Genomic DNA, 115,343 nt, shown 5'->3' with positions numbered 1-115,343 from the left:
GCACATCGTAGTGGTCCTCGATGATCCAGACCAGCCTGGGCTTGTCGCCCTTGTGCAACTCGATCGGCCACGGCGACCTGGCAACGCCGTCCGGGCGCTTGCGGGCCGACTCGACATCGGAATTGCTCAGGACTTCCGTGCCGACAAGCTGGCGGGTCTGTCGAACCCCGACCTGTACGCCGGTATCGTTGACCCAACTGTTCTCGCAGCCGGCGACGTAGTCCTTCAGGAACCGGGCGTACTCGCGAACTTGCCTGCGGCCGTCGAATTCGGCTTCCGTAAGGTCCTGTGCAATGACGGCGTTCAACTCCCGACCGTCCAAGCCGATCAGGCGCGTAGCATTGCACAGCAACTCGCCGGGACGTGGCGTCTCGAACAGGAAAATCTTTGCGCGCGGCAGGTAATACTCGCCCCTTGCATACAGCTCGTTAATTTTCCGGCTTATATATAGCGGCATAATACTGTCGGGTCCGTATTCCGAACGGAGCTTTCGGATTTCCACACCCTGCAGACGAAAGATCATCGTCGGATTCTGGACCTGGCCGTCCTTCCCCAGCCTGAATTCATGCCCTGCCATGGCGACGACGTCCGCATCACCACTCGCGTCGACCGTCACCCGCGACGCAATCGATAACTTCCCCTCTTTTGTATAGGCGACTATTCCGGCCACCCGATCGTCCGCGTCCCCCAGCACGTCGGTTGCTATTGTGTGGTAAAGCACCCGAACGCCCGCGTCCTTCAGCAGGTGGTCCGCCACCTCGCGCCACACCAGTGGGTCGTGAACGCGCGTAAACGTCTTGCCGTACCGCACGGGCCCGGTAAGCCCGCCGCGAGCCTCCATGGCCGCCGTGAACTCGTCCAGGAAGCCATGGACCACCTGACGGGGCGGTCGCTCTTTATCGTCACTGGCCTCGTAAATCCCGCAGATCGTGCCTGACATACCGGCTACGGCGCCGCCGCCACAAAATCCGTAGCGTTCGACCAGCGCCACCGCCAGCCCCTGGCGCGCCGCAGTGACGGCAGCCGCAACCCCGGCCGCGCCGCCTCCCACCACCAGCACATCGCATGCGAGCTTCTGCTGCGGTCGCTTATCGAGAACCATTTTGCGCTTTCCTCCCTTTCAGGATCGACCGGGGCTGTAATCCGCCGGATCGAGGGCCGGACCGGTTCCGGAAACGATGTCCGCCAGCAAACGAGCGCTGCCGGGACCCGTGGACCAACCGATCTGGCCGTGCCCCGAATTGACATAAAGGTTTTCCACGGCAGTTTGACCGATAAACGGAGTTCCGTCGGCGGACATCGGCCTCAGGCCCGCCCACGCTATCGCCTTGTTCCGGTCGACAGCGTTTGCATAGTCGGGAAAAATCCGTTCCAGCATGGCGTACAGATTGTCGATCCGGGCCCGCGGAATCGATTCATCGAACGCACTGAACTCCGCGGTACCGGCGAGACGGATCGAGTCAGCGCCCAGCGGAATGACGCCGGCGTGAAGATCGGCATCGATAATCGGCACGCGCGGCGACTGAGCCTCATTTCCGCTGGGCAGCGTCAAAGAATATCCCTTGACCGGCATGATGGGGATCCGGATGCCCAGCGGCCTCAGCAGCCGCGTCGTACCCGCCGCACAAGCGACTACAAAGGCGCCCCCCTCGATTCGCCCGCCACTCGCCGTTTCAAGGTGCCGTACGTGCCCGCTCCTGCCGACGATCCGTGTGATTTCCGTGCCGTACCGGATTTCCACGCCCGCTCCTGCCAGCCTCTTCGCCATAACCCGGCAGAACAGGTAGGAGTTACCGCCCTCGTCACCCTTGTAATGGATGCCGCCCTCAAGTTGGTTTGCGATCGACGCAAGAGCCGGTTCCAGCGCGATCAGGCCGTCCCGATCAACAATTTCGCTGTCAACGCCTGCAGACCTGAGTTCTTCGGCAATTCCCACCGATGCTGCGAGGACTGACCGGTCGCGGAAAATACTCAGCGAACCGCGGTAATACTGACCGTACTCCAGGTCCAGATCGGTCCGAAGATCGCGAAGAACACGAACGGAGTAGGTTGCCAGCGTCAGATTGCGCCGCGAGGCTTCCACAAACCTCCCGGGCGACGAATTGGCCAGGAATCTCAATCCCCAGAACAGGTAATGATGCAGGTGCCTGAGTCGCAGCAACATCGGCGCGTCCGCCCGCCCGGCATATCTGAGCAGGGTCCGGTGCACCCCGGGTTCGTTCCACGGCTGCACATAGCTGGGGTGGATCAGCGACCCGTTGGCGAAACTGGTTCCCAGCCCGGGGCCTGCATCCTTCTCGATCAACAGGACGTCAAATCCGGCTTCCTTGAGAAACCATGCGCTCGTAACTCCCAGAATGCCGGCGCCAACTACTACGACACGCATTGAACTGTGCCTCCGACACTTGGACTACCCGGCCACGTGTCGACATATTGTATGCATAGATGGCGGTGGGCCCTGCACCGGACATTTGTGATGCCAGACCCACCATCAGGCAATGTGCCTGGTTAGCCTATTCGCCGGTTTGGCGCTGGCCCAGCCCCACTGCGTCGGCGGCGAAAGCGAACTGATTGGCGATGTCCTCGATACGCATCCAGGTGGGCGTGCCCGCGCCGTGACCCGCGCGCGTCTCGATGCGAATCATCACCGGCCTGTCGCAGCCCTGGGCATGCTGCAGCGCCGCTGCGAACTTGTAGCTGTGCCAGGGCACGACCCGGTCGTCATGATCGCCGGTGGTGACCAGGGTCGGCGGGTAACAGGCGCCCTCGGCGACGCGATGCACGGGCGAATAGGCGTACTGGGCGCGAAAATCCGCCTCGTTCTCGGACAGGCCGTAATCGTCGGCCCAGGCGCGCGCGTTGGCGCTGGGCGTGTGGTAACGCAGCATGTCGAGCACGCCCACGTCCGGTAGCGCCGCTCCGAACAGGTCCGGGCGCTGGGTCATCACGGCGCCCACCAGCAGGCCGCCGTTGCTGCTGCCCTGGATAACGAGCCGCGACGGCATCGTGTAGCCCTCGTCGATCAGCCACTGCGCCGCGGCTATGAAATCGTCGAACACGTTCTGCTTGCGCTCGCGGGTTCCCGCCAGGTGCCACTCGCGCCCGTACTCGCCGCCGCCGCGCAGGTTGGGGATAGCGACCATGCCGCCAAGCTCCATCCACACCAGGCGGGCGCTGTTGTAACCGGGCGTCAGCGATATGTTGAAACCGCCGTATCCGTACAGCAGCGTGGGGTGGTCGTCGGTCTTTTCCAGGTCCTTGCGGTGCACGAGGAACATCGGGATCCGGGTGCCGTCCTTGCTGTCGAAGAAGACCTGGCGGGTCACGAACTGCGTGCCGTCGATCGGCGTTTCGGTGCGGTGGTGCAGCGTGCTCTCGCCCGTGCCGACATCGTAGCGGTACACGGCGCCTGGATCGGTAAATCCGGAGAAGTTGTAGAACGTTTCGGGATCGTCCCAGCGTCCGCCGAAGCCGCCCACCGAGCCTATGCCGGGCAGTTCGATCTGCTCCACCAGGCTGCCGTCGGCCTCATGGACGATCACCAGCGGCTTGACGTCCTGCAGATAGGAGGCGATCAGCCGTCCCCCTACCGCGCTGATGCGCTGCATCGTGTTTTCGCCCTCGGGAATGACTTCGGTCCACTCCTGCGGGCTGTTGACGTCCAGTGAAATCACCTTGCGGCGCGGTGCATCCCTGTTGGTCGAGAAGAAGAAGGTATCGCCGTCGTTGGCAAGGTAGCTGTATATGGCGTCCCATTCGTCCAGCAACGGCCTTATCGCGGAATCCGGTTCGTCCATGCGCCGGTAGTGGACCGCATTGCTCAGATAGCCCTCCTGCAACGTAACGATCAGGTAGGCGCCGTCCTCGGTGACGCCGGCGTAAGCGTTGCGGCCTTCGTCCGGCGGCATCTCGAGCACCAGCCGGTCGTCGGCCTGGTCCGTCCCGAGTTCGTGAAAGTAGACCGACACGGCCTTCTTGTCGTCGCCGGCGCCCTGCTCGTCCACCGGATAGCGGCTGTAGTAGAAGCCGCCCTCGTCCGGAGTCCAGGAAACGCCCGTGAACTTGGTATAGGTCAGATGGTCGGGCAGGTCCTCGCCGGTTGCGACCTCGCGCACGTACCAGTCGCGCCAGTCGGAACCCCCGTCGGACTTCGCATACGCGATGTAGCGGCCGTCGGGACTTACCGAGTTGCTCGCCAGACTGACGGTGCCGTCCTCGCTCCAGGAGTTGGGATCGAGCAGCGCCCGCGCTTCGCCGTCAAGGCCCTCCCGTACAAAAAGCACGCTGTGGTTCTGCAGACCGTCGTTGCGGAATTCGAAATACCAAGGCCCGTCGCGCCAGGGCACGGAGCGGCGCGGATAGTTCCAGACCTCGGTCAGCCTTCGCTTAAGCCGCTCCCGCAGCTCGATCGACGCCAGGTAGGGCTCGACCAGCTCGTTCTGGGACGCTATCCAGGCTGCGGTCTCGGGAGCATCCATCTCCTCCATCCAGCGATAGGGGTCGGCAACCTGAACGCCAAAATAGTCGTCCTGCTGTTCGGAGCGCGCAGCGGGCGGGTATTCGAGCCCATCGTCGACAGACGGAGAGCAAGCCGCTGCAAGCAGGGCGAGTGAAACAAGAAGACCAGTTCTGCGCATGTCGTACGACTCCACTTCGGCGAGCCCGAATTTTAGCCGTTTGCGACCGCTTGGCGGCGGCAAATTGATATCATTGGCGCGGTGTCCAATTCGGACGTATTCCGGCAGGCCTTGCGGTTGGTGGGGAAGGACTTCAACCTCCTCAATCGCCTCATCTACAGCCACTTGCGCAGCGACGTTCCGCTGGTCGGGCGGGTGGCGCAGTACCTCCTGAACTCGGGCGGCAAGCGCATACGCCCCCTGTTGCTGATGCTCGTGGCGCGCGCGCTGGGCTGCGCTCCGGGCGGCCCCCAGGTCCGGGCCGGCGTCATCGTGGAATACATCCATTCGGCCACGCTGCTGCACGACGATGTCGTGGACGAGGCGGAAATGCGTCGCGGCAAGTCGGCGGCCAACGTGCTGCACGGCCCCGCGGCCAGCGTCCTGGTGGGCGATTTCCTCTACTCGCGCGCGTTCCAGTTGATCGTCGAGCTGCTCGAGCAGCGACGGGCGGTGGAAGTCCTTGCGTCCACCACCAACCAGATCGCCGAAGGCGAAGTCATGCAATTGATGAATCTGAACGAACTGGCCGTGACCGAAGAGCAGTACCTCGAGGTCATTCGCCGCAAGACCGCCTCCCTGTTCGAGGCCTGTGCGCGAATCGGCGCCATCCTCGCGCACAGCGACAGGGAAGTCGAGGATGCCGCCGCCCGCTACGGGCTCGAGCTCGGCATGGCCTATCAGATCACCGACGACGTGCTGGATTACTCGGGCGGCGAGGAAGCGTTCGGCAAGAACGTAGGCACCGACCTGAAGGAGGGAAAGACGACCCTGCCCATGCTTCATGCCATGCGGGTCGGGTCCCACGCACAGCAGAGCGTGCTGCGCGATGCCCTGCGGACCGGCGGTCTGGGCAACCTTTCCGGCGTAATGGAAGCGATCGAATCCACGGGGGCGCTAAAATACGCGGCCGGGCGCGCACGTGAAGCTTCCGAGCGCGCCGCGGATGCCCTGTCCGCCCTGCCCGAAAACCGCTTTCGCGAGGTGTTGACATCGCTGGCGCGGTTCGCGGCGGAGCGCAGTTACTAGCATTCGTGCATTCAGCCCTACGGTCGGGGTGTAGCTCAGCCTGGTAGAGCACTGTCTTCGGGTGGCAGGAGTCGCTGGTTCAAATCCAGTCACCCCGACCATTAAATTGCTTGAACAGTGATATAAATATCATTGACAAGCCCATGAAATAATGTATATTTGCTGAACCAACAACGCCACCCTTGGGGCAACGATGATGCGCAAAGCAGTTGTTGGAATCACTCTCTTTCTGCTCGCGGCGCCACTGGTCGCCGACGAGAAACTCAATGACAGGATGATGCACTCCGCATCGATCCTGCAGGAAATTCGCGGGCCCCTCGAAGAAGACGCCCCGGGCGTCCTTGAAAACGCCCATGCCGTGGCGATCTTTCCGGAATTCGTGAAGGTGGGCCTTTTCGGCGGCGTGAAACATGGCCGCGGCGTGCTGTCCACGCGGCTTGAGTCGGGAAGCTGGAGCAGGCCGGCCTTCGTTCGCATCACCAGCGGCAGCGTCGGCCTGCAGTTCGGCGTGTCGATGTCGCAATTGCTGATCGTGTTCAAGGACCCGAAGGCCGTCGAGGCGATATCCGGCGGGCAGCTCACGATCGGCGCCGACGCCGGCTACGCGGCGGGAGAACTGGGCGGCAGCGCGACTGCCGGCACGGACAACAAGCTGGAGAACCGGATCGTGATGATGGCCCGCTCCAAGGGCCTGTTCGCGGGCGTGGCGCTGGAGGGAGGCGTCCTCAGGATCGAAAAGGACTCCAACGTCGAGTTCTACAACGACGCCATCGGGCTGGACGGCAGGACCCTGCTGGAGGACGAGGAAGTGGAGTTGCCACCTGTGGCGCAGCATTTCCTTATCGTTCTCGGCGAGTCGGTGCCGCCTGTTTCGCCGGAAGCGCCGGAAGCGACCCCGGCAAGCAGCGAAAGCGAATCGGACGTGGATTTGCGATTCGCCGGAAATGAGAACGGCGAAGCCGTGGCCAGGTCCGCGCCCGGCGAACCTGCTGGAAAAGACTCGCGCGGCAGCGTGGGGCGCTCCTACGTTGATGCCGACAATCCGCCTTCCCGGGCGATCGCCAATGCACCGGGCTCGGCCTCCGGGCCGCAATATGGCCTTGGCGGGACCGCCGCGCCTGAGGCGGGGACGTGGGTGACGCCCCCGCCCGGAAGCCCGCAGCAGAATGGGGATCAATCGTCCGGCCCGGGTCTCGGCAGCAGGATCGCCGGCAAGCTCGTGGACGCAGCGCTGGATGGCGCCAAGGACCTGGCGGTAGATTCCATACGCAACAAGCCCGAGGTGCAGGGAGCGAAACTGGCCGCACGCGTGGGCGGCAAACTGGCGAGTGACGCCAAGCCCGACCCCTCCGCGCCCCAGCCCCCGAAGCCGGCCTTGCCGGAGCCGGAAGCGACAATCGCCTCCAATGAAGGCTCCTGGGTAACGCCGGACGCCCCGAACGCTCCGGACGTCCCGGGTCTCCAGGTTCCCGGCCTGTCGCCCGATCCAATACCGTCGATTGCCGGTATGCCGGATCCGGAATTCACCGGACCGCCGGCGCCCTCGGAGTGGCCCGCCGAATGGCTGGATGCGCAAATTCTGGGCGGGGTCTGCGAACCGGAAACCTGAACCCGCGCTAACCGCGCCGAAAATAGCGCCGCGCCAGGTCATCGGGGGAACGGCGCAGGACATACGCCAGCGCCAGCAGCCGATTCCCGAGGCTGCGCCTGAACCACCCGTCACGCTTCCACCGCCGGGCCGACACGCCCAGGACGGCCGGCACCGGTGCGAACCGGCCCGATTTTCGCAGGCGCTTTACGAGCGGAGGTTCTTCGAAAAGCGCGCGAGGGGGAAAGCCCCCGGCCTGCCGGTAGGCATCGCGGCGCATGAAGAGCCCCTGATCGCCGTACGGCGTTCCCGTTCGCGCACGCAGGTTGATCAGAAAGCCCAACAGCCGCGCCTGCCAGCAACGCTCGCCTTCGAAAACGAATCGGAACCAGCCGCCCACGGTCCCCGGGCGCATGTGCGCGCGAATGACGGAAATGGAGTCCGGCCGCGGCGAGTTGTCGGCATGCAGAAACCACAACAGCTCATTGGCCGCCGCTCGCGCGCCGCGGTCCATCTGCTCACCGCGGCAGGCGCGGGACGCAAGGTAGCGGCAGCCCGCCCCTGCGCAAAGCGCCTCGATCTCCGGCTCGCTTCCGCCATCCACGACGATGACCTCCGAAGGCCGCGGATCGAGCCCCGCGAGCGCCTGCAGCATGCGTTCCAGCGCCTGCCGGTCGCGGTATACGGGGATGACGACGGAAACGTCCATCAGGCCAGCCGGTTCCTCGCGATCCAGCGATGCAGCTCGCGCCGCGCCGGCCTCGCGTCGCCGCGCAGCGCCCGGGCCAGGGTCGCCAGGTCCGAACGGCGATCCACGTCGAATCCGCCGGGAATCTCAAGCGCCGGGCGGCCGGTCCTGCGGCAGGCGGCGCTTAATGCATGGGCCAGGCCCGGCGTGCCCCAGGGAAGACGCGCCAGTTGAGGCCAGCCCCGACGCGTGGCCATCATCGTTACGCCGCCGTCGCGGGCGGCCGCCAGCACCGCGTCGTGCGTGGCAAGGCCGGCGATGACGCGCCGGTAGTGCCGCGGCTTGAGCGCCGGCGCATCGCTGCCGATATAGATCCGGCGTGTCAATTGCATGGCGTCGAGCGCCCGGTCCAGCCTTTCCAGCCTCCTGCCCAGGTTGCCTGCGCCCTGCGCAAGCACCGTGACGGGCGCCGGGCGGTCCGGTCGCCTCGCCGGCAAGGAGCGCGCCCAGTCAAGATCGTCGCGATCTTCCGGGACCAGCACGACCGGGCCGCGCCAACCCCGAAGGTCCTCCAGCGCGCAGTCCAGCATCAGCCGGCAGAGCTCCACGACGGCCCGTTCCTCCAGGGATGCCGCCAGACGGCGTTTGCCGTGACGCTCGCGAGGGCGGCGAAACACCAGCGCGAGCGCGCAATCACGCCGCTGTGCTATGCTGGAATTCAGCCTGAATAGACTCATATCCGATGGTAGATCAGTACACTTTCTAGTTCATAATCCACACGCGAGCGAACCGGCCAGGATCATTTGATGCAGTACTCCAATTTTGTCAGGACCTTCAATGCCCACAGCGGCGCGAAGGAGTTGATGGAAGACATGTCGTGCGCCATTCCGGGAGTCGACAAGGTGTATCGGCTGGGCGGCGGCAACCCGGCCATTATTCCCGAAGTCAGGGAAATTTTCCGCGCCGAACTGGCCAAAATCGCCGCCGACTCCGACCGTTTCGACAACATGGCGTCGATCTACTCGGAGCCGCTGGGCGATACCCGGTTCCGCGAAGCGCTGGCCGACATGCTGCGCGAGGAATACGGCTGGCCCCTGACCGCGAAGAATATTGCCCTGGCGCCGGGCAGCCAGCTTTGCTTCTATTACCTCTTCAACCTCTTCGGCGGCGTGGGCCCGGGCGGCAAACGGCGCCGGATCATCATTCCGCTGTGCCCGGAATACATCGGCTACAAGGGATTGCTCTCCGACGATGCGGATGTCGCTTCGCGCCGCTCGATCATCCGCAAGCTCCCCAACCGTCAGTTCAAGTACGGCCTGCGCATGGAAGGGCTGGATGAAGTCGCGGACGTCGGCGCGATCGTCGTATCCAGGCCCACCAATCCCACCGGCAACGTGATTCGCCAGTCGGAACTCGCCCGGCTCGATGAAGTGGCGCGGGAACGGGAGGTGCCGCTGATCGTGGACAACGCCTACGGCTTCCCCTTCCCCGGCATGATCTACGTCAATGAGCGCCCCGAGTGGAACGACAACACCATACTTACGATGAGCCTGTCCAAGATCGGTCTTCCGGCGCTGCGCACGGGGATCGTCGTGGCCAACGAGGAAGTCACGGAAATCATGGGGCGCGTGAACGCGCTTACGCAACTGGCGGTGGGGGCCGCGGGCGCCGCGCTGGTCGCGCCGCTGCTGGAGAACCGCGAACTGCTGCGGATCAGCCGCGAACTGATCATGCCGTTTTACCAGCGCAAGATCCGGGACGCAGTGGGTTTTTGCCATGAAACGCTGACGAACTGCGACTACTACATCCACAAGCCGGAAGGCTCGATGTTCCTGTGGCTGTGGTTCCCGGGGCTGAACGACAACCGGGCCCTCTACCGGCGCCTGCGATCGCGTGGCGTGATGATTCTTTCCGGCCACGAATTCTTCCCCGGCCTGCAAGAGCCCTGGACCCACGAGCGCGAATGCATCCGCGTCAACGTCTGCGGCGATGCGGACTCGGTCTTCGAAGGACTTAGCATCATCGGCGAGGAAGCTTCCCGCCTGCAAGCAAAGGCAGCCTGAGACTTCACTCATGGACACGGGAATGCTGGTATTCCCCGGCCAGGGCGCCCAGTACGCCGGCATGGGGAGCGATCTATACGAGGCCTTCGACGCGGCCCGCAAGGTTTACGACGAGGCCGGCGAGGCGCTCGGCTACGACATGCGGGAACTCAGCTTCAAAGACCCGCAAGGGCAGATCGGGCTGACCCGCTATACGCAGCCGGCGCTGCTGACCCATTCGATCGCCTGCCTGCGGGTGACGGAAGCGCAGTCGGGCGGCGAGTTGACGCCGCAGGCCGCGGCCGGACACAGCCTGGGCGAGTACAGCGCGCTGGTTGCGGCCGGGGCGCTGGCATTCGACGACGCGCTGCGCCTGGTCGGCGAGCGCGGCCGGCTGATGGGCGAATACGGCGAAGGCGGCATGCTGGCGCTTGCCATGGACGCCGAGGAAGCGCGGCAGCTCGCCGACCGGCACTGCTGCCAGGTCGCCGGCCTGAACCTGCCGGCCCAGACGGTCGTGGGCGGCACGCAGGCCGACCTGGAGCAACTTGCCGCCGACCTGGCGGAGAACTATCCGCGCAAGCGGGGAACGCCGCTGGCCACGGAGGGCGCATTCCACACGTATCTCATGGTGACGGCGGCGCGGGAGTTCCGCGACGTGCTCAAGCGCACGGTGTTCCGCGCTCCCCGGTTCCCGGTGCTGTCCAACTACACGGCCCGGCCGCACGATGCGGCGCCGGACGCCGTTCGGACCCGGCTTTTCTTTCAGCTCATCAACCCGGTGAACTGGGTCGGCTGCATGCAGTGGGCGGTCGAGAACGGCGTGTCGTCATTCCTGGAACTGGGTGGCGGGATCGGGCGGGGCGAAACGCCCGCGGAGAAGCGGCCGAACCTGCAGGGCATCCTGAAAAAATACTGCCGCGCCGCCGGCCACGAGGCCGAAATCAGCGCCGTCATCAACGCCGACGACGCCTTGGCCCTGAACTAAGCTAGCGGAGGTCGCGCCAGACGCCGGCGGCGGCGCTGAGCCAGGCGACCGCCAGCATAATCCCGCCATAAGGAGTGAGCGGGGCAAAGTCGGGGCCTCCGAGCAGTTTCATGTATATCGTTCCCGAGAACACGGCCATGCCCGCGATCAGCAGCCATCCCGCTACCTTGTAGAACACGATGTCCGGGCTGCGACGCAGCATCAACCCGACGGCCAGCAACCCCAGGGAGTGCGCCACATGCATCTGGTTCGCCCAGTCCCAGGCACGCACCTCCGAGACGGCAGCGCCGGCCTCGAAAAGACCGTGCGTTGCGTAAGCTGCAAGAAAAACGGATGACGCCAGCAGCAGCGTCGCCAACAGCATGAATACCCGCGGCATCAGGACCTCCTCGTTTTCGCCGGCCCCGGCTTATTTCCCGGAGCCAACCCTAGCACGTTCCTCCAGCTCGATCAGCACCCCGAAGCAGTCCTTGGGATGCAGGAACAGCACCGGCAGGCCATGCGCGCCGATGCTGGGCTCGCCGTCGCCCAGTATGCGCACACCCTGCTCGCGCAGCCGGTCACGCGCCGCCAGGACGTCATCGACTTCCAGACAGATGTGGTGCATCCCGCCGGCCGTTGCGCGCTTGAGGAATCCGCTGATCGGCGAATCGTCGCCCAACGGTTCCAGCAGCTCCAGCGTGCCGTTGGGCAATCTGACAAAGACCGTGGTGACGCCATGCTCGGGCAGCGACTTCGGTACCGAAACCTCGGCGCCCAGCACATCGCGATAAAAGGCGGCGGCTTCCTCAACGTCCACCGTGGCCAGCGCCACGTGGTTCAGCCGGCCGATTGCGCCCGATGCATCGCGGTCCGGCGCGCGCTCCCCCTCCTGCCCGGCCTGCGCCGAGTCGGCCAGATCGGCGATCCGGTGCGCGAGCTCATCCAGGCCGGTCCCCTCCAGCGCCGAGCAACTGACCACCGCGTCGTGCCCCGCCGCGGGGATGGAACGCGCGTAGTCGGACGCCGTGGACCGGGCCAGTTGACGCGTTTCGCCGTCGGCCTTGTTTACGACGATCAGGTCGGCCAGTTCCCGAATCCCGCGCTTCATGCCCTGCAACTCGTCCCCGCCGCCGGGCGCCAGCAAGAGGACGAGCACGTCCACCATCCCGGCGACGTCGGTATCCGCCTGTCCCGAGCCGGCCGTTTCAAGCACCACGTAATCGAAGGGACCGCTGCCCAGCACCGTAAGGGCTTCGCGCGTTCGGCCGCCTAGGGCGCCGCTGCCGTCGCCGGTGGGCGAGGGCCGGATGAACACGCCGGCCTTGCGCGCCAGTTCGGCCATCCGGGTCTTGTCCCCCAGGATCGAGCCGCCGGTGCGTGACGAGGTGGGATCGACGGCCAGCACGCACACGCGCTTGCCGGCCTCCACGAAGCGCAGGCCAAGCTGCTCGATCAGCGTGGACTTGCCCGCGCCGGGCGGGCCCGTGATCCCGATTCTCCTGGCCGGGTCGGATGCCGCCTGAAGTCGCTCGATGAGTTCGCTGGCCGCATCCCGGTCAACGCCGCGCTCCGACTCCACCAGGGTCAGCGCGCGCGCCAGGCTGCGGCGATCGCCAGCGAGCACGCCTTCGGCCAGGGTTTCGATTTGCCCGCTCATTCGTACCGCAGTATGAACTGATTGGTCTCCAGGTTGTCGCCGGGACTCACGGCGACTTGCCGGATGCGGCCGTCGCGGGGCGAACGCAGGCTGTTTTCCATTTTCATGGCCTCGATGACCCCGATTTCCTGGCCGGTCTTGACTTCGTCGCCTTCCGCCACCTGCAACTGCGTCAGCACGCCGGGCATCGGCGCGTTGAGCGCGGTGACGCCCAGATGCGCCGGGCGGGCCGCCATGCGACCCTTCAGCCGGGCCGAGCGCGGCGGCAGGTACACGAACTCACGCTTGGCGCCCGCATGCGAGACCGTGACGCGCAGTCCCTCGCGCCGGACGACGAAAAACAATTCGTCCCCGGCCAGGCCGGAAGCCTTCGGAACGCGCACCTTGCACCGCACGACAGGCTCGTAAGGGCGCCAGCCGCTCTCCAGCCGATAAACCCGTCGTCCGAACCTAACGCTCAAACGCCCGTTCTCCCACTTCCTCTTGAGCGGCATCTCCTCGCCATCGGACAGCAGCACGGCCTGCGTCCACTCCTCCGGCATCAGGCGCGCGGCGCGATCCTGGGCCAGGACCGTCACGGCGCCCAGCAACTGCGCCAGCGCGGCCGGGCAATCGGCGCCCGGCCGAAAGCCCTCGGGATATTCCTCGGCGATGAAGGCCGTGGTGAGATCGCCCGCGACGAACCGTGGGTGGCGGGCGAGCGAAGCCAGGAAAAGCACGTTCGTAGCCGGTCCTTCAACGGCGAAATTATCGAGCGCGGCGGCCAGCCGCGAGGCCGCCTGGTCCCGGTCCCGTCCGTAGACCACCAGCTTCGCGACCAGCGAATCGTAGTAAACGGAAGCCTCGTCGCCCTCTTCCACCCCGGCGTCCAGCCGCAGCGCCGGGCCGGCCGCGGGCGGCAGCCAGCGAACCAGCCGGCCTGCCGCGGGCAGAAAGTCCCGTTCGGGGTCTTCGGCGCAGATCCTGGCTTCCATGGACCAGCCGTTGAGTTCGACATCGTCCTGGGTGAAATCCAGCGCTTCCCCCGCGGCAATGCGCAGCATCCACTGCACCAGGTCGATGCCGGCAATCCACTCGGTGATCGGATGCTCCACCTGCAGCCGGGTGTTCATTTCCAGCAGGTGAAAGCTGCCCGACGCGTCAACCACGAACTCGACGGTGCCGGCGGAGCGGTAGCCGATCACCTTCGCCAGTGCAACGGCGGCCTCGCCCATCTCCGAGCGCATTTCCGGCGTCACGAACGGCGAAGGCGCCTCCTCGATGACTTTCTGATAGCGGCGCTGGATCGAGCACTCGCGCTCTCCAAGATGCACCACCGAACCGTGGCCGTCGGCCAGAACCTGAACTTCGATATGGCGCGGGCGCTCCAGGTATTTCTCCACGAATACGCGCCCGTCGGCGAACGCCGCCTCGGCTTCCCGAACGGCCTGCTCGTATCCCGCCCGGCACTCGGCTTCGTCGCGCGCGATCCGCATGCCGCGCCCGCCGCCACCGGCCTGGGCCTTCAGCAATACCGGGTAGCCGATATCCGCGGCCGCCTCGGCCGCGGCATCGGCGCTTTCCATAGCCTCGGGGCGGCCGGGAATCACGGGAACGCCGGCTGCGGCGGCGATGCGCTTGGCCTCCAGCTTGTCCCCCATAAGCCGGATCGCTTCCGCCGGAGGTCCGACGAAGGCAATGCCGGCTTCCTCCACCGCCGCGGCGAAACGGGCATTTTCGGAAAGAAACCCGTAGCCGGGGTGCAGGGCGTCCGCGCCCGACTGTTTGCAGGCCCCAATGATTTTTTCCACGTCGAGATAGCTCTCGGCCGCGGTCAGGCCCCCTATGCGGACGGCCTCGTCGGCCGTGCGCGTGTGGAGGGCCTCGGAATCGGCGTCGGAACAGACGGCCACGGTTCGGATGCCGAGTGCCCGCGCGCCCCGCATGATGCGGCAGGCGATCTCACCGCGGTTGGCGATCAGCAGCTTCTTCAAAGGGGGATGTTGCCGTGTTTGCGCCAGGGGTCCCTGATGCGCTTGTTGCGCAGCATGGCGAAGGAACGGCAAAGGTGCGCGCGGGTCACGCGCGGCTCGATCACGTCATCGATGTAGCCGCGTCCGGCTGCAACGTACGGGTGCGCGAACTTGCGCCGGTATTCCTCGGTGCGGGCGGCGATCTTCTCCGCGTCGCCGATGTCCTTGCGGAAGATGATCTCCACCGCTCCCTGCGGTCCCATCACGGCGATCTCGGCGCTGGGCCAGGCGAAATTCACGTCGCCGCGCAGGTGCTTGGATGACATCACGTCGTAGGCGCCGCCGTAGGCCTTGCGCGTGATCACGGTCACCTTGGGCACGGTGGCCTCGGCGTAGGCATAGAGCAGCTTGGCGCCGTGGCGGATGATGCCGCCGTATTCCTGCTGCGATCCGGGCATGAAGCCCGGCACGTCCACGAGCGTCAGCAGCGGAATCGAAAAAGCGTCGCAGAAGCGAACGAATCGCGCGCCCTTGACGGAGGCTTCGATGTCCAGACATCCGGCCAGAACCGCGGGCTGATTGGCCACCACTCCCACCGTTTCTCCGGCGATGCGCACGAAGCCGACCACGATGTTGCGCGCGTAATCGGGCTGCAGCTCAAAGAATTCGCTCTCGTCCGCTACCTTGTAAATCAGTTCCTTGATGTCGTACGGCTTGGCCGGATCGGTGGGTACCAGGCTGTTGAGCGAAGGCTCGGCCCGGTCCTCGGGATCGTCGGTGGGACGCGCCGGGGCCCGCTCGCGGTTGCTTGCCGGCAGGTAACCCATCAGCAGGCGCGCCATGCGCAGGGTCTCCACGTCGTCGTCGAACGCCCGGTCGGCAACGCCGGAGCGGGAATTGTGCGTGTCCGCCCCGCCCAGCTCCTCGGCGGTGATTTCCTCCGCCGTGACCGTCCTCACCACGTCCGGCCCGGTCACGAACATGTACGAAGTGCCGCGCACCATGAAGATGAAATCGGTGATGGCCGGCGAATACACGGCGCCGCCGGCGCAGGGTCCCATCACCAGCGAGACTTGAGGGACCACGCCCGAAGCCAGCACGTTGCGCTGAAAAACGTCGGCATAGCCGCCCAGCGAGGCCACGCCCTCCTGGATACGAGCGCCGCCGGAGTCGTTCAGTCCGATGATCGGCGCCCCCACCTTGATGGCCTGCTCCATGACCTTGCAGATCTTGCGGGCATTGGTCTCCGACAGCGAGCCGCCGAAGACGGTGAAATCCTGGCTGAACACGAACACGAGGCGGCCATTGATGTGGCCATGCCCGGATATCACCCCGTCGCCGGGGATGCGTTGCTTGTCCATGCCGAAATCGCTGCTGCGGTGCTCCACGAAGGCGTCCCACTCGTCGAAGCTGTCGGCATCGAGCAGCACCTCCAGGCGCTCGCGCGCCGTCAGCTTGCCGCGTTCATGCTGCCGCTTGACCCGCGCCTCGCCGCCCCCGGCGCGCGAGGCCGCGCGCATCTCCTCCAGCCGCTGGAGCATTCGGGCACGCTCACTCACTCTCCGTCTCCCTCCAGCAGCGCCAGCATGTCCCTTGCGGCTGCCGTAATGTTGGCGCCGGGCTCGAATATCAGCGCCACCCCCGCTTCCTCCAGCAGCTTGCGGTCCTGCCTGGGAATGATTCCGCCGATCACGACCCGCACATCATCCGCGCCCTCGGCGCGCAGCGCCTCGATCATGCGCGGCGCCAGCTCCCGGTGCCCCGCCGCCTGCGAGGAAATGCCCACCAGGTGGACGTCGTTCTCCACCGCTTGCCGGGCAACCTCACCGGGCGTCTGAAACAGCGGCCCGATGTCCACGTCGAAGCCCAGGTCGGCCAGCGCCGATGCGACGACCCGGGCGCCCCGGTCATGCCCGTCCTGGCCGAGCTTGGCCACCAGGATCCTGGGCCGGCGTCCTTCCCGTTTCCCGAACTCGCGCACGCGCTTCTGGAGAGCGGCGAATTCCTCATCGCCTTCATAGGCCTGCGAATACACCCCGCTCACCGTCTGCGATACGGCCCGGTGCCGGCCGAACACCTCTTCCATCGTAAGCGAGATCTCCCCGACGGTGGCCCGCCTACGGGTTGCTTCCAGCGCAGGAGCAACGAGTTCGGTCCCTTCCCGCGAAGCCGCCTCGCGCAGCCCTGCAAGCGCAGTCCGGCAGGCCTGCTCGTCGCGCTGCGACCGGACCTCGGCGATCCGCCGCAACTGGCTTTCCCGGACCTTGCGGTTATCGATATCAAGCAGTTCAACCTCGGCTTCGTCGGCAACCCGGTAGCGGTTCACCCCTACCACCACATCCTCGCCACGCTCCATCCGGGCCTGGCGGCGCGCGGCCGCCTCCTCGATGCGCAGCTTGGGCACCCCGGCCTCGATCGCGCGCGTCATGCCGCCCAGGTCCTCGACTTCGCGGATCAGTTCGCGGGCTCCCGCCGCCAGGGAGGCGGTCAGGCTCTCCACATAGTACGAACCTCCCAGCGGGTCCGCAACGCGGGTGACGCCGGTTTCCTCGCGCAGGACGAGCTGCGTGTTGCGCGCGATGTGCGCCGAATGATCGCTCGGCAAAGCCAGGGCCTCGTCGAAGCTGTTGGTGTGCAGCGACTGCGTGCCGCCCAGCACCGCCGCCAGAGCCTCGACCGTCGTGCGAATCACGTTGTTGTACGGATCCTGGCTGGTCAGGCTCACGCCGGAAGTCTGACAGTGCGTACGCAGCATCAGCGAGCGGGGATTTCCCGGCGCGAACCGCTCCTGCATCAGCTCCGCCCAAAGCAGCCGCGCGGCCCGCAGCTTGGCCGCCTCCATGAAGAAATTCATGCCGATGCCGAAGAAGAAACTCAGCCGCGGAGCGAACTCGTCCACGTCGAGACCGGCGTTCATGGCCGCGCGGACGTACTCCAGGCCGTCGGCCAGCGTATAGCCCAGTTCCTGAACCGCCGTGGCGCCCGCTTCCAGCATGTGGTAGCCGGAAATCGATATGGGATTGAAGCGCGGCATGTTGCGGACGCTGAACGCGATGATGTCGCCCACGATCCGCATGGACGGGCCCGGCGGATAGATGTAGGTATTGCGGACCATGAACTCCTTGAGAATGTCGTTCTGCATGGTCCCCGACAGGTCCTTGAGACGTGCCCCCTGCTCTTCCGCCGCGACGATGTACATGGCCATGACCGGCAGCACCGCCCCGTTCATGGTCATGGACACCGACATGTCCTTGAGCGAAATGCCGTCGAACAGGCGCTTCATGTCCTCGACGGTATCGATGGCCACCCCGGCCTTGCCCACGTCGCCCAGGGCGCGCGGATGGTCCGAGTCGTAACCGCGGTGCGTCGGCAGATCGAAGGCGACGCTCAGGCCCGTCTGGCCGGCGGCAATATTGCGCCGGTAGAATGCGTTGGATTCCTCGGCGGTGGAAAAGCCCGCGTACTGGCGAACGGTCCAGGGCCGGCCGGCATACATGGTGGCGCGCGGCCCGCGCACGTATGGCGGCGCGCCGGGCAGACTGCGGATGTGTTGAAAGCCCTCAAGATCCTTGATCGTGTACAGCGGCTTGACCGGGATCCCTTCCGGCGTGTCCCAGATCAGGCCCGCGGCGTCGGCGCCCTTGAGCTCCTTTCGGGCCCGGGCCGCCCAGTCCGGCGGCAAGCTGGAGAGTGATCCGTTCGCTTCGCGCTTTTTCATTGGGAAATAAGGAGTTTTGAATCTGCGCAAAAACGGGCAGTATAGCCCGCATGCGCCTTGCAATCATCGGAGTGGGCGGCGTCGGCGGCAGCCTCGGAGCGGCTCTTTTACGGGCCGGCCACGACGTTCTGTTCATCGCCCGCGGCGACAACGCCCGCGCCCTTGCCGAGCGCGGGCTCACCGTGAAGCACGAGCGTTTACCGTTTTACGCCGAGGGTATCAACGTGACGTCGAATCCCGACGGGCAGGCGCCCGCCGAGGCGGTTCTGCTTTGCATGAAGCGCTACGACCTGGTCGACGCGATCGAAACTCATGCCGGATGGCTCGCGTCCTGCGGCAGCGTCGTCACGCTGCAGAACGGGCTGGACGCGCAGGAAACCGCAGCGGCGCTGTTGCCAACGGACAGGGTATTGGGCGGGACCGTGCAGGTCGTCGCCAAGCTGCTGGAACCCGGCGTGATCCTGCGCGAAGGCGAAACGCTACAGCTCAATCTCGCCGAACCCTCGGGCGAAATGAGCGAACGGCTGCGAAGCCTGGAGCACGCGCTGGCGCCCACGGGCATCGCTGGCGAAGTTCACCGCAACATGGAAACCATGCTGTGGCTTAAATTCCTGATGGTGGCATGCTCCAGCTCGATAAACGTGGCGATGCGCAGCGGCTTCGACGCGATGGCAAGCAACCCTGCGATGCCGTGGCTGCTGGAGATCGCCATGCAGGAGGCGCTGGCCGTGGCGCGCGCACTTGCAGTTCCTCTGCCGCATGACATCGAGGCGCAAACGCGCGCCACCCTGAGGAACGTGTTCGCTCACGGAGGCAAGGCCTCGCTGCTGACTGATCTCGAGCGTGGCCGTCCGCTGGAGATCGAGTGGCTGTCCGGGGCGATCCACCGCATGGGCGAGCAAACCGGGGTTTCCACGCCCCTCCACACCGCCATCTATAACGAGCTGTTGCCGCTTGCCGATGGTGTCTGAAGCGCCGGTACACTAGCCGGGCTTGTGATTGACGGGGCGGAGGAATGAGGAAGCTGTCGTACTGGGGCGAGAACATCCGCTTGATCGCGATCCTGCTGGCGGTCTGGTTCGCCATATCGTTCGGCTGCGGCGTGCTGCTGGTGGACGTGCTCAACCGGTTCACGCTGGGCGGCTTCAAGCTGGGCTTCTGGTTCGCGCAGCAGGGCAGCATGTACGGCTTCCTCGTGCTGATCTTCGTCTACGTCATCCTGATGGGGCGCATCGACAAGAAGCACCGGGTGAGCGAAGACTGATGGACCTGCAGACGCTCACCTACATCGTCGTCGGGCTGTCTTTCGCGCTGTACATCGGTATCGCGTTCTGGTCGAAGGCGCGCAGCACCGGCGATTTCTACGTGGCCGGCAAGCACGTGCATCCGGTGGCCAACGGCATGGCCACGGCGGCCGACTGGATGTCGGCGGCTTCGTTCATATCGCTGGCCGGACTGATTGCGTACCTGGGCTATGACAGCTCCGTGTACCTCATGGGCTGGACCGGCGGTTACGTGCTGCTTGCGCTGCTGTTGGCGCCCTACCTGCGCCGTTTCGGCAAGTTCACCGTGCCGGAATTTATCGGAGAGCGCTATTACTCCGACGCCGCCCGCGTGGTAGCCGTAATCTGCCTGATCGTGATCTCGTTTACCTACGTAGCGGGGCAGATGCGCGGCGTGGGCATCGTGTTTTCGCGGTTTCTGAACGTGGACATCAGCGTCGGGCTGGCCGTGGGCATGGGCGTGGTGTTCCTGTACGCCGTGCTGGGTGGGATGAAGGGCATCACCTATACGCAGGTTGCGCAATACTGCGTGCTGATCTTCGCCTACACGGTACCGGCCGTATTCATTTCGCTGCAGGTGACGGGCGTGGCCGTGCCGCAGGTCGCGTTCGGCAGCGATGTCGTTAACGGCGGAGCAAGCCTGCTGACCACGCTGGACCGCATCGTCACGGACCTCGGCTTTACGGCCTTTACCGCCGGCTCGAAGAGTACCGTGGACATATTCTTTATCACGCTTGCGCTGATGATCGGCACGGCGGGACTGCCGCACGTGCTGGTGCGCTTTTTCACCGTGCCCAAGGTGCGCCATGCGCGGGTCTCGGCCGGCTATGCCCTGCTTTTCATCGCGATCCTCTACACCACCGCACCGGCGGTGGGCGCGCTGGCACGCCTCAACCTCACGACCACCATCCAGACGGGTCCGGTATTCGAGGAGACCGCGAACCTGCGCTATGAGGAACGCCCCGGCTGGTTCCGCACCTGGGAAGATACGGGACTGCTGCGCTTCGAGGACCTGAACGGCGACGGACGCATCCAGTATTACAACGACGCCAACCCGGAGTTCGCCGCACGCGCCGAGGCGCAGGGCTGGCGCGGCAACGAGCTGACGGTGGACCGGGACATCATCGTGCTCGCCAACCCCGAAATCGCCGGGCTGCCGAACTGGGTCATCGCCCTGGTGGCGGCCGGCGGCATCGCCGCGGCGCTGTCCACGGCCGCGGGCCTGCTGCTGGTCATATCGGCCGCGGTATCGCACGACCTGATCAAGAGCGTGTTCGCGCGAAACATTTCGGAACGCGCCGAACTTCGCGCGGGCCGGATCAGCGCCGGCGTCGCCGTGCTGCTGGCCGGCTACCTGGGCTTCAACCCGCCGGGGTTCGTGGCCGAAGTGGTGGCCCTGGCCTTCGGCCTGGCCGCCGCATCACTGTTCCCGGCCATCCTGCTCGGCATCCTTTCGCTGCGCGTGAACAAGCAGGGAGCCGTTGCCGGCATGCTGTCCGGACTGATCTTCACGATGGGCTACATCATCTGGTTCAAGGGCGTTTTCGTCGAGCCGCTCGCCGCCAACGTCCCCGAAAACTGGCTGTTCGGCATTTCCCCCGAAGGCATCGGCGCCGTAGGCGCAGCGATCAACCTGGCCGTCACCCTTGCGGTCAGCGCCCTGACCCCGGCGCCCCCGGCGCCCGTCCAGGCACTGGTACGCCGCATCCGCGTACCCTCAGGCAGCGGCAGCTAAGCGCGCGCCAGCCAAAGCCCTTCGTTCGCCCCACTCCTCGTGGGAGCGTTGGAGCAGGGACAGCGAGAATCGAGCCAGGATGGCGTCTCCAACGAGGAGTGGGGCGAACGAAGGGGGAGGAAGCACGAAAAGACTCCCCGCTACCACCTCCAGTCGAACATCAGCCACGCCTTGGTCGTATCGGTGGCGTAATCGTCCGCGGAATAGCGGGCAATCTTGAATAAAAGCCCCAGGTTGTCCCGCAGAGGATAGGTAACCGAGAGCCCGATCTCGCTGCCGTAGTTATCCAGCAACGGCCGGCCCGACACCGCATCGAGCAGCGTAACGTCCGACCGGAAATCGTGATATACGCCCGTGACGGTCGCCTCTCCCACCTTGCCGGATACGCTCACCCACGCATCGTGCAGACCCGTGGCGGGAGCGATGAGGAACTTGTCGGTCCAACCCTGGAACTTGTGGAGCGTTGCCGCAGGAAAGCGCAGGGAAGCCAGGTGGCGATTGGAACCGAGGTCCACCATCAGGCCGCCGAATCGCGTGGCGGCGAACTTTTCGGGGTCATCGGTTGAGCCGGTATCGCTGCCAAACACTTCGTACGCCGCGGTAATGCTGATACCGCCCAGTTTGAGGTCGCCCTGCAACAGGTAGTGGGTGGCTTCGTAGGACAGGGGGTTGTCGCCATGGTCGCTCTGGTTGGAGAGCATGGCGGTAACGGTCAGCTGGTTGAAGACTCCCTGATATTCGGCCCCGTAGGTCGCGTTGGAATTGCCGGGACCGTTGTCGTTCTCGAGGTCCCACAAATACGCATATCCGGCGATCGTATGGCCCGGCCAGGCCGCAATAGTTGCGCGGAAGGCGTGGGAATTCCCGTACCAGTCGCCCGGCTGGGCACCGTCGCCGGGACCGAAAATCCGGTTGATGTTGTGAATAAAGGCATAGTCAATGTCGAGAGCGCCCACATTCGTCTGCAACCGCAGGCCGTCGTAGGTCTGCTCGTTCTGCCGGTAGGCCACGCCGCCGATAAACCGTTGCGACCCGTGATTGATTCGCTGGCGGCCCAGGGTAACGGTGAAATCCTCTTCCTTGAACTTCACGAACGCCTGGTTCAGATCAAACCCGTCGGGGTCGGCCACTACCGGGTATCGCGTCTTGCCGTTGGTGGTCGAGTTGAAGTCCTCGATGCCCAGAATCAGCGAGTAGTCCGTCTCGATCCCGAAGGACAACGAGTCGGATTCGGCCGAATTCCAGGTCAGGCGCGCGCGGGCCGTCGAAGCGGCCGCGTCCTCGTCGATTCCGTCCTGGGAAACGGTCTCCAGGCGATAGCGAAATCCCAGCGAGGTCTTGCCGCCGGCCACCGCTTCGCCAATGTCGACAGCCTGCGCTGCCGGCGCAATCAGGGCCGCCAGAAGGGGCAGTAGCGCCATGGAGCGGAGTGCCGGGCGGCGGGAAGTCCCTGCCTCCCCTGATCTCACGCGCGCCCCGGCGTGTTTCGATAATGCAGCCCGCATAGGTCACCAAGAATCTTGCGACTGTTGGCTGCGAAGTGTACAGCCTATTGGCCGCAGGGACACGCGAGCGGCAAAAACGCAGCAACTACTCCGCGATGCGATCCAGTTGTCCGCGCAGCAATTCCCGAATCGCATCATGACAAGCAATTAGAAAATGTCGTAGGTCTTGCGGATCTCCAGGTGAATGATGCGTCCTTTCGGATCCACGCGGCGCGGGTCCCATGGCGCCGAGAAACCGTCGAAGAACGGAAACTCCTTGTTGGTGATGTTCCTTGCACCCGCATACACCTTCCAGCCGCTGTCGCCGAACTCATAGCTGCCGGTCAGATCAAACGTCAAGTAGTTTTCGACCCGCTCCTGCGGCGAGAATCTCGCTCCCGCGTAGCTGCTCGAATAGTTACCGGTCAGGTTCAGGGTCGCATTCCCTTGTGCCCAGTTGATGTAGCCATACCCCTTCCAGCGCTCCGGCCCTGCCGGAGTGCCATGCAGGTTATTGGGATCCGCGCCGGGGGCCGCGATATCCTGAAGCTTTGCATTGAAGGTCGCGTCCGCGCCCACAGTGAACTCCCCCCACCGGTCGGTATCGAACCGATACCGCACCGAAGCGTCCAGGTACTCGCTGAAACGCTGGGCAAGATTCACGGTAAACAGGTTTACACGCGCGATATTTCCCTGCGCGTCCCGGATGACGGCATTGGGAATCTGGAAGAACAGTTCCGGATTGTCGAAAGCCAGCGTGAAGCCCGAACCGAACTTGTCGGCAAACTCGGTATCGAACCAGGTAATCTTTACGGACAATCCTTCCAGCATTCCGCCCGGTGCCCAGTCGAACCCCACGGCCAGGGTTTCGGAAATCTCCGGATCAAGGTCCGGATTGCCGGTGAAGTACGCGTTCGGGAACTGAAGACCGAGTTGTGGATTCTCGGGATCGACCAGGGCGAGCCAGTTGAACGGTCCGTTTTCGACCCCGAACAGGCGTGATGACTGCGGGGGGACAAACGACTCACCCCACGAAGCGCGAACTTTCAGTTCGGATACGGGGTACCAGGCCAACTCTACTTTCGGCGAAACCCGATCAAACTTCTTTTCGGTATAGGGCGATCCCGGCCCTCCGAACGGACCGGAAAAGGAATACTCATCACTGCGTAACGCCATCTTCATGCCCAGAGAATGAACGCCGGCCATGCGATTGTCGTCGCCAATCAGCGGGATGCCCACTTCACCAAAGTAGGAAAAGATCTCGCGTTCCGGGTCGGTTACGGAGAAAATCGTACTGCGCGACTGATCGGCGGAATAGTCCAGCGTTTCCGTGCGGTTTTCGACTCCGAGCGCGATCCGCACGTCCCCGCCCGGCAGCTTGAACAGACTGCCGTCGGTGGTCAGGTTGTAGTCGTCCTGGCGGGAGAAATTCCAGTTGGCGTTTGCCGGGCCGTCGATGCCGATAAGCGGTTTTACCAGACCCTCCACCGCTGCCGGGCTTTGCCCTGTGCCGTTGCCGAACGGATTGATTACCTGCTCGATAGGCAGCGGGTTGCCGGCGGAATCCACCCCGGCGATGCGCTCCGCCAGAAGGTCCGAGTCTATGTTGTAGTACAGGTACCACGATTCTTCCTTGCCGCGGCTGGTGGAAAAGTCGGCGATCCAGTCCCGAAAAGGCAGTTCCGCGCGAAATCCAAGCGTGACCCGGCGATTGTTCTGATCGCTGTCGTTACTGACGGGGTCCATCAGGCCCGCGGCGTATTCCGCCGCAAACGAATAGGCAACAACCGTCTGAAAGAAAGGATGCGGCGGGATGTCGTTGTAAGGATTCGTGGAAGGAACCGCGCCCAAATACCTCTCGGCGCCGCGATGCGCCCAGGAGTCGGAAAAATCAAAGGTGAATTCTCCGAACAACTCCAGCGAACCGTCCAGGAATTCCTGCGTTACCGTCAGGTGTCCGGATGTGCGTTCGCTGTGCGAGGTGTTCTCGCTGGTACCCATCGCGGCCGAGTCCCAGGGCACGAGGTTGGCAGGCGAAAGCTTGGAGAAGACTCCGCTGGTGCCATCGTCGCCTTGCGGCAAGGCGCCGAGGGGAGCGATCAGGATATTGTAAAAGCCCAGTGGAATGCCGTATCCCACAACGCCGGGCTGGCCGTAATAGAAGATCCCGCCCGGCTGCAGCCGGTTATCCCTGCCTCCACGGCTGCTGTAATCCGAGGTCGTGTAGCCGGCCTTGTAATTGTCGATCGCCTCATTCTCCGAGTAACTGAGGGAGAGTGTTGCGCGTCCTCCGTCCCAGTTCGTGGACAGGTTTTGCTCAATGCGCCTGACGTCGCCTTCATTGGCGGCCATGTCGTAGCGCAGCATGGTTTCTCCGCCCTGATAGTCGTCGCGCAGGATGAAGTTCACCACGCCGGCTTGGGCGTCGGCGCCGTAGATGGCCGAGGCGCCGTCCGTCAGGACCTCCACTCGCTCAATATGGCGCTGAACGGCAGCCCATTGATGTTCACCGCTCCGTTCCCGAAGCTGGACGCCTGAGGCCAGCGGCGTCCATTGACCAGCACCAGCGTGGACTGCTCGCCGAAACCCCGCAGGTTGACCATGGATTGACCCATCGCATCCACCGAGTTGATTGAGTTGTCACGCGCGGCGCCCGCGTTGACCTCGCTGAAGTTTTGCGGCAGCGAGCGAATCACGTCTTCCACCGAACCCAGTCCGCGCAGGTTGATTTCTTCGCGGGTCAGAACGAACACGGGGGCGCCGCTCAGGGTGTCGCGCAACCGGGATCCGGTTACGGTTTGCTGCGCAAGCTCCAACGGCTCCTCATCTTCATCGGCAGGGGCTTGCTCGGCCCCATCGGGTTGTGCAGCCTGCTCCACAACCTGGACCACCACCATGTTTTCCGAGGCGTGCTGGTATTTCAGGCCGGTATCGGTCACAAGGGCCGCCAGCGCGTCTTCGAACCGATACTCGCCCTTCAGGCCCTCCACGTCGACGCGGGCGCCGGCCCCCTCCTCCAGCATGATGTGCACGCCGGAGGACTGCGCCAGCGTCATCAATGCCGAACCGGCTTTCTGCGGCTCGATATCGAGCGTCAGCACCTCTTCGGATTGCGCCCACGCACGGACCGCTCCCACCGTAAGCACGGCCAACAGCAGGATGGTCAATGCGCTTGGGGTCTGGTATTGCAATCGACTCTTCATCGTCTTTTCCTCTTGAATGGTTTCCTCGCCCTATGGCTCGGGCGTACCGCGAATCACGATCCGGTCGTAATAGCGAGTGACTTCGATCGGCAGCAGCATTTCGAGTCCGTCCAGCACGGAATCGATCTCCTGAATGCTCGCCGTGGTGTACACGCTCAAGTGCCGGACCGCGGCGTCTTCAATCCGGATCTCCTTGCGCGAATAGCGGTTCAACTCCTCGATGACCTATTCCAGCGGCTCCCGGTAGAACATAAGCGTTCCGCTGCGCCAATCGTGGTATCGATCCATGGAAGCCGGTCGATACCCCTTCAGCCGGTTGTAGTTTACGTTAAATTCACCCAACCAGGCGTTTCCGCCCCGGTCTCTCGCGCGAAGAAATGTGGACGATAGCGTAGAAAACGCCCCAACCAGGACTCCTGCGTCCGCCGCCTGCCGCGTGCCGAACCCCCGGTAGCTGCCGAGACTCGCGGGTGGCGGCCAGGCAGTGCTTGCGGCTATTGAGTGATGCGATCCAGTTGTCCGCGCAGCAATTCCCGGAAGTTTGCGACGCCTTCCTTGCCCTCGAGACCGTCCAGCGCCGCCTGCAGGAGTTCCCGTGCCTGTTCCGTTTGATCGGCCGCGATCAGTTGTATCGAGTAACTGAAGGCAGTGCTCCAATCGTCGGGCGCCAGTTCGTACGCCTCGCGCGTGTAGGCCAGCAACAGCGCCTTGTGATGCGGCTCCGGCGACCGGCCAAGCCAGTGACTTGCCATTCGCAGGGCCCGGACCCTGTCCGAGCCGGATTGGGCAAGCGTTTCTTCGATATACGCGAGCAGGTCGTCCCAGTGTCCGGCGGCTGCGAGGTATTCGCCCCGAAACTGAGGGGCCATCGAGTCGTGGAGGAGTTCGCTGTCCGGCTCGAGTTTCGCAATGTAGTCGGCGGCGCGTTTCAGCGACCCGCTCAAGTCCCCCAGATAGGCGAGATACTGCTCGTCGCCCTGCTGCGCCGATTCCTGCGCGGCGTAGAAATTGATTTCCAGCACCAGCCGGGCCAGCGCAATCTCCGCCGCCACGTCGAGAAAGGCGTCGTAGTTGTCGATGACGTATTCCACCAGCGCATCGCCGCGCGGCTTCTTTTCCTTGTAGCAGGCAATGAGCGCAAAGTCGCGCGGATTGATCAGTTCGGAGAAATCCCGGGACGAAAAATACTCGTCCGCGGCATTCTCGAGCGCGGTCTTGCGCTGGTAGCGCTGCATGACGTCGCCCTCGAACAGCGCCAGTTCAACCTGCGCGTCCCACAGGTAGGCCTGAACGAATTCCGGATCGCGCTCGCCCTGCTCGTAGCGGGCCTCAAGCTCGGCAAATCCGGAATCGAGACCGCCGGTCAATTGCTCCGCAACCTGCACGAACAGGCTCGCCGGAAGTGCGCCCAGGGCGCGGCCTACCACGGATCCGTCGGGATTCAGGTAGAGGTAGGTGGGGTAGGCCCCGACGTCGTAGCGCTCGGAAATGGCCGGCCCGTTGATCGACTCGTCCTCCGCATCGAGCTTCAGGTTGATGAAGTTCGCGTTGTAGTGCTCGCCTACGTCGTCGCGCGGGAAAACCACCGCGTCCATGACCTTGCATGGGCCGCACCAGGTCGCATACACGTCCACGAAGACATGCTTGTCTTCTTCTTCGGCGCGGGCCAGCGCCTCTTCGAAACCGCCCTCGAAGAACTCGATGCCGCCCGCCAGGGCCATGGTCGGCCCCAGGCACCCCAGCACGGCCGCGCAGATTCCTTTCATTTGTCTAGTGCGGAATAGCAACATGGCAACCATCTAGAAAAGATCATAGCTCTTGCGGACCTCCAGGTGAACGACGCGTCCGCGCAGATCCACGCGGCGCGGGTCCCAGGGCGTAGAGGAGTCAAAGAACGGGAACTCCTTGTTGGTGATGTTTCGGGCGCCCGCATAAACCTTCCAGCCGCTGTCGCCGAACTCGTAACTGCCGGTCAGATCGAATGTCAGGTAGTTTTCGACCCGCTCCTGCGGCGAAAACGTCAGGCCTTCATAGCTGCTGGAGTAGTTCGCGGTCAGGTTAAGGGTCGCATTACCCTGCGCCCAGTTGATGTACCCGTATCCCTTCCAGCGTTCCGGACCGCCCGGCGTGCCGTGCAGGTCGGTGGGCTCCGCGCCGGGGGTGGCGACATCCTGGAGTTGTGCATTCAAGGTCGCGTTCGCGCCAACCGTGTAATACCCCCATCGTGCGGTGTCGAACTGGTATCGCAACGAGACATCCAGGTACTCGCTGTATCGCTCGGCCAGGTTGACGGTAAACAGGTTCAGGCGTTCGATATTGCCCTGGGCATCCCGGAATACTGTGCCGGGAATCCCGAAGAGCTGTTCCGGGTTGTTGAACGCCAGCAAGGTCCCCGATCCGAACTTGTCGCTGAACTCCGTGTCGAACCAAGCGATCTTGACGGACAGGCCGTCCAGCATCCCACTGGGCGTCCACTCGAATCCCACGCTCAGCGTTTCGGATATCTCCGGCTCCAAGTCCGGATTGCCCGTGAAATACGTGTTTGGAATCTGGAGGCCGCGGTCCGGGTTCTCCGGATCGATCAGGCGAACAAAGGAAAAGGGTCCGTTTTCCCTGCGAAAGAGGTTATTTGAAGTAGGCGGCACAAAGGACTCGCCCCATGTCAGTCCGATCTTCAGCTCGGACACGGGATACCAGGCCAGCTCAATCTTCGGCGAAACGCGATCGAACGTCTTTTCCGAAAGAGGAGAGCCGGGCCCTCCGAAAGGACCGGAGAAGGAATACTCATCGCTGCGCAGCGCCATCTTGAGGCCCAGGGAATCGATACCTGTCATGCGATTGGCCGCGCCGATCAGCGGCACGCCCAACTCGGCGAAGAAGGAGGTGACGTCGCGTTCCGGATCCGGCACGGTAATGATCGCGCCGCGGGACTGGTCGTCGGAATAATCCAGTTGCTCGGTCCGGGACTCTGCGCCAATGGCCAATTGAACGTCGCCTCCCGGAAGGCTGAAAACAGTGCCGTTCAGGGAAAGAACAAGGTCGTCCTGGCGGGAATAATTCCAGTTGGCGTCCGCCGGGCCTTCGATGTCAAGAAGCGGCTTGACCAGGTCCTGCACCGCCGCGGGGCTTTGGGCCGTGCCGTTGCCGAAGGGATTGATGACTTGCTCGATCGGAAGCGGATTTCCCGCGGAGTCCACGCCGGCGATCCGCTCCGCCAGCAGGTCCGGGTCGATGTTGTAGTAGAGGTACCACGATTCTTCCTTGCCGCGGCTTGCCGAGAAATCCGCAACCCAGTCGCGAAACGGAAGCTCCGCACGAAATCCCAGGGTCAGCCGGCGATTGTTCTGATCGCTGTCGTTGCTGACGGGGTCCATGATGCCCGCGGCGACCTCGCCCGCAAACGAATAGGCAACGACCGTTGGGAAAAAGGGATGCGGAGGTATGTCGTTGTAGGGATTGCTGGCCGGCACGGCCCCCGCGTACCATTCCGAACCGCGATGTGCCCAGGAGTCCGAATAGGAGAAGGTGAATTCACCGAACAACTCCACCGAGCCGTTCAGGACTTCCTGGTTCACCATCAGGTGCCCGGGGGTGTTTTCGTTATGCGAGGTGTTCTCCGCGGCGCTCGTCGCGGCATTGTCCCAGGGAACGAGATTGGCAGGCGAAAGCCTGGAGAAGACCCCGTTGGTGCCGTCATCCCCTTGGGGCAACGCGCCGAGTGGGACGATAACGATGTTGAAGAAGCCCCTTGGGATTCCGTACCCCACTACCCCCGGCTGGCCGAGATGGAAGAAGCTGCCCGGCTGATTTCGGTTGTCCCTGCCTCCCCGGCCGCTAAAATCGGAAGATGTGAATCCCGCCTTGGGGTTGTCGATCGCGGCGTTTTCTGAATAACTGACGGAAAGGTTTGCGCGGCCGCCAGTCCAGCCCACGGACAGGTTCTGCGACAGGCGCCTGACGTCGCCCTCGTGGGCGCCCATATCGTAACGAACGGAGGTTTCTCCGCCTTCGTAGTCGTCGCGCAGGATGAAGTTCACCACGCCGGCCTGGGCGTCGGCGCCGTAGATCGCGGAAGCGCCGTCCGTGAGAACCTCCACCCGATCGATGGCGCTGAACGGCAGCCCGTTGATGTTCACCCCTCCGTTCCCGAAGCTGGACGCCTGGGGCCAGCGCCGTCCATTGACCAGCACCAGCGTGGCCTGCTCGCCGAATCCCCGCAGGTTGACCATCGATTGGCCCATGGCGTCCACCGAGTTGATCGAATTGTCGCGCGCGGCCCCGGCATTGACGTCGCTGAAGTTCTGCGACAGCGAGCGAACCACGTCTTCCACTGAGCCCAGTCCGCGTCGATCGATTTCCTCGCGCGTCAGCACGAACACCGGTGCGCCGCTCAGCGTATCGCGCAACCGGGATCCGGTTACCACCTGTGCCGCAAGTTCCATGGGCTGCTCATCGTCTTCGTCAGCGTCCTGCTCGGCCGCACCCGGTTGCTCAGCCTGGTCCACGACCTGGACCACTACCATTCTTTCCGAGGCGAACTGGTATTCCAGGCCGGTGTCCGTCAATAGGGCCGCCAATGCATCTTCGAACCGATAATCGCCCTGCAGCCCCTCCACATCGACCTTCTCCCCAGCTCCCTCCGAGAGCACGATCTGCATGCCGGACAACTCGGCCAGTGTTACCAGCGCCGAACCCGCACTCTGCGGTTCGATATCGAGCGACAGCACTTCCTGGGACAGCGCCGGGGTACCGATCGCCGCCAGGGCAAGGACGGCCAACAGCAGGACCGGCAATGTTCTCGCCGACGGATATTGAGATCGCTTTATTCTTGTCATGGTCCCCACCTCTGCAATGTTTCTTTTGTTTCAGTCGCCCGGCGCGCCGCTGATCACGAACCGGTCGTAGTGCCGGGTTACCTTGATCGGCAGCGCCAACTCCAGACCGTTGAGCGCGGAATCGATGTCATGGACGCTCACGGCCGTGTACACCTTCAGTTCCATGACCGACGTGTCTTCGATCAGAATCTTCTTGCGCGAATAACGATTCAGTTCCTGGACCACCCGGTACAGCGGCTCGCGGTAGAAGCTGAGCATTCCGCTGCGCCATTGCAGGTAACGATCCATGGACTCGGGCTGAAATGCCCTTAATTCGTTGCGGCTGGCGTCGAACTCGACAACCCACCCCGCCTCCACGCGGTGCTGTGTGGGCGCCGAAATGACCACTGCCTCCCCATCGGCGGACACAGGGGGAGGCAACAGGGACGGCGCCTCCGGCAATTCATGCAGCGCGACCGCGCCCTCGAGCACTGCGACCTGGCATCCCTCGGGGAGTTTGCGGACATTGAATGCCGTCCCGATCGCCGTGACGGACCTGACATCCAGGTCCACGGTGAACGGCCGTTCGGGATCTTCGGCCACGTCGAAATAGGCCTCGCCGCGCTCCAGCAGGATCCTGCGAACCTGACCGGTATAGTCCACCACCAGCTGACCACCGGTATTGAGCGTGACAACGCTTCCGTCGTCCAGCTCAATGGTCCGCTGTTCGCCGACTCGCGTGAAGTACCGCTGCAAGTGGCTGTCGTCCGGTCCACGCAAGGGCGCAAGATAGGCAAGGGCGGCGCCGATTGCGACAAGCACCCCGAACGTGATGCTCAGCGCAACCCTGCGCTTCGTCCTGCGCTCCCGGAGAAGGCGCCTGTGCTCGCGCAGAATCCTGCCGATTTCGCCGTCTTCCGCCAAATCCTCCATGCTGGCGAGAACCCCCATCGAACCGCGAAACTCGTTGCGATACCGGTGGTCGCCCTGCAATCGGCTATGTATCGCGGCCGCTTCGGAATCCGACAACTCATCCGACCACAGGCGCATCAGCGCGTACTCGACGTTGCCGCCCATGATTTCCTGAAGGTTCTTGAGCATCAGGTTTCCCCGGCGGCCTCGATCTTTCGCCGCTCCTCGCGAATCCTGCGCATGGCCCGCACCATGTAGCGCTCGACCTGCCTGACCGTTACCCCCATGTGGATGGCTATGTCCTCGTAACTCATATTGCCGAAGCGCTGCAAAACGAATGCCACTCTCCAGTTCAGGCGCATGTTCCTGATGACGGACCTCATGGCCTCCAATTCCAGTTGCGCCGCCACGATTCGCTCGGGCGTACGCTCGTCCATTCGCCGCGGCTCGATTTCCCGCTGTTCCGCCAGGTAAGCCCTGCGCACCTGCGACTTGCGTTGCCTGTCCACGATCATGTTGTTGGCCATGGTCAACAAGTAAGACCGATTGCTTCCGGTCCGGGCGGACATCTTCCGTTCCAGCCCGTCCACACCCATCAGCCGCGTGAAAAGTTCCTGCACCAGGTCGTCGACCTGATCCTGCGGAACCGACCACCCCATGAGAAAAAGACGCAAGGCCCGGGCATGTTCGTCGAAAAGCTGCTCGACCAATCGCCTGCGTTCCGGCCTCTCGCGCGAAGCCAGACTGACGATGTTGTCGTTCCGCGGAGCAATAGGTCGGCTCAAGTCAATTCCCTCTATTAAGAATCAACGTCCCAAACGTACCGCTTCTCCCCCCCGTACAAGGTTGCCGTTGCCGGACGTGGCGCGGATAATGCGCGCGCAACAGACAAAAGAAGGAAGGAAAAGCGGAATGCAAATCCCGGAACAAGGCGAAATGATCACGATAAACGGCGCCGGACTCAACGTGCCAGACCGTCCCATCATCCCCTTCATCCGTGGGGACGGCACCGGCCGCGATATCTGGCGGGCCACGGAACGGGTGCTGGACGCCGCGGTGTCCGCCGCATACGGGGGAGAACGGCAGCTCATGTGGATGGAAATCTTTGCGGGCGAGGCTGCCTGGGAGAAGTTCGATTCCTGGCTGCCCGACGCCACGATCGATGCGATCCGCGAATACCGCGTCGCCATCAAGGGGCCGCTGACAACGCCGGTGGGCGGCGGGATCCGGTCACTGAACGTGGCCATCCGCCAAATGCTCGACCTCTACGTCTGCCTGAGGCCGGTGCGCTGGTTCGAGGGCGTGCCCTCCCCGGTTCGGGATCCGGGCGCGGTGGACATGGTGATCTTCCGCGAGAACACCGAAGACATTTACGCGGGCGCCGAATTCGAGGAAGGGGAAGAGGACACGCAGCGATTCCTCTCGCTGATTCAGGAGCATTTCCCGGAGCGGTACGCGAAGGTGCGCTTTCCCGAAACCTCCGGCGTCGGCCTGAAACCCGTTTCCCGCGAAGGCTCGCAGCGCCTGATGCGCGCGGCGCTGGATTACGCGCTGGCGCAGAACCGCCGCAGCGTCACCCTCGTGCACAAGGGCAACATCATGAAGTACACCGAGGGCGCGTTCCGCAACTGGGCCTACGACCTGGCCGAGAACGGCTACGGCGACAGCTTCTACACCTGGAGGCAGTGGGACCGGACCAAGGAGGAGCACGGGGAGCAGGCGGCGAATGCCGAGCAGAAGAAGGCCCTGGACGGCGGAGCGATCCTGGTGAAGGACGCCATCGCCGACATCGCGCTGCAGCAGGTGCTGACCCGGGCCCACAGCTTTGACGTGATCGCCACGACCAATCTCAACGGCGACTACCTTTCCGACGCGCTCGCCGCGCAGGTGGGCGGCATCGGCATCGCGCCGGGCGGCAATATCAACGGCGACACCGGCCACGCCGTTTTCGAAGCCACCCACGGCACGGCGCCCAAGTACGCCGACAAGGACATGGTCAACCCCGGCTCGCTCATTCTTTCCGGAGAAATGATGCTGAGGCATCTGGGATGGAACGAGGCCGCCGACAAGATCATCGACGCGATGAACGCCGTGATCGCCGACCGCACCGTCACTTACGATTTCCACCGGTTGATGGAAGGCGCCACCAAGGTCAAGTGCAGCGAGTTCGGGGATCTGCTGATCGCCAGCATGCGGGGCTGAGGCGGCGCCCGGCAACGGTGATATGCTTTTGGGTCCGTTCGCGGCTTCAGGCTTTTTTCAGAGGAGTTTAGACATGCATCCCAGAAACATGCGCATCCTTCCCGTGCTCCTTGGCGCGCTGCTCGTTTTCGGCGTGGCCCAGACGCAGGAGATGGACCATGAGGAGATGGACCACCAGGGAATGGACCATGAAGGAATGGACCATGAAGGAATGGACCATTCCGGACATCACGACATGACGCAGGAGGAGTACGACCTGCTGAGAGCAAAGATACTCACCTACCGCAACTACACCAATGAGCAGATCATGGACAACATGATGCAAATGCCTCCCACTCACGAGCGCTATATCAGCGATTCGGCACTCAGGGGCGATCTGGGCATCATCGTCCTGACACATGGCGCTTTCGAGCCGGGCGACACCTATTTCGCCAATTCGCTGACCGGCCTTGCCATGCATCACCCTGTCGCAATCGGCTATGGAATGGCGATGATGAACGGCAACCACATCCAGTCTGCGATCGATCAACTAGAGGCTGCCGGGGCCAAGCAGATCGTGGTCGTGCCCGCAGCGCTCTCGCCCATGGGAACGGTCTATGAACAGTGGGCCTATTACGTCGGCGAGCGTGAAGAGGCCGCCTACCTGCCCGCGCCCAGGGTGACCTCCAACGTGTCGCTGACTTTTGCCGATCCGCTGGCCGGGCATCCCATGGCCGCCGGGATGCTGCTCGATCACGCAAAGGAAATCAGTCAGAACCCCGAGAACGAATTCCTGCTGATCGTCGGGCACGGCCCCGGCGACCCGGAGGACAACGCGATCGAACTCAAGACGCTCCAGAAGCACGTCGAAAGCGTGAAGGCCGGAGGCGGTTTTGCCGACGTAAAGGGATTCAATTTCCAGGACGATGCCCCGGATGAGGTTCGCTCAGCGAACGTCAACACGATGCGGGGCTGGATCGAGGAAGCCAGCGCCGCCGGGCTCGACGTGATCATGGTCGGCTATCTGCTGTCCACGCGCGGGATCCAGCACAAGATCCCGGTGGATTTCGCCGGCCTTGAATTCACCTTCAACGAGAAAGGCTTGTCCGCCCATCCGGACTTTGCGAAGTGGGTGGAGGCCAACGCGCTGGAGACCGCCGGCCAATCCTGACCGGAGTCGTTTTCGCATGCTGCCGCGCGCCGCGCTCCCGCTCGTAGCGGTTGCTGCGCTGTGCGCGCAGGCGCAGGCTGAAATTTACGAATCCGAGGAGCATCGCTTCCGTGCCGTCACGGTGGTGGCGGGCGTCAAGCATCCCTGGAGCATCGCTTTTCTGCCGGGTGGCGACATGCTCTTCACCCAGCGCACCGGCGAATTGCGCCTGGTGCGCGAGGGCAGGCTGCTGGAGCAGCCGCTGGCCGGCGTCCCGGACGCTCTGGTCCGGGGCCAGGGCGGGCTTCAGGAAGTCGCAGTGCACCCGGATTTCGAGGTCAATCGGATCGTCTATCTGAGCTATTCCAAGGCCGAAGGCGATCGCAACACCACCGCTTTAGTGCGCGCCCGGCTCGAGGGAGACCGTCTCCACCAGGTGGAGGAGATCTTCGAGGCCGACGCCTGGAGCGCCGCCCCGGGACATTACGGCGCGAAGATCGCCTTCGACGGCAACGGGCACCTGTTCATGTCGATCGGAGACCGCATGGAAATGCCCCGGGAGAACCTGGAAAGCCATGGCGCACAGTTGCTCGGCAGCCACGCGGGCGCCATCGTGAGGCTCAGGGAAGACGGCTCCGTGCCCGATGACAATCCCTTTGCGGGCCATCCCGGCGCGTTGCCGGAGATCTGGAGCTATGGTCACCGCAATCCCCAGGGTCTGGACTATCACCCGGCGACCGGACGGCTCTGGTCAACGGAGCATGGACCTCAGGGCGGCGACGAACTCAACCTGATCCTGCCGGGCTTGAACTACGGCTGGCCGGTGATCGGCTTCGGCGTGAATTACGGCTCCGGAACGCCCATTCACGCCTCCAGCGAGCGCGAAGGCATGGAGCAGCCCATGACCTACTGGACCCCGTCCATCGGCGCTTCCGGCCTGATCGTTTACGAAGGCGACGCTTTCCCGCGCTGGCGCGGCGATCTGTTCGCCGGGGGCCTGGCTCCCAGGCATCGCCGCCTGTCGCGCATCCGCACGGACGACCAAGGGCGGGTGGTGGCCCGCGAACCGCTTCTGCAGGACGTCTACCGGCTGCGCGATGTCCGCCAGGGGCCGGACGGCTTCATTTACCTGGCCACCGACGACCGCAGCGGCCAGCTCACGGACATCGTGCGGCTCGAACCGGCGCACTGAGCCCTTTTGGGCATGTTAACGCCCTAATCTTCCCGGGCTTCCATCACCTTCCTGAAGTAGGTCCAGCTCGTTTCGTTCGGGCGATCGTCGTCCATCGGCGGCGCGTGCAGGTAGAGCGGGAAGTGCTCCTCGATCACGGCCCGGAAATCGGCCGGTACGTTTTCGTAATCGCCGACCTTCTTGCCGCCGGCGTGAAAGTACATCTTGCCGGTGCGCGAACCCATCTCCATCCAGGGCAGCCATTGCGCGAGCCGCACCCAGCCCACGAACAGGGTCGCCGAATCGCTGTCGGCATCCAGCAGGTCGTCCAGCTTGCCCTTGAAGTTGAACATCTCCGTGGCGTGATAGGTGCCGCCCACGTATTTCTGGTAGTCGCCTCCCAGCGGGTTCGGATAGAACAGCGGTACCGCCGCGGACCACCACCAGTCGTTCCCCTGCGTCGTTAGGGGCAGCGGGTACTCGGAACCGTCGCGCCGCAGCGGATGCTGGGCCGGCTGATTCACGGGGTCGTTGGCAACGTGAAGGACATCCACCGTCTCGCCGGTGTAGGGATTTTCCCAAGTGTGCAGCATTTCACCCGTCTCGACGTCCTGGTACACAAGGATCTCCCTTGATATCAGGCGGAAACCGTCGCCACGCTCGTCGTCGGGCACGCTGGCGCAGCGGCGCACGTTGATGCCCTCCACGCGAAACAGCCGAATGTCCGGCTGCCCGGCAACATGGCCGTAGGCGGTGCCGGTCCACCAGAAAAACGACTCCTTGCCGTCGATCAGCGAGCATTGCATTTTTCGGTAAGCGGCCAGGCGCCCCTCGGCCGTATCCAGACTGGCGGAGGCGTGGGCCATGCCGGCCAGCAGTAAACCGGCCAATACCGGCGCGCAGTTTCGAATCAGCGATCTCATCGGATCCTCCCGTAAAAGTGAAAATTGCCGCCGCCTTCCAGCGGCGGCGGCTGTATAGAATAACCGCATGGACTTCTCCGTGACCGGAATCCTGTTCGGTAACCTGGGCCTGATACTGGGCCTCATGGCGGCGCTCTGGCTGATCAGCCTGCGGCTGCGCGACACCAGCATCGTCGATCTTTTCTGGGGCCTTGGCTTTGCGGTCATCGCGCTCGCGACGCTCTGGCGCACGGGCGGCATTTCGCCGCGGGCCTGGCTGCTTGCCCTGCTGACCACCGCCTGGTCGCTGCGCTACAGCTGGCATTTGTGGCGCCGCAACATCGGCCACGGAGAGGACTACCGCTACGCCAAAATGCGAGAAAGGACCGAGGCCGCGGGCCGTTCCTGGAACCTGCGCAGCCTCTATGTCGTGTTCCTGCTCCAGGGGACCATCCTCTGGCTCGTTTCGCTTCCCGTTCAGCTCGGCCAGTTGTACGCGGCGCCGGTCACGCTGGGCTGGGCGGCGCTGACGGGAATCGCGGTCTGGATCGTCGGCGTGCTGTTCGAGACCATAGGCGACGCGCAACTGAAGCGCTTCCGGGCCGATCCGGAAAACCGCGGCAAGGTCCTGGACACCGGGCTGTGGCGTTACACCCGCCACCCGAACTATTTCGGCAACGCCTGCTTGTGGTGGGGCATCTGGCTGGTGGCCGCGGAAGTGGACGCCGCCGCCTGGACCTTCTTCAGCCCGGCGCTGATGACCTGGGCCCTGATCAAGTTCTCCGGCGTACCCATCCTGGAGAAGCACCTGGCTTCCACGCGGCCCGGCTACGCGGATTACATGCGGCGCACCAGCATGTTCTTCCCGCTGCCGCCAGGGAAGGCGGACTGATCATGGCGGGGAAGCGGTTCAAGCGCGAGGAACAGGGACTGAACCTGTCGTTTCTGGACGTCGTCTGCTGCGGCTTCGGGGCCGTCATCCTGCTGCTGGTGGTGACCAAGATCCACGAGCCGGTCATCATCGAGCGCAGCCGCGAGGAGCTCGAGGGGCTGATCCTGATGCTCGAGCGCGAACTGTTCGAAATTCGCGGCGAAACCACGGTGCTGAAGCGCGACCTGGAGCCCTTGCGCGCCGAAACCGCCGAGAGCGTGCGGCGCGTGAGCCTGACCCGGCGCGAAGTGGAGGCAGCCGAAGATCGCCACTTCGCCGCCAAGGAGACCGCATCGGAAGGCAGCGACGAGGCCGGAAAACTGCTGGCGGCGCGCCAGGAACTCACCGAGGAAATGGAACGCCTGCTGGCCGATTACCAACCGGCTCCCAACGACACGACGGTCGGCGGAATCCCGGTGGACAGCGAGTACATCATCTTCGTGATCGACACCTCGGGCAGCATGCTGGGCAACGCCTGGCCGGCGGTGCAGCGGCTGGTGGCGGAGACGCTGCGGGTCTATCCAACGGTGAAGGGCATCCAGGTGCTCAACGACGAAGGGCAGTATCTGTTCTCGTCGTTTGCGCGAAGGTGGATTCCGGATTCGGCGTCACGCCGCCAGTCCATCGTTCGCGCCATCGCCAACTGGCAGGCCTTTTCCGACTCCAATCCCGCCGAAGGGATCGTCGAGGCCATTACCTCCTTCTACGACGAGAGCAGGAAGGTGAGCATCTACGTGTTCGGGGACGACTTTTCGCAGGGTTCCGCCGAATCGCTGGTGCGCTACGTGGCCCGGATCAACCAGGCCGACCGCTTCGGAAACTGCCTGATGCGCATCCACGCGGTGGGTTTCCCGGTTCTCCTGCGCGGCGGCGCCTTCGAGCAGGCCAGCCGCTTCGCCAACCTGATGCGGGTGCTTTGCGAGCGCAACTGCGGCACCTTCGTCGCGCGCCCCACCCTCAGCTGACCCGCCTATCGCGGGAGGATCGGCATGCCGTATCTGCTCGGGCTGCTCGGGGCCATAGTAACGGTCCTGGTGCTGCTCAAGAGGCTCGCCGACGCCGGCATCGACCTCGGCGGCCTGAATCCGTTCGCGCGGCGGCGCAAACGCGCCTGGCAAAACAAGTTCGAGGCCAATCCGCTGTTCGGGCTCGAAGACCCCATGGATGCCGCGGCGGCGCTCGCGGTTGGGGTTGCCAAGGTAAGCGGCGACCTGAGTTCGGAGCAGAAAAACGCCTTGCTGGCCGCTTTCCAAAGCACCTTCGACCTGGACCTGGCCGCGGCGGAACAGCTGCTCGCGTCCAGCGCCTATCTGGTCGGCGACGGGCAGATCTTCATGGACCAGGTCGAGGGCGTCTTGGCGAAGAGCAGGGAACAATTCACGGACAATCAGATCGCCTCGACGCTGACGCTGATCGAGGAGATTGCGGCGGTCGAGGGCGCCACCCAACGACAGCGCGAACTGATCGGCCGCATCCGCGAAATCTTGTACAACGACAGCGATTCCACAACCTGGCAGTGACCGCTCCGGGGCATCAGGCAGCCTGACTGCGCTGCCTAGCTGAGCCTGCGTCAGGCCGGCGGGCGGTCGTCGTCGATGGAGACCCGGTGCATGAGGCGATGCCGGTCGCCGAAGTCGAAAACCCCCTTGTGGATCGTGCAGCGGTTGTCCCAGAAGGCCACCGAGTGCTTCTCCCAGGCGAACCGGCACTGGAACTCGGGCTGGGTGCTGTGGCGGAACAGGAAATCCAGCAGCATGCGGCTTTCCTCCGGCTTCATGTCCTTGATGTGCGAGGTCATCAATTCGCTCACGAACAGCGACTTGCGCCCGGTTTCCGGATGGGTGCGGACCACCGGATGCCCGGAAGGCGGCAGCATCTTGCGCATCTGCGCGAAAGCCTCCGGCCCGAGGCGCTCAAGCAGCGTCTCCAGGTTGCGATAGGCGTTGTCGTTGACCGCCGTTAGCCCCGACAGGAACGACTGCATGCTGCCGGAAAGGTCGTCGTAGGCCGCGTACATGTTCGCCCAGACCGTGTCGCCGGCGCCCTCGGGCACGTCCAGCGCGTACAGCACCGATCCGCGCGACGGAACCGGCAGAAAGGCCGCGTCGCAGTGCCAGGTGATGTCGGTCACGTCGCGGCTGTACAGTCCGGGGTATTCCTGAACGAAGACGCCGGTCGTGCCCTCGAGCGTCGGCATGAAGCCGGCTTTGGTGAGTTCGCCGAAATTCGCGGCGAAGTCCTCGTGCTGCTTCGGGGTCATTGCCTGGTCGCGGAAAAACAGCACCTGGTATTCGAGCCAGGCGGAACGGACTTCGCCGAGGGTCGCTTCGTCCAGGGGCTGCGAGAGATCGACGCCGCCCACCGTGGCGCCGAAGGTGCCGGTAGCGGGCCGAACCGAAATGTGTTCGTAACTCATATGGGGGTGCTCCAGGGTACTTCCGGATCTTCCGCCAGCGGCCCTTCGTGCACCCAGCCGTATTGCGTGTTGCTCGGCTGAGGCCCGCTTTCCAGGTACTCCGCCCGCATCTGGCTGAGCCGGTCGCCCGGTATCGACTCCAGCGCGGCCGGCACGTCGATGCCGTACATGCGCGCCGAGTTCAGGCCGAGAATCCGCTCCTTGTCCTTGCGTGTGATCGCGGGATAGCCGTGCTTTTCCTGCAGTGCTTCCGGAATCTCGAAACGGCGGAAGGCCTCGATCTGCCACTGCGGCGATCCCCACCAGATCGAATCGGTGCCCCAGATCACATGATCGCTGCCGAAGGCCTTGAGAATCTGGCCCATCAGGTGGCTGCAGATTTCGGGATGGGTGATCGCCGTGTGCCCGAACACGCTACCGAGTTCCATGTAGACGTTGGTCATCTCCGGCGTTTCCAGGCGGTCCTTCACGATATCGGAGGTCCATACCAGGTAGCCGTTTTCGTCGATGCCGGTATTGCCGGCCGCCAGTTCGTTGACCAGGTTCCTGAATCCCGAGTGATAGACGATGAAGTTCAGATCCGGCCAATCCAGCGCGGCCTTCCGGATGTCCCAGGGCCGGCAGTATTCGGGGTCGGTGCCGACTATGGGCAGGCCCTTGTGCACCGAAATATTGGTGACCCCCAGCTTGAGCGCCAGCTCGTAGAACGGATAGGCGACCTTCTCGTCGTCCATCCGCCAGGGATTGACCGGCACGCCCGTGTAGCACTTCCAGCCGTCCACCTTGAGTTCCGCGGCCTGGCGCTCGATTTCCTCCAGGCTGCCGGGCATGTTGGGCGCCGCCAGGCCGTGGCTCAGCATGCGCTGCGAGCCCGCGAGCTCGTTGATGGTCCGCCGCGTCTCCACCATCATGTCCACCGGAAGGATGTTGTAGCGGTCGTCGCCGATGGGCGCGCCGCTGATGATTCCCATCGTGGTTTCGCTGTCCAGGAAGACTTCCTTGGTGAAGTTCTCGAGCTGCAGGTCCTCACGCCCGGGCCTGACGCCCACCAGGTCCGGATTCAGGTTGAACATGCCGGCCAGGCGGCGGAAGCCCAGCGGGCCGACGATTCCCTCCTTTACGTGGTGAAGCTGGGCGTCGAATATGAAATCGGGCCAGGATTCCCGTTCGGTCCCGGCTTCGGCGGCTTCCGCCCAGTCGACCAGAAAATACCGGCCGAACACCTCGTTCATGGCCAGGAAGGCCGCGGCCATGCCGGCGGCGCTGCCCAGGTATTGCCGGCGGCTCATCCTGCGCCGGCCGGCCAAGCGGTCCGCCAGTTCGTGAATCCGCCGTTCGACGCGCCGCTGGTCCTCCGACTGCGGCATCGGGATGTATTCTTCGTTGGACACGACCTGGGTCGGGATGGGCGTGCGCCGCCCCTCTTGCCGGTCCTTCTCGCTCTTGCGTATCCACATAAGCCCGTCTCCCGGGAGAACAGGAAGAAAAGTATATGCGCCGGCGGGCCGACCGCCGGTACAATTTCTCCCGGCTCCTCGCGCGATTCCCGGGCCCTGATGCAAGCACCCGACGTCCTGTTCCTCCCCCGCTGGATACTGCCGGTCGAACCTGCGGGCTCGGTGCTTGAGAACCATGCGCTGGCGGTGCGCGACGACCGCATTGCCGCGCTGCTGCCGGGCGCCGAGGCGAGGCGCCGCTGGCCGCGGGCCCGCAGGATCGAGCGTCCCGACCATGTCGTTTTCCCGGGGCTGGTCAATGCGCACACCCACGCCGGAATGACGCTGCTGCGCGGCTTTGCCGACGACACCCCCCTGCAGGCATGGCTTGAGAATCACATCTGGCCGGCCGAGGCCCGGCACCTGAACGAGGACTACGTGCGCGCCGGAACGGAGTTGGCGCTGGTCGAGATGGTGCGCTCCGGGACGACCTGCTTCGCCGACATGTATTTCTTCCCCGACGTCGGCGCCGAAGTGGCCGTGAGTCGCGGGGTGCGAATGGCCGTGGGCCTGCCGATGGTCGATTTCCCCAATTGCTGGGCCGCGGACCGGCAGGCCTCGCTTCGCAAGAACGCGGAACTGTACGGTCGATTTCGGGGCGAGGCGGGCATCTCGTTCACTATGGCCCCGCACGCGCCCTACTCGGTCGATGATGCAGGTCTCGCTCTGTGCGCGGAACTGGCGGAGGAACGCGATATTCCCATACACATACACGTTCACGAGACCGAAGGCGAAATCGCCGAGTCGCTTCAACGGCACGGATGCCGGCCGCTCGCCCGCCTGGACCGCGTGGGCGTGGTCAATGAGCGCCTGATGGCGGTCCATGCGGTCCAACTCGAGGAGGGGGAGATCGCGGTGCTGGCCGAGCGTGGCTGTTCGGTTGTGCACTGCCCGCAATCCAACCTGAAACTCGCGAGCGGATTTGCTCCGGTGGAATCGCTGCTTGGCGCCGGGGTGAACGTTGCGCTGGGCACCGACAGCACGGCCAGCAACAACGACCTGGATATGCTCGAGGAAACGCAGACCGCTGCGCTGCTCGCCAAGGGGGTGTCGGGCAAAGCCGACGCCGTTTCCGCGGCCGAGGCGCTGGAAATGGCCACGCTGGCCGGGGCCAGGGCGCTCGGGCTGGACGGCGAGCTCGGCTCGCTGCGGCCGGGCAAGGCCGCCGATTTCGTTGCGCTGGACCTGTCGGCGGCCAATTCGCAGCCCGTCTATGACCCGGCCTCGCAGCTGGCCTATTCCGGCAAGTCCTCGCAGATCACCGATGTCTGGGTGCGCGGGAAGGCGTTGATGGAGGCCGGCAGGCTTGGCTGGGGCGACGAGGACCGGATCCTCGCGCAGGCCCGGGAATGGGGATCGAGAATCGGAAGCTCACGCGGCGACCCGGCGGCAGCCAGGGAAATGCAGTGAACGAAGAAGCACGGCAACCCAACGCCGACGCGGCCGAACTTGAGCGCTTTGCCGCGATGGCGGCGCAATGGTGGGACCCGAACGGTCCGAACCGGCCCCTGCACGCCATGAACCCGGTTCGGGTCGGGTACATCGTCGAACGCGCCGGGGGGCTCGCCGGCAAACACTGCCTGGACGTCGGCTGCGGCGGGGGGCTACTCAGCGAATCGCTGGCGAGCGAAGGAGCGGATTCCGTACTCGGACTCGACGCATCCGCCGAGATGCTTGAGGTTGCCCGGATGCATGCGGAAGCCGGGGGTCTGGACAACCTGGAATACCGCCTCGGCGCCGCGGAGGAACTCGAGGGCGAGTTCGATGTCGTGTGCTGCCTGGAGGTGCTCGAACATGTGCCACGGCCCGGCGAACTGCTGGCCGAATGCGCCCGGCTGACGCGGCCCGGCGGCCACGTCTTCGTCTCGACCCTGAACCGCACCCTCGCGGCATTCGCCCTGGGCATCGTCAGTGCGGAATTCGTGCTGGGCCTGTTGCCGCGCGGCACGCACCGTTACGAGAAATTCATCCGCCCATCCGAACTGGAGGCCTGGGCGCGCGCCGCGGGACTAAGCGCGCGGGACTTCACCGGACTTCAATACAATCCCCTGCACGGAAGTTTCCGGCGCAGCGGCAACATCGACGTGAACTACATCGCCCACTTCACCAAGGCGGCCGGCGCATGAGCGCGGTGAACCCCCGGGTGCACGCGATCCTGTTCGACCTGGACGGGACCCTGGTCGATACGGCTCCCGACCTGGTGGGCTGCGTACAGGACGTGATGCGGGCCCGCGGGACCCGGCCGCTGCCGTTCAAGAGCCTCCGGCAGTTCGTATCCAGGGGCATGCGGGGACTGCTGACGGCCGCCTACGGCGCCGATTTCATCGACAGCGAGGAATACCCCGAGGTGCTGGAGCGCTGCCTGAAGCTCTATTCGGGTCGCCTGGCGGAGCGGTCGCGGTTGTTTCCGGGCATGCGCCGAGTGCTGGACAATCTCGCCGACCGGCGGATTCCCTGGGGCGTGGTCACGAACAAGCCGGAATACCTGACCCGGCCGCTGCTCGAGGCCCTGGACCTGGCGGACGAGTGCGCCGTGGCGGTGGGCGGCGGCACCACCACACATACCAAGCCGCACCCCGAGCCGATGATCTTCGCGGCCGACCGGCTTGCCGTGAAGCCGCGCGCCTGCGTCATGCTTGGCGACGACCCCCGCGACATTCAGGCCGCCCGCAGCGCCGGCATGACCGGGCTGGCCGCGGCCTGGGGTTACTTTCCGCCGGATGAAGACCTGGGGGCCTGGGGCGCAGCCGCCATATTGCAATCGCCCCGGGACCTCCTGGGCTGGATCGACGAACAGGGCGCTACCGCGAATGCCGGTGCGGCGGCGCCGCGCGCGGCATGAATGCCGCGATTGCCCTGACCGCACTGGCGGCCCTCGCCGCCGGCGCATTGCTCGGCCTGCTGTGGCAGCGCGCGCGCGGCGAGAACGCGATCGCGCGAAAGGAAGCGCAACTGGCGGAATCCCGGGCGCAACTGCGTGAGCAGAAGGCCGCCGAGCAGGCCCGCGAGGAAAGCCGCCGCGCGGCCGACGAGCAATTCCAGGGACAGCTGAAGGCGCTGGCCCGCGAGGCGCTGAGCCAGAGTCAGAAGGACTTTCTCGATCTGGCGCAACAGGCCTTCGGTAAGGCGCGGTCGGAATCCAGCGCCGATCTGGAGAAGCGCCAGCAGGCCATCGAGGCGCTGGTCAAGCCGATCAACGAGAGCCTTCAGCAGACCCGCAAGACCCTGAGCAGCATGGAAAAGGACCGGGCCGAAGCCCAGGGCCAGTTGCGCGAGCAGATTCAGGCCATGGCTTCCGGCAACAAGGAACTGCGTGACACGACCCGCAGCCTGGTCACCGCCTTGCGGCGCCCGGAAGTGCGGGGCCAGTGGGGTGAAATGCAATTGCGGCGGCTGGTGGAGATCGCGGGCATGCAGGAGCACTGCGATTTCGCCGAACAGCCGCAGGGGCCGGAGGGCCGGACCCGGCCCGACATGATCGTCCGGCTGCCCGATGGCGGTCAGCTGGTCGTGGACGCCAAGACGCCGCTGGATGCCTATCTGAGCGCGGTGGAGGCCGACGGCGAGGACGCCCGCGCCGCTCTGCTGGCCCAGCACGCGGCCAACGTGGAGGATCAGGTCAAGCGGCTGGCTTCCAAGGAATACTGGGACCAGTTCGAACGCAGCCCGGACTTCGTGGTGATGTTCGTTCCCGGCGACCACTTCCTGGCGGCCGCCGGCGACCAGCGGCCGGACCTGCTGGAGAAAGCGCTGCGCGCGCGCGTGATCCTGGCCACGCCCACCTCGATGATGGCGCTGCTGCGGGTCACGGCCTACGGCTGGCGGCAACTGGCGCTGGCCGAGAACGCCGAGGAAATCTCACGGTTGGCCGCGACGCTGCACGAGCGCGTGGCGGTCTTCAGCGGGCACGTCGGACGGCTGGGCAATCAGCTCAATACGGCGATCGGAACCTACAACAGCGCCGTAAGCTCGTTCCGGAGCCGCTTTCTCCCGGCTCTGGACAGAATGAACAAGGCCGGTGTCGAGAAGACCAGGGAAATCGAGGCACCCGAGGAAGTGGCCACGGCTGCCACCCCGCTGCTGGCGAACGAAAGCCCGACGGAATCGGCCTCCGAATCCGAATCGCAGCAGGAGGCCGCCCCCAAGCCCCACTAACCCCGGGAATCAATTCCCGGAAAGGTGCTTGGGGTCGATTTCGCGCCACTGGCCGCGCGGCAGGTCGCGCGGCAGGCGAACCGGGCCGTATCGGATCCGTATCAAGCGGCTTACCGCATGGCCCTGTGAGCTCCAGAGGCGGCGCACGACGCGGTGGCGCCCCTCGCTCAGCGTTACGCGAAACCAGCGATTGGCGCCGCTGCCTCCCTGTTCGACCAGCGCGTCGAAGCGTGCGGGACCATCTTCGAGAACTACGCCCTCGGTCAGTCGGCGCATCACCGGCGCACCCGGCTGGCCCAGGACACGGACCAGGTATTCGCGCTCCACGCCGAAGGACGGGTGCATGAGGCGGTGGGCCAGTCCGCCGTCGGTGGTCAGCAGCAACAGCCCGCTGGAGTTCAGATCGAGGCGGCCGACCGCCACCCAGCGCCGGCCCCTGAGCCGCGGCAGCGCGGTAAATACGGTCGGGTGACGGGCGCGGCGATCGCGCGTGACCAGTTCGCCCTCCGGTTTGTTGTAGGCAATTACCCGCGTCCCACCCGAATCGCTTCGCTGCACGTGCAGCAACCGCCCGTCAAGCCGGAACCGCTCGCCGCCGTCAACCTTGAGTCCGGGCGCCGCCCGTTGCCCATTGACGCTGAGCCGCCCGGCCGCGATCCAGGCCTCCACTTCGCGGCGGGAGGCCACTCCGGCCGCCGCCAGGTACTTCTGGATCCGAATCAATCGGGGGCGGGGGCTGTTTCGCTGCGATCGGAGCCCACGTCGAAGAGGCCCGCGCCCTGCTCTCCGGAGGCGTCGGAAGAACCGCTTCCCGGAGGAGCGGCGGCGGGCGCATCTTCCGGGGATGCGAATTCGCCGGCCGAGGGCAGATCGTCGAGGCGCTTGAGTCCGAAATAGTCCATGAAATCCCCGGTCGTGCCGTAAAGCGCGGGCCGGCCCGGCGTTTCGCGATGGCCCACCACCTCGATCCAGTTGCGCTCCATGAGCGTGCGCATGATGTGGCCGCTCAGGCGCACGCCGCGCAATTCCTCGATCTCCGCCCGGGTGATCGGCTGCCGATAGGCGATTGCCGCCAGACTCTCAAGCAGTGCGCGCGAAAACCTGGGCGGACGAAACCGTTCCAGCTTCGCCAGCCGCTCCGCAGCCACGCTGCCGGTCTGCACCCGCCAGCCTCCAGCCACTTCCTTCAATTCGATTTCCCGCCCGGCAAAGTCCCGTTCCAGGTCGCCCAGGGCCTTGAGCACTTCGTCTTCGCCTACTTTCTCCAACGGATCGAACAGGCTCAGGAGCTGCGCCATGTTGAGGGGCCGTCCCGCCCCCAGCAACGCCGCCTCGACCAGGTTGCGCGTATCCGGGGTGCTCACTTGGCGGCGTCCTTGCCGTGCGTAGGTCCGCTTACGTAGATCGGCGCGAAAGGTTCATTCTGGACCGCCTGCAGGCCATTGTCGCGAACCAGTTCCAGCACGGCCGAAAAGGTCACGGCCGCCCCCATGCGCCCCTCGGACGGATCGAACAACTCGGTGAATTCGGTGAATTCCCTGCCCGAAACCTGCTTGAGAATGTCCGACATGCGTTCGCGCACCGACAACTGTTCGGTCTGCACGGCCCAGCCGCCGCTGAATCGCACCCGCTCGATCACGCGGGCGTAGGCGAGAGCCAGTTCGTTGAGCGTCGTCTGGGGCAGTTCGCGCGGACGCTGGTCCTCGAGTGCGTCCACGCTGGCCTGAAATGCGTCGCGCTCCTGGCGGGGAAGCTCTTCCAGGCCGGCGGCCAGCTGCTTGAGGCGTTCGTATTCCAGCAGGCGCTCGAACAGCCTGGCGCGCGGGTCCTCCTCGTCCTCTTCTTCCAGCGGCAGCTGCGGCACCAGCATGCGGGACTTGATCTCCGCCAGCGTTGCGGCCATGACAAGGTACTCGCCGGCCAGTTCCAGCTCCATCTCCTGCATCAGTTCGATGTACTGCGCGTATTGTTCGCAGATGTCGGTGATCGGAACGTCCATGATGTCCAGGTCATGGCGCCGTATCAGGTAGAGCAGCAGGTCCAGCGGTCCCTCGAAGGACTGCAGGAACACGCGCAGCGCTTCCGGCGGGATGAAGAGGTCGGCGGGCGCCTCCACGTACGGCTCGCCCGAGACCACCGCCAGACTTGCCGCCGCGGCGGGGCTCTCAAATAGCTGCTGTTTGTCTGCCATTGTCGATCAGTCGGACTCTACTACTATTTTAGGGAATGCCGTCTTCGCGCCGCGGGCCATGCCCGCCAGGCGCGCGGCCGCGGCCCTGGAAAGCGCCCGGTAATCGCCCCCTTCGTCGGGCTCCGAAGGCGCGACCAAGCGTCCGTCGTCAGTAGCCGCGCGCACCCCCGCGGACAAGGGGAGTTGCGCCAGCAGCGGCAGGTCGAACTCGCCGGCCAGCCTCGCGCCTCCGCCCTCACCGAACAGCGCTTCGGTATGTCCGCAATGCGGGCATGCATACGCGCTCATGTTTTCCACCACGCCCAGCACCGGCACGTTGACCTTGCGGAACATCGCTATGCCCTTTCGGGCGTCGGCCACCGCCAGTTCCTGCGGCGTGGTCACGACCACCGCCCCCGCCAGCGGCACGCGTTGCGACAGCGTCAACTGGATGTCGCCGGTGCCCGGCGGCATGTCCACGATGAGGTAATCCAGGTCCTTCCAGCGCGTCTGGCCGAGCAATTGCATCAGCGCCTGCGTCACCATCGGGCCGCGCCAGACGACCGGGCTTCGCGTATCGACCAGAAAACCGATGGAACTGGCCTGCAGACCATGCGCCCGCAAGGGCTCGAAGCTCTTGCCGTCGGCGCTGCGCGGCCGTTCGCCCTCCAGGCCCAGCATCCGCGGCACGCTGGGACCGTAGATGTCGGCATCCAGGATCCCGACGGCGGCGCCGTCCATCGCCAGCCCGACGGCCAGGTTCGCCGCCACGGTGGACTTGCCCACGCCGCCCTTGGCCGATGCCACCGCGATGATGTTCCTGACCTGCTCGAGCCTCTGCACCTGCGGGGGTACCGCGTGCGCCGCAATCTCCGTGCGAACCACCACCTTCTCCGCGGAAGTGACTTCCCGGACCCGCGCGTTCAACTCTTCGACGAACCCGCCGCAGGGAAAACCAACAGTAATCTCGGCGGTCTTGCCGGCCTCCGTCACACGCGCACGCGCGCCAGCCTCGCCGAGGGTCAACCCGCCGAACGGCGATTCCACGGCAAGAATGGACTTTTCCAGGTTCGCCGACATCCGAATTCCAAGAACTATGGCCGGATTTTATGCGCGACAAAAGCCGCTTCGCGCTCAACCCGGTCCGGTTTCGCCGACTCAGGCTGGCGGCAAGCAGCTAAACTGCTTGCTTTGCGAGTAGATGGCGTGAACCAGCCGGACAAAAATTTTTCGGACCAAAAGCCGCGCAGGGACGCGCCCGGGCAAGCTGTTGCGCTCAGCCTGCGGTTTAATTTTGGCACGGGAGCGCTGGGCATGGCGATCGTGCTGAACACGCTGGGCGGCATACTGGCGCCGTTTATGACCAATTTCCTGGGCATCAGCGCCGGCGCCGCAGCCGCCCTGATCCTGGCGTCCAAGCTCTACGACATGGTCACCGACCCGCTGATGGGGGTAATCAGCGACCGCACCAATACCCGCTTGGGGCGGCGCAGGCCCTATCTGCTGCTGGGGGGCGTAGTGACGGCGGCCGGTTTTTCACTGATCTTCAATCCGCCGGCGTTCGACAACACCACGCTCCTGGGCGCGTGGGTGCTCGGCGCACTGCTGCTGACCTACACGGGCTACACGCTCTTCAACGTGCCCTTTCTGGCCATGCCCGCGGAAATGACCACCAACTACCACGCCCGCACCTCGCTGATGTCCTGGCGCACCCTGTTCATCAATATCGGCGCGCTTATTGCCGTTTCCTCCTACGCCCTGGTGGAGCGGCTGGGCAACGACCGGGGGGCGCACGGCGTAATGGGGCTGATCTACGCCGCGCTGATCGCCGGCGGCTCCATCTACTGCTTCTTCGGTCTGGCCTCCGCCCGTCAAACCAGCGCCTTGAAGCGCGCGCGAACGCCTCCCATCCGCCGGCAGATCGGCACCATCGTGGAGAACCGCCCGCTGATGAATCTGCTGGGTGCAAAACTCTGCCAATTGCTGGGCCTGGCGTCCGCCAGCGCCGCCGGGGTGTATTTCAAGGTGGTCATTCTCAAGATGAGCTACTCGCAAACGACCTTGTTCCTGGTGGTGAACATCGCCGTGATCCTGGCGACTATTCCGTTCTGGAACCTCGTGTCGCGCAAGTATGGAAAACGCCCCCTCTACATGATTGCGACCGCGTGCTTCGCGCTTACCACCTCCACCTGGCTGCTGGCCACAGCGGCCGACCCGCTTGAGTACATCTTCGTGCGGGCCGTATTCCTGGGCTTTTTCGCCAGCGGCGTGATCATTCTGGGCGCCGCTCTGCTGCCGGACGCGGTGGAGTACGACTACCTAAGAACCGGAATGCGCCGTGAAGCCACCATGTCGGCGTTCTACGCCACAGTCGAAAAATTCGCGTTTGCCGCAGGTCCCGCCCTGGCGCTATGGCTGCTCGGCGCGTTCGGCTACCAGTCCGGCACCGAAGGCATGCAGATCGAACAGCCGGCCAGCGCGATTAACGCCATTTACGTGAGCGCAGGGCTGGCCCCGGCGCTACTCTACGGCTTAAGCCTCACTTTCCTGTACCGCTACGACCTTACGGAAGGAAAGCTTGAGGCCGCCCGGGCGCGCCTCGCCGCAAGCGCTGCAGCGAGTTAAGCGAAGGACCCCCGATATGCATCGCAAGGTTACGCAAGAGGCCATCGACAGCTACAGGAAAGTAGGGGTCGCCCGCGTGCCGGGGGTCTTTTCGAATGAGTGGGTGGCGGAGATGACTCAGCTCATAGACTCGGTCGTCGCAGGGCTGCGTGACGGCTCGCTCGTCTTCGGGCCCCACGAAACCATGCGCGACGTGGAATTCGAGGACCACGACGGCTACGTGCGGCTGGTCAACGCCTACTGGCGGGTGCCGGAGATGCAGGCGCTGGTCGAGGAATGCGGCTGCGCGGAGATCGTGGCCGACGTGATCGGTTCGGACGAAATGCGCGCCTGGGTTGACGGCACTTTCCTGAAGGAAGGCAACAAGGACGAAACGGCCACGCCCTGGCACAACGACGAGTGCCTGTTTCCGTTCAGCGGCGAGCACAGCCCGTCGATGTGGGTGGCCCTGACCGACATGGGTCCCGACAATGCGCCTCTGCTGACGCTGGCCGGCTCCAACAGGGACCCGCACCGCTATATAAGTTCCTGGGCGCTCGAGGGTGTGGAAGCACCACCCAATTTCCACCCCTGGTCGGAACTCCTGGAGCGGGTCGCCGCACCCGACGCGGACATCCACGTGTGGGAAGCGCGCGCGGGCGACATGCTGATCATCCACCCGAAGACGATCCACGCCTCCAAACCTCGCACGGCCGGCTACGCGGGCCGCCGCCTCGGATTCTCCCTGCGCTGGATCGGCAGCGACATCCGCTACCAACTCAACCCAACGGCAAGAAAGAACCCGTTCGAGGGCAGCGAACTGCTCAAAGAGGGCGAACGCCTTCCCGACTCGGTAATGCCCGTAACCTGGCGGCGGGCGCCCCGCAAGAAAGCCGCCTGACGTCGGCTTGCAAGAGAGCCCCTCGCGCGTTGTTGCCCCATTCCCTTCGGAGCCACTTCGCGACGCTCCTGCCGGGAACGGGGCAACAACGCGCTTTAGTGGGCGCTTTACTTTGCTTCGTCGGGCGTCAGCGCGGTGATGGCCAGGGCGTGGATGGGGCCCTGCATCATTTCGCCCAGGGCGGCGTACACGAGGCGGTGGCGGGCGAGCGGGGCGAGGCCGTCGAACTGCTCCGCTACGATGCGGACCGAGAAGTGACCGCCGCCCTCGCGAGCACCCACATGGCCGACGTGCAGGTGCGAGTCGTCCTGCACTTCGACTTCGCAGGGGGCCAGCGACTCAAGCAGACGGGCGCGGATGCGTGACGGGCGGTCGGTGTTCACTCGCCTTCAACCGTCTTCATGGACCGCACAATCCAGATTCCCTGCAGCAGACCGAACACGAGGGTCAGGCTGGTCAGGCCGAAAAGCTTGAAATAAACCCAGGTGGCTTCGCTGAAGCTGTAGGCCACCCAAATGTTGAGCGCGCCCATCACGACAAAGAACAGCAGCCATGCCCAATCCAGCGCCGACGCCGTGCGGGCCGGCACGGCAGAAAAGCCTTCCGCCTGCGATGCCAGGATCGCATGGACCACGCCCTTGCGCTTCCACAGGCGCGCGCCGAAAAGCGCCACGCTCATCGCCCAGTACAGGACCGTCGGCTTCCACTTGATGAACACGGGATCGTTCAGCACCACGGTCAGCGTGCCGAATACCAGCACCAACGCCGCGGAAGCCAGCGTGATGGGCTTCGGCTTGTAGGAGCCACCGATCAGCCACTGCGCGGCAACCTGCAAGATCACGGCGCCCATGAGCACCCACACGGCCGGGATCAATCCCCACACGAGGTAGGCCGCCAGAAACGGCACAAGAAAGAAAAAATCCAGAAAAACCTGCACGGCGGCGGAAATGATAGCGCGGCCGCCGGGCCGGGAACGCGCTGCATATAATGCGGCGATGCTGAATTTCTTCCAACATCCGCGGGGGCTCGTCACCCTGTTCTTCACCGAGATGTGGGAGCGCATGAGCTACTACGGCATGCGCGCCCTGCTCGTTCTCTTCATGGTCGACCAGGTGCAGCGGGGCGGCATGGGCCTGACCGACGAAATCGCCACCGCCATATACGGCGTTTATACGGCCGCGGTGTACCTGGTTGCGCTGCCCGGAGGATGGATGGCGGACCGGCTGCTGGGAGGGCAGCGCGCGGTCTGGGTGGGCGGCATCATCATCATGAGCGGGCACTTCGTTCTCGCGGTGCCGACCGTCGCCGCCTTCTACATGGGCCTGATCCTGGTGGTGCTGGGCACGGGGCTGCTCAAACCCAACATCAGCGCCCTGGTCGGGCAACTCTACTCGCCAACGGACCCGCGGCGCGATGGCGGTTTCACGCTGTATTACCTGGGCATCAACGTCGGCGCATTCATCGGACCGCTGGTTTGCGGCTGGCTGGCCGACTACAACTGGCACTACGGTTTCGCCGCGGCGGGTGTGGGCATGCTGTTCGGCCTGACGCAGTTCTATTACACGCGCAAGTATCTGGGCGATGCGGGGGCGCGTCCCGAATCGGCTGCGTCCGCTGCCTACCGAAGGAAGGTCTGGCTGGGCGTGGCGGCCGCGCTTGCGGTGCTCGCCGCCGTATATGCCGGCGCACTGGGGGGCGCGATCGAACTGAACGCGCGCGCGATCGCCGAAGCGAGCGCCGTCGTGATCGTTGCCGTGGCGGCCATTTACTTCCTGTCCCTGCTGTTTTTCGCCGGACTCACGCGCGACGAACGCCTGCGCGTGATCGGCATTATCGTTCTGTTCTTCGGCGCCGCCATGTTCTGGGCCGGGTTCGAGCAATCCGGTTCGTCGCTGAACCTGTTCGCCGAGCGCTACACGATCCGCGAGTTCGGCTCGTTCAGCTTCCCGGCCGAGTGGTTCCAGTCGCTCAATCCGTTCTTCATCATAGTCCTGGGTCCCCTGTTCGCGATGCTGTGGACGGCCCTGGCGCGACGGAATCTCGACCCCTCCACGCCGCTGAAATTCGCGTTCGGGCTGATTCAGCTGGGGCTGGGCTTCCTGGTGATGATCGGCGCCGCCACGCTGGTGGCCGAAGGCAACCCGGTGCTGCCTACCTGGCTATTCTTCACCTACCTGCTGCACACCACCGGCGAGTTGTGCCTGAGCCCGGTGGGCCTGTCCGCCGTCACGCGGCTGGCGCCGAAGAAATTCGTGGGCCAGATGATGGGCATCTGGTTCCTGGGCGCCTCGCTGGGCAGCCTGATCGCCGGCCTGATCGCGGGCGAGTTCGATCCCAATGCGCTCAGCGACATGCCCGGACTGTACTGGCAGATCGTGCTTACGACCGTGGGCAGCGGCCTGATCCTCGCCGTTTTCCTGAAACCACTGAAGAAGTGCATGACACCTGCGGAGGAACAAGAAAAGTGAATACCCGAATCATTGTCACGGCGCTGGCCCTGACCGTGCCCGTCAGCGCGTCGACCGAAGATACGCCGCTGCAAAGCGCCGAAGAGTTCGTCAAGGAAACCAGCGAGCGATACCTGGAATTGCGCCGGGAAGGCGCCGCGGCGGCCTGGGCCTACCAGACCTACATCACGCCGGACACGGCGCTGCTCGCCGCCAGGGCGCAGGAACGGGGGCTCAAGTTCCAGAGTACCGCGGTGGAGGGCGCCAAGCGCTACGACGGAGTCGAACTGGCGGAGCGGACCCAGCGCGCGATCAACGCGATCAAGTGGGGGACCACGCTGCCGGCGCCGGACGACGACGCCAAGCGTCGCGAACTGTCGGAAATCATGACGCGCATGGAAGGCGCCTACGGCAGCGGTAAGTACTGTCCCGACGGCCCGGAGAGCTGCCGCGACCTCGAAGAGCTCAGCGTGGTCATGGCCCAGAGCCGGGACTACGACGAACTGCTGGAAGCATGGCGCGGCTGGCGCACGATTTCTCCACCGATCCGGGCCGACTACCGCCGTTTCGTGGAGTTGGGCAACGAGGGCGCGAAAGCGCTGGGATTCAATGACATGGGCGAGTTGTGGCGGTCCGGCTACGACATGCCGGTGGCCGACTTCGACGACGAAGTGGAGCGCTTGTGGAGCCAGGTCTCGCCGCTTTACGAACAGTTGCACTGCTACACCGCCGACAGGCTCCGGCAGGCCTATGGCGAGGAGACCGTGCCCGTGGGCGAGCCGATTCCGGCGCACCTGCTGGGCAACATGTGGTCGCAGACCTGGGGCGAGATCTACGACCTGGCGGAGCCGTACGCCGGCGTAGCGGAACTGAACGTGACGCAGACGATGCAGGACCAGGACTACAGCGCCGTTTACATGACCGAACTGGCGGAAGACTTCTTCGTCTCCCTGGGCATGCCCTCGCTGCCGGAGAGTTTCTGGCAGCGTTCGCTGCTGGTGAAACCGCGGGACCGCGAAGTCGTCTGCCACGCCAGCGCCTGGAGCATCGACGCCGGGGACGACGTGCGGATCAAGATGTGCATCGAACCCACCCAGGACCACCTTTTCACGATCTATCACGAACTCGGCCATATCTACTACTTCCTCGCCTACAAGGATCAGCCGATCATCTTCCAGTCCGGGGCCCACGACGGTTTTCACGAGGCGGTGGGCGACACGGTCACGCTGTCGATAACCGCCGACTTTCTGAAGAACCTGGGCCTGGTCGAGAAAGTAGAGGACAGTCCCGAGGCCCTGATCAACTCGCAGATGAAGCTGGCGCTGGACAAGATCGCCTTCCTGCCCTTCGGCAAGCTGATGGACCAGTGGCGCTGGGGCGTGTTCTCGGGAGAAATCGCGCCGGAAGACTACAATGCGGCCTGGTGGGACCTGCGCACGCGCTACCAGGGAATCAGGCCGCCCGTGGACCGTAGCGAGGCCGATTTCGATCCGGGCGCCAAGTACCACATTCCCGGCAATACGCCCTACACCCGCTATTTCCTGGCCTTCGTGCTGCAATTCCAGTTCCAGCGGGCGCTGTGCGACGCGGCGGGATTCGAGGGACCGCTGCACGAATGTTCGATCTACGGCAACAAGGAAGCCGGCGAGCTGATGTGGAAGATGCTCGAGTCCGGCTCCAGCCGGCCGTGGCAGGACTCGCTGGAGGAAGTGACCGGCCAGCGCGAAATGGACGCCTCGGCGATCATCGCCTACTTTCAGCCGCTCATGGACTGGCTTGAGACCGAGAACCGGGGACTTTCCTGCGGCTGGTAATCCGGGATAATTCGCGTCATGGCGCGCAAGATCCTCGTTACCGCGGCGCTGCCGTACGCCAGCGGTCAGATCCACCTCGGCAACCTGCTGGAGATGGTGCAGACCGACATCTGGGTGCGCTACCAGCGGCACTCGGGCGCCGACTGCACGTTTGTCTGCGCCACCGACGCGCACGGCACTCCAACGATGCTGAAGGCGCGCGAAGAAGGAGTCAGCCCCGAGGAATACGCCGAGTCCTGCCGGGCAGCCCATGTGCGGGACTTCGAGGCCTTCGGGATTCGCTTCGACAATTTCTACACTACGCACTCACCGGAGAACCGGGAACTTGTGGAACGTATCTACGCCCGGCTGGTGGAACGCGGCTACATTCATGCGCGCACCATCCAGCAGGCCTATGACGAGGAAGCGGGCATGTTCCTGCCCGACCGCTACGTGCGGGGCGAGTGCCCGTCGTGCGGGGCGGAAGACCAGTACGGCGACAGCTGCACGGCCTGCGGCGCCACCTACGCACCGTCCGAACTGGTCAACCCGCGTTCGATCCTGAGCGGCCGCCCGCCGGTCACGCGCGAATCCGAGCACAAGTTCTTCAAGCTGGGCGAGTTCGAATCGCTGCTGAAGACCTGGATGCAGGCCAGCAACCTGGACCGCGGCGCCCGCAACAAGCTGGCCGAGTGGTTCAAGGAAGGCCTGAAGGACTGGGACATCACGCGCGACGAGCCGTATTTCGGGTTCGAGGTGCCGGGCGAGACGGGCAAGTATTTCTACGTCTGGCTCGACGCGCCGGTGGGCTACATGGCCAGCTTCCGCAATCTCTGCGGCCCCGGCGAGGACGGCGACAGCCGGTTCGAGCGCTATTTCGGCCCGGACAGCGACGCCGAACTCTATCACTTCATCGGCAAGGACATCCTCTACTTCCACGCGTTGTTCTGGCCGGCGGTGCTGCTGGGCTCGGGCATGCGCACCCCCAGCGGCGTTTTCGTGCACGGCTTCCTCACCGTGGACGGAATGAAGATGTCCAAGTCCAAGGGCACCTTCATTACCGCGGCCGACTACCTGGCGGCCGGTCTGGATCCCGAGTATCTGCGCTATTACTACGCGGCGAAACTGGGTTCCGGCCTGGACGACATCGACCTGCAGCTGGAAGACTTCGCTGCACGGATCAATTCCGATCTGGTGGGCAAGCTGGTGAACATCGCCAGCCGCTGCGCCAGTTTCGTGCAGCGCGGGTTCGGCAACCGTCTCGGACCGCGCCTGCACGACCCGGCCCTGTACGAGGAATTCGTCGCGCTAAGGGAGCAGATCGGCAAGCACTACGAATCCCGTTCCTACGGCAAGGCCATGCGGGCGATCATGGCCCTGGCCGACCGCGCCAACGTCTGGATCAACGAGCAAAAACCCTGGGAACTGGCCAAGAGTCCGGACAGGCAGGACGAACTGCAGGCGATCGTCACGCAGGGAATCAACCTGTTCCGGGTGCTCATGACCTATATCGCCCCTGTTCTTCCGCAAATCTCCTCGAAGGCCGAGGCGTTTCTGCGCTCCGAATTGAACTGGAACGAGGTGGACGAACCCCTGCTTGGCGAATCGATTGCCGAGTTCAAACCGCTGGCGGGCCGAATATCGCTCAAGACGCTCAAGGCGCTGGTCGAAACCAATCGCGAGCAGTCCGCCGCCGAAGTCGAGCATTCCGAACCCATCGATATCGACGAATTCCTGCGCACGGACCTGCGGGTGGCGAAGATCGTCAAGGCCGAGCGCGTAGCCGGCGCCAACCGGCTGTTGCGCCTGACGCTGGACGACGGCGGCAAGGGCCGCACCGTATTCGCCGGGATTGCCGGCGCCTACGCCCCTTCAATCCTGGTGGGACGCAAGGTGGTGCTGGTGGCGAACCTGAAGCCGCGCAAGATGCGTTTCGGCGTGTCGGAAGGCATGGTGCTGGCCGCCGGCGAGGGAGAGTCGCGGGTGTTCCTGCTTTCTCCCGACGAAGGCGCGGAACCGGGCATGCGCGTGCGCTAGTGCCGGCATGCAGCCCTCGGTAGCGCGAATCGACGAAGCGCTATGCGTGGGCTGCGCACGCTGCCTTCCGGCCTGTCCCGTGGACGCCATTATCGGCAGCCGCAACTTCACTCATACGATCATTCACGACGAGTGCGTGGGCTGCGGCTTGTGCCTGCCGCCCTGTCCCGTGGACTGCATCGCCATCGAACCGCGCTTTCCCGGCGCGCCCGCCGATGATGAGGATGAAGGCATGCGACGCGACAAGCTGCGCGGACTGGGAAAGACGGCGCAGCGGCGATTTCGCGCCCGCAAGGTCCGGCTGGCCGCGATGGGCGATAGTGCCGAAGCGCGGGTTTCCGGCGCGCCGCCGGCTACCGCTTCTACGCCGACCGACGACGAAATCGAAGACCTGATCCGAAGCCTTTCCTGAATTGCCGTCCTGCCGAAGTAGACCCGCCTCTAGGGCCGGGGAAGGACCTACGTGACGACAAGCGCTGCAATCAGCCCGCCGCCTACGGCCAGACTGGTCAGCAATACGGCGTTGATGCGACGCAAGACCGCGTTAGTGCCCTGCTCAATCCTGTTTTCGATGGCCAGTTGCATGGCCTGGATCTCGTTCCTTGGGATATAGGTATCTTCCAGCCTGAAAAACAGATCGGCGATCGCCTCAGCCGGCCCTTGTTCCAACCCGGAATCGCGCAATGATTGCGCCGCCTGCAGAGAATGAAACGCGGCAGTGTTCACGGACTTCAGTATAGCGCGGAGGCAGGAAACAGCACCCCGTTATTCGCACCCGTTTATGCAGATATGGGACTCCAGTCGAACAAGCGGCCATCGTCCCCTGGCTATGCACCGTAACTCGCTTTTCGTTTGGAGGGCGGGGACGCCCTCCCTCCGTCAGGAGGCGGCTTCGAGTTGTTCTTCGGTCGCGTAGTGGCTGATCTGCCAGGCGGAGATCATCGGCATGCTGCGGAACATCACCAGGACCAGGAAGAACCAGGAAGCCAGCGCCGAAATCGCAATGAACCACTCCCGGACGTCGGCGAACGGCACATGCTCGGGTTCCAGTATCGGCAGAATGTTGAGATAGCGGTTGATCCAGAAGCCCACCACGATCAGCCCGGAAAGCGCCAGCATGGCCGGCCAGGTGCGCTTGACCCAGGCCGCGATACCGCACAGCAGGGGGGCGAAGAACATGCAGCTGACCATGACCCAGAAAAACGGCTGGTAGTGCCCGTACATCTGAAGCGAAACCACCCCGTACTCGTAGTCGAGGTTGCCGAACCAGGACACGAAGAACTGGGCCCAGAACATGTAGAGCCACAACAGGCTGAAGGACGTGATCAGGATGCCCATCTGCTTGAGACGGCCCGCGTCGAACCAGTCCTTCAGGCCCTCGCTGCGCCACAGCACCGCGCTCATCAGGAGGATCGCCGCCGACCCGGCCAGGTTGATGCCCTGGATGTAGTAGAGGGGATAAACGCTGCTGTGGTAGTGCGAAATCAGCGTCATCCCGAAGTCCCAGGCGATGAAGGAGTTCGACATGACATAGAAGAAGAGGATGAAGAAGGACGAGAAATACAGGCGCCGCTGCAGCGTGAAAAGGCTCACCCGCCCGCGCCAGGCCGCCAGCCACCGCCAGCAGGCGCGGCACACGGGATTGCCGCTTTCAGCCAGTTCGTCGCGGATATCCGGCAGCAGGCCCCAGAGGAAATACAGCACGGACAGCACGTAGAAGGCCGCCAGCGCCACGAGGTTGCGCCACAGCAGCAGGTTCTCGTTCAGCCACGGACTCAAGGGTCCGTGGTCGCCTTCCTGCAGCCAGTAGAACAGGGACTCGCGCCCGCAGGAGAAGATCAGGGCGAATCCGATAAAGGCGAACGGCAGGAACGCCAGCGTCATCACTTCGCCGAGACGATAGAAGACCCCCGAAAATTCCGCCTTGCAAAGGCGCATGACCGCGGTAAAACAGATACCCGCCTGGCTCAGGCCCAGCACGAACATCCACATGACCAGCGCGAATCCCCAGGGAAAATCGCTGTCGGCGCCGTCCATCCAGAGCAGCGCGAAGGAAACGGCCGCAATGCCCGCGAGAAAACCGATCGTGGCCAGGAACGCCTTCGCGCCCAGCGCACCCGTGCCGCCGCTGACGCTCATTCCGCCGCCGTCTCGCCGCCGGACTCGGCCTCGGCCTCGGCGGCCTCCGCCACTCTGGCGGCTTCCTCAAGCAGGCCGGTACGCAGGTACTGCACGATGCGCCAGCGGTCTTCCTTCGACATCGCAAACCGGTAGCTGGGCATGATCACGCCGCCGTGCGTGATCGTGTAGTAGAGCTGGCCGTCGGTCTGCTGCTGCACGTAAGGCAAGGTGAGGTCCATGGGCTGCGGGTTGTACTTGAGTCCCACGCTGCCGTCGCCGGCGCCCGCGACGCCGTGGCATACGCGGCAGTAGATGTCGTACATCTCCGCCGCGCGGCCGTCGTCCGCATCCTCCGCGGCGAGCGGATTGCTCAGTTCCTCGCCGGCCTTCAGCCGCGCGCGCACCAGTTCCGCAAGGTCGGCCGGCCCGTCCAGTTCGCCGCCATCGGCGGGAACGGATTCCGCCGGCAGTTCCACCGTGGTTTCCTGGGTCTTGACGCTCACCTGGTCCTTCATGTCGTCGTTCCACGGCAAGGCACCGGCCACGCCCGGTACGACCAGCGCGGCTGCGAGCAGGGCGAGAGCGACGCGGCTCATTCCGACTGCTCCCGCTCGATCGACTCGGCGCCGGCGGCGCGAAGGATCTCCTCGGCGTCGGACGCGCCCGGCCCGGCCACCGAAATCACGAAGCGGTCCACGTTGCTGGACGCCCGGTAAGTGCGGTCCCGCCACGCCGGCAAGCGCGCCACCACGAAGAAACCCAGCAGCGTCATCAGCGTGCCCAGCAGGATGGTGCTCTCGTAGGTGATCAGCAGGTACGGCGGCAGCGTGATCACCGGCCGGCCGGCGGTCGGCAGGATGAAGCGCGTGGCGGTCCAGACGCACAGCGTAAATCCGCCGATCGCGCCCAGGATGCCCCCGAGCAGCGTGAACACGCGCACCAGGGACTTGCCCAGTCCCAGCGCTTCCTCGGCCCCGTGCAGCGGGATCGGCGAATACAGATCCACTCCGGCAACGCCCTTCTCGCGCAGGGCCCGGGCGGCGTCCAGCGCGGCGTCTTCGTGCGCGAAGGAGGCCAGCAGCGTCATCAGTGGGCCTCCCTCTTGCGCAAGGGGTTGAGCGTCTCCTTGACCTCGTAGATGGAAACGGCCGGGAATATCTTCACGAACAGCAGGAACAGCGTCGTGAAGATGGCAAACGAGCCGACCGTGATGGAAATCTCGACCAGGCTCGGGAAGTAGGTTCCGAACACGTCGGGCAGGAACTTGCGCGGCAGCGAACTGGCGACGATGACGAAGCGTTCCGTGAGCATGCCGATGTTGATCAGGATGGAGATCACCAGCATCAGGTTCCAGTTGGTGCGGATACGGCGCGAGAACAGCACCAGCGGAACCACGGCGCAGAACAGGATCATCTCCCAGTACAGCCACCAGAACGGGCCTTCCCAGATCCTGTAAAGGATCGCTTCGTATTCGAAACTCGTGCCGCTGTACCAGCCGCTGAAGTTCTCACAGATGTTGATGTACGTCCAGATGAGCGAAAGCACCAGCAGCAGCTTGGAGAGGTTGTCGATGTGCAGCTGTCCGATGTAGCGGCCGAAACCCATGAATTTCCGCAGCATCCACATCACGGTCACGATCCCCGCCGTGCCCGAGTAGATCGCCCCGCAGACGAAATAGGGCGCAAATATGGTGTGGTGCAGGCCGGGCACCGTGGACATGGCGAAGTCCCAGGACACGATGGAGTGCACCGACACCGCCAGCGGGATCACGAGCACGGCGAAGAAGGTGTAGGCCCAGCCCAGCGTGTGCCATTCATGCGCCGTTCCGCGCCAGCCGAAGCACATGACCGCGTAAATCCTCCGGCGCAAGCCGGTGGAGCGGTCGCGCACCGCGGCGAAGTCCGGCAGCGAGCCCATGTAGATGAACACGCTGCTGGCCGTGAGATAGGTCAGGATCGCCATCACGTCGAACATCAGCGGCGAGCGGAAGTTCGGCCACAGTTCCATGGGGTTGGGAATCGGGAAGGTCCAGTGCACGAACCACACCCGCCCCACGTGCACCATCACGAACATGGCCGCGGTCATCAGCGAGAACAGCGTCATCGCCTCCGCGCTGCGGTAGATCGACTTGCGCCAGTCCGACTGCGTGATATGCAGCACCGCCGACAGCAGCGTTCCCGAGTGGCTCAGCCCGATCCAGAAAATGAAGTTGGACAGGTAGGTGCCCCACATCGCGTTGCGGTTCATGCCCGCGGCGCCCACGCCCACGATGATCTGGTAGATCCAGGGCGCGACAAAGAACAGCAGCGCCGTGGCGGCGGATATGCCGAGCGTTACCCAGTAGCGCCAGGTGGTTGTGGTGAGCGCATTGATGACATCGGTGTTGACCTCCGAGTAGCTCGGCTGGCCGTGGTCGAACATGAGTTCCCGGGTCGCGGACATGGTCAGGCCACCGCTTCACTCGATTCTTCCGACCACATGACCGGGCTTGCGGCGTGGCTGTCGGATTCGTCGCCGTGATGGTCGTCATCGGCGCTGCCAGCCAGCGGTTCGCGGGCGTTCTTGAGGTAGACGACGCTGGGATGCGTATTCAGCTCCTTGAGCACTTCGTAGGCCCGCGGGTCTTCGAGCTTGCGCGAAACGGCGCTCTCGGGATCGTTGCGGTCGCCGAACACGATCGCGTCGGTCGGGCAGGCCTGGGCGCAGGCCGGCTGGGCCTCGCCGTCGGCCACGCGGCGGTCCTCGTCGCGCGCCAGGTCCTTGGCGCGGTTGATGCGCTGCACGCAGAACGTGCACTTTTCCATGACGCCCTTCTCGCGCACGGTCACGTCCGGGTTCAGCTGCTGCTCCAGCGGCTCGTCCCAGGTGTAGGTGAACCAGTTGAAGAATCGCACTTCGTAGGGACAGTAGACGGCGCAGGTGCGGGTCCCGATGCAGCGGTTGTACACCTGCGCGTTGAGCCCGTCCTGGTTGTGATAGGTGGCGAACACCGGGCAGGCGATTTCGCAGGGCGCATCGTCGCAGTGCTGGCACATCATCGGGATGAAGTTCAGCCGCGCGTCCGGATATTCGCCGTCCCAGTAGCGCTCGATGCGTATCCATTTCATCTCGCGGCCCTGGCGCATTCGCTTTTCGCCCACGATGGGCAGGTTGTTCTCCGCCTGGCAGGCCACCACGCAGGCTTCGCAGCCGGTGCAGCGGTCCAGGTCCACGGCCATGGTCCAGTGGTATTCGAATTCCGTGTAGTAGCCGTCGGTGCGGTACTCGCGCAGTTTGTCCCGTATGGTGCTCATCGTCCTAGTGCTCGTCGTCCGGTCCGAGAATCTGCCTGCCCAGCGTGCGGCTTTCGCCGCTGGTCTTCGTCAGGCGCACGCGCTCGCCGGTCTTGCGCAACGCCACGCGGGTGGCGGCCCAGGCCAGCGCTCCCGTGGAGCCGTCGCTCAGGGCCGCGAGCAGCGAGGCCGGGTTCACTCCGCGGCCCTGCGCGTAGCGCCCGTTCGCCTGGTGCCCCTGCCCCAGCGGCATGGCGATCACGTCGGGACGCACGCCCGGATAGCGGAGCACCGGCGCGGTCACCGTTCCGGCCTGCGAACTCACTTCCACGACGTCGCCGTCCTTCAATTCCAGTTCATCCGCGGTCGCCGGGTTCACTTCGACCCAGCTCCCGTAGGCAACGCTGGTCTGCGGGTCCGGCAGTTCCTGTATCCAGGGCAGCCTGGCGCCCTTGCCCTCGCGCAACCCCGGCGTCTGAAAGGGGTGAAGCACGAAGGGATACTCGGATGCATCCCCGGCGAACAGCGCTTCGGACGGCGCCGCGGGCGCCGTTGCTTCGGCCGAGAACTGGTCGGCCATTCCTTCCACAAGGTCGACGACCCAGACGCCCTGCTGCTGCACCTGCCGGAAACCGGCTTCGAAATCGTCCTGAATGCCGAGATTGGTCCATGCAGTCGCCCATTCGGAGCGGGTATAGGCTTCGGCATCCTCATACGGGAGGGCCTCGGCCAGTGCCCCGCCGGACCGTTGCGCAAGCTGAAGGACGATATCGGTAACCGACAGCGTGTCGTAGAGACGCTTCTGCACCGGCTGTTGCAATGTAACCGACAGCCTTCCGCTCCCGGGAAGTGAAATGTCGTCGTCCCAGGTCTCGAAAAAGGTGTCCGTAGCCAGGATCCAGTCTGCCGCACTGGCTGTGTCGCTGGGAAAGCTGTCCAGCGCCACAACCAGTTCGGCCCTGTCCAGGGCGCCGCGCAAACCGAGTGAGTCCGGCAGGTCGTGCAGCGGATCCACGCCCGCCACGATCACCAGCGACACTTCGCCGTTGGCCGCCCTGGCAACGAATTCCTCGATTTCGCTCAACGCGGAATATCGGGGCGCGTGCGCCAGGTTGGGCCTGACCGTAGTCCCGGTGGCGCCCAGGATCCGGTTCAGCGCCGCCACGCAGGTCAGCGTTTCGGTTGCGTTCGATCCGGCGCCCGCCGCACCGCCACCCAGGACCAGGGGCGTCTTCGCGGCCGCCAGCCTCTCGGCCAGCGCGCGCAACCGTTCGGCGGGCAGGTCCGCCAGCGCGGCGGCCTCTTCAAGGCTCAGGGCGCCGGCCAGATCTTCCCAGCCTGCCGGTTCCTGATCCGGACCGCGCCGGCCAAGCAGGTCCGCGGCCAGCGCCAGCGCCAGCGCGCCTTCGGTGCCCGGCCGCGCGGGCAACCATTCGTCGGCATTGGCGCCGGTCAGCGACATGCGCGGCTCAACCTGCACGAGGTATCCGCGATGGCCATCGCCGCCCTGGCGAAACTCGCCGTAGTCCTTGGAATAGCCCACCGGCGAGCGCCAGGCGCCGAGAAAGTCGGCGCCGAAGGACACGACCAGGTCGGCCCTTGCAATGTCGTAGTGCGGAAGACCGCTGAAGCCGTACATGGCCTTCGCGGCCGCCAGTTCGGTTGCCGGGGTGTCAAGGCCGAGACGCAGCACGTTCGCGCTCAACGCCTCCCGGAACTTGTCCAGCGCCTCCTCGCCGGAACTGAGCAAGCCGCCGGTGAGGATCCAGGTGCGGCCGCCCATTCCCGCGGACTGCATGGCCCCCAGGCGCGGCGCAATGGCCTCGAGGGCCTCGTCCCAGGAAGATTCCACAAAGCCGCCTTCCCCGTCGGAACGCATCGGCGAGCGCAGCCGGTCGGGGTTGTAGAGGGCGTTGAGACTGGCCTGTCCCAGCGCGCAGGTGCCGCCCCGGCTCACGGGATGGTTGGCGTTGCCTTCGATCTTCTTGGCCCGGCCTTCCCTCACCCGCACAGAAATGCCGCAGCCGGCCGGGCACATGCGGCACAGCGTGTTGTACCAGGTGTCCATGCCCGGGGAGAAATCCTCGGGCGGAATATGCGTGGAAAGGAGCGTTTCCAGCGGCCGCTGGTTCACTTCGCCCAGCAGAAGACCGGTCCCGACGCCGACGCCGCCACCGGCCAGGTACTTGAATATGTCCCTGCGGCTCAGCATGGCGTCAGTAGTGGCAGGTGAGGCAATCGCGGCCGTTGGCCACGTCTTCCTCGGTGTGGCAATCGATGCACCAGGGCATGCGAAGGTTTTCGTTCAGATCGACGCGCCGCGTAACGCGGGCCATTTCCTCCACCGGCCCGTGGCAGGTCTGGCATTCAACGCCGCCGCGGATATGCGGCTTGTGCCGGAAATGGACGAAATCCGGAGTGTCGTGGACCTTGATCCAGGGGATGCCTTCCCCGCGCTCCCAGTAGTCGAAGAGCTTCACGACGTCGGGCTTGTCGCGGACCTCGGTCAGGCCCTTGTGGCAGCCTACGCAGGTCTCGACGCTGGGCACGCCTGCCGTCGCCGAGCGGCCGGCCCAGGAATGGCAGTACTCGCAGGCAATCTCGTTTTCGCCGGCGTGCACCTCGTGGCTGAATTCGATCGGCTGGACCGGCGTATAGTCGTTCAGCGTGGCGCCGTGCACCCAATGTCCGATATAGGCGCCGATAACTGCCAGCACGGCAATAATCAACCCCTTTATTACCGGCCGAGCGGCCTCGAACACACCAATGGACACGAACAACTCCAACCCTTGACGGCGCGGGATTATAGACGGTTACGGCCCGTCTGCCCACCTTTCCGACCGCAGCGCTTATTCAAGCGCAGCGCTTGCTGGATTACACTCCGGTCATGCTGCAACACCGCTTCATAGAAAGGGCAAGGAAACACCCGAACAAGGTAGCCATCAGGGACAGGGCCATCCATCGGGATGTGACCTATTCGCGGGCCCTGCTGGGCGCGCTTGTTTTGGCGCGGCGCTTCCGGAAAATGGAGCGAGGCCGCATTGGAATCATGCTGCCCACTTCGTCGGGTGGAGCGCTGGCTGTCGTGGGTGCGCTGATGGGCGGATTGACGCCCGTCATGATCAACTATTCGACCGGCGCCGCGAAAAACTGCGCGTATGCGCAAGCCCAATGCGATTTCCGAACCATCGTCACAGCCCGCGCACTGGTGGAACGGGTGGGCTGCGAGGAGTTGCCGGGCATGGTGTTCATGGAGGACATCATGGCCGGACTGGGCCACTACGAAAAGCTGCTGGCCTATCTCAAGTCCAGGCTGCCGCTGGGGCCGCTGAAGCGCATTACAGGCAGCGGTGACCTGGACAGTCCCGCCGTAATCCTGTTTACCAGCGGCAGCGAGAAAGACCCCAAGGGTGTCCAGCTTACTCAGCGAAACATCCTGTCCAACATAGATTCATTTTCCGACATGATGGACATCCACGGGATGGATCACATGTTGGCCATACTTCCCTACTTTCATGTGTTTGGCCTGACCATCCATCTCTGGACTCCCCTGTGTCTGGGAATGACGGCCATTACCTATCCCAACCCTCTTGATTTCAAGGTCATCGCCGGACTTGTCAAGGAAGAAAAACCCCAGCTGCTTGTCGGCACTCCACTGTTCCTGGAAGGATATGCAAGACAGTCCCGGCCGGGAGATTTCGCCAGTGTGATACTGACCGTTGCGGGCGCCGACAAATGTCCCGATTCCCTCAGGAAACTCTACCGGGAGAAGCACAAACTGGAGATTTTCGAAGGTTACGGCGCCACCGAGACTTCACCGGTTATCTCGGTGAACCCAAGGGGCGGAAATCGCCCCGGCAGCATCGGCGTGCCAATACCGGGCACTCGCGTGCGAATCGAGAATATCGACAACGGGGAGGACTGTGCGCCCGGCGAGACCGGCAAGATCATGGTGAAAGGCGAAGGGGTCATGTCCGGTTACCTGAACGACATGGCAGAGTCCCATCTGCGATTGAAGTCAGGCTGGTATGACACCGGCGATCTCGGGGTTCTCGATGAGGATGGCTATCTGTGGCACAAGGGTCGTCTCAAGCGATTCGTCAAGATAGGCGGCGAGATGATCTCCCTGGTGAACGTGGAAGAGGCGCTCAAGGCGGTGACCGGGGAAGACGTGGAGTGTTGCGCCGTGGAATTGCCCGATGCAAGGCGAGGTTCACGAATCATTGCCGTCACCAGTCAGCAGATCGATGAACAGGACGTCTCCAGGAAACTCGCTGAACACCTGCCCAACCTGGCGCTGCCCAAAAAATACGTCGTGGTGAATGAGTTCCCCGCCATGGGAAGCGGCAAGACCGACTTCCGCACCCTCACCGACATCGTGCGCCGGCAGGAAAACAACTCCCGAAGCTGATTCCCCGGATTGCTAGAGTACGACCAGCGGGTCGTCCATCGTCGCCAGCGGCTCGAATCCGTCTTTGGTAACGACGATCAGATCTTCCAGGTGCGCGCCGCCCCACCCCATCTCCAGCGACGGCATGTCGATGGTCAGCGTCATGTTCTCCCGGAACGTCAGATCGTCGGCAACCATGAACGGCAAACCGTCCCGGTACGGCTGATCCGTATGCTGCAGTCCCACGGAATGCGGCGAGGCGCCGAAGGTGGCTTTGGCCAGCGTGGCGTTCGCCTTGTTCATGGCCTCGCCCGCATGCGCCCGCAGTTCCGAATACTTCAGGCCCGGACGGATCACGTCCAGCGCCGCCTCATAGCCCTTGCGGATGATGCCGACCCGGTCAAGGACGTCCTTGCGGGGCTCGCCCAGGCACCAGGTGCGGCCGAAGTCGCCATGGTAGTAGTTGATCTGGCACACCGCGTCGACCATCATCGGGCGTCCCGGCACGACCTCGCCGTCGGCGAACCCGCCGATCGTGCCCATCGCGATCCAGATCGCCTTCGCGCCGCGTTTGGCCGCTTCCTGAAGGAAGAGCTGGTCCGTGTCCGCCTTGGTCATGCCCGCTTCGACTTGCCGAAGCATCGCCATGCAGGCGTCCTGGTTGGCCCGCGCCGCGGCGCGCATATGCACGAGTTCCACGTCGGACTTGATCATCCGGATCTTGCGAAAGGTGTTGTCGCCGGGCACGCAGGTGATCCTGTCCTGCCCCAGGCTGGACAGGATGTGGGCAATGCTCATGTCGTCCACCGCTACCCGGCCCTTCTCCAGCCCGGCTTCCTCCAGCGCGCGAATCAGCGCCCATTCCGGCGTGGCCGCCTTGCGGTTCTCGTAGCGGCGCTCCATCTCCACCCAGCCGCGTTCAATGTCCGTCAGGCTCTCTTCCCGGATCGGCCGGCGAATGCCGCCGCGCGATTCCGGCGGCTGGTTCCAGGTTTCCGGGTCCCGGTATTTTTCCCACGCCACCGGCGCGCTGTACGGAATGATCTCGGGATATTCCCGCTCGGCGTTGGCGATGAACCACAAGTCCGTGGAAGCGACCACCAGAAAGGAGGGTTTGCCGGGATCCCGGGGCATGACCGCAAAACTGGGAATGGCCCTGAGCTTCTGCACCTCGTATGAAAAGTAATTGCCGAGGTAGAAGACATTGACCGGGTTGAGCGCGACGATCCCGTCGACGCCCTCCTGTTCCATCACCTCGTAGGCGCGCGGCTTGTTGACGAGGCTGCGCCCGTCAAAGTCCTCGCCGGGCACCGGTCCGGGGGCGATCAGCCCCCAGTTGGCGTGCGCCTTCTGCGCGCCCAGCATCCCGGCGCCCAGCGCAAATGCGGCCCCGCCGGCAATCCCGGCGAAGAAGTCCCGGCGTTCGATCTGATAAGGATCGGGCTTCGTCATAGCGTTCCCTCCGAGAAGATCTGGCGTACTCCCTCGGCCAGCCGGTCCACCTGGTCCGCGGTATTGAAATGGTGGGTCGAGGCGCGCACCGTACTCAGGCCGTAATCGATTTCCCGCACCCACACACGGTTGCGCCGCCACAAGGTCTCAACGACCTCCGTCCGGCCAAAACCCTCCAGGGTGAACCCGGTCAGCCCGGAACAGAGTTCCCTATCGTCCGAGGCGTACAGCGTCACTCCCGCAATTTCCCCGAGCCTTTCCCGCAGTCGGGCGGCCAGCGCCATGATGCGTTGCTCTATGCGGCCGCGGCCGATGGCATTCTGAAACCCAAGCGCCGTAATCGTCGCCAGCAGCAGCGGACCGGCGCGCTGGCTCAGGCGGTCGTAGCGCCTGGCGCCGGTCTCCTCGTCGTCCCAGCCCATCGTAGCCACAGTCGGCCAGACCCGCTCCTGCGACTCGCGCCGCAGGTACAGAAAGCCGGTCCCGACCGGCGCCCCCGCCCACTTGTAGGGACTGGACGCATAGAAATCGACGCCCAGGTCCTGCATGTCCAGGTCCAGCATCCCGATCGCATGCGCACCATCGGCCAGCGTAAGGATTCCGCGGGACCGGGCCAGGGCCGCCAGTTCCTTCACCGGCAGCACACAGCCGGTTGGAAAGGTAACGTGACTGACGCTGATCACGCGGGTGCGGGGAGTGATGGCGTCCTCGAAGCGGTTCAGGATTTCGGACGGGTCCGAGGGTGGAACCGGAAACGGCAGCTCCTTCACGACCACGCCGTGACGTTTCGCCTTAATCTTCCAGGGCTCCAGCCCGCCCGGATGCTCATGAAAGGTGCACAGCACCTCGTCTCCGGCCTTGAGGTCGAGACCGTTGGCGATGAAACTCATGCCCTCGGTCGTATTCCGGGTCAATGCGACCTCGCCGGCGTCGGCATTGACGAAATCGGCCAGTTTCTGCCGCAAGTCGTCCTGGGCCTCCAACTGGCGCGCGTTCTCGCGGCCCGGATCGGCGGCCAGCGCCCGGTAGCCGTCGACAACGGCGTAAAACACGGGCTTGGGCATCGGACCGAGCGTACCGCTGTTCATATAGGCCAACTCTTCCGAGATCAGGAACTCGCCGCGCACCTTCGACCAGAAATCCTCTTCCGGCAGCGCGTCCTCCCGCGCTTGTTCAATCACTGTGAGCGACGCCCGGGCCTCGGCCCTGGACGCCCCGCCGGCCAGAAGCGCCCCGGCCGACCCTGCCGCGATCGCGCCCAGAAATCGTCGGCGCGAAACGCCGGCCGCGGTTCCCGGCTCCAGTACCGTTTCTCGCAAGGGCTCCGGCATCGGCGCGCCTCCCCGAAATCGACGAAAGACCATAATAGACTACGCCGCTGATGCGACGAGACAGGACACTGGCCCGAATCGCGCTCTGTTCGTGCGTGATTCTTGCACTTGCGGGAGCCGGCGGCGCGCCGCGTGCTTACGCGGACGAAACGCCGCTGCGCGTGGCAATCACGCTCATGCCGGCCAGCTACGGCGATCCGTTTCGGACCCTGGGCGTCCCCGGGGACTGGGTCTGGCGCCAGATCTTCGACCCGCTCACCGAAAGCGACGACGAAGGACGCATCGTTCCGCTGCTGGCCGAGAGTTTCGAGAATCTGGATCCCAACACCTGGCGCTTCGTGCTGCGCGAAGGCGTGCGCTATGCCAACGGCCGGCCGTTCAATGCCTTTTCGGCCAAGGAGGTTTTCGACTGGCTGATCAGCGACGAGGGCCAGGCGACGGTCGTGGGCTGGGAAATGCGCCGGGTCAGCGAGGTCGAGGCGCCCGACGCGCGCACGCTGATCTTCACCACCTGGGAACCGGACCCGGTCCTGCCCAACCGGCTGACCTCCGCGATGATGGTCGAGCCACAGGCCTGGCGCGAGCTGGGTCGACACGGCTTTTCGCGAACCCCGGTGGGTACGGGTTCGTACCTGCTTACGGACTGGCAGAACCGCAACGGCGCGGTGGTGCTGACAGCCAACCCGTACGCCTGGCGGCCGCCCGGAATCTCCCGGGTGGAGATGTATCCGCTGCGCGACCACGCTTCCCGTTTGCAGGCGGCCCTGTCCGGCCAGCTGGACATAATCATGTCCCTGCGCCCCGAGCAACTGGACTTTTTTCGCGATCGCGGCTTTACCGTTCACGCCGATATCCTGCGGCAGATCCTGGCCTTCGCCTTTGACGTGACCGGACATCCCGACGCGCCGATCGCAGACGTACGCGTGCGCCAGGCGTTCAACTACGCCATTGACCGGAAAGCCATCTCGGAAGACATCCTTCAGGGCTTCGCGCCGCCGGCCAGCCAGGGATCGGCGCCCAACGTGTTCGGCCACAATCCGCGGATCAAGCCCTATCCCCACGATCCGATAAAGGCCCGGGCACTGCTCGCCGAGGCAGGCTACCCACAGGGTTTCTCGACGGAGGTGCAGGTCGTGACCGGCACCTATCCCAACGACCTGGAAATCTTCGCCAAGCTGCAGCAGGACCTGGCGGCGGTGGGCATTGACATGGCGTTTCGGAGGGTGCTGTTCTCGGACTGGATACGCCAGTATTTCCAGGGCGCCTGGCGCACCGAGCTCTTCACCCTCGCCTGGAACACCGCGCCGCATAACGACGCCTTGCGTCCCATGGAGCAATACTCCTGCCTCAAGGCCCGCCCGTTCTTCTGCGACGAAACGCTCCGGGCGGGACTCGTCGCGGCCGGCCGTGAAATGGACACTCGGCGAAGGGAGGCCCTGCTGCAGGAACTGGCTGTCGAGTACCGGCGGCGCGCGCCCAGTCTGCTGCTGCTGGAATACGGTCACATGTGGGTGGTAGCGCCGGGCTTGAGCGGCTTCCGCGTGCGCACGCGGGCCCCGGAGCTCTACCGGGTAGAGCGGACCGAATGATTCTGTCCGGGCTGGCGCAGCGCCTGGCGCGACTCGTGATCCTGTTGCTGGGCGTGAACGCGCTGCTGTTCGTCGCGCTTGGCCTAGCCGGCGATCCGGCCCTGATGCTGGCGGGCGAGGACCCGACGCCGGAGCTGCTCGAACGGATCCGCGCCGAATACGGCCTCGACCTTCCCGTCTGGCAACGCTACCTGGTGCAACTGGGGCGCATGGCGCAGCTCGACTTCGGCGTCTCGATCTACACCGGCCAACCGGCACTTTCCATGGCGCTGGAACAACTGCCGGGCACCTTGCTGATGGCGGTGCTGAGCATGGCGTTGACTCTGATCACGGCAATCCCTGCCGGCGTCTGGATCGGCCAGCGCCCGGAGGCCGCTTCCCGCCGGTTCGGCGCGGCGCTGACTGCGGTGGCCCAGGGCATCCCCGGCTTCGTCATGGCGCTGGTGCTGATCCAGCTTTTCGTGGTGCGGCTGGGCTGGCTGCCCTCGCTCGGTTACGCCCAGCCGGCCGCGTGGATTCTGCCGAGTATTTCGCTGGGCTTCTTCCTCGCGCCGAAACTGTGCCGTGTGGTCAGCGCCGGCGTTGCCGAGGCCATGCAGGAGGACTACATACGCACCGCCCGGGCCAACGGCGCCTCGATGCGGTTCATCCTCTGGAGAGAGGCGCTCCCGGCCGCCCTGCCGGCGGCCGTCGCGCTGATCGGAACCCAGTTCGCCTTCCTGGTGTCCGGCGTCGTGCTGATCGAAACTATGTTCCTGTGGCCGGGCATCGGTCTGCTGCTGCTGCACTCGGCCCAGAACCTGGACTTTCCGGTGCTTCAGGCGATCTGCTTTGTCGTCGCGCTACTGGTCTTTGCGGTCAACAATCTGGCGGATGCCCTGCTGCGACTGATTGATCCAAGGCTGAGGCCGGCAACGCAATGACCGGAGCGCCCACGTTGAACCGGGTGTTTGCGCCGCTCAAGGCGTCACCGCAACTGGCCCTGGGCGCGGCAGTGCTGCTGGGATGGCTGCTGCTCCTCGCGCTGAGCGGACTGCTGCAAACGCACGACCCGCAGTTGGGCGACCTGGCCCAGCGCTTCGCCCCGGCAGGCACGGCGGGCCATTTGCTGGGGACCGACAATCTCGGCCGGGACCTGTGGTCGCGGGTCCTGTCGGGCCTTCCCTGGTCGGTGGGCGTAGCCACCGTTTCCTGCACGCTGGCGCTGGTGCTGGGCGGCACGCTGGGCATGTGCGCCGCACAGTTCCCGCGCTACCCACGTACCATCATCAATCAACTGGTCGACGCCACGCTGTCCTTTCCGGGGCTGGTCGCGGCGATCATCATCGTGACCGTGGCCGGCCGGGGATTCTGGCCGCTCAGCATCACGCTGGGGCTGTTGAGTTGGCCGGTCTTCGCCCGCGTGGTCTACGCCGAGAGTCTGCGCCTGCTGGCTCAGGACTACGTAACGGCAGCCCGTGTCATGGCGGTGAGCACGCCGCGCATACTCCTGGGACACCTGCTTCCAGGACTGCGTCCGGTGCTGGCGGTGGTCTTCACCTTTCATTTCGCCGACATGCTGGTCGCGGAAAGCGCACTCTCTTTCCTGGGGCTCGGAGCGCCGCTGGGCGTTCCCACCTGGGGAGCGCTGCTGCAGGAGTCGCGCGACTTTCTTATCGTCGCCCCCTGGCTCATGGTCGTGCCGGCCACCGCAATCGCCCTGCTGGTCGTGTCCATCCACCTCCTGGGCGACGGGCTGAGCGCGCTGGATCGCGCCCGACAATGAGCGGTTCGGCGTCCCTGCTGCGGATGCGCGAACTCTGCGTGGATTTCCCGCAGAGCGGAAGAATCCTGCACAAGGTGTCGATGGATGCGGCCGAGGGAGAAATCGTGGGCCTTGTGGGCGAATCCGGCGCCGGCAAGACGCTGGCGGCGCTGGCCATTCTTGGCCTGATACCCGCGCCGGGACGTATCGCCGGCGGCAAGGTGTTCATCGGGGACCGGGAACTGACGAAACTCGACGAACAGGCCCTGCGGCCGTTGCGCGGACGGCTCGCCGGGTTCGTGTTTCAGGACCCCCTGAAGTCGCTCAACCCGGTCCGCCGGATCGGTTCCGCGCTGGCCGAAAGCGCCATGCGGCATTCCGGGCTGACCCGGAAACAGGCCAAAGCGAGAGCCATGGAAGCCTTGCGTTCTGTCGAACTGCCCAAACCGGAATCGGCCATGCGCGCCTACCCGCACCAGTTCTCGGGCGGGCAGCGCCAGCGCATCATGATCGCCCTGGCGCTCATCAACCGGCCGCCGCTGCTCATCGCCGATGAGCCCACCACGGCGCTGGACGCCTCGGTGCAGTCACGGGTGCTTGAACTGCTCAAGCGCCGCGCAAAGCGCCACACCCTGCTGATGATCACCCATGACCTGGCGCTGGCCGCCCGTTTCTGCGACCGCCTGTACGTCATGCACGGCGGGCGGGTAGTCGAACACGGGCCGGCCCGCGAACTGTTCTCGAAACCCCGCCACGAGTACACCCGCTCGCTTCTGAACGCGCTGCCCGGAAGGCGCGCGTCCGCTCCCGTCCGCAGCGGCCGCCGGGAGCCGCGAGAGGCATTGGCCGCACTGCACGGCCTTACGGTCCGATACCGGGGCGCCGATCAGGCGGCGGTGGAACAAGTGGACTTCTCGATTCACGCCAACGAAACCGTGTGCCTGGTGGGCGAGTCCGGATCGGGCAAAACCACGATCGCACGCGCACTCGCCGGGGTAATCAGGGTGACGCCGGGGCAACTTCGGTTCCCGGCGCTCAGTGAGGAGTTTCCGGGTCCATCAGTCCGGGCGCGACATCTGCAAATGGTTTTCCAGGACCCTTATTCCAGCCTCAATCCCCGATGGCCGGTGGAACGCATCGTCGCCGAACCGATCCGCACACACCGCCTGTGCGGCCGTGCGGAGCAAAAGGACCGCGTGGCCGCCCTCCTGGGCCGCGTCGGTCTCGATCCGAAGCGGATGGACCGGCGCCCGGCGGCTTTTTCCGGGGGCCAGCGCCAACGGATCGCGCTGGCGCGCGCGCTGGCTATGAATCCGCGCCTGCTGCTCGCCGATGAGGCGCTGTCCGCGCTGGATATTCGCACCCAGGCCCGCATCCTGGCGCTGCTTCGGGACATTCGTGAAGAGCACAGGCTGGCGCTGCTTCTGATCACACACGATCTGTCCCTGGCGGCGGAAGTGGCCGACCGCGTGATCGTGCTGCGCCGGGGACGAATTGTCGAACAGGGGCCCGTGTCCAGGGTCATGAACGCGCCCCGGCACGAATACACCCGCGAACTGCTCGCCGCGCAGGCGCGCTGGCGCCCGGATGCCGTTTAGGGCAGAGGCCGGGCCTTCGCAATAGCTCCAGCCGGCATGTAAACTGCGCGGCTGTGAAACGCCGAGAACTGCTGAAGGGCGCAGGCGCCGCCTTGACCATCTTGAGCCCGGCCTTGCGGGCGAGCGCACTCATGGAAGCGCACTGGGACTACCTCATCGTGGGCGCCGGCACTGCCGGGCTGCCGGCCGCCATACATGCTTCGAGACGCGGCGCGAAGGTGCTGATGCTGGAGGCGGCCGATGCGCTGGGCGGCACGCTGACCATGGCCTCCGGGCAGGTCAGCGCGGCCGGCACCCGGCTGCAGGAAGACCAGGGCATCGTCGATTCGCCCGACCGCCACTACGAGGACATCATGGAGATCACCTTCGGCGAGGCAGACCCCGACATCATTCGACGCACCGTGGACCTGGCGCCGGATACGCTGAACTGGCTGCTCGACCAAGGCCTCGTTCCGCTTCCCGGCCATCCCGTAACCGGCGCGGCGCCGGGCCGTGCAGGTTACAGCGTTCCGCGTTACTTCTGGGCCGAGGAAGCCGGCAAGGCGATCCTCAAGGTCGTGCTGGAGGAGCTCGACCGCGAAATGCCGCGAGGCAATATCGCCATTCGCACGAATACCCGGGTAACCGGGCTGCTGACGTCCGATTCCGGCGCGGTGGAGGGCGTTCGGGCCGAGAGCGGCGAACAGGAATGGACCTTCCGTGGACGCCACATTCTGCTCACCAGCGGCGGCTACGCCATGAACCCGGACATGTTCGAACTGCTGACCGGCCACCCCGCCTACGCGGCCGGATCCTGGCCGCATTCCCTGGGAGACGGGCTGGACCTGGCCGTCTCGGTGGGCGGCTGGCTGCGGGGCCAGCACCTTCATCGGGCCGGAACCGGCTCCATCCTTACCGCCGCGGCGTTCCCCGCCAAGGTCTATGCGCGCTTCACGACGGTTCCCCAGGAACGGCTGCCGTGGGAAATCTGGGTCAATGATTCAGGCCAGCGTTTCATTCGCGAGGACGAACCCTTGGTGCGCCCGCGGGCGCGCGCCGTGCTTGCACTGCCGCGCCTCCGCTACGTCATCGTCTTCGACGAGAACATCTTCAGCAGCGCGCCGCCCGGACTGCCGCGATTCAGCCGGGAAGAGTTTCTCGCGCATTGCGACAACCATCCCATGTTCGCCCGCGCCAACAGCCTGGATGAACTGGCGGCGGCAGCCGACGTGGACGCTGCGGGCCTGGAGCAAACCGTCCGCGACTACAACAAGGCGGTCGCGAGCGGCGAGGACCCGCTGGGGCGCGAGCACATGCCCCTGCCGATCGCCGAGCCGCCCTTCTACGCCATCACGCACCTGGGAAGTTCGGCCACTTCGTCGGCCGGCGTGGTCGTGAACAAGGCCCACCAGGTGGTGCGCGGAAACCAGGAGCCGGTGCCCGGCCTTTATGCCGCCGGCGAAGTCCTCGGCTCCGGCACCACGCTGGGATCCACGTTCGCGCCGGGCATGATGCTCACCCCGGCGCTCTCCATCGGCCGCTGGCTCGGCATGACCCTACCCATCTGATCCCGCAACAAGGGCGCTCAGGCCCGCCTCGTCTTCGTCACCCGTGTTCCGGGTGACGAAGACGAGGCTACCGCCGGCGGCAACCCCAAATTCTTAGAAAACGTAGGTTGCGGTGAGTCCAATCTGCCGCGGGTCGGCCATCGGGTACTGGAACGCGCGCACGAAAACCGAAGTACGGGCGCTGTCGCCGCGCGGCAGTATGTTCTTGAAGTCCACGAAGCGGATGACCGTCGTGGGCGTGCGGTCGTCGGTGAGATTACGCACGAACAGCCCCAGCTCCCATTGCTCCACATCCAGACCCAGCTTGATGTTGACCAGGTTCTGGTCGCCGCTGTGCGCATGATTGAAGATCTGCGCGTACTTGCGGCTGGCAAAGGAATAGTCCATCCGGACGTAGGCCGTGTTGGCGCCGACCGGCCATTCATAGCGGGCGAAAACATTGGCCATGTGCTTGGAAGCGTTGGGCGTCTGGTTGCCGGCCACCGACGGATCGCCGCCCGTGAACACGGCCTGTTCCCGAAACTCATCGAACTCCACGAAGGTGGCGTCGTTCAGCGCATAGCCGAAGCCGCCCGTGAACTGATCGTTGAAGATATGCGCCACTTCCAGCTCCAGCCCCTTGGCCTCGGTTTCTCCGGCATTGGTCACGTACGACACCGGGCGCCCGTCGCTGAGCAGGCCGGTCGTCGTGAGCTGCTGCTTGGTCCAGTCGATGAAGTACACCGCCACGTTCAATGTCGTGCGGCCGTCGTTCAGCGTGTTCTTGGTGCCCACCTCGACGTTCCAGGAGTCTTCCTCCTCGGCGAACCGCAGCGACGGGTCCAGCAAGGGGTTGGCGTTGATGAAGCCGGGCTTGTTTCCGACGGCGACCGTCCCGTAAATCATGCGGTCGTCGGCATATTTCCAGTCCAGCGTGGCGCGCGGCGACCAGCTCTTGAAGGTGTTCTCGATCAGCGGAAGCGTGGCTCGCGCGCCCGGATTGTCGTTACCGATCTTGTCCGAGGCGTAGCGCAACTCCAGCGTTCCGGTGACGGTATCGGAAAAGTCGCGGGCCACCGATCCGAAAATCGCCCAGTTGTCCGTACGCGCCTCGCCCTGATCCACGGTGCGGCCGTTAAGCCGGTCCTCGCGAAAATCGCGGCGGCTCTGATACAGGTAAACACCGCCCAGCAGCCGGGTGGCGGCTTCCAGGTCGGTATTGACCAGCAACTCGGTAGACCATTCACTCCGGTCGCTCACCGCGATCCGATTGAAGGTCCCGCCCAGCGCCGTGGAATTCGAAGTGATGTCCACGTCGTACCCATAGAGCACATCGGCGCCGAAGTACCCCGTATTGGACCGCACGGTAAGGTCGCCGAGGTCCCATTCGAGCTGCGCCGAAGCTCGCCAGGCTTTCTTGTCCAGGCCGATGTCGTCACCGAACAGCTCCAGGTTCTGTTCGGTGCTGTCCAGTTCGGCCACTTCCCCGCAGTAATACTGTCGGGCAATTTCCAGGAAACAGTTGTTGTAGGTGCGGTCCTGAAGAGTCACCGGGGCCGCCCCATCGTCGTCCTTGCCGTAGCCGAGGTTGAAGCGGGCCATGAAGCTGTCCGACGGCCTGAACTCCAGGGAGAGATTCAGGTTGATCGATTCCTCGTCGCCCACCAGCTGGTTGTCCAGCGTGTTGCGATAGAAACCGCCGTAGGTGTAGTAGCGAACGTGGGCCATGTAGAAGGCGGTGCCTTCCGAAAGGGGCCCGCGCGACAGGAAGTTGATCTCGCCTTCTTCGTGTTCCGCCACGCGCAACGACAGCTTGTTCTCGGGCTCGTTGCTGCCCTTCTTGGTGATCAGGTTGATCGCGCCGGCGAAGGTCGCTCGGCCGAACAGCGCCGCCTGCGGGCCCTTGATCACTTCCACCCGCTCGACGATATCGAACGGGAACGACAGCACTGAATCGTTGTACAGCACGCCGTCCACGAAGATCGACGCATTGGCGCCGCCAAGAATCTGCGACTGCCCCCGGATTACGGGCCGGCTGCCGCCGCCTTGCACGCCGTATCGGTTGAGCTTCTCGAACGAGAAACCGGGCGTGAACTGACTGATGTCCATGACGTCCGCCAGGCCCCGCTCCGTCAGTTCGGCGGCGGTGAAGGCCGTAATGGTCAGCGGCACGTCCTGGATCCGCTCTTCCTGTTTCCGCGCCGTAACGACCACTTCCTCGATCTCGCCAGCATCCTGCTGAGCCCATGCGGTTGAGGCCGTCAGCAAGACGCCGGCCGCAAGCAAACCGATCCGATATTTCATCGATAACCCTCCGTCGGAAAAACGCGGAAATAATACGCAAAGCGGCCCGCGCGCGCTACCGGGCAGCGCTATCCGTCGTCGCCCTCCCGCAGAACGAAGTAGATCCGGTCGATGAATTCCTTGCGCTCCCGGTCGAGCGCGGCGCGCTCTTCGTCGCTGAACTCGTAGGCCTCCACTGCCTCGGCGCTGATGCCGTCCCTGCCGAGCGCTTCGACGGCCGCCAGGCGCTCCTTGACCGCCCAGAGTTCCTGCGCAAGGCCCATCGTGATGGACACCAGTTCATCCACGCCCTGGACGTCGAAGAACCGCGGCTGCTTGCCGCGGGTCAGGTCTTGCAGCCGTGTCTCGGGGGGATCCTTGGGCAAGGCCCCGGCCCTACTTCCAGGCGCCGAAGCAATACCAGCGGATCGTTGGCACCAGGCGCCCGGTGTTCTTGTCCACGGTTACATCTTCCCGCGATACGTAAGCCTGAAGTTCCTCTTCGCCGTTGCGGGCAAGACTGGGCACGATGAATTCCACGAATTTCGATTCGTCGAAGCCGCCCGCCAGGCAGCAGTCGACCGGGCGCATGTCGCGGAATGCCTTGTAGTACGGCTCCTGGTTGTAGTAGCTGTCCCAGTCGAAGTAGAAGCTTTCGTAGGGCTCGGTGCGGCAGTTCGGGGGCAGCTCCATGTGCAGCATCAGCCCGCCGGGGCGAAGCAGCCGGTGCGCCTCGCGAAACACGGCGCGGACTTTCTTCGGCGGCAATTCGTGCAGGAACATCGACGACCAGACGATGTCGAAACCCGGCTCGCCGTCGAAATCGCATTGCGAGGCGTCCATCTGCCGGTAATGCACCGGCACGCCCAGCATTTCGGCGCGGGCGTGGGCATATCGCAGCATCGGCGCTGCGACGTCCACGGCATGGACCTCCGCTTCGGGAAAGGTGCGCGCCCAGGGCAAGGTGTTCGAGCCGATGGAGCATCCCATGTCCAGGATGCGGCGCGGGCGCAATTCCGGGAATTTCAGTGAAATGAAGCGCGCTATGCTGGCGCCGATGTCGTCGCGCTCGCTGCCGAACAGCCCCATGCTGAACACGGCGCCGCCGTTATCGTAGAGCGCGCCCGCGGACACGTCGTCGTCGCCGTACTCCGTGTGATAGCAGCCCGGCATCAGATGCACGTCGTGGTTGGCCACATACGGCGGCGTTTCCACGTCCGGATCGAGCGTAACCGAACCGCCTTGTCCGCCTCCATTGGCGTCCACGCCGGCGACCCTGCGGTTCAGGTCTTCCAGGTTGCGTTCAATCGTGGGGATGACCGAGCGCCAGACGAGTTTCTGGCAGTTCACCCGCATGGCCGAATAGAAGCGGTAGGAACTCTCGCCCCGCATCGCCCTGTGGACCTCCACGCCGTCCGCGGGCTCCCGACCGTTTTCGCGAACGAGGGCCGGTTCCACCTTCCTGTGGTATGTCGCGCGCATCCCGTTCGCCAGATCGGCCAGGATGTGGCGACGTATCTCGGAAACGAAACGCTGGCGCGACAGCTCGTCCCGGGTAGGCTCGATCCGCAGGTCGTGGCGTACGTAGTCGGTCATGAAGCGGCTCCCAAGCAAGCCATGGAAGTAACTTCCATAGGATACTGCAACTTCAAAACGATTGGGGCTGCCATGTGCGCCGCGCCGTCACTACAATTCAGAAAGCGGCGATGATGGACGGCAAGCGAAACTGGGTCGAGGAAGCCGCGAAAATGCCCTTGGCGTTCTCGCAGGTCCGGGAGGATGCTCTTCTCGACGAATCGGTAGTACTCGGCCTGGGAGAACAGGTCGACGTACTGATGATCGCGTCGGGCGGCTGCACCGCCGCTTTGCTGGCGTCCATACCGCAAGTGAGGCGACTGCACCTGGTCGATCCCAATCCCGCCCAGCTGGCCTTGTCCCGGCTCAAGCTCCAACTGCTGAAGAATTTACCTCCTGCGCAAAGGCTGGCCCTGCTTGGACATCAGCCGATGCGTGAAGAGGAAAGGCACGCCCGTCTCGGGCAGGCACTTTCCGAACTGATGCTTCCCCGGAACGCACTCGGTCCGTTTCGCACCGTCGTGGCGACAGGCCCCGACTATGTGGGCCGTTATGAACGGGTGTTCCGTGCCCTTCAATTCTCGTTGCGCGGGAGCGAGCGCGAGCTTCTCGCCGCCTTGCGTTCCTCCACCGCGAATGCGAGCGCATTTTCACCCGACTCTCCCCTGGGGCGAAAGCTCGATGAAGCGCTGGGTCAAGTCATGTCCCTGCCCAACCTCGTTCGCCTGTTTGGCGAGGACGCAACCAACAATCCGGAAAAACCGTTTCATCTGCACTTTGCTGACCGGATACGGTGGATCATGAAAAACGGGCAGGCCAGCACCAACCCTTACCTTTGGCAGATGCTGACAGGATCGTTTCCGAAGAACCGGTTCGCGCCATGGCTGACGCGTCAGGCCGCGGTGCATCCTCCGATCGTCACGGAGTCCTGCTGTCGCATGGAGCAGGTGCTGGAACGCGAGACGGGCGCATACGATTTCATTCACCTGTCGAACATTCTTGACTGGCTGTCGCCTGGGGACGCGGAGAAGACGCTGGATCTGGCCGCCGGCGCGCTGCGACGATCCGGACGGTTGCTGATCCGGCAATTGAACTCGACGCTCGACATCCGCGGGGCGGGACGAATGTTCCAATAGCTGGACTCAGCATCGCAGGACTTGTGGCGGCGCGACCGGAGCTTTTTTTACCGGGCGTTGCATCTGGGCCGCAAGCGATGAACCTGCACACCATCAACAGCAATCCGGCGCCCCGATTGGCCGCGGCACTCGCCGAGTTCGAAACGCAGTTCACCTACCCGCTGGGTCCCGGCAAGTCATTCCGGATCGACCATGGCCAGGACTACCCGAGGTTCTACCGGGCAATGGGGGACAATGCCTGTTTCGTCGCGGAAAGGAATGGCAAAGTCCTGGGCGTCCTGAGCGCCGCCCTGAGAACACTTAACCTTCCTTTCGGCGATCAAAGGACAGTGGTTTATGTCGGCGACCTCAAAGTCGCCCCAGGCAAGCCTGGCGGAAGAACCGTGTTGCGACTGATTCTCCGTTTACGGCGATGGGCGCGCCAACACGCCGTGGCGGCCTATTCCATTGTCATGGACGGAACTCAAGTCACGCCCGTCCGCTACACCGGTCGGCTGGGCATAGAGCCATTCGTGGAACTGGGAAAACTCGTGATCCTCAGCATTCCCACGTGCATTGGAGGCAAGCCGCATGCGAATTCCTGGCGCAGCGACGAGTTGCCTGCACGCAAGTGCTACCAGAATTTGAGCCAGCATTCCGCGAGGTGCCTCGAAAGCAATCCGGGCATTCGATCCTTCATGAAACCACACTGGCTTGTGCATCCCCAGTCGCATGCCGCAGGACTACTGGAAGATACCCGGCAGGCCAAGCGCCTTATCGGCATGAACGGTAAGGAAATGATCCGGTCGCACCTGTCCTTTTGTGCATGGTCGAACCACGCCAGCGCCCTGGCCTTGCTCCGGGAGGCGCTGCGCAGCTCGGCAGACAGGGGTTTTGATGAGATGTTCGTGGCCGTGAGCCCGCAGGAGGCAAACTCTCTGGTTGCCGACCTGGGCGTAGCGGGAGTCACCCTGGCGCCCGCTACCATTTACGGCTACGGACTGGACGCGGGAATGGACTGGAGCGTCAATACATCGGAGATTTGACGATGGAAGAAAGCAACGAAGCACCGAACATTCTGGCCTGTGCCGACGAGGTTTTGGAACGTATCGACATCCTGGCCAATCCGTACTTCCAATCGTTGCGCGACGGCTCGATGTCCCTGGAAGCGTTTCGACAGACGCAAGAGCAGTTCTTCTTCGCGGTCACCTTCTTTCCGCGCCCGATGGCGGCGCTGCTGGCGCGGTTTCCCGATCCACGCCTTCGGCTGGACATTCTTCACAACCTGGTTGAGGAGCACGGCGAATTCGACGAGGGGGCCTTCCATCACACGACATTCAAGAAGTTTCTCGACACCATTGATGGCGACCCGGACCAGTTGGACAACCTGTTTGTCGCGCCTCAAGTGCGAGCGTTCAACAGCGTCCTTACAACGTCGTGCCTTCTCGATGAAGTTGAAGTGGGTGTAGCCTGCATGGGAATCATCGAGTATGCGTTTGCGGGCATCTCCGCGCTGATCGGCAAAGCCGTTGTCGATAATGGTTGGGTTGCCGCGTCAGACTTGATCCACTACAAGCTGCATGCGGAAATCGATGAACGGCATGCGACCGAGTTCTTTGCGCTCGTGGAACCCCGGTGGCACGACGAGAATCGTCGCTATTTCATCCGGCAGGGTCTGGAGCTGGGAGCCTACATATTCGACCGCCTGTACCGGGATTTGCTGGCCCTGCCGGACAAGGGGTATAGACTAGCCGCCCCGTAGACGGGAGAGTCAAGGGAGTCAAGGGGTATTTCGTGAGCAAGGAAATTATTGCGCCGGACGGGTCGCCGATGCGGGCGGCCGTCATCGGCTGCCGTGACATTGAAGAGTCACTGGCCTTCTACCGGGATCGCATCGGATTGTCGGTTCTCGCCGACGAGTTGCTGGGCGGACCGGCCTTCAGAGGCTTCTGGAACCTGAACGGCGGAGCTTCCGCCCGCGCCGTCCTGTTGGGGCAAGGCGACGAGGGGGTGGGCCAGGTCCTGCTGCTCGACTTTCAACTGCCGGAAGGCAGCGCCAGACCCGTGGAAATCCGCGACCGCAGCGTTGTCCGGGCCTACGGATGCTTCAATCTGAATTTCTATACCGCCGACATTCACCGCGACTTCGAAGGCCTGAAGAAGGACGGCTACGTGCTCTGGTCCGATCCCGTCCAGCACTTTTTCGGGGACGACGTGGGCGACCCGATAGAAGGCATTTTCGAAGGTCCCGACCGGGTGCCTATCAACCTGGTGGAACTCGCCACCCGCGACACGGCGACGCGAGTGGGCCAGATGCGCGCCTACGTCGAGCAGCGAGGCTATACGGGCGCCGGCTTCACGCCCATCGTGACCAGTTCGCATGGCGTGGACTCCAGCGAACGCGCCATGGCCTTCTACGAACAGGTGCTGAAGATGAAGCCGCTGATCGACGAGGTCCTGGGCACGCCCGATTCCAACCGCCTGCTGAACCTGCCCGAGGACGCGAAGACCCGCGTCGTGTTCATGCAGGGCAACCACATGTTCGGCAAGGTGGTGCTGAGCCAGCCGCTGAATTACGAGTGCGAGTCCCTGATCGAGCAGGCCAGGGCCCCGAACATCGGCTACCTGGCCCAGGTCTTCGCGGTAAGCGACCTGGATGAGGCTGCGGCCAATTGCAGCGCCCTGAAAGCGGAAGTGCTCAGCGGTCCGCAACATACTCCCTGGCCGGGTGCGGGCAGCGTCTCCGCGATGCTGGTTCGCAATCCCGGCAGCGGAGCGCTGCAGGTATTGATGGAGGACGCGTGGTGAGCGTTTACGGCATGACGTCGGTGACCGTGGGCGTCAGCGACATGGACGAGTCGCTGGGCCTGTTCCGCGACGTGATGGGATTGCAGGTGGAGAGCGACGGCGAAGCTCCGCGCGCGCTTCTCGATGCCTGGGGACTGCCGGAACATGCGACGGCGCGGTTGGTCGAACTGTCCTGCCGCGGCTATCCGGTCGGGCACTTGCGCCTGGCGCAATACTCCCCAGCTCCCTCCGAGGCAGTGCGCCTGGACCACGGCCCCGGCGCGATGGATTCGTCCACCGACATCGGTCCCAAGGCGATCGATTTCTACGTGCCGCCGCCGATGACCGCGGCCGTGGATGCCATCACCGGGGCCGGCTACGCCTTCCGCTCGGAACCGATCTACTACGAAGTGGGCGATCTCGTGACCGAGGAATGCCTGTTCTCCGGGCCCGACGGCGTGCCCGCCCTGTTGATGCTTGGTCACCGGCATCCGCCCGAATCGATGCGTGAATTACCCTCCGGAGTCCCCTTCTCGGAGATCGCCACTACGTCGGTCATTTGCTCGGACCCGGAAGCCGCCCGCCACTTGTATTGCGACGCGCTGGGCCTGGAACCGGGAACCGACGCGTGGGTGCCCGAAGAAAACCTGGACCTGGCCCGCCGTCTCACCGGCGTCCGGAGTTGCACGGGTATCCATTTCCTGCTGGTTTGCGCCCCGGGGGAGCCCAGCGGCAAGCTCCTGTTCGTGCATTTCGCCGGCGTGCCGATCAAGCGGCTGGCCGGCAGGATGCGTCCCGGCAAGCTGGGCGTTAACCTTTTCAGTTACACGGCCAGCGACCTGGACGCCACGCTTGAGAAGGCCTGCGAAGCCGGCGGAACGCTGTTGCGCGGGCCGGCGCAGGTGGGTGAAACGCGCGTGGCGCTGCTGCTGGGCGCCAACGAGGAACTGCTGGAGCTGACCGAAGAGGGCTGATTTGTCTGCGGAAATCCGACGACCCCGGCCGGTCGATCTGCGCCGGCTGGAGTCCGGGGCAATGCGCATCATGCGCGAAGCGGCGGAGGCGTTTGGCCGGCCGGTACTGCTGTTCTCGGCCGGCAAGGACTCGGCGGTAATGTTGCGCCTCGCCCAAAAGACGTTCGCGCCGACGCTTCCGCCGTTCCCGCTGCTGCATGTGGACACGAACTGGAAGTTTCCGGAGGCCTATGAGTTCCGCGACCGGACCGCAGCCGATGCGGGCATGAAGCTGATCGTTCATGTCAACCGGGAAGGACTTGCACGCGGAATCGGGCCATTCAGCCACGGCGCGGAGACTCATATCCGGGTCATGAAGACCGAGGCGTTGCAAAGCGCCCTTGAGCGATACGGCTTTGACGTCATGATCGACGGCGCGAGGGGCGACGAGGAGCGATTCAGGGCCGATTCGCGGATCTCCGGCACGGCGCCCGTACGCGGCGGGACAACGCGCGTATTTCCGTTGCGTGACTGGTCCGAGATTGACGTATGGCGCTACGTTCAGGTCGAAAAGATTACGTTGCCGACGCTCTACTTTGCCGCGCCGCGGCCGGTGGTAGAAAGGAACCGAATGCTCATCGTCAGGGCCGACCAGCGAATGACGCTGGCGGACGGCGAGAAGCCCAGGATGCGGAAGGTGCGGTTCCGCACGCTGGGTTGCTGGCCATTGACGGGCGCCGTGGAATCTGAGGCGGCGGATGTCGCCGGCGTGCTGCGCGAGCTTCGCCGCGCCCGAACTCCCGAGCGTTCGTGGCGCGTAATCGACCGGCCGACCGACGAAACGGGCGGCAATCACGGGCGGCGCCCTTGAACGCGCAAAGCGCCAGCTCTGCGTCCGCCGGCCGGAGAAAGCGGCTGCGCGAAGCCCGGAAGCCCTGCATTCTCTGGCTGACCGGCTTGCCCGCCGCCGGCAAGACGACCCTCGCCCGGGAAATCACTCAGAGGCTTGAAACGCTGGGAGTCCGCGCCTTCGTGCTCGACGGCGACGACCTGCGGCTGGGACTCAACAGCAATCTCGGGTTCAGCCACGCGGACCGTAACGAGAGCGTGCGCCGTGCCGGCCATGCCGCCAAACTCCTTCTCGACACCGGAACGATCGCAGTGGCGGCCCTGATCTCGCCCTTCCGCGACCACCGGCAGCGAATCCGCGCGCTGGCCGGCCCCGACCGTTTCGTGGAGATCTTCGTCGACGCTCCGCTTCATGTGTGCGAACGGCGCGACCCGAAGGGGCTTTACGCAAGCGCGCGGGCCGGCGATATCCATGACTTTACCGGCATCGATTCCCCCTACGAACCGCCCGAAACTCCGGATATCCGGCTCCTCTCCGCGGAAAGCCCGCCGGGCGATCTGGCCGCACAGGTGATCCGCTACCTGGAAAAAGGAGAATATATTTGACAGAATGACCGATCAGATACTACCTCGGAGTCGCCATTGAGCACGCAGAGTGCAGGCAGCGGCAAAGGCGCGCATGAAGCGCTGATCTCCGGGATCGCCCAGCGCCATGCTGCTCGCCCCGGAGGGTTGCTGCCGGCCCTGCATGCCATTCAGGACGAACTTGGCTACGTCCCTCCGGAGGCCGTGCCGACCGTGGCCGAAGTGTTCAACGTCTCCCGCGCCGAGGTGCACGGCGTCATCAGCTTCTACCACCTTTTCAGAACCACCCCGCCCGGCCGCAGGACGCTGTACCTGTGCCGGGCAGAAGCCTGTCAGGCGATGGGCGCCCGGGCGCTGGAAAAACACACCAAAGAGCGGCTCGGCATCGATTTCCACGAGACCACTGCCGATGGCCGGATCAGCCTGGAACCGATCTTTTGCCTCGGCAACTGCGCCTGTTCGCCGGCGGTGATGATCGATGATTTCGTGCACGGACGGGTGACCCCGGAACGCCTCGATGCGCTGCTGGAAGAGAGTCGAGGCGAGCCGGAGGCCGCAACCCCGGGTATGCCGGAGGGCTCGCACACGGTTTTCGTCCCGCGCGATACGACGGCGCTGTCCATGGGCGCCGACGACGTGGCGGCCGCGATTGCCGGGGAGGCCGCCGGACGCGGCGAATCCGTCACGGTGGTGCGCAACGGCTCCCGCGGCCTGTACTGGCTGGAGCCCATGATCGAGGTCGAGGCCGGCGGCGTGCGTCACGCGTACGGGCCGGTGCGGCCCGCCGACGTTCCGGGTCTCTTCGACGCCGGGTTTCTCACTGCGGGAGAGCATGGCCTCGCATTGGGCCCGACCGAGGAGATGCCCTACCTGGCCGGGCAGTCGCGGCTGACATTTGCCCGCGTCGGCATCACGGACCCGCTTTCGCTCGTCGACTACCGCGCCCACGGCGGCTATGAAGGGCTTGCGAAGGCGGTGGGCCTGTCTCGCGAAGAAATCGTGGACATCGTCACCGAATCCGGCCTGCGGGGCCGCGGAGGCGCCGCCTTTCCCACCGGCATCAAGTGGCGCACGGTGCTCAACGCCGAGGGCGCGCAGAAGTATGTCACCTGCAATGCCGACGAGGGCGATTCCGGCACCTATGCCGACCGGATGGTCATGGAAAGCGATCCCTTCGTGGTGATCGAAGGCATGACCATCGCCGGACTTGCGGTGGGCGCAACGCAGGGCTACGTCTATCTGCGCGCCGAGTACCCGCTGGCGATCCGGATCATGAACGAGGCCATCGGGATCGCCGAGGCGGCGGGCTTGCTGGGCGAAAACGTCATGGACAGCGGCCAGGCCTTTCACCTGGAAGTCCGCGAAGCCGCCGGCGCCTACATCTGCGGCGAGGAAACCTCCATGCTGGAGAGCCTCGAAGGCAAGCGCGGCGTGATCCGTTACCGTCCCCCGCTGCCGGCGGTCAAGGGCCTGTTCGGGGCGCCCACCATCGTCAACAACGTCATTACCCTGGCGTCCGTGCCGATCATCCTGGCCGAGGGCGCAGAGTACTACCGCAACTACGGCACGGGCCGTTCGAGAGGAACGCTGACCGTGCAACTGGCCGGCAACGTCAGGCGGGGCGGGCTTGTGGAGATCGGTTTCGGCCGCACGCTGCGCGAGTTGCTGGAGGACTTCGGCGGCGGCACCGCCACCGGCCGGCCGATCCGGGCGGTACAGGCGGGCGGGCCCTTGGGTGCGTACATTCATCCTTCGCAGTTCGACACGCCACTGGACTACGAAGCGATCGCCGAAATCGGCGGGATGATCGGCCACGGCGGCCTGGTGGTCTTCGACGATACCGTGGACATGGGCGAACAGGCCCGGTTCGCGATGGAGTTCTGCGCCATCGAGTCGTGCGGGAAATGCACACCCTGCCGGATCGGCGCGGTGCGGGGCGTGGAAGTCATCGACCGGATACTGAGCGGCGACGACGAGTCCGGCAACCTGCTATTGTTACGGGACTTGTGCGATACGATGGTCGCAGGTTCGCTGTGCGCCCTGGGCGGGATGGCCCCGTTCCCCGTAATCAGCGTTCTGGATCACTTCCCCGAGGATCTGCGGGCACGCCGATCGTCCGGGGGAATCGCTGGAGACGAGCCATGAGTCGGTCTGAATCGGTACTGGTCTACGAGCCCTACCGGCGCCCTGCAGACCTGGGCGCTCCGCCCAGCGAGTCCACGACGATGGTGCAAGTCACCATCGACGGCAAGACCGTGACGGTTCCCGAGGGCACGATGGTCATCCGCGCGGCCGCGCTGGCCGGCGTCAATATTCCAAAGCTCTGCGCCAGCGACATGCTTGAGCCCTTCGGCTCCTGCCGGCTGTGCCTGGTGGAAATCGAGGGTGCCAAGGGCCTTCCGGCATCGTGCACCACCGAGGTGGCGCACGGCATGGAGGTAACCACGCAGAACCCGCGGCTGGCGGAAGTGCGCCGCAACGTCATGGAGCTCTACATTTCCGATCATCCGCTGGACTGCCTGACGTGCCCGACCAACGGCGACTGCGAACTGCAGGACATGGCGGGCGCCGTCGGTCTGCGGGACGTGCGTTACGGATACGCGGGCGAGAACCACCTGGATATGGAGAAGGACGAGAGCAACCCCTACTTCACCTTCGATCCCAGCAAGTGCATCGTCTGTTCGCGCTGCGTGCGCGCCTGCGATGAGGTCCAGGGTACCTTCGCTCTCACCATCGACGGCCGCGGTTTCGAGTCCAAGGTCGCGGCCAGCCAGGACCAGCCGTTCCTCGATTCAGAGTGCGTGTCCTGCGGCGCCTGCGTGCAGGCCTGCCCCACCGCGACGCTGACGGAAACCTCGCTGATCGAAATGGGCCAACCGGAGCATTCCGTGATCACCACTTGCGCCTACTGCGGCGTGGGCTGTTCCTTCCGCGCGGAGATGAAGGGCGAGGAAGTGGTCAAGATGATCCCCAACAAGGACGGCCACGCCAATCACGGGCATTCCTGCGTCAAGGGACGGTTCGCGTTCGGCTACGCCACCCACAAGGACCGCATCACCGCGCCGCTGATCCGCGAGTCCATCAGCGACCCGTGGCGGGAAGTGTCCTGGGAGGAAGCCATCGGTTTCGCGGCCGGCAGGCTCAAGGAGATCCGGGAGAAATACGGCTCCAATTCCATCGGAGGCATCACCTCGTCCCGCTGCACCAACGAGGAGACCTACCTGGTGCAGAAGATGGTCCGCGCCGGATTCGGCAACAACAACGTGGATACCTGCGCCCGGGTGTGCCACTCCCCTACCGGATACGGACTGAAATCCACCCTGGGCGAATCGGCGGGCACCCAGGCATTCGACTCGGTCCTGAAGGCCGACGTCATCATGATCATCGGCGCCAACCCTACCGTCGCACACCCCGTGTTCGCTTCGCAGATGAAGCGCCGGCTCAAGGAAGGGGCCAGGCTGATCGTCGTCGATCCGCTCCAGATAGACCTGGTGCGCTCCGCCCATGTAAAGGCGGACTGTCACCTGCAACTTCGCCCGGGCACCAACGTGGCCATCATCAATGCGCTGGCCCATGCGGTTCTCTCCGAGGGCCTGGAGGACAACCCGTATATCGAGGACCGCTGCGAACCGGACGCCTACCAGGACTGGCGGAGATTCATCCTCGAAGAGCGCAATTCCCCGGAAGCCCTGGCCGAGGTCACCGGCGTGCCCGCGGAGGATGTCCGGGCCGCGGCGCGGCTCTACGCCGGCGGCCCCAACAGCGCCATCTACTACGGCCTGGGCGTTTCCGAGCACGCCCAGGGCTCCACGATGGTCATGGGTATCGCCAACCTTGCCATGGCGACCGGCAACCTGGGCCGCGAAGGGGTCGGCGTGAGTCCGCTGCGGGGCCAGAACAACGTGCAGGGCGCCTGCGACATGGGTTCCTTTCCCCACGAGCTGCCGGGCTACCGGCACATTTCCGATGCCGAAACCCGCGCTCTGTTCGAGCGGGAATGGGGAGTGGAACTGTTGCCGACGCCGGGTTTCCGGATTCCGAACATGTTCGATGCGGCGATAGCCGGGCATTTCAAGGGGCTCTACGTGCAGGGTGAAGACATGGCTCAGTCCGATCCCGATATCACCCATGTCTCCGACGCGCTGTCGTCGCTGGAGTGCCTGATCGTGCAGGACCTGTTCCTGAACGAGACCGCGAAATTCGCCCACGTGTTCCTGCCCGGCTCGTCGTTCCTGGAGAAGAACGGCACCTACACCAATGCGGAACGACGGATATCGCCGGTACGCAAGGTGATGAAGCCGCTGGCCGGCTACGAGGACTGGGAAGTGACCCAGTTGCTGGCCAACGCCATGGGTTGCCCGATGAACTACAGCCATCCCAGCGAGATCATGGACGAGGTCGCGCGGCTCACGCCCACTTTCCGCGGCGTAAGCTACGAGAAGCTCGATCGCCTCGGTTCCATTCAGTGGCCGTGCAACGAAAAGGCCGAGCGCGGCACGCCGACCATGCACGTGGACACTTTCGTGCGCGGCAAGGGACTGTTCCGTTTGACGCCCTACGTGGCGACGCAGGAACGCTCGACTTCCAGGTACCCGCTGCTGCTCACCACCGGGCGTGTTCTGAGCCAGTACAACGTCGGCGCACAGACACGGCGCACCCGAAACGTGCAGTGGCACGGGGAGGACATCCTGGAGATTCACCCCCACGATGCCGAGCAACGCGGTATCGAGCAGGACGACTGGGTGGGCCTGAAGAGCCGGGCCGGCGATACCGTATTGCGCGCGGACATCACCGAGCGGGTCCAACCCGGAGTGGTTTATACGACCTTTCATCATCCGGAATCCGGCGCCAACGTCGTGACCACGGACAATTCCGACTGGGCGACCAACTGTCCGGAGTACAAGGTCACGGCCGTGCAGGCCTACAAGGTGACCCGGCTTTCGGATTGGCAGCAGCAGTTCGGGGAATTCACCGAAACGCAGCTGGAGCTCCTGCGCAAGGCGAGGACCCCCGTGTCCGCCTGAACTGTCTGCGGTTCAGGCCTGTTAATGCACGTTGAAGGCGACGCAGCCAATGAATCCGGCCAAGCTGGTGCGCATGGCCAACGATATCGCGGCGAACTTCGACTGCGGACTCGATCGTGCCACGGAGGTGGCCGGTGTAGTGGACCATATCGGACGATTCTGGAGTCCCTTCATGCTCGACACCATGGCTCGACAGATGCAGGCAGGCGACATCGGGCTGTCCGACCTGGCCGAGCAGGCGCTCAGGGAACTGATCGAAGAGCGGCAGGGCTAGCCCTTATGTGCCTCCTTCTGGCGGGAGCGTTCTGGTGAGATATGCGGGCTAGTGCCGCGCTGAAGAGCGCCAAGAGTGTGCGGATTGAGCGCTTCGGCGCCGATGGCGGGACTCGCGACGATGTGGTCGCAATGGAAGAACCATTGGAGATTCGCCTGTCCTGGACTCACCCCGATGGCCGGCGCGAGCAGAAGAGCATTTCCATCACGATGCGCACGCCGGGCAACGACGAGGAACTGGCAGCCGGTTTCCTGCTGACGGAGGGAATCATCGCGGGCCCCGCAGAACTCGAAGCCGTCGGGCCGTGCGGGCCGCCGGCGGCGAACGGGCTGATCAACGTCGTGCGGGTGGACCTGGCGCGCGACGTGGAGGTGGACCTCGCGCGCCTAGAGCGCCACTTCTACACGTCTTCCAGTTGCGGCGTTTGCGGCAAGGCGTCGCTGGAGGCAGTGGCGGTTCAGGGGCGTTATGACCTGCATGACAACACCTTGCGAATGAGTGCGGAGGGCCTCGGCGCGCTGCCTGACAGGTTGCGGGCGTTGCAGAGCGTTTTCGAGCGGACCGGAGGCCTGCACGCGTCCGGGCTGTTCGACGCCGCCGGGCAGGTGCGTATCAGCCGCGAGGATGTGGGCCGGCACAACGCACTCGACAAACTGATCGGCCAGGCGCTGCTAAAGGACGAATTGCCCCTGAGCGACTGCGGAGTCGTTGTGAGCGGCCGGGCAAGCTTTGAATTGATGCAAAAGGCCATGATGGCTGGCATTCCGATGGTGGCCGCCGTGGGCGCACCGTCATCCCTGGCAGTGGAATTCGCCGAGGAGTTCGGCATGACGCTGGTGGGCTTTCTGACGGCGAACCGGTTCAACGTTTATTCACGTCCCGATCGGATCGCGTAACGCCCCGTTCACTTCATCGTGGGCATCGAGAATTCGGCGCTGGCGGACGGACCCTCCGGCCACCGGGCCGTGACCGATTTCATGCGCGTGTAGAACCGCACCCCGTCCGGGCCATGCATGTGCAGCGGGCCGAACAGGGATCGTTTCCAGCCACCGAAGCTGTGAAACGCCATCGGCACCGGGATCGGCACATTGACTCCAACCATTCCTACCTGTATCTCCTCGCAGAAACGGCGTGCGCTGTCCCCGTCGCGCGTGAAGATGGCGGTGCCGTTGCCGTATTCATGCTCATTGATCAGGCGGACCGCTTCGTCGCGGGTGTCCACGCGCACGACGCTGAGCACGGGTCCGAAGATTTCCTCGTCGTAGATGCGCATGCCGCGCTTGACGTGATCGAACAGCGTCGGGCCGACAAAGAAACCGCGATTCTCCCCGGAAAACCTGAAGTCACGGCCATCACGGCGGAGCGCGGCGCCTTCCTCGACGCCGCTGTCGATATAGGCGCGCACCCTGTCCGCATGCTCCGCCGAAATCAGCGGACCCATCTGGGCTTCGTGCTCAAGGCCGTATCCCGGGCCCACGCGCAGCGAATCGATCTCGCGCTCCAGTCGGCCCACCAGCCGGTCGGCCACGTCGTCCCCGACGCAGACCGCCACGGAAATCGCCATGCAGCGTTCGCCGGCCGAGCCATAGGCGGCGCCCATCAGCGAATGCACGACCTGGTCGGGATCGGCGTCGGGCATGACGAGCATGTGGTTCTTTGCGCCGCCCAGCGCCTGCACGCGTTTCCCGCATGCTCCCGCGGTTGCATATACGTATTTCGCGACCGGAGTCGATCCCACGAAACTGACCGCCTCGACGCGATCATCCGTCAGCAGGACGTCAACCGCGGCCTTGTCGCCGTTGACAATATTGAAGACCCCGTCCGGAAGTCCCGCCTCGGTCAGAAGTTCGGCCAGCCGCAACGTCACCGACGGGTCTTTCTCCGACGGCTTCATCACGAAGGTGTTGCCGCAGGCGATGGCCACCGGGAACATCCACATGGGCACCATTGCCGGGAAATTGAACGGGCTGATCCCGGCGCAAACGCCAAGCGGCTGCATGAGGCTGTAACCGTCCACGCCCCGTCCCACGTTCAGGCTGTGCTCGCCCTTGAGCAGATGCGGTATCCCCGTTGCGAACTCCACGACCTCGAGTCCGCGCCCCAGTTCATTGCGCGCATCGGAGAGCACCTTGCCGTGTTCCATCGTAATGAGTTCGGCCAGTTCGTCGCGATGTTCCTCGATCAGCGCCTTGAACGCGAACATCACCCGGGCCCGGTTCAGTGGCGTGACCGCCTTCCAGGACGCAAAGGCCTCAAGTGCCGCCGCAATGGCGGAGCGCGCTTCTTCTTCGCTCGAAAGCGCGACGTTGCGGCGCCGCTCTCCGGTCGCCGGGTTGTAAACCGGCGCGACGCGCCCGGACGCACTCGCGACCCGTCTGCCGTCAATATAGTTTCCAATCGTTTCCATGATCCTGGCCAGTATGCCGCCCCGCCGTCCCGGTCAGCGGCGAATGCGTTTGTTTTTGGGATCGTACATCGGGATTGAAGATACCTCTGCCGGTATTCGTTTGCCGGCCACTTCGATGCGGAAGTCCCCCTTGGCCGGGTCCGGCGCCTTGGCCGTATCGACGTATCCGAGTCCGATGGCGCCGCCGAGCGTGTGGCCGTAAGCGCCGGAAGTGACGTGACCGACCAGGTCGTCATCGCGCCAGATCGGTTCATTGTGGTAGAGCAGCGGGACCGGGTCCAGCAGCCGGAACTGCAACATTCGCTTCGCCGGCGGCGCGGCCTTGTCCCTGAGCAGCGCCTCCCGTCCGATGAACCCGCCCGGCTTGTCGAACTTCAGGGTAAAGCCCAGGCCCGCCTCCAGCGGAGTGTCCTCGTCGGTGATGTCGTGGCCCCAGTGGCGATAGGCCTTTTCGATGCGCAGCGAATCCAGCGCGTGGTAGCCGGCGTGGGTCAGGCCGAACGGTTCGCCCGCGGCGACGATGGTGTCGTAAACGCCGGCCACGAACTCGGTGGGGACGTAGAGTTCCCAGCCGAGTTCGCCGACGTAGGTGATCCGGGAAGCCCGCACCCGGGCGTAACCGAGCTCTATTTCGCGGCTGTGGGCGAACGGGAAGGCTTCGTGCGAGAGATCGTTCGGAGTCAACGATTGCAACAGCGCCCGGGCGTTCGGGCCCATGATCGAAATCACTCCCATGGCCGAAGTAACGTTGGTCAGCACGCAGCGGGCGCCGGCCGGAATGTGCCTTTGCAACCAGTCGAAATCCCGGAATTCGGTGGCCGCGGCGGTCACGATCAGGAAGCAGTCTTCGGCCAGCCGGGTGACGGTGAGGTCCGCTTCGATGCCGCCCCGGTCGTTGAGCCACTGGGTGTAAACGATGCGGCCGGGGCGCACGTCGACATCGTTTGCGCAGACGAAATTGAGCACCCGGGCAGCATCGCCACCCTCAAGCCGGAACTTGGCGAACGAGGACTGGTCGAACAGACCCGCCTTCTCGCGTACTGCCCGGTGCTCCGCCGCGGAATGTTCGAACCAGTTCTGGCGCCCGTAGCTATACTCGTAAACGGCCAGCGCCGGGTCCGGCGCGTACCAGTTGGGCCGCTCCCAGCCCGCAAGCTCTCCGTGGCAGGCGCCGATGGTCTTCAGGCGATCGTAGAGCGGCGATTTGCGGACCCCGCGGGCGGTGTCGTACTGACGATAGGGGTAGTGCGTGGCGTACAGCAGCCCGAGGCTCTCGGATACGCGTTCGCGCAGGTACTTGCGATTGCGCTGGAAGGGCTGGTTGCGGCGCACATCCACTTCCCAGAGATCCTTCGGCGGGTGGCCGAGACGAATCCACTCGGAGATCACCCTGCCGATGCCGCCGGCCGACTGCAGGCCGATGGAATTGAGTCCCGCCGCCACGAAGCAATTGTCGAGTTCGGGCGCCTGGCCGATGTGGTAGCGCACGTCCGGCGTAAAACTCTCGGGACCGCAGAAGAACGTGTCCAGCCCGGCGGACTCCAGCGCCGGAACGCGAACAAGCGCTTGCTCCAGGATCGGCTCGAAGTGTTCCAGGCTGCCGTCGATCTCGTCGAAACAGAAGTCCTCGGGGATGCCCTCGGTGGCCCAGGGGCGGGCATTGGGTTCGAACGCCCCCAGCATCAGCTTGCCCGCGTCGTACTTGTAGTAGGCGCAGGCGTCGTAGTCGCGCACGACAGGAAAGCTGGAGTCCAGGCCCTCCACCGATTCGAACAGAGCGTAGTAGTGCTCGCAGGCATGCAGCGGCACGTTCACCCCGACGCTCGCCGCCAGTTCACGGGTCCACATGCCGGCGCACAGCACCACGCAGTCCGCGTCGATATCGCCGCGGTCGGTGCTTACGCCGGTGACGCTTCCGGCAGAGGTGCGGATGGCCGTGACCGGTACGTTCTGAAAGATGCGCGCACCGGCGGCGCCGGCGCCCTTGGCCAGCGCATTGGTGATGTCCACCGCGTTGGCGTAGCCGTCGGTCGGAATGTGGATGCCCCCGAGCACGTCTTCGGTGTGAAGCAGCGGGACCTGGGCCTTGATCGTGGCAGGCGTGACCACCTCCACCTTCAGCCCGAAGACTTTCGCCATCGACGCGCTGCGCCGCAACTCCTCGAACCGTTCCTCGTTGGTTGCGAGCGAATAGGAACCGCAACGCCGGTAGCCGGTCGCCTGGCCGGTTTCCGCCTCCAGGCGCAGATAAAGCTCGCTGGTATAGCGCGCCAGTTCCGTCATGTTGATGGAAGTGCGCAATTGGCCCACCAGTCCGGCGGCGTGCCAGGTAGTGCCCGAGGTGAGTTGCCGGCGTTCCAGCAGCACTACGTCGGCCACCCCGTCCCGCGCCAGGTGATAGGCCACCGAACAGCCGATCACGCCGCCGCCGATCACGATCACGCCGGCGCGGCGCGGCAGGTTGGCGGGACGTTTGCTCCGGGTGGTCACGGGCCGTCAGGTTCGCAACGGTTGCTTGCCCGGCTCGTCATGAGCCGTCAGGCGCGTAAACGAACATTGGCCGGGTCATACACGGGCTCGTCAAGCACCGTGGCCCGCCTCCGTTGACCCAGAATGTCGACCGTCAACTCGGTATCCGGGCCTGCCAGCGACGGCGGCACATAGCCGAACCCCAGGCTTTGCCCAACGAAGTGTCCATAACCGCCGGTGGTTGTCACGCCCACGTAGCGCTCGCCGGCGAAGATCGGCTCCCCGCCCTGCACGTCCGCATCGCCGGGGTCGAGACTGAAATAGATCAGCTGCAGCGTGCGGTCCCGCTGCTTGAGCGTCGCCTCCCGGCCGATGAAATCGCCCTTGTCGAACTTGATGAAGCGCTCCATGGCCGCGTCGATCATCGTGACTTCATTGGTCAGTTCCGCGCCCCAGCTGCGATAGCCTTTTTCCATTCTTAGACTATTGACCGCGTAGAGACCGAAATTGCCGATGCCGAGGTCCGCCCCGGCCTCCATCAGCGCGTCGTACAGAGGCTCCATGTATTCCATCGCCGGGTGCAGTTCCCACCCGAGTTCGCCCACATAGTTCACGCGCAACGCACGCACCGGCATCCCAGCGATCTCGATTTCCCGACCGCTGAGCCAGGGAAAGGCGCTGCTCTCAAGGTGCTCTTCCGTCAGCCGGGCCAGCACGGCCCGGGCCTGGGGGCCCGCCAGCACCAGCACGCCGCGCCGGTCCGTGACGTTGGCGACGCGCACTTGCTCTTCAGGGCGGCGGCCCTGCTCGAGGTGGTCAAGATCGCGCAGTTCGGCGCCCGCCGCGGAAAGCACGTAGAAGGCTTCGTCATCCAGGCGCGTGACGGTTGCTTCCGCGCCGATTCGTCCGCCCTCGGACAGCAGATGGGTGAGCGCGATGCGGCCGCGTTTCGGCAGACGGTTGGCGCACAGCCGATCCAGCAGCGTCTCCGCATCGGGGCCCGTCACGTCGTACTTGGCGAATCCGGAGAGGTCCAGGACGCCGACCCGGTCGCGCACGGCCATGCACTCTTCGCGCACCAGCTCGAACACGTTGTTGTGGCGAAAGCTGTATTGCTCCTCGCGGCCGTCGGTCGAGAACCACTTGGGGCGCTCCCAGCCGAAGGTGTCGGTGTAGACACAGCCCTGGGCCTTGAGCTTGTCGTAGAGGGGGCTGGTCCGGCAGCGACGGGCTGCCGGCAGTTCTTCCCCGGGAGGCGGCGTGACGTAGGTCCTGGAGTAGTCCTGGCGCCCCCTGGCGCCCATGTAGTCCTTGTCGGCAAACACCCCGAAACGCCGCGGATCGAACCCGGTCATGTTGATTTCGGAGTCGCCATGCAACATCCACTGAGCCAGGTACTTGCCGCAGCCGGCGCCCTGGGCAATGCCGAACGACGAGCCGCAGCAGAGCCAGAAATTGCTCAAGCCCGCCACCGGGCCGAGCAGCGGCAGACCGTCGGGGCTGTGGGAAATGGCTCCGTTGACGATCCGCTTGATGCCCGCCGGTTCGAAGATCGGCATACGCTCCATGGCCCGCTCCAGCCAGGGCATCAGGCGCTCGAGATCGTCCTCGAACAGTTCGCTGTCGGACTCCCAGGGCGGCAGTCCGCCCGGTTGCCAGGCTTCGCTGAGCCCTTCAGACTCGTAGATGCCGATCAGACCGGACTCTTGCTCCTGGCGCAGGTAGACGGAGGCATGGGGGTCGCGGGTTACGGGGAGTTCTTCACTTCTGCCGGCCAGCTCCGGCACCGGGCCGGTGACGAGATAGTGGTGCTGAATGTTGCAGATCGGAAGGTCCGCGCCCACCATCCCCGCCACCTGCCGGGCAAAGCAGCCCGCGGCATTGACCACGGTCTCGGCGATAACCGGCCCCTGCTCCGTCATCACCTTCCATTCGCCGCCCGGCAGGGGGTCAATGCCGGTCACCCGGTTGTGCCGCACGACCCGGGCGCCGAGCGCGCGCGCGCCTTTGGCCATCGCCTGGGTCAGCCCGAACGGGTCGGCATGGCCGTCGTTGCGGGTCCAGGCGCCGGCCAGCACTCCCTCGGTAGAGACAAACGGATTCAACTTGCCGATCTTTGCAACGTCGACGATCTCCATGTGGTAACCGACATTTGCAGCGATGCCGCGGAGGTAGCGGAACCAGTCCAGGTCCTGCTCGGTGAGGGCAAAGCGGACACTGCCGCAGTCGTGCCAGGTAACCGACTGTCCGGTCAGTTGTTCCAGTTTCCCGTACAGGGAAATGCTGTACTCGTGGATCTTGGCAAGGTTGTAGTCGCCGACCAGATTGGGGCATTGACCGGCCGCGTGCCAGGTCGAACCCGAAGTCAACTCGCCCTTCTCGATCAGCAGGACGTCGTTGCACCCCTCGGCCGCCAGGTGGTACAGCAGGCCGACGCCCATAATGCCGCCGCCGATTATGACAACTTGAGCCTGTCTCTGCATCGCGTTCCCCGGTAGTGGGTCGCTGTCGCCCGAATTTTCACGGAAGTCGGGGTTAACTTGCAATATGGAATTTGATCGTTTTCTGCATTGCGAACGTCATTTCATGGCTGCTAATATGCCGCTGACGGTCGCTGGATTGGCCGTGAGACGGACAGCCGCGCAGAGGCTGCTGGACTTTCGAGGCAGGAGGTTTGGTGGTTGGAGGCAGTTGGCATGATCGAAGACCTTGACGGCAAGGCCGGAACCGGCGAGCAGGAGGACGATCTCGTCCTCGCTGAACTCAACGACGCTGAGCTCGTCGAGCAAATGCACGACGATCTGTACGACGGCCTCAGGGATGAAATCATCGAAGGCACGGAGATTCTTCTGGAGCGGGGCTGGGCGGCGGAAAAGGTGCTGAACGACGCCCTGGTGGGCGGCATGCAGATCGTGGGCATCGATTTTCGCGACGGCATCCTTTTCGTGCCGGAGGTGCTGCTGGCGGCCAACGCGATGAAGGGCGGCATGGCGGTGCTGCGGCCGTTGCTGGCCGAAACGGGCGCGAAGCCGGTCGGCAAGATGGTCATCGGCACGGTCAAGGGCGACATTCACGACATCGGCAAGAACCTGGTCGGAATGATGATGGAAGGCGCCGGTTTCGAGGTGATCGATATCGGCATCAACAACGATGTCGAAAGCTACCTGGAGGCGCTGGACAAACACCGCCCGGACATTCTCGGCATGTCGGCCCTGCTGACCACCACCATGCCGTACATGAAGGTGGTCATCGATGAACTCGTGACCCGGTCGATTCGCAGCGACTACATCGTACTGGTGGGCGGCGCGCCCCTGAACGAGGAATTCGGCGCGGCGGTGGGCGCGGACGCCTATTGCCGGGACGCCGCCGCCGCGGTGGACACCGCCGCACTCCTGATGCGCAAGAGGCAGAATGACGGATGAAACGGCACTTTGTGGACGCTGTCCTGCTGCGGTGGCGTGATATTCCCGCGCAGGTTATCGTCGGGCAGGGCCGAAAGCGAGCACGGGCGCGATTGAGCGGCCGCTTTCAGAACGCCATCGATCGCGCCGCCATGCGGGCGAAGAAGCGCAACGCCGACGCCTACCTCAGTGAATGGGTGCGGGAACCGCTCAAGCTTGAGGCGGAAGATGCGGCTGCGGATTTGCAGGCGGCGGCGGACCGGCTGGCGGTCCGGATCGAAACGGCCTATTCGGACGAACGCCTGTCGGCGCTGGTGCGCAATCGCGGTCTGGCGGATGACCAGGGCGTGTTAACGCCCTAGAGGAGGGAGAGCAGCCATGCCTCGAAGATCAGGCGGTAGAAGGGCGCGAAGGGCCGAGCGCGCCGCGCCCCTCGCCGAAGCGATCAAACCGGTTCGCCCGGGACACACCGGCGGACAGTTCCGGCCCTTGTCCGAGGCCGGCATGGCAGCAATCGTGGACAACGCCTTCAGAATTCTCGCTGAAGTGGGATTTGCCGACGCCACCCCTCACTGCATTGAAACCTGCACGGCGGCCGGCGCCGTGCTTGGCGAGGACGGACGTTTGCGCATGCCGGGAAATCTGGTCGAGCGAACCCTTGAGCAGGCCCGGCGAAATCTCGTGCTGCACGGTCAGGATCCGCGCAACGACCTGGATCTGAGCGGCGCCCGAGTGCACTTCTCCACCGCCGGCGCCGCTGTCATGGTCGCCGACACGGAGAACAATCTCTACAGGGATTCCCTGGCGCAGGACCTGTACGACATGGCGCGTATCGTCGATAGCTGCGAGCACATACACATGTTCCAGCGCACCTGCGTTCCGCGGGACATTCCCGACAACTACGAGATGGACGTCAATACGCTCTACTGCTCGGTCATGGGCACGAGCAAGCACGTCGGTTCGAGCTGGACGCTTCCCGGGCATGTGGAGAAGAGTCTTGAGATGCTGCATCTCATCGCCGGCGGCGAGGACCTGTGGCGCGCGCGTCCCTTCGTGAGTCAGTCCAACTGCTTTGTGGTGCCGCCGATGAAGTTCGCCATCGACGCCCTCGAATGCCTGCGGGTGGCCGTTGAGGGCGGCATGCCGGTGCTGCTGTTATCGGCCGGCCAGGCCGGCGCGACCACCCCCGCCTACCTGGCCGGGGCAGTCTCGCAAGCGTGGGCCGAGTGCCTCGGCGGGCTGGTTTATGTCAACGCGATCCGGCCCGGCGCGCCGGCGATTCTCGGCGCCTGGCCGTTCGTTTCGGATCTGCGTACCGGAGCGATGAGCGGCGGCTCCCCGGAGCAGGGTCTGCTGTCCGCCGCCTGCGCCCAGATCGGTATCCATTTCGACCTTCCCTTCGGCACCGCCTGCGGCATGACCGACGGCAAGTTTCCGGATTTTCAGGCCGGGGCGGAACGCGCCGCAACGGTGCTGTCCGCCGCCTTGTCCGGGGCGAACATCGTTTACGAGTCGGCCGGCATGTACGCCAGCCTGCTGGGAACCTGCCCGGAGAGCCTGTTGCTGGACAACGACGTCCTTGGCGCAATCGGGCGCGTTACGCGCGGCATCGAAGTCAACTCCGATACGTTGAGCTTCGCCGAGATCCAGCAGATCTGCTTCAGTGGCGAAGGACACTACCTGGGGTCGGGGAACACCCTGCAGGTGATGCAAAGCGAGTACATCTATCCCGACTTCGGCGACCGCAACAGCCCGACCGTCTGGGAGGAGCAGGGCAAGCCGGTAATGCTGCAAAAGGCGCTCGAGAAGACCCGGGAGGTTCTCGCCCGGCCCGCGCCGCGCCACGTCGCCGACGATATCGACGCCCTCATACGGTCCGAATTCCCGATCCTTCTCTCCCCGACAGCCATGAGCCGCTGACGCTGGCTAGAAGCGTTTGCGTATCCGCAGCATGAAGTGCATCGCCTGCTCGGTCTTGCGCTCTTCCACCGCGGAAATCGCGCCGCCGGAACGGCCTGCCTCATAAATATCGCGGGTTCGCGTGCGCCGCGCCGGCGTCGCGTTCATGATCTCGAAGCGAACGGAGAGATCCTCGCCGAAGGTCCGGTCCCACCAGATGTTCATCGGCAAGGGGGCTTCCTTGATAAGCCGCTCCTCCGAAATGCGCCAGACACGCTCCTGAAAGCCAATGAATCCGTCAAGCCCCACGACGGAATTCCATCGCGGCAATTCCCAGGTGAGGCCGATGAACCCCACGAACGAATCACGGCCCGATCGGCGCCGTGTTTCGCCGGTGAAGGGGTCGGTGATCCGGGAATCGAAATGCACGGTCCTCGACCGCCACGTCGCTCCTTTCCAACCCAGCGGGTCCAGCGGGAAGTTCGTCACCAGGATCCACTTGCCGCGCGTCGCCTGGCCCGCGTTGCCCCGCGCGTCGAAGCCCAGACCCACGGGAACATAATCCAGCGCGTTGTCGAACCGGTAACGGGTGTAGGTCAGGATGGCCGAGCCCCTTCCCCAGAACCTGCGTTCCAGTTGCAGTTCGTAATCCGTTGACTCTTCCGGTTCCAGATCGGCATTGCCGGCGGACAGAATGTCCCACTCCAGCGACGGCGATGCGGCGAACGAGTAGAAATTGAGTTGCCCCACGACTTTCTCCACGCGCAGCCGGACGTCGGTCACGCTGTTGATCGACCAGGTCGCCGTCAGGCGCGGCTTGAGGTAGTCGAAGTGCTTGATGAGATTGGCGTCGCCGCTCTGCTCCAGACTCGAATGCTCGAACGCCAGGCCGCCTTCGAATGACAGGTTGGGCCGGACCCGGAAAATGGCCTTGGCGAACGCCTGGTAGCGGTCCTCCTGAACCGTGACGTTGTCATTCGGCAGATCAAGGGGGGCGCCGGCCACGCTGACCTCGACGAAACTGTCCAGCTCGTTGAAGGCAGCCTCGGCTCCAAATTCCAGGCTCAGGGGATCGGACAGGTCCCACCGGTAGATTGCGCGAGCCGCGGTCTCGGTCCAGTCGAACTCGTCGTCGGCCAGGGTCTCCCGGGAACCGACTTGCAGGTACGAGTCGCTGCCCAACGACTCCAGCCGATGGAGAAATTTGGCGTTCAGGCGCCGGTTGTCGGCCAGGTTGATCGCGATGTCCGAACCCACCTCGAATACGTCGTTCCCCCGCTCGATGTCGACGATCTGATCGTACGGCTCGCCGCCCGCAGTCTCGTAGTTGCCCAGCCGGTCGAGAATCAGGGTCGACGTCTTGGCCGTAAGGTTCAATCCGAGGTCGAAACGGTCCCATGCGTAGTTGCCGCTGGCCGTGGCGTGCACGCTCCTGGACCAGTCGTCGATATCGAACCGGCCACTGAGCGAGGACCGGGGATCCACGGCCGTCAGGGTGTACGGTCCCTCTCCCGTTCCCCATTCGAATTGTTCGTTCTCGTAGACAAGGCTCGCATCGAAATTGAAGCGCCCCGAACTCCTCGAGTACTCGGCCCGCGCGGTACCGCCGAATTCACGGTCGTTGTCGGTGTACTTCTTGACCGCCGCTTCGGTGATCAGCGTGGATTTACCGCCCGCCTTGCGAACGACGTTGACGACGACCTGGCGTCCCATCGTGTCGAAGTCCGCGGCGTCCGCGCGTATCACTTCCACCTGCTCGATGACCGCGAAAGGAATGGCGGTGAGCACCTCCTGCAGGGTGTTGGCCTTGATGGTCGGCCAGCGGCCGTCTATCAGCACGTTGCCCGCGGCGCTCTCCAGGCCGCGCATGTCGTTGTTTCCACGCTCGAAGATGAAACCCGGCGTGCGGTTAATGACGTCCATTGCACTGACTGGTTCGCCGTCCGCGTAGAAAGACGCCGGGAAGACCGTGATACCGGGATTTTCCGCCGCCGGTTGCTCCTGCGCAAGGCACGCAAGGGCGAGCGCCGCCTGCGCGAAGAAAACTCCGAAAACTCTCGCGACGTGAGCAATGTTCTGTTTCACGACACTACCTTACCCGCTATGCCGCCGGGCGGGAAATCACTTCCGGGACGTGCGGCTGCCTGATAAGATTCGCCCGGTTGCGCCCGGAGGATTCCGGACAACGCGCCAGGGAGAACAGAGTGCGGGAAAACAAAGTACGGATTCATCGGCGGCGGCTGGTCCAGACTATGCTGGCCGCGCCGCTGGCATACGTCTGGGGCCGGACAGGCGCGGACCAGGCGCTTGCGGCAACCGAATCGGCGCCGTCAGCGGCCGCGCGGCGGATCCGCAGGCGCTACGTGGACGGGCGCTTCGGCCAGGTGCATGTGCATATTGCCGAAGCCCTTGATGAAACCGCAGGGCGCACGCCGTTAATGTGCTTTCATCCCACGGCCTTGTCGGGAGACTTCTATCGCGATTACATGCTGGCGATGAGCGTCGACCGGCGGGTCATGGCGATGGATACGCCGGGCTACGGCAAATCGGACCCGCCGCCTGAACCGCAGCCGATGAGCGAACTTGCCGGCGCCGCGGCCGACACGCTGGTCGCGCTCGGCTACGGGGCGGATGGCGAAGGCGCCGTGGACGTGATCGGCTACCACACGGGAACCTTCATCGCTGCGGAACTGGCCGTTGTCCGGCCGGATCTGGTGCGCCGTCTGGTGCTGCCCGGCATCCCCTACCGCGTTGGCGAGGAGCGCAAGGCGCTATATGAGCAGTACGCCCGGCCCAGTGAGCTCCAGGAAGACGGCTCGAACGCCATGGAAGTATGGCGCTTCTGGGTGACTGACCGACACCCGGATGTTTCGTTGCAACGCGGCGCTTCGCACTTTGTCGATCACCTGCAGTCGGGTCCCTACGCGTGGTGGGCCTATCACAGCGTGTTCAGCTATCCGGCCGAGGAGCGCCTGCCTCTGGTGCGCCAGCCCGTTCTGGTGCCCAACACGCATGGCAATCTCCAGGAACAGTCCCGCGAAGCCGCGAAGCTCCTGAAGGACGTGCGGGTGGTGGAAATGCCCGACCTGAGCCACGGCGCATTCGATGTAGGCGCAGAACGGCTGGCTACCGTTTCCCGCGAATTTCTGGATCAATGAATCATGGATTTTGAGCGAGTCGCAAAACTGGGCGCGGAAGTTTCGGGCATCGAGCTTTCGCCGGACCTGGCACAGGACGTCATCGACGAGATCGAACAAGGAATACTGGAACACAGAGTTCTGTTTTTCCGAGATCAAGACCTGAACGGAGACGAACTTGTCGATTTCTCCCGGCGTTTCGGCGAGAGCTTCGTCCAGCCGGCGCTGGCGCACAAGTACCAGGAACTGCTGTTTCTGGAGAACGACAAGAGCAAGCCGCCCACGCTCAATACCTTTCACCAGGACATGACCGGCCTGGCGCAACCCCCGGCGCTGCACATGCTGCACGCGCTGGTCGTGCCCGACGGGGGCGGCGACACGATGTGGGCCTGCAACTACAGCGCCTACGAATCGCTCTCGGACGAAATGAAGCGGATACTGGGCAGCCTGACCTGCACCCACACCATACTCGGATACTACGAGCCGATCGTGAGGAACTGGGAGAACAGCGAGGAGAAACTGCGCGAGTTCGAGGAAATATTTCCGCCGGTCACGCATCCGCTGGTGAGGACCCACCCGAAGACCGGCCGCAAGTCACTGTTCGTCAACCGTTTCTTTACCAATTTCATCAACGGTTTCACGCCCCAGGAGAGTGAAAACCTGCTTCAGTTCCTGTACAAGCACATCGAAACGCCCGAATTCTGCGTGCGGCTGCGCTGGCGCCCGGGCACCCTGGCGATCTGGGACAACCGCTGCACCTCCCACTACGCGCTGGCCGACTACTGGCCGCAGCACCGCAAGATGCAGCGCGCCTCGGTATCCGGCGACACCCCCTTCTAGCCCCGGGAGCGAGGGCGCCCCGCCCTCCTAGCCCAATTCCTCGCGCAGGCCCTTGACAAGGCCGACGCACATGCACAGCAGCACCAGGGTGAAAGGCAGGCCAACCGCCAGAGTCAGCGCCTGCAGCGAAGCCATGCCGCCGCCCAGCATCAGTGCCATCGCCGCCAGGCCGGCCAGCAGGCACCAGAAGGCGCGCTGTTGCACCGGCGCGTCCATCTTGCCGCCGGCGGTTATGGTGTCCATGACCAGCGATCCCGAATCGGCCGACGTGACAAAGAAAATCGTGATCAGGAGTACGCTGGCGGCGGACACGAATCCGGCCATCGGCAATGGCTCCAGCATCTTGAACAAGGCCAGTTCGGGCACCGATTCCGCCACGCCCGTATAGCCGTCGGAAAAGTATTGGTCCAACGCGGCACCGCCGAACGTCGCCATCCAGAGGATGCCGATGATCGTGGGGACGATCAGCACCCAGGTGATGAATTCGCGCACCGTGCGTCCAAAACTGATGCGCGCGATGAACATGCCGACGAACGGCGCCCAGGCGACCCACCAGGCCCAGTAGAAAGTTGACCAGTCACGCACGAAAGCCACGTCTTCGCGGCCGATCCAGTTGCTCAATGCCGGCAGGTAATAGATGTAGTCGACGCCCGCCTTGCCGATCGTCGCGAGAATCACCAGCGTGGGTCCCGCGACCAGTACGAACAGCCACAACAGGGCCGCAAGCACCATGTTGATCCAGCTCAGGCGCTTGACGCCCTTGTCCAGCCCCGCGATGACGGACGCCAGCGCGATGCCGATGATCACCATGATCAGAATGGCCCGGGTGACCGTGGTCGCGGGAATTCCGAACAGGTATTGCAGCCCGCCGGCGATCTGTTCGGCGCCGAAACCCAGCGATACCGCCAGCCCGAAAAGGGTCGCCAGCACCGCAACAACGTCCACCATGTGACCGAAGGGCCCCCAGACGGATTTGCCGATCAGCGGGAAGAAACCGGAGCGCAGCGTCAGCGGCATGCCGCGGTTGAAACAGAAGAACGCAAGCGACAGGCCGGCCACCGCATAGATCGCCCATGCATGCAGCCCCCAATGCAGGATCGCGGCGGACATGCCGGCGGCGCGGGCCGCGCCGGTGTCGGCGGGATCGATGCCAAGCGGAGGCGTCAGCGTGTGGGTCACGGGCTCCAGGACGCCGAAGAACATCAGGCCGATGCCCACGCCGGCCGCAAACAGCATGGCCAGCCACGCGGAATAGCCGTACTCCGGCTTTGCGCGCCGACCGCCAAGGCGAATGCGTCCCAACGGGGAAAGCGCGATACCGAAGCAGAACAGGACGAACAGGTTCGACGCAGCAAAATAGAACCAGTCGAACGTCGTGGTCGTCCAGACCCTCAGATCGGCGAACAGGGTCGCTGCCTGGTCAAGAAACAACAGCGTGCCGATCACGAGCATCACCACCAGAGCGGCGGAAACGATGAACACCGGGTTGTGGATGTCGAGATTGAAGACCCGGATGTTCTGCTCGCCGATCTCGTGGCCGATGTCGGGCGCAGCGCGCGCCGTGGATTCAGTCGTCATATCGCGTAGCGCCGCCGGATGTCTTCGCCCAGCGCGTCCTTGAGCGGATCGAGCCAGGACTCGTAGTTGCGCCAGTAGTCGAGCCCCGCCTTGAATATGGGCTGCCGCACCTGTTCGGAACTGGGCGTGCGGACCGCCCGGTCCGTACGGTAAAAGCTCAGGCAGCCCGGTTCGAATTCGAGTCCGCAGTGGTCGAGAATCCGGCGCACCTGGGTTTCCAGGTCGCTCACCACATCCTCGTACTGGACGCACAGCACCTTGCCCGGAAGCTCGGCGTCCCAGTGGTCCATCAGTTCCACGTAATCGCGATAGTACTGTCCGAGGTCCGCCAGGTCGTAGGTGAATTGCTGGCCCTCGGCAAAGAGCTGCTTGTAGCCGCTGAATCCACAGGCCATGGGGTGGCGCCTGGCGTCGATGATCTTCGCGTTGGGCAGCATCAGGTGAATCAGTCCGATATGGCGAAAGTTGTTCGGCATCTTGTCGACGAAAAACGGCGCGCTTTGGCGGTGAATCCGCGTGTCGTCGATGTATTGCTGCCCGAACTGGCGGAGCTCATCATCGGACAACTCCGCCAGGATGTCGGGATAGTCCGGCTCGGGCCCGCTGCGCCCGCGCCGCCGCAACTGCTGCGCCAGCGACAGGACGTTTGGCAGCTCCAGGGTTCCGTCCACCCGCGAATGGGACGAAAGAATCTGTTCCAGCAGGGTTGATCCGGCGCGGGGCAGCCCGACAACGAAAACAGGATCTCCCGCGAAATGCCCCGCGTCCACACCGCGCGACAGCACCCCGGCGGTACACACCCGCTGCTGGGCGCGCAGTTCCTCCGTCATCTTGTCCGCGTCGTAGCGGCTCGCAGCCTTCTTCGAGCCGTTGCCCTGTTCGTAAAAACGGAACGAGGCCTCGAAGTCCTCGCGGTCCTCGTACGCTTTGCCCAGGGCGAAGTTCAAATGTACGCGGTCGGCGTGGGACAGTTCGTCGCCGCGCACCTGCGCATGCATCCGCTCGAGTTCGCGGTCGCTGAACGAATAGACCTTCAGGTTGGACAGCGAATACCAGGCTTCGCCGTGGCGCGGCTGGGTCTCAAGCGCCGCCCGGTAGGAGGCGACAGCCTCATCGTACTGGCCGTGGGTCTTGAGCGCGTGGCCCTTCGAGGTGAGCGTGACCGGGTCGCCCGGAATTTTCTCCAGCACCCGGTCGAAAAGGCCCAGCGCCTCGTCGTAGTCGCCGGTTTGCATGCATTCGATCGCGTAGATCGACTGGAACTGCGGATTGCCGGGCGAGGTCTCAAGCAATAGCCTGGCCTGCTCGAGGGCCTTTTCGAATTTCTGGCGCTTCCTGAGCGCCTGGATGTAGTCCATGTGCACCCGCACGTTGTTCGGTTCGAACTCGTGCGCCGACTCCAGCAGGAATTCGGCGTCCGCCAGGACGCCGAAACGTATGCCGATGTCGGCCAGCAGCCGCATGGCTTCCACGTGATGCGGTACCTTCCTGAGAAACCTGCGGCACAGGTCCTCCGCCTTGAGCAGCTTGCCCTGGCTCATGAGGTCGAGGACGATGACGAGAGGCCGCGGCAACTGTTCAAGATGGTCAATCTGGGCTTTCACTTGCGCCGCCTCCCGGAGGCGCCCGCTCCGGGCCAGGATATTGAGTTGGCCCCTCCAGCTCGCCACCAGCGCCGGGTTGAACCGGCACGCCTGCGCATACGCCCGTAGCGCATGGTCGGGCCGGCCCATGTCACGGTACGCGTGACCCTCCTCCTGGTGCGCCCGGCCGTTCTCGGGCGCAAGAGCTTTCAGTCTGGCGATCTGCGCCAGCGCCGAATCGAACTCGCGCCGGTAGCGGCGGCAGACCGCACTCATGTACAGCGCGTCGGTGTTTTCCGGCTCGTCCCTGAGGATGTCGTAGAGGTCGGACAGTGCTTCGTCATACTGCTTCCCCACAATCCTGGCCTGAATGGCGGCCAGCGCGGGATTGGCCCCGCCTCGTTCCCGGCCCCCGGAATCACCGCGAGAGCCTGAACCTCCGGCACGACCGGACACGACAACGGCGTCCTCCGGGGAGGACGCCGTGTCGGTTACTGGTGCCGAATCCGGGTCGGTCAGAAGTTTACGCTCGCGCGTACGCCGTAGGTCCTGGGTTGCGCGTAGGTGACGTGCTTTGTGTCGAAGACGAATGAGCGCGACACCTCGGCCCGTTCATCGGTCAGGTTGCTGCAGTACACCGTCACCGACCAGTTGTCGGTGGCCACGCCCGCCGTCAGACCGAGCATCGCCCAGCTGTCGATCCGGTCGCGGTTGATGGTGATGATGTCGCTGTACGAATCCGCGGACCAGGTAATCATGGGCATGACGTGCGCCGTCCACCCATTGGCCTGCAGGGTCCACTCGTAGCGTGCCCGCAGGTTGCCCTGGTTGCCTGGAGCGAACGCAAGTTCGTCCCCCTCGCGCACGTCGTTTGTGGGTGTAATCTTCCGGGTAATCTCGGAGTCCAGGAACGACAGGGCGCCGGCGATGGTCAGCCCGTCGAACCGGGGGGGCAGCCAGATGAAGTCCGCCTCCAGGCCCCTCACCCTGGCGTCCGCCGCGTTGTCCGAGAAGAACAGGTTGACGATGCTGGTATCGAATATCGTGGTCTGCAGGTTATCGATATCGATGTTGAACAGCGCGGCATTGAGTCGGAAGGCGTTGCCGAAATCGGCCTTCATGCCCACCTCAAGATTGACGACTTCGTCGGTTTGCAGCACGAAAGGTACCGTGAAACCGCTGCCGTCCGCGCTCGCGCGCCCGCCCGGTCGATTCAGCAGGCCGGGCCGGAAACCCTCCGACAGCGTGACGTAGTAGAGGTGCGCCGGTTGCGGCCGCCAGCCCAGCGTCGCCTTGAAAATCGTGCCGTCGGCCACCGCCTTGTCGGGCGCGCCCGCCACTGGGCTGTTGGGCGCGAACTGACCTGAGATGTTGGTGCCGAAGCGCTGCCCGTCAGTCCTGTTGGCGCCGAAATTCCCGAACGATGAATTGGCGCTGCCCTCGAGATCGACCTCGATCTCGTAATTGCGGGCGCCGAGCGTCAGCGTGAACTGATCAGTGAGGTCGAAGTCCAGCTCGCCGAAGACGCCGAACTGATTGTCCGTTCGCCGGATGTCGTTGCGGAAGATCACGCCGATGTCACCCCCGTGGCGGTCTGGGCCGAATGGCCCCGGGTACGTGTAATAACCTTGGCCGTAGCCGGCCCCGAACGCACTTCCCGCAGGGTTGCCCGGAGCCGCTGCCGGATTGGTCAGCGGGTAGTTCGGTGCGAAGCCGGGGTGCCCGTTCCACGAGATGGCCCACAAGGAACCGGGATAGATGAAGTCGTTGACCTCGATGAGTTCCAGGTCGCTGACGAACACGCCACCCTGCAGGCGCCAGCGATTCGACTGGTCCGTGGTGAAGCGGATTTCATGCGTGCGGACCTCAAGCCTGTTGATGCTGTCCACGTACATTTGCGGCGGGTGGCACCTCGTGCCTGCACGAGGAATGCCCGGAGGACTGTTGAATGACGTATACGTCGCGTAGTAATCGCAGATGTAGTAAGGCAGGTACTGACCCACGAACAGGTAGTCGGAGTAGTCGACGATCTGCTCCGACTCGCGGTCCGTGAATGCGCCCGCGTAGATGACGTCCAGCCCCGCCAGACGGCCCGTGAGCGTCACGGCCGTATTGTCAAAGGTGTCGAAGATGCCCTCATTCACGAAGCGGTTGACTTCCAGGTCGCCCACGTCGGGGTCGGCGAAGAACACGCCGTCCGCCTCGGTTTCCTGGGTCGTATGCGAAACCAGCAGACTCCAGTCGTCGTTGATGTCCCACTTCGCCGAGACCCGGCCGCCGGTGTAGGTAACTTCGTTGATGTCTTCTTCGGCTATCGAACTGTTGTCCGCCCTGAAGAAAGTAATGTTGGAAAGATCCACGCCCGCCTGGAATCCGGCGCGATAGGAGGCTACCGGCACGCCGTTCTTGCGAACCGCACCGGCGGGCCTGTACCGGGCGCTCTCTTCGGCGGTCCTTGTGGAGGCCACATTGTCGATCCAGCCGCCCTTGCTGTCCCTGTAAACGACGCCGCGCAAGCCGAAATTGTCGCTGAGGGGAAGGTTCATGACCACTTCGAGGTGGTTGCCCGAGCCGCCGCTGCTGAGCGTGTTAACTCCGAACTTCGCGTTGCCGTAGAACTCGTTCAGGTCCGGCTTGTTCGTGATCAGACGAACGTTGCCGGCCTGGGAACTGGCGCCGAACAAGGTACCCTGGGGGCCGGAGAGCACTTCGATGCGCGCCAGGTCCGCCGCGTAGACATCGAGATTGCGGCCTGGATGCGCCAGCGGCTGTTCGTCCAGGTAAAAGGCGACGTTGGGCGCCAGTCCGGCCACGCCGGCCACCGTCAGGTTCGGTGTCGTGGATGCGACGCCGCGAATGTATATGGTGTTCTGACCCGGTCCGCTGCCGCCGGCAGTAACGCTCGGCAACTGCAGCACGTAGTCCGCGAAATTCGTGATGCCGAGTTCAGTAATCTCGCGGGTGTCCAGGGCGGTCACCGCCAGTGGCACGTCCTGCAGCGATTCCTGGACGCGCCTCGCGGTAACCACGATCTCATCGAGCATTCGTGCGCCGGCATCCTCCTGCGCCGCGACCGGCGCGCCCGCTATCGACAGCGCGACGGCGGCGGACAATACGGATTGTTTCGGTTGCAAGTGAATAGGCATAACCCAAATCCTCCCGGAGGACCATTGTTTCCCCCCCAACGACATATCATAGACCAATCCATTCGACGCTTTCGGAGCCTTGTTGCCGGAACACTCGCCGATGCCCAGCAAACCGGATATAGAAATCGCCCGGGCGGCAAAAATGCTGCCGATACTCGAGGTCGCGGACAAGCTCGGCATTGCCGGACATACAGAGCCGTACGGCAAGACCAAGGGCAAGGTCGATCATGCCGCCGTGGCCGCCGAACGGCCGCAGGCAAGGGGCAGGCTCATTCTGGTGACGGCGGTGTCGCCGACGCCGGCCGGCGAAGGCAAGACCACGACCACGATCGGTCTGGGCGACGCCCTCAACCGCATCGGCAGGAAGGCCCTGATCTGCCTTCGCGAACCGAGCCTCGGTCCGTGCTTCGGCATGAAGGGCGGCGCCGCGGGCGGCGGTTATGCGCAGGTCGTGCCGATGACCGACATCAACCTGCACTTTACCGGCGACCTCCACGCGATCGGCGCCGCGCACAACCTGCTCGCGGCGCTGATCGACAACCACGTTCACTGGGGCGGCGAACCCGCCATCGATCCACGGCGCATCACCTGGCGCCGCGTGCTCGACATGAACGACCGCGCGCTACGGCATACGACGATCGGCCTTGGCGGATCCGTCCACGGCGTTCCGCGCGAGACGGGTTTCGATATCACCAGCACTTCGGAGATCATGGCGATCTTCTGTTTGTCGAAGGACCTGGCCGACCTGGAACGGCGCCTCAGCAGGATCGTCGTGGGTTACGACCGAAACCTTGAGCCGGTCACGGCCGGAGACCTCGACGCGCAGGGCGCCATGACCGCCCTCCTCCGGGACGCCTTCTCACCGAACCTCGTGCAGACTCTGGAGAACAATCCCGCATTCATTCACGGCGGGCCGTTCGCAAACATCGCGCACGGATGCAATTCGGCGGTCGCCACGCAGACCGCGCTGAGACTCGCCGACTACGTCGTGACCGAAGCCGGGTTCGGGGCCGACCTGGGCGCGGAAAAGTTCTTTGACATCAAGTGCCGCGCAGCGGACCTGGTACCGGATGCGGTGGTTCTGGTCGCCACGGTCAAGGCGCTCAAGATGAACGGCGGCGTCCCGAAAGACGGCCTTGAGGCGGAGAACGCCAAGGCGGTGGCGGACGGCTGCGCCAACCTCGGGCGGCATCTCGACATCCTCGATCGATTCGGAGTTCCCGCAACGGTGGCCATCAACCGCTTCGAGGCCGACAGCGACGCCGAAGTCGGCGCGATCGCGGATTACTGCCGCCGGCGGGGCGTGGCCGCCATCGAGTGCCGGCACTGGGCGGAGGGCGGCGCCGGCGCGGCGGAACTCGCCGGGCACGTCGCGGAACTGGCCGATTCGGCGCACAGCGGTTTCAGGCTGCTCTACGAGGACGGCCTGGAGCTGTGGGAGAAGGCCCGCCGGATCGCGCAGGCGATCTACGGAGCCCAGGACGTCGTCGCATCCGCAAAAGTGCAGAAAGAGTTCTCGCGTCTGCAGGCCAACGGTTACGGGCGCTTTCCGATCTGCATGGCCAAGACGCAGTACAGTTTCTCGACCAATCCCGCCCTGCTGGGGGCGCCCACGGACCATATCGTGGAAATTCGCGAAGTCCGTCTTGCGGCCGGCGCCGGCTTTGTCGTGGCCATCTGCGGCTCCATCATGACGATGCCTGGCCTGCCGAGACAACCCGCCGCCCAGGACATTCGCGTCAACTCCGAAGGCCTGATCGAAGGTCTGTTCTGAGCCGCCGGGGCTCTTGCGCCTCCCCCATCCGGACGAGCGCGGAAGGCCTCTCCGGCGCGGGCGTTTGCCGCGTTTCCGTGGGGCAGAACTGGTATTATTCTTACGTCTCCGCGCCGGACGGGGCCGTGAATGAGCAGCCACCCGCAACACAGGCGACACCCTGGCCGAAAGCGGCGCGGCGGCCGCGCCGCGAAGTTCGCCGCGCGCCGGCAAGGAACTGCCAGGGAGCTCGCGGCCTGGATCGATCGCAGCATTCCCTTCTTCGAGATTCTCGACAAAGAAGCGCTGGAGCTGATCGAGCACAACGCCGACACGGTGCTCGAGGAAATCGGCATTGAGTTTCGTGCATTCCCGCAGGCGCTCGAACTCCTGAAGGAAGCGGGCGCCGACGTGGACGGCGAGCGCGTGCGGTTCCCGCGCGGCATGTGCCGGTCGCTGGTACAGGCCACGGCGCCGCCCGAATACAGGCAGCATGCCCGCAACCCGAGACGCTCCACGATCATCGGCGGCGCACGCACTGTGATGGTTCCCGCCTA

The 115,343-nt window shown here is 64.4% G+C and carries 93 protein-coding genes, 1 tRNA gene and 1 pseudogene (2 of these 95 running past the window's edge); 48 read left to right on the top strand and 47 right to left on the bottom strand.

Annotation, left to right across the window (positions count from 1 at the left end; genetic code table 11):
- From F4Y72_05550 to F4Y72_05540, 3 genes are all read right to left on the bottom strand, one after another.
- Positions 1–1,102: the 5' portion of an FAD-dependent oxidoreductase gene (locus F4Y72_05550; GenBank protein ID MXZ27752.1), read on the bottom strand. Its footprint begins 230 nt before the window's first position; the window shows 1,102 of its 1,332 coding nt (coding positions 1–1,102); its start codon is at positions 1,100–1,102; its stop codon lies beyond the left edge, outside the window.
- An 18-nt stretch (positions 1,103–1,120) separates the two neighbouring features.
- Positions 1,121–2,386: an FAD-dependent oxidoreductase gene (locus tag F4Y72_05545; GenBank protein MXZ27751.1), complete on the bottom strand. Its 1,266-nt coding sequence runs from the start codon at positions 2,384–2,386 to the stop codon at positions 1,121–1,123.
- 127 nt (positions 2,387–2,513) lie between these two features.
- Complete coding sequence (locus tag F4Y72_05540) at positions 2,514–4,637, bottom strand: S9 family peptidase (GenBank protein ID MXZ27750.1); 2,124 nt, start codon at positions 4,635–4,637, stop codon at positions 2,514–2,516.
- A 111-nt stretch (positions 4,638–4,748) separates the two neighbouring features.
- Between F4Y72_05540 and F4Y72_05535 the strand changes: the two genes are divergently transcribed.
- The 3 genes from F4Y72_05535 to F4Y72_05525 all read left to right on the top strand — a co-directional run bounded on the left by F4Y72_05535 (position 4,749) and on the right by F4Y72_05525 (position 7,314).
- Positions 4,749–5,705, top strand: a complete 957-nt coding sequence (locus tag F4Y72_05535) for an octaprenyl diphosphate synthase (protein ID MXZ27749.1) — start codon at positions 4,749–4,751, stop codon at positions 5,703–5,705.
- Between the two features lie 24 nt (positions 5,706–5,729).
- Positions 5,730–5,806: transfer RNA gene (locus F4Y72_05530), tRNA-Pro, on the top strand.
- A gap of 92 nt (positions 5,807–5,898) precedes the next feature.
- Entirely contained in the window at positions 5,899–7,314 is a 1,416-nt protein-coding gene (locus F4Y72_05525) for a hypothetical protein (GenBank protein MXZ27748.1), read from the top strand.
- Between the two features lie 7 nt (positions 7,315–7,321).
- On the opposite strand, the gene F4Y72_05520 is transcribed toward F4Y72_05525, so the two are convergent.
- A complete protein-coding gene (locus F4Y72_05520; protein ID MXZ27747.1) occupies positions 7,322–8,002 on the bottom strand; it encodes a glycosyltransferase in 681 nt (226 codons plus the stop codon).
- Positions 8,002–8,718, bottom strand: a complete 717-nt coding sequence (locus F4Y72_05515; GenBank protein ID MXZ27746.1) for a DUF2064 domain-containing protein — start codon at positions 8,716–8,718, stop codon at positions 8,002–8,004. The genes F4Y72_05520 and F4Y72_05515 overlap by 1 nt, the downstream gene beginning before the upstream one ends.
- A 69-nt stretch (positions 8,719–8,787) precedes the next feature.
- Between F4Y72_05515 and F4Y72_05510 the strand changes: the two genes are divergently transcribed.
- Both F4Y72_05510 and F4Y72_05505 read left to right on the top strand, forming a co-directional pair.
- Positions 8,788–10,044, top strand: a complete 1,257-nt coding sequence (locus tag F4Y72_05510) for a valine--pyruvate transaminase (protein MXZ27745.1) — start codon at positions 8,788–8,790, stop codon at positions 10,042–10,044.
- Complete coding sequence (locus tag F4Y72_05505; protein MXZ27744.1) at positions 9,971–11,011, top strand: ACP S-malonyltransferase; 1,041 nt, start codon at positions 9,971–9,973, stop codon at positions 11,009–11,011. The genes F4Y72_05510 and F4Y72_05505 overlap by 74 nt, the downstream gene beginning before the upstream one ends.
- A gap of 1 nt (position 11,012) precedes the next feature.
- On the opposite strand, the gene F4Y72_05500 is transcribed toward F4Y72_05505, so the two are convergent.
- The 5 genes and pseudogenes from F4Y72_05500 to scpA all read right to left on the bottom strand — a co-directional run bounded on the left by F4Y72_05500 (position 11,013) and on the right by scpA (position 18,320).
- Positions 11,013–11,390: a DUF423 domain-containing protein gene (locus F4Y72_05500; GenBank protein MXZ27743.1), complete on the bottom strand. Its 378-nt coding sequence runs from the start codon at positions 11,388–11,390 to the stop codon at positions 11,013–11,015.
- 30 nt (positions 11,391–11,420) lie between these two features.
- Positions 11,421–12,650 (bottom strand): methylmalonyl Co-A mutase-associated GTPase MeaB, encoded by a 1,230-nt coding sequence (gene meaB, locus F4Y72_05495; GenBank protein ID MXZ27742.1) that lies wholly within the window; start codon positions 12,648–12,650, stop codon positions 11,421–11,423.
- Positions 12,647–14,617 (bottom strand): annotated as a pseudogene (locus F4Y72_05490) (acetyl/propionyl/methylcrotonyl-CoA carboxylase subunit alpha). Before F4Y72_05490 ends, meaB begins: the two are co-directional and overlap by 4 nt.
- Before the next feature lie 2 nt (positions 14,618–14,619).
- Complete coding sequence (locus F4Y72_05485) at positions 14,620–16,143, bottom strand: acyl-CoA carboxylase subunit beta (GenBank protein ID MXZ27741.1); 1,524 nt, start codon at positions 16,141–16,143, stop codon at positions 14,620–14,622.
- A gap of 14 nt (positions 16,144–16,157) precedes the next feature.
- Positions 16,158–18,320 (bottom strand): methylmalonyl-CoA mutase, encoded by a 2,163-nt coding sequence (gene scpA / locus F4Y72_05480; GenBank protein ID MXZ27740.1) that lies wholly within the window; start codon positions 18,318–18,320, stop codon positions 16,158–16,160.
- 50 nt (positions 18,321–18,370) lie between these two features.
- On the opposite strand from scpA, the gene F4Y72_05475 reads away from it, so the two are divergent.
- The 3 genes from F4Y72_05475 to F4Y72_05465 are packed head-to-tail and all read left to right on the top strand — an operon-like array spanning position 18,371 to position 21,338.
- Positions 18,371–19,291 (top strand): 2-dehydropantoate 2-reductase, encoded by a 921-nt coding sequence (locus F4Y72_05475; protein MXZ27739.1) that lies wholly within the window; start codon positions 18,371–18,373, stop codon positions 19,289–19,291.
- A gap of 44 nt (positions 19,292–19,335) precedes the next feature.
- Positions 19,336–19,584, top strand: a complete 249-nt coding sequence (locus F4Y72_05470; GenBank protein MXZ27738.1) for a DUF4212 domain-containing protein — start codon at positions 19,336–19,338, stop codon at positions 19,582–19,584.
- Entirely contained in the window at positions 19,584–21,338 is a 1,755-nt protein-coding gene (locus F4Y72_05465) for a cation acetate symporter (GenBank protein ID MXZ27737.1), read from the top strand. Before F4Y72_05470 ends, F4Y72_05465 begins: the two co-directional genes overlap by 1 nt.
- A gap of 140 nt (positions 21,339–21,478) precedes the next feature.
- Here the strand turns inward: F4Y72_05465 and F4Y72_05460 are convergent, their stop codons facing one another.
- From F4Y72_05460 to F4Y72_05425, 8 genes are all read right to left on the bottom strand, one after another.
- Positions 21,479–22,843: a hypothetical protein gene (locus tag F4Y72_05460; GenBank protein MXZ27736.1), complete on the bottom strand. Its 1,365-nt coding sequence runs from the start codon at positions 22,841–22,843 to the stop codon at positions 21,479–21,481.
- Between the two features lie 147 nt (positions 22,844–22,990).
- Positions 22,991–25,291 (bottom strand): TonB-dependent receptor, encoded by a 2,301-nt coding sequence (locus F4Y72_05455; GenBank protein MXZ27735.1) that lies wholly within the window; start codon positions 25,289–25,291, stop codon positions 22,991–22,993.
- The gene (locus F4Y72_05450) at positions 25,279–26,025 is read right to left on the bottom strand and encodes a Plug domain-containing protein (GenBank protein MXZ27734.1); all 747 of its coding nucleotides are present in this window, start codon (positions 26,023–26,025) and stop codon (positions 25,279–25,281) included. The genes F4Y72_05455 and F4Y72_05450 overlap by 13 nt, the downstream gene beginning before the upstream one ends.
- A 30-nt stretch (positions 26,026–26,055) precedes the next feature.
- Positions 26,056–26,238: a hypothetical protein gene (locus F4Y72_05445; protein MXZ27733.1), complete on the bottom strand. Its 183-nt coding sequence runs from the start codon at positions 26,236–26,238 to the stop codon at positions 26,056–26,058.
- 281 nt (positions 26,239–26,519) lie between these two features.
- On the bottom strand, positions 26,520–27,824 hold the full coding sequence (locus tag F4Y72_05440) for a DUF255 domain-containing protein (protein ID MXZ27732.1): 1,305 nt from the start codon (positions 27,822–27,824) through the stop codon (positions 26,520–26,522).
- Positions 27,825–30,860: a TonB-dependent receptor gene (locus tag F4Y72_05435; protein ID MXZ27731.1), complete on the bottom strand. Its 3,036-nt coding sequence runs from the start codon at positions 30,858–30,860 to the stop codon at positions 27,825–27,827.
- A gap of 30 nt (positions 30,861–30,890) precedes the next feature.
- Complete coding sequence (locus F4Y72_05430; GenBank protein MXZ27730.1) at positions 30,891–31,940, bottom strand: DUF4974 domain-containing protein; 1,050 nt, start codon at positions 31,938–31,940, stop codon at positions 30,891–30,893.
- Positions 31,940–32,551, bottom strand: a complete 612-nt coding sequence (locus tag F4Y72_05425) for a sigma-70 family RNA polymerase sigma factor (protein MXZ27729.1) — start codon at positions 32,549–32,551, stop codon at positions 31,940–31,942. The genes F4Y72_05430 and F4Y72_05425 overlap by 1 nt, the downstream gene beginning before the upstream one ends.
- Before the next feature lie 112 nt (positions 32,552–32,663).
- Between F4Y72_05425 and F4Y72_05420 the strand changes: the two genes are divergently transcribed.
- The 3 genes from F4Y72_05420 (at position 32,664) to F4Y72_05410 (ending at position 36,274) form a co-directional block, all read left to right on the top strand.
- Positions 32,664–33,953, top strand: coding sequence for an NADP-dependent isocitrate dehydrogenase (locus tag F4Y72_05420; GenBank protein ID MXZ27728.1), 1,290 nt, complete (start codon positions 32,664–32,666; stop codon positions 33,951–33,953).
- Between the two features lie 73 nt (positions 33,954–34,026).
- Entirely contained in the window at positions 34,027–35,103 is a 1,077-nt protein-coding gene (locus tag F4Y72_05415; GenBank protein ID MXZ27727.1) for a hypothetical protein, read from the top strand.
- 16 nt (positions 35,104–35,119) lie between these two features.
- Positions 35,120–36,274, top strand: coding sequence for a PQQ-dependent sugar dehydrogenase (locus tag F4Y72_05410; protein MXZ27726.1), 1,155 nt, complete (start codon positions 35,120–35,122; stop codon positions 36,272–36,274).
- Between the two features lie 23 nt (positions 36,275–36,297).
- Here F4Y72_05410 and F4Y72_05405 read toward each other — a convergent pair whose 3' ends face one another.
- Positions 36,298–37,347, bottom strand: a complete 1,050-nt coding sequence (locus tag F4Y72_05405) for a DUF1838 domain-containing protein (protein MXZ27725.1) — start codon at positions 37,345–37,347, stop codon at positions 36,298–36,300.
- On the opposite strand from F4Y72_05405, the gene F4Y72_05400 reads away from it, so the two are divergent.
- Genes F4Y72_05400 through F4Y72_05390 form a run of 3 tightly spaced genes read left to right on the top strand, consistent with a single transcriptional unit; the run spans position 37,244 to position 39,606 of the window.
- A complete protein-coding gene (locus F4Y72_05400) occupies positions 37,244–38,047 on the top strand; it encodes a DUF1295 domain-containing protein (GenBank protein MXZ27724.1) in 804 nt (267 codons plus the stop codon). The two genes, F4Y72_05405 and F4Y72_05400, sit on opposite strands and share 104 nt — an antisense overlap.
- 2 nt (positions 38,048–38,049) lie before the next feature.
- Complete coding sequence (locus tag F4Y72_05395) at positions 38,050–39,051, top strand: VWA domain-containing protein (protein ID MXZ27723.1); 1,002 nt, start codon at positions 38,050–38,052, stop codon at positions 39,049–39,051.
- Positions 39,052–39,075: 24 nt separating this feature from the next.
- Positions 39,076–39,606, top strand: a complete 531-nt coding sequence (locus tag F4Y72_05390) for a hypothetical protein (GenBank protein ID MXZ27722.1) — start codon at positions 39,076–39,078, stop codon at positions 39,604–39,606.
- A gap of 50 nt (positions 39,607–39,656) precedes the next feature.
- On the opposite strand, the gene F4Y72_05385 is transcribed toward F4Y72_05390, so the two are convergent.
- Positions 39,657–40,502, bottom strand: a complete 846-nt coding sequence (locus tag F4Y72_05385) for a taurine dioxygenase (GenBank protein ID MXZ27721.1) — start codon at positions 40,500–40,502, stop codon at positions 39,657–39,659.
- Positions 40,499–42,136 carry an amidohydrolase family protein gene (locus F4Y72_05380; GenBank protein MXZ27720.1) on the bottom strand — a complete coding sequence of 546 codons (1,638 nt, stop codon included), beginning with the start codon at positions 42,134–42,136 and terminating at the stop codon, positions 40,499–40,501. Before F4Y72_05380 ends, F4Y72_05385 begins: the two co-directional genes overlap by 4 nt.
- Here F4Y72_05380 and F4Y72_05375 point away from each other — a divergent pair.
- Genes F4Y72_05375 through rmuC form a run of 4 tightly spaced genes read left to right on the top strand, consistent with a single transcriptional unit; the run spans position 42,059 to position 46,153 of the window.
- Entirely contained in the window at positions 42,059–43,408 is a 1,350-nt protein-coding gene (locus F4Y72_05375; GenBank protein MXZ27719.1) for a TRZ/ATZ family hydrolase, read from the top strand. The two genes, F4Y72_05380 and F4Y72_05375, sit on opposite strands and share 78 nt — an antisense overlap.
- Positions 43,348–44,124 carry a bifunctional 2-polyprenyl-6-hydroxyphenol methylase/3-demethylubiquinol 3-O-methyltransferase UbiG gene (gene ubiG / locus F4Y72_05370; protein MXZ27718.1) on the top strand — a complete coding sequence of 259 codons (777 nt, stop codon included), beginning with the start codon at positions 43,348–43,350 and terminating at the stop codon, positions 44,122–44,124. Before F4Y72_05375 ends, ubiG begins: the two co-directional genes overlap by 61 nt.
- A complete protein-coding gene (locus F4Y72_05365) occupies positions 44,121–44,840 on the top strand; it encodes an HAD-IA family hydrolase (protein ID MXZ27717.1) in 720 nt (239 codons plus the stop codon). The genes ubiG and F4Y72_05365 overlap by 4 nt, the downstream gene beginning before the upstream one ends.
- On the top strand, positions 44,837–46,153 hold the full coding sequence (gene rmuC, locus F4Y72_05360; GenBank protein MXZ27716.1) for a DNA recombination protein RmuC: 1,317 nt from the start codon (positions 44,837–44,839) through the stop codon (positions 46,151–46,153). Before F4Y72_05365 ends, rmuC begins: the two co-directional genes overlap by 4 nt.
- A gap of 9 nt (positions 46,154–46,162) precedes the next feature.
- Here rmuC and F4Y72_05355 read toward each other — a convergent pair whose 3' ends face one another.
- From F4Y72_05355 to apbC, 4 genes are read right to left on the bottom strand one after another with little or no spacing between them, the layout of a single operon-like run.
- Complete coding sequence (locus F4Y72_05355; GenBank protein MXZ27715.1) at positions 46,163–46,876, bottom strand: pseudouridine synthase; 714 nt, start codon at positions 46,874–46,876, stop codon at positions 46,163–46,165.
- Positions 46,873–47,517: an SMC-Scp complex subunit ScpB gene (scpB, locus tag F4Y72_05350; protein ID MXZ27714.1), complete on the bottom strand. Its 645-nt coding sequence runs from the start codon at positions 47,515–47,517 to the stop codon at positions 46,873–46,875. The genes F4Y72_05355 and scpB overlap by 4 nt, the downstream gene beginning before the upstream one ends.
- A complete protein-coding gene (locus tag F4Y72_05345) occupies positions 47,514–48,344 on the bottom strand; it encodes a segregation/condensation protein A (GenBank protein MXZ27713.1) in 831 nt (276 codons plus the stop codon). The genes scpB and F4Y72_05345 overlap by 4 nt, the downstream gene beginning before the upstream one ends.
- Before the next feature lie 6 nt (positions 48,345–48,350).
- Entirely contained in the window at positions 48,351–49,403 is a 1,053-nt protein-coding gene (gene apbC / locus F4Y72_05340) for an iron-sulfur cluster carrier protein ApbC (protein ID MXZ27712.1), read from the bottom strand.
- A 234-nt stretch (positions 49,404–49,637) separates the two neighbouring features.
- Here apbC and F4Y72_05335 point away from each other — a divergent pair, with 234 nt between their 5' ends.
- Both F4Y72_05335 and F4Y72_05330 read left to right on the top strand, forming a co-directional pair.
- Positions 49,638–50,948 (top strand): MFS transporter, encoded by a 1,311-nt coding sequence (locus F4Y72_05335; GenBank protein ID MXZ27711.1) that lies wholly within the window; start codon positions 49,638–49,640, stop codon positions 50,946–50,948.
- A gap of 16 nt (positions 50,949–50,964) precedes the next feature.
- Positions 50,965–51,828, top strand: coding sequence for a phytanoyl-CoA dioxygenase family protein (locus tag F4Y72_05330; GenBank protein MXZ27710.1), 864 nt, complete (start codon positions 50,965–50,967; stop codon positions 51,826–51,828).
- 107 nt (positions 51,829–51,935) lie between these two features.
- On the opposite strand, the gene F4Y72_05325 is transcribed toward F4Y72_05330, so the two are convergent.
- Together F4Y72_05325 and F4Y72_05320 are read right to left on the bottom strand one after the other, a co-directional pair.
- Positions 51,936–52,211, bottom strand: a complete 276-nt coding sequence (locus F4Y72_05325) for a BolA family transcriptional regulator (GenBank protein ID MXZ27709.1) — start codon at positions 52,209–52,211, stop codon at positions 51,936–51,938.
- Positions 52,208–52,891: a septation protein IspZ gene (locus F4Y72_05320; protein MXZ27708.1), complete on the bottom strand. Its 684-nt coding sequence runs from the start codon at positions 52,889–52,891 to the stop codon at positions 52,208–52,210. The genes F4Y72_05325 and F4Y72_05320 overlap by 4 nt, the downstream gene beginning before the upstream one ends.
- On the opposite strand from F4Y72_05320, the gene F4Y72_05315 reads away from it, so the two are divergent.
- From F4Y72_05315 to F4Y72_05300, 4 genes are read left to right on the top strand one after another with little or no spacing between them, the layout of a single operon-like run.
- The gene (locus F4Y72_05315) at positions 52,824–54,296 is read left to right on the top strand and encodes a peptide MFS transporter (protein MXZ27707.1); all 1,473 of its coding nucleotides are present in this window, start codon (positions 52,824–52,826) and stop codon (positions 54,294–54,296) included. The two genes, F4Y72_05320 and F4Y72_05315, sit on opposite strands and share 68 nt — an antisense overlap.
- Entirely contained in the window at positions 54,293–56,089 is a 1,797-nt protein-coding gene (locus F4Y72_05310; protein ID MXZ27706.1) for a M2 family metallopeptidase, read from the top strand. The genes F4Y72_05315 and F4Y72_05310 overlap by 4 nt, the downstream gene beginning before the upstream one ends.
- An 18-nt stretch (positions 56,090–56,107) precedes the next feature.
- Positions 56,108–58,105 (top strand): methionine--tRNA ligase, encoded by a 1,998-nt coding sequence (gene metG, locus F4Y72_05305; GenBank protein ID MXZ27705.1) that lies wholly within the window; start codon positions 56,108–56,110, stop codon positions 58,103–58,105.
- 7 nt (positions 58,106–58,112) lie between these two features.
- Positions 58,113–58,517: an RnfABCDGE type electron transport complex subunit B gene (locus tag F4Y72_05300; GenBank protein MXZ27704.1), complete on the top strand. Its 405-nt coding sequence runs from the start codon at positions 58,113–58,115 to the stop codon at positions 58,515–58,517.
- Positions 58,518–58,564: 47 nt separating this feature from the next.
- Here the strand turns inward: F4Y72_05300 and F4Y72_05295 are convergent, their stop codons facing one another.
- The 8 genes from F4Y72_05295 to F4Y72_05260 all read right to left on the bottom strand — a co-directional run bounded on the left by F4Y72_05295 (position 58,565) and on the right by F4Y72_05260 (position 66,272).
- Positions 58,565–58,831, bottom strand: coding sequence for a hypothetical protein (locus F4Y72_05295; protein MXZ27703.1), 267 nt, complete (start codon positions 58,829–58,831; stop codon positions 58,565–58,567).
- A gap of 153 nt (positions 58,832–58,984) precedes the next feature.
- Positions 58,985–60,244, bottom strand: coding sequence for a hypothetical protein (locus tag F4Y72_05290; protein ID MXZ27702.1), 1,260 nt, complete (start codon positions 60,242–60,244; stop codon positions 58,985–58,987).
- Entirely contained in the window at positions 60,241–60,822 is a 582-nt protein-coding gene (locus F4Y72_05285; GenBank protein MXZ27701.1) for a cytochrome c, read from the bottom strand. The genes F4Y72_05290 and F4Y72_05285 overlap by 4 nt, the downstream gene beginning before the upstream one ends.
- Entirely contained in the window at positions 60,819–61,313 is a 495-nt protein-coding gene (locus F4Y72_05280) for a DUF3341 domain-containing protein (protein ID MXZ27700.1), read from the bottom strand. Before F4Y72_05280 ends, F4Y72_05285 begins: the two co-directional genes overlap by 4 nt.
- Entirely contained in the window at positions 61,313–62,668 is a 1,356-nt protein-coding gene (locus F4Y72_05275; GenBank protein ID MXZ27699.1) for a hypothetical protein, read from the bottom strand. The genes F4Y72_05280 and F4Y72_05275 overlap by 1 nt, the downstream gene beginning before the upstream one ends.
- A 2-nt stretch (positions 62,669–62,670) precedes the next feature.
- Positions 62,671–63,519 carry a 4Fe-4S dicluster domain-containing protein gene (locus tag F4Y72_05270; protein MXZ27698.1) on the bottom strand — a complete coding sequence of 283 codons (849 nt, stop codon included), beginning with the start codon at positions 63,517–63,519 and terminating at the stop codon, positions 62,671–62,673.
- 4 nt (positions 63,520–63,523) lie between these two features.
- Complete coding sequence (locus F4Y72_05265) at positions 63,524–65,710, bottom strand: molybdopterin-dependent oxidoreductase (GenBank protein MXZ27697.1); 2,187 nt, start codon at positions 65,708–65,710, stop codon at positions 63,524–63,526.
- A gap of 4 nt (positions 65,711–65,714) precedes the next feature.
- Positions 65,715–66,272: a cytochrome c3 family protein gene (locus tag F4Y72_05260; GenBank protein MXZ27696.1), complete on the bottom strand. Its 558-nt coding sequence runs from the start codon at positions 66,270–66,272 to the stop codon at positions 65,715–65,717.
- 113 nt (positions 66,273–66,385) lie between these two features.
- Here F4Y72_05260 and F4Y72_05255 point away from each other — a divergent pair, with 113 nt between their 5' ends.
- The gene (locus F4Y72_05255; GenBank protein ID MXZ27695.1) at positions 66,386–67,909 is read left to right on the top strand and encodes an AMP-binding protein; all 1,524 of its coding nucleotides are present in this window, start codon (positions 66,386–66,388) and stop codon (positions 67,907–67,909) included.
- A gap of 12 nt (positions 67,910–67,921) precedes the next feature.
- On the opposite strand, the gene F4Y72_05250 is transcribed toward F4Y72_05255, so the two are convergent.
- Both F4Y72_05250 and F4Y72_05245 read right to left on the bottom strand, forming a co-directional pair.
- Entirely contained in the window at positions 67,922–69,340 is a 1,419-nt protein-coding gene (locus tag F4Y72_05250; protein MXZ27694.1) for an aminopeptidase P family protein, read from the bottom strand.
- The gene (locus F4Y72_05245; GenBank protein ID MXZ27693.1) at positions 69,337–70,704 is read right to left on the bottom strand and encodes an aminotransferase class V-fold PLP-dependent enzyme; all 1,368 of its coding nucleotides are present in this window, start codon (positions 70,702–70,704) and stop codon (positions 69,337–69,339) included. Before F4Y72_05245 ends, F4Y72_05250 begins: the two co-directional genes overlap by 4 nt.
- A gap of 17 nt (positions 70,705–70,721) precedes the next feature.
- Here F4Y72_05245 and F4Y72_05240 point away from each other — a divergent pair, with 17 nt between their 5' ends.
- From F4Y72_05240 to F4Y72_05220, 5 genes are read left to right on the top strand one after another with little or no spacing between them, the layout of a single operon-like run.
- On the top strand, positions 70,722–72,260 hold the full coding sequence (locus F4Y72_05240; GenBank protein MXZ27692.1) for an ABC transporter substrate-binding protein: 1,539 nt from the start codon (positions 70,722–70,724) through the stop codon (positions 72,258–72,260).
- The gene (locus tag F4Y72_05235) at positions 72,257–73,183 is read left to right on the top strand and encodes an ABC transporter permease (protein ID MXZ27691.1); all 927 of its coding nucleotides are present in this window, start codon (positions 72,257–72,259) and stop codon (positions 73,181–73,183) included. The genes F4Y72_05240 and F4Y72_05235 overlap by 4 nt, the downstream gene beginning before the upstream one ends.
- Positions 73,180–74,025 (top strand): ABC transporter permease, encoded by an 846-nt coding sequence (locus F4Y72_05230; protein MXZ27690.1) that lies wholly within the window; start codon positions 73,180–73,182, stop codon positions 74,023–74,025. The genes F4Y72_05235 and F4Y72_05230 overlap by 4 nt, the downstream gene beginning before the upstream one ends.
- Positions 74,022–75,602, top strand: a complete 1,581-nt coding sequence (locus F4Y72_05225; GenBank protein ID MXZ27689.1) for an ABC transporter ATP-binding protein — start codon at positions 74,022–74,024, stop codon at positions 75,600–75,602. The genes F4Y72_05230 and F4Y72_05225 overlap by 4 nt, the downstream gene beginning before the upstream one ends.
- Positions 75,603–75,655: 53 nt before the next feature.
- Positions 75,656–77,149 carry an FAD-dependent oxidoreductase gene (locus F4Y72_05220; GenBank protein MXZ27688.1) on the top strand — a complete coding sequence of 498 codons (1,494 nt, stop codon included), beginning with the start codon at positions 75,656–75,658 and terminating at the stop codon, positions 77,147–77,149.
- A gap of 93 nt (positions 77,150–77,242) precedes the next feature.
- On the opposite strand, the gene F4Y72_05215 is transcribed toward F4Y72_05220, so the two are convergent.
- The 3 genes from F4Y72_05215 to F4Y72_05205 all read right to left on the bottom strand — a co-directional run bounded on the left by F4Y72_05215 (position 77,243) and on the right by F4Y72_05205 (position 81,007).
- Positions 77,243–79,432 carry a TonB-dependent receptor gene (locus tag F4Y72_05215; protein MXZ27687.1) on the bottom strand — a complete coding sequence of 730 codons (2,190 nt, stop codon included), beginning with the start codon at positions 79,430–79,432 and terminating at the stop codon, positions 77,243–77,245.
- A gap of 68 nt (positions 79,433–79,500) precedes the next feature.
- Positions 79,501–79,797 (bottom strand): hypothetical protein, encoded by a 297-nt coding sequence (locus F4Y72_05210; GenBank protein ID MXZ27686.1) that lies wholly within the window; start codon positions 79,795–79,797, stop codon positions 79,501–79,503.
- Between the two features lie 10 nt (positions 79,798–79,807).
- Positions 79,808–81,007, bottom strand: coding sequence for a class I SAM-dependent methyltransferase (locus F4Y72_05205; GenBank protein ID MXZ27685.1), 1,200 nt, complete (start codon positions 81,005–81,007; stop codon positions 79,808–79,810).
- A 74-nt stretch (positions 81,008–81,081) separates the two neighbouring features.
- Here F4Y72_05205 and F4Y72_05200 point away from each other — a divergent pair, with 74 nt between their 5' ends.
- The 11 genes from F4Y72_05200 (at position 81,082) to fdhD (ending at position 93,469) form a co-directional block, all read left to right on the top strand.
- Positions 81,082–82,122 carry a DUF3419 family protein gene (locus F4Y72_05200; GenBank protein ID MXZ27684.1) on the top strand — a complete coding sequence of 347 codons (1,041 nt, stop codon included), beginning with the start codon at positions 81,082–81,084 and terminating at the stop codon, positions 82,120–82,122.
- Positions 82,123–82,199: 77 nt separating this feature from the next.
- Positions 82,200–83,147 (top strand): N-acetyltransferase, encoded by a 948-nt coding sequence (locus F4Y72_05195; protein MXZ27683.1) that lies wholly within the window; start codon positions 82,200–82,202, stop codon positions 83,145–83,147.
- A 2-nt stretch (positions 83,148–83,149) separates the two neighbouring features.
- The gene (locus F4Y72_05190) at positions 83,150–83,863 is read left to right on the top strand and encodes an iron-containing redox enzyme family protein (protein ID MXZ27682.1); all 714 of its coding nucleotides are present in this window, start codon (positions 83,150–83,152) and stop codon (positions 83,861–83,863) included.
- 32 nt (positions 83,864–83,895) lie between these two features.
- On the top strand, positions 83,896–84,909 hold the full coding sequence (locus F4Y72_05185; protein ID MXZ27681.1) for a VOC family protein: 1,014 nt from the start codon (positions 83,896–83,898) through the stop codon (positions 84,907–84,909).
- Positions 84,906–85,862, top strand: a complete 957-nt coding sequence (locus F4Y72_05180) for a VOC family protein (GenBank protein MXZ27680.1) — start codon at positions 84,906–84,908, stop codon at positions 85,860–85,862. Before F4Y72_05185 ends, F4Y72_05180 begins: the two co-directional genes overlap by 4 nt.
- Positions 85,863–85,923: 61 nt before the next feature.
- Complete coding sequence (locus F4Y72_05175) at positions 85,924–86,712, top strand: phosphoadenosine phosphosulfate reductase family protein (protein ID MXZ27679.1); 789 nt, start codon at positions 85,924–85,926, stop codon at positions 86,710–86,712.
- Positions 86,652–87,296, top strand: a complete 645-nt coding sequence (gene cysC, locus F4Y72_05170) for an adenylyl-sulfate kinase (GenBank protein MXZ27678.1) — start codon at positions 86,652–86,654, stop codon at positions 87,294–87,296. Before F4Y72_05175 ends, cysC begins: the two co-directional genes overlap by 61 nt.
- Before the next feature lie 36 nt (positions 87,297–87,332).
- Complete coding sequence (locus F4Y72_05165; protein ID MXZ27677.1) at positions 87,333–89,420, top strand: formate dehydrogenase subunit gamma; 2,088 nt, start codon at positions 87,333–87,335, stop codon at positions 89,418–89,420.
- On the top strand, positions 89,417–92,299 hold the full coding sequence (locus tag F4Y72_05160; GenBank protein ID MXZ27676.1) for a formate dehydrogenase subunit alpha: 2,883 nt from the start codon (positions 89,417–89,419) through the stop codon (positions 92,297–92,299). Before F4Y72_05165 ends, F4Y72_05160 begins: the two co-directional genes overlap by 4 nt.
- Positions 92,300–92,348: 49 nt before the next feature.
- A complete protein-coding gene (locus tag F4Y72_05155; protein ID MXZ27675.1) occupies positions 92,349–92,573 on the top strand; it encodes a formate dehydrogenase subunit delta in 225 nt (74 codons plus the stop codon).
- 41 nt (positions 92,574–92,614) lie between these two features.
- Positions 92,615–93,469 carry a formate dehydrogenase accessory sulfurtransferase FdhD gene (gene fdhD / locus F4Y72_05150; protein MXZ27674.1) on the top strand — a complete coding sequence of 285 codons (855 nt, stop codon included), beginning with the start codon at positions 92,615–92,617 and terminating at the stop codon, positions 93,467–93,469.
- Between the two features lie 8 nt (positions 93,470–93,477).
- On the opposite strand, the gene F4Y72_05145 is transcribed toward fdhD, so the two are convergent.
- From F4Y72_05145 to F4Y72_05135, 3 genes are all read right to left on the bottom strand, one after another.
- The gene (locus F4Y72_05145; GenBank protein MXZ27673.1) at positions 93,478–94,980 is read right to left on the bottom strand and encodes a CoA-acylating methylmalonate-semialdehyde dehydrogenase; all 1,503 of its coding nucleotides are present in this window, start codon (positions 94,978–94,980) and stop codon (positions 93,478–93,480) included.
- A 33-nt stretch (positions 94,981–95,013) separates the two neighbouring features.
- A complete protein-coding gene (locus F4Y72_05140) occupies positions 95,014–97,422 on the bottom strand; it encodes an FAD-dependent oxidoreductase (GenBank protein ID MXZ27672.1) in 2,409 nt (802 codons plus the stop codon).
- 95 nt (positions 97,423–97,517) lie between these two features.
- A complete protein-coding gene (locus tag F4Y72_05135; GenBank protein MXZ27671.1) occupies positions 97,518–99,932 on the bottom strand; it encodes an FAD-dependent oxidoreductase in 2,415 nt (804 codons plus the stop codon).
- A gap of 213 nt (positions 99,933–100,145) precedes the next feature.
- Here F4Y72_05135 and F4Y72_05130 point away from each other — a divergent pair, with 213 nt between their 5' ends.
- The 3 genes from F4Y72_05130 to F4Y72_05120 are packed head-to-tail and all read left to right on the top strand — an operon-like array spanning position 100,146 to position 102,770.
- Positions 100,146–100,871 carry a cobalamin-binding protein gene (locus F4Y72_05130; GenBank protein ID MXZ27670.1) on the top strand — a complete coding sequence of 242 codons (726 nt, stop codon included), beginning with the start codon at positions 100,146–100,148 and terminating at the stop codon, positions 100,869–100,871.
- Positions 100,868–101,212, top strand: coding sequence for a hypothetical protein (locus F4Y72_05125; protein MXZ27669.1), 345 nt, complete (start codon positions 100,868–100,870; stop codon positions 101,210–101,212). The genes F4Y72_05130 and F4Y72_05125 overlap by 4 nt, the downstream gene beginning before the upstream one ends.
- A gap of 16 nt (positions 101,213–101,228) precedes the next feature.
- Positions 101,229–102,770 carry a methyltransferase gene (locus tag F4Y72_05120; protein ID MXZ27668.1) on the top strand — a complete coding sequence of 514 codons (1,542 nt, stop codon included), beginning with the start codon at positions 101,229–101,231 and terminating at the stop codon, positions 102,768–102,770.
- Between the two features lie 6 nt (positions 102,771–102,776).
- Here the strand turns inward: F4Y72_05120 and F4Y72_05115 are convergent, their stop codons facing one another.
- Positions 102,777–104,834, bottom strand: coding sequence for an outer membrane beta-barrel protein (locus tag F4Y72_05115; protein ID MXZ27667.1), 2,058 nt, complete (start codon positions 104,832–104,834; stop codon positions 102,777–102,779).
- 119 nt (positions 104,835–104,953) lie between these two features.
- Here F4Y72_05115 and F4Y72_05110 point away from each other — a divergent pair, with 119 nt between their 5' ends.
- On the top strand, positions 104,954–105,907 hold the full coding sequence (locus F4Y72_05110) for an alpha/beta hydrolase (protein MXZ27666.1): 954 nt from the start codon (positions 104,954–104,956) through the stop codon (positions 105,905–105,907).
- 3 nt (positions 105,908–105,910) lie between these two features.
- On the top strand, positions 105,911–106,726 hold the full coding sequence (locus tag F4Y72_05105; GenBank protein MXZ27665.1) for a taurine dioxygenase: 816 nt from the start codon (positions 105,911–105,913) through the stop codon (positions 106,724–106,726).
- Positions 106,727–106,753: 27 nt separating this feature from the next.
- On the opposite strand, the gene F4Y72_05100 is transcribed toward F4Y72_05105, so the two are convergent.
- The 3 genes from F4Y72_05100 to F4Y72_05090 are packed head-to-tail and all read right to left on the bottom strand — an operon-like array spanning position 106,754 to position 113,033.
- A complete protein-coding gene (locus F4Y72_05100) occupies positions 106,754–108,304 on the bottom strand; it encodes a BCCT family transporter (GenBank protein MXZ27664.1) in 1,551 nt (516 codons plus the stop codon).
- A complete protein-coding gene (locus F4Y72_05095; GenBank protein ID MXZ27663.1) occupies positions 108,301–110,343 on the bottom strand; it encodes a tetratricopeptide repeat protein in 2,043 nt (680 codons plus the stop codon). Before F4Y72_05095 ends, F4Y72_05100 begins: the two co-directional genes overlap by 4 nt.
- A 59-nt stretch (positions 110,344–110,402) precedes the next feature.
- Positions 110,403–113,033: a TonB-dependent receptor gene (locus F4Y72_05090; protein ID MXZ27662.1), complete on the bottom strand. Its 2,631-nt coding sequence runs from the start codon at positions 113,031–113,033 to the stop codon at positions 110,403–110,405.
- Between the two features lie 100 nt (positions 113,034–113,133).
- Between F4Y72_05090 and F4Y72_05085 the strand changes: the two genes are divergently transcribed.
- Positions 113,134–114,807, top strand: a complete 1,674-nt coding sequence (locus tag F4Y72_05085) for a formate--tetrahydrofolate ligase (protein ID MXZ27661.1) — start codon at positions 113,134–113,136, stop codon at positions 114,805–114,807.
- Positions 114,808–114,936: 129 nt separating this feature from the next.
- Positions 114,937–115,343: the beginning of a trimethylamine methyltransferase family protein gene (locus F4Y72_05080; GenBank protein ID MXZ27660.1), read on the top strand. The gene runs 1,156 nt beyond the window's last position; 407 of the gene's 1,563 nt are visible here — the first part of the coding sequence; it begins with the start codon at positions 114,937–114,939; its stop codon lies off the right edge, out of view.

Source organism: Gammaproteobacteria bacterium, assembly GCA_009838035.1.
In the GTDB taxonomy this organism is placed as follows: Bacteria; Pseudomonadota; Gammaproteobacteria; order Steroidobacterales; family Foliamicaceae; genus Foliamicus.
This window is presented reverse-complemented; position numbering and strand designations above follow the sequence as displayed.

Excerpts from the sequence above, each read along its gene's own strand:
- F4Y72_05545 (MXZ27751.1), bottom strand. The coding sequence starts at position 2,386 with ATGCGTGTCGTAGTAGTTGGCGCCGGCATTCTGGGAGTTACGAGCGCA.
- F4Y72_05540 (MXZ27750.1), bottom strand. The coding sequence starts at position 4,637 with ATGCGCAGAACTGGTCTTCTTGTTTCACTCGCCCTGCTTGCAGCGGCT.
- F4Y72_05525 (MXZ27748.1), top strand. The coding sequence starts at position 5,899 with ATGATGCGCAAAGCAGTTGTTGGAATCACTCTCTTTCTGCTCGCGGCG.
- F4Y72_05520 (MXZ27747.1), bottom strand. The coding sequence starts at position 8,002 with ATGGACGTTTCCGTCGTCATCCCCGTATACCGCGACCGGCAGGCGCTG.
- F4Y72_05515 (MXZ27746.1), bottom strand. The coding sequence starts at position 8,718 with ATGAGTCTATTCAGGCTGAATTCCAGCATAGCACAGCGGCGTGATTGC.
- F4Y72_05510 (MXZ27745.1), top strand. The coding sequence starts at position 8,788 with ATGCAGTACTCCAATTTTGTCAGGACCTTCAATGCCCACAGCGGCGCG.
- F4Y72_05505 (MXZ27744.1), top strand. The coding sequence starts at position 9,971 with ATGCGGACTCGGTCTTCGAAGGACTTAGCATCATCGGCGAGGAAGCTT.
- F4Y72_05500 (MXZ27743.1), bottom strand. The coding sequence starts at position 11,390 with ATGCCGCGGGTATTCATGCTGTTGGCGACGCTGCTGCTGGCGTCATCC.
- meaB (MXZ27742.1), bottom strand. The coding sequence starts at position 12,650 with ATGAGCGGGCAAATCGAAACCCTGGCCGAAGGCGTGCTCGCTGGCGAT.
- F4Y72_05485 (MXZ27741.1), bottom strand. The coding sequence starts at position 16,143 with ATGCTCCAGCGGCTGGAGGAGATGCGCGCGGCCTCGCGCGCCGGGGGC.
- scpA (MXZ27740.1), bottom strand. The coding sequence starts at position 18,320 with ATGAAAAAGCGCGAAGCGAACGGATCACTCTCCAGCTTGCCGCCGGAC.
- F4Y72_05475 (MXZ27739.1), top strand. The coding sequence starts at position 18,371 with ATGCGCCTTGCAATCATCGGAGTGGGCGGCGTCGGCGGCAGCCTCGGA.
- F4Y72_05470 (MXZ27738.1), top strand. The coding sequence starts at position 19,336 with ATGAGGAAGCTGTCGTACTGGGGCGAGAACATCCGCTTGATCGCGATC.
- F4Y72_05465 (MXZ27737.1), top strand. The coding sequence starts at position 19,584 with ATGGACCTGCAGACGCTCACCTACATCGTCGTCGGGCTGTCTTTCGCG.
- F4Y72_05460 (MXZ27736.1), bottom strand. The coding sequence starts at position 22,843 with ATGCGGGCTGCATTATCGAAACACGCCGGGGCGCGCGTGAGATCAGGG.
- F4Y72_05450 (MXZ27734.1), bottom strand. The coding sequence starts at position 26,025 with ATGAAGAGTCGATTGCAATACCAGACCCCAAGCGCATTGACCATCCTG.
- F4Y72_05440 (MXZ27732.1), bottom strand. The coding sequence starts at position 27,824 with ATGGTTGCCATGTTGCTATTCCGCACTAGACAAATGAAAGGAATCTGC.
- F4Y72_05435 (MXZ27731.1), bottom strand. The coding sequence starts at position 30,860 with ATGACAAGAATAAAGCGATCTCAATATCCGTCGGCGAGAACATTGCCG.
- F4Y72_05430 (MXZ27730.1), bottom strand. The coding sequence starts at position 31,940 with ATGCTCAAGAACCTTCAGGAAATCATGGGCGGCAACGTCGAGTACGCG.
- F4Y72_05420 (MXZ27728.1), top strand. The coding sequence starts at position 32,664 with ATGCAAATCCCGGAACAAGGCGAAATGATCACGATAAACGGCGCCGGA.
- F4Y72_05415 (MXZ27727.1), top strand. The coding sequence starts at position 34,027 with ATGCATCCCAGAAACATGCGCATCCTTCCCGTGCTCCTTGGCGCGCTG.
- F4Y72_05410 (MXZ27726.1), top strand. The coding sequence starts at position 35,120 with ATGCTGCCGCGCGCCGCGCTCCCGCTCGTAGCGGTTGCTGCGCTGTGC.
- F4Y72_05400 (MXZ27724.1), top strand. The coding sequence starts at position 37,244 with ATGGACTTCTCCGTGACCGGAATCCTGTTCGGTAACCTGGGCCTGATA.
- F4Y72_05405 (MXZ27725.1), bottom strand. The coding sequence starts at position 37,347 with ATGCTGGTGTCGCGCAGCCGCAGGCTGATCAGCCAGAGCGCCGCCATG.
- F4Y72_05395 (MXZ27723.1), top strand. The coding sequence starts at position 38,050 with ATGGCGGGGAAGCGGTTCAAGCGCGAGGAACAGGGACTGAACCTGTCG.
- F4Y72_05390 (MXZ27722.1), top strand. The coding sequence starts at position 39,076 with ATGCCGTATCTGCTCGGGCTGCTCGGGGCCATAGTAACGGTCCTGGTG.
- F4Y72_05385 (MXZ27721.1), bottom strand. The coding sequence starts at position 40,502 with ATGAGTTACGAACACATTTCGGTTCGGCCCGCTACCGGCACCTTCGGC.
- F4Y72_05375 (MXZ27719.1), top strand. The coding sequence starts at position 42,059 with ATGCAAGCACCCGACGTCCTGTTCCTCCCCCGCTGGATACTGCCGGTC.
- F4Y72_05380 (MXZ27720.1), bottom strand. The coding sequence starts at position 42,136 with ATGGTTCTCAAGCACCGAGCCCGCAGGTTCGACCGGCAGTATCCAGCG.
- ubiG (MXZ27718.1), top strand. The coding sequence starts at position 43,348 with ATGGGGATCGAGAATCGGAAGCTCACGCGGCGACCCGGCGGCAGCCAG.
- F4Y72_05365 (MXZ27717.1), top strand. The coding sequence starts at position 44,121 with ATGAGCGCGGTGAACCCCCGGGTGCACGCGATCCTGTTCGACCTGGAC.
- rmuC (MXZ27716.1), top strand. The coding sequence starts at position 44,837 with ATGAATGCCGCGATTGCCCTGACCGCACTGGCGGCCCTCGCCGCCGGC.
- F4Y72_05345 (MXZ27713.1), bottom strand. The coding sequence starts at position 48,344 with ATGGCAGACAAACAGCAGCTATTTGAGAGCCCCGCCGCGGCGGCAAGT.
- apbC (MXZ27712.1), bottom strand. The coding sequence starts at position 49,403 with ATGTCGGCGAACCTGGAAAAGTCCATTCTTGCCGTGGAATCGCCGTTC.
- F4Y72_05335 (MXZ27711.1), top strand. The coding sequence starts at position 49,638 with ATGGCGATCGTGCTGAACACGCTGGGCGGCATACTGGCGCCGTTTATG.
- F4Y72_05330 (MXZ27710.1), top strand. The coding sequence starts at position 50,965 with ATGCATCGCAAGGTTACGCAAGAGGCCATCGACAGCTACAGGAAAGTA.
- F4Y72_05315 (MXZ27707.1), top strand. The coding sequence starts at position 52,824 with ATGCTGAATTTCTTCCAACATCCGCGGGGGCTCGTCACCCTGTTCTTC.
- F4Y72_05320 (MXZ27708.1), bottom strand. The coding sequence starts at position 52,891 with ATGCGCTCCCACATCTCGGTGAAGAACAGGGTGACGAGCCCCCGCGGA.
- metG (MXZ27705.1), top strand. The coding sequence starts at position 56,108 with ATGGCGCGCAAGATCCTCGTTACCGCGGCGCTGCCGTACGCCAGCGGT.
- F4Y72_05300 (MXZ27704.1), top strand. The coding sequence starts at position 58,113 with ATGCAGCCCTCGGTAGCGCGAATCGACGAAGCGCTATGCGTGGGCTGC.
- F4Y72_05290 (MXZ27702.1), bottom strand. The coding sequence starts at position 60,244 with ATGAGCGTCAGCGGCGGCACGGGTGCGCTGGGCGCGAAGGCGTTCCTG.
- F4Y72_05285 (MXZ27701.1), bottom strand. The coding sequence starts at position 60,822 with ATGAGCCGCGTCGCTCTCGCCCTGCTCGCAGCCGCGCTGGTCGTACCG.
- F4Y72_05280 (MXZ27700.1), bottom strand. The coding sequence starts at position 61,313 with ATGACGCTGCTGGCCTCCTTCGCGCACGAAGACGCCGCGCTGGACGCC.
- F4Y72_05275 (MXZ27699.1), bottom strand. The coding sequence starts at position 62,668 with ATGTCCGCGACCCGGGAACTCATGTTCGACCACGGCCAGCCGAGCTAC.
- F4Y72_05270 (MXZ27698.1), bottom strand. The coding sequence starts at position 63,519 with ATGAGCACCATACGGGACAAACTGCGCGAGTACCGCACCGACGGCTAC.
- F4Y72_05265 (MXZ27697.1), bottom strand. The coding sequence starts at position 65,710 with ATGCTGAGCCGCAGGGACATATTCAAGTACCTGGCCGGTGGCGGCGTC.
- F4Y72_05255 (MXZ27695.1), top strand. The coding sequence starts at position 66,386 with ATGCTGCAACACCGCTTCATAGAAAGGGCAAGGAAACACCCGAACAAG.
- F4Y72_05250 (MXZ27694.1), bottom strand. The coding sequence starts at position 69,340 with ATGACGAAGCCCGATCCTTATCAGATCGAACGCCGGGACTTCTTCGCC.
- F4Y72_05245 (MXZ27693.1), bottom strand. The coding sequence starts at position 70,704 with ATGGTCTTTCGTCGATTTCGGGGAGGCGCGCCGATGCCGGAGCCCTTG.
- F4Y72_05240 (MXZ27692.1), top strand. The coding sequence starts at position 70,722 with ATGCGACGAGACAGGACACTGGCCCGAATCGCGCTCTGTTCGTGCGTG.
- F4Y72_05235 (MXZ27691.1), top strand. The coding sequence starts at position 72,257 with ATGATTCTGTCCGGGCTGGCGCAGCGCCTGGCGCGACTCGTGATCCTG.
- F4Y72_05230 (MXZ27690.1), top strand. The coding sequence starts at position 73,180 with ATGACCGGAGCGCCCACGTTGAACCGGGTGTTTGCGCCGCTCAAGGCG.
- F4Y72_05225 (MXZ27689.1), top strand. The coding sequence starts at position 74,022 with ATGAGCGGTTCGGCGTCCCTGCTGCGGATGCGCGAACTCTGCGTGGAT.
- F4Y72_05215 (MXZ27687.1), bottom strand. The coding sequence starts at position 79,432 with ATGAAATATCGGATCGGTTTGCTTGCGGCCGGCGTCTTGCTGACGGCC.
- F4Y72_05205 (MXZ27685.1), bottom strand. The coding sequence starts at position 81,007 with ATGACCGACTACGTACGCCACGACCTGCGGATCGAGCCTACCCGGGAC.
- F4Y72_05195 (MXZ27683.1), top strand. The coding sequence starts at position 82,200 with ATGAACCTGCACACCATCAACAGCAATCCGGCGCCCCGATTGGCCGCG.
- F4Y72_05190 (MXZ27682.1), top strand. The coding sequence starts at position 83,150 with ATGGAAGAAAGCAACGAAGCACCGAACATTCTGGCCTGTGCCGACGAG.
- F4Y72_05175 (MXZ27679.1), top strand. The coding sequence starts at position 85,924 with ATGCGCATCATGCGCGAAGCGGCGGAGGCGTTTGGCCGGCCGGTACTG.
- F4Y72_05160 (MXZ27676.1), top strand. The coding sequence starts at position 89,417 with ATGAGTCGGTCTGAATCGGTACTGGTCTACGAGCCCTACCGGCGCCCT.
- F4Y72_05155 (MXZ27675.1), top strand. The coding sequence starts at position 92,349 with ATGAATCCGGCCAAGCTGGTGCGCATGGCCAACGATATCGCGGCGAAC.
- fdhD (MXZ27674.1), top strand. The coding sequence starts at position 92,615 with ATGCGGGCTAGTGCCGCGCTGAAGAGCGCCAAGAGTGTGCGGATTGAG.
- F4Y72_05145 (MXZ27673.1), bottom strand. The coding sequence starts at position 94,980 with ATGGAAACGATTGGAAACTATATTGACGGCAGACGGGTCGCGAGTGCG.
- F4Y72_05135 (MXZ27671.1), bottom strand. The coding sequence starts at position 99,932 with ATGCAGAGACAGGCTCAAGTTGTCATAATCGGCGGCGGCATTATGGGC.
- F4Y72_05130 (MXZ27670.1), top strand. The coding sequence starts at position 100,146 with ATGATCGAAGACCTTGACGGCAAGGCCGGAACCGGCGAGCAGGAGGAC.
- F4Y72_05125 (MXZ27669.1), top strand. The coding sequence starts at position 100,868 with ATGAAACGGCACTTTGTGGACGCTGTCCTGCTGCGGTGGCGTGATATT.
- F4Y72_05120 (MXZ27668.1), top strand. The coding sequence starts at position 101,229 with ATGCCTCGAAGATCAGGCGGTAGAAGGGCGCGAAGGGCCGAGCGCGCC.
- F4Y72_05105 (MXZ27665.1), top strand. The coding sequence starts at position 105,911 with ATGGATTTTGAGCGAGTCGCAAAACTGGGCGCGGAAGTTTCGGGCATC.
- F4Y72_05100 (MXZ27664.1), bottom strand. The coding sequence starts at position 108,304 with ATGACGACTGAATCCACGGCGCGCGCTGCGCCCGACATCGGCCACGAG.
- F4Y72_05090 (MXZ27662.1), bottom strand. The coding sequence starts at position 113,033 with ATGCCTATTCACTTGCAACCGAAACAATCCGTATTGTCCGCCGCCGTC.
- F4Y72_05085 (MXZ27661.1), top strand. The coding sequence starts at position 113,134 with ATGCCCAGCAAACCGGATATAGAAATCGCCCGGGCGGCAAAAATGCTG.